Here is a 115,343-nt window from a genome sequence, read left to right on the forward strand (position 1 = left end):
GTATTAGGCATGCCGCCAGCGTTCGTCCTGAGCCAGGATCAAACTCTCCATAATAGAGAACTTAAAAAGCTCATTTTGTTTTGCTGGCATCATCATTAAATGATGTCCAATTTGTTTGCTATCAGACTAACTAAGTTAATCTTTCAAGCTATATTTCTTAACGTTTTGCATGTTCAGTTTTCAATGTTCAATATTCTATAGTATTAAATAATGGAGCGGGTGAAGAGAATCGAACTCTCATCATCAGCTTGGAAGGCTGAGGTTTTACCACTAAACTACACCCGCATGTTATATGTTAAATTGTTATGTGACTGGTGCGGCCGAGAGGACTTGAACCTCCACGGGGTTATCCCCCACTAGGCCCTCAACCTAGCGCGTCTGCCGTTCCGCCACGACCGCTTAGTAACTAATAGGACAAGGTTTATTATACACTCGAACACCTATAATGTCAATAACAATTTGATGAGCCATGTAGGATTCGAACCTACGACCCTCTGATTAAAAGTCAGATGCTCTACCAACTGAGCTAATGGCTCAAATATGGCTGGGGTACCTGGATTCGAACCAGGGCATGATGGAATCAAAATCCATTGCCTTACCGCTTGGCTATACCCCAACATGGCGGTCCCGACCGGGATCGAACCGGCGATCTCCTGCGTGACAGGCAGGCATGTTAACCGCTACACCACGGGACCGTTCAATAATGTAAAGTAATAAATGGTAATGACCCCTACGGGATTCGAACCCGTGTTACCGCCGTGAAAGGGCGGTGTCTTAACCGCTTGACCAAGGGGCCATGATGGCTCCGAAGGTAGGACTCGAACCTACGACCAATCGATTAACAGTCGATTGCTCTACCACTGAGCTACTTCGGAATAATTTAAGTCGTTTTGTTTTACTCGACTTTTTCTATTATAGAGAGGGTTTCGCAAAACGTCAACTGTTTTTCGAAATTTATTTTAGATTTTCCGAAGAAACTAATTTCAAGTCTCCATAACACTTGCCACAACGGTATTTCTGCGTATTTAAACGAATTTTCCGATTATACGAAAGCGAGCATTTTACACACTTATAAATATACCTTTTTGTAATCTTCCTTGTCTTTCTCTCTATTAATGTTGAACAAAATCTCGGTGAGTTAGTTGTTTTAAGTAGCTCACGAAAATCAGCATCCCGATGCTGATAGCCTTTCCCTTCTATATGTAAATGGTAATGACAAAGCTCATGTTTGATTACGCCTACCAATTCATCCATTCCGTATTTTTCGAATACTAACGGATTTATCTCTATATGATGTGATCTCAACATATATCTTCCCCCGGTTGTTCTGAGCCGTTTGTTAAAATACGCATTATGTTGAAAGTCTTTCCCAAATGTTTCTTTCGATACACGAGTCACTAGCTCATATAGTTTTTCATCTGACATATAAATTCACTCCTTTTTAAAAAGAGGTTGTCCAGTGGAATATCTCCATTGGACAACTCTACGAATTACACTTGTTGTTCTGGAGGAAGCATCGTTAATGCAATTCTTCCTTTGTTAGCATCGAACTGTTCTACCCATACAGTGACTATATCACCAAGTGAAACAACATCTAAGGGGTGTTTGACAAACCCTCTTTTTAGTTTGGAAATATGAACTAAGCCATCTTGTTTTACACCGATATCTACAAATGCACCGAAATCTACAACATTTCTTACGGTTCCTTGCAATTCCATCCCTGTTTTTAAGTCCTCTAATTTGAGGACATCTTTTTTCAGGATAGGCTGTGGGAAAGCTTCACGAGGGTCACGTGAAGGCTTGATCAATGTATCTATAATATCTTTTAGGGTGATTTCTCCTATTTCTAATTCTTTGCTTACCTCTTCTATTGAAATATTCTTTAACGACTCTTCAGCTTCTTTTGTACCGATTTGTGTTTTCTTTAGTCCTGCAATTTCTAGTACCTGCTCCGCCGCCTTATAGCTTTCCGGATGGATACCAGTTGCATCAAATGGATTCTTTGCATCGGGCACTCGTAAAAATCCGATTGCTTGCTCATATGTTTTGGCACCAAGACGGGGAATTTTCTTAAGCTGTGCACGAGAGGTAAATCTCCCCTGCTCGTTTCTCATATTCACAACGTTTTCCGCAACTGTTTTAGAGAGTCCGGAAACGTATTGTAAAAGAGACGCTGATGCTGTGTTTACATTTACTCCAACTTGGTTAACTGCTGTTTCTACTATAAAGGAGAGGGATTCCGATAATTTCTTCTGCGAAACATCATGCTGGTATTGCCCCACTCCTACTGCTTTTGGATCTATTTTCACTAGTTCTGCAAGAGGATCCTGTAGTCTTCTCGCAATGGAGACAGCACTCCGCTGCTCCACTTGTAAATCCGGAAACTCGTTGCGTGCAGTTTCAGATGCAGAATACACACTGGCACCTGCTTCATTTACTATTACATATGCTACTTCTGTCTCTGCTTCTTTAACACAGTCCACAATGAATTGTTCTGTTTCGCGGGAAGCAGTTCCATTTCCAATAGCAATTAAGGTAATCGGGTATTTTTTTAAATACGCAAGCACTTTTTTCTTTGATCCATCCACATCCATTTTAGGTGCATGTGGATAAATAGCTGAAACCTCTAAAAGCTTTCCTGTATCATCAACAACCGCGAGCTTACACCCTGTACGATAGGCTGGATCGACTCCTAGAATTACTTTTCCTTTCAAAGGTTGCTGCAATAGTAGATTACGTAGATTTTCCGAGAAAATATGGATAGCCTGCGCTTCTCCTTTTTCTGTAAGCTCCGCACGAATTTCTCGCTCTACAGAGGGCTGAATTAATCGCTTATACGAATCTTCAATCGCTAATTCGATTTGCTCCACTGCACTACTAGAGGAGGATTTAACCCACTGGGCTTTCATCAGATTAGTCACTTTCTCAATCGGAACATGAAGACCAACTTTCAGGATATCCTCTTTTTCTCCTCGATTTAGCGCTAGTATACGATGAGGGACAATCTTTTTTACCGGTTCTTCGTACTCGTAATACATTTCAAATACATTCTTTTCGTCTAGCTCCGCTTTTTTTACAGACGCAATAATTTTACCGTCTGCTCGAGTAGTATTGCGAATTTGTTCGCGTATTTTGGCATCATCTGCGAATTGTTCTGCCAGGATGTCCCTTGCACCAAGTAAAGCGTCATCAACAGTTAGCACTTCTAATTCTTCATTTAAATAGTTTTCTGCTAAAACAGATACTGATTCCTGAGGAAAAGTCATAATTAACGCTGCTAATGGCTCTAATCCCTTTTCTTTTGCAATAGTTGCTTTAGTTCTGCGTTTTTGTTTATAAGGGCGATATAAATCTTCCACTCGCTGCAGCACTGTTGCATTATTAATAGAAGCAGATAACTCTTCAGTTAATTTACCTTGTTCGTCAATTAAGCGAAGAATCTCTTCCTTTCTTTGCTCCAACTGTTGTATGTAATTATAACGATCTTCGACAGCTTTAATTTGTACTTCATCTAATGATCCAGTTTGCTCTTTTCTATATCGAGCGATGAAGGGAACCGTATTGCCTTCTTCTAGTAATTTGATAACCTGTTCTGCTTGGGACGATTTAACACCAGTATCCTTTGAAACAAGTTGAAGCATTTTCTTTATTTCCAAAACGAGCACGTCCTTTCCTATAGAACCCATTTTACCATATCTGCAGTCTTCTTGAAAAAGTCCGAGAACTATAGCGCTGGAGTCTGGAGATTTTCATATTGCAAGTTAACTCCATGCCAAATATTTTATAATTTCCTAAAGCAACAAAAAAGCTTACCCTAAGTTAGAGTAAGCTTCCTACTATAAATGTGGAGTCGTCGCCATGTTCAATCTCTTGATAAACCGTTTCATAGAGACATGCGGCATTCGCTGCATTTTTAATAGTGGACTTTGGACTTTTCATCACTACACCATCTGAATGCAACATGAACAAGTCATTTTTGTCACAAGCATACGTTTGGGTATTTGTCTTTTGTTTTCTTCCAGACAAATAACCCATAACAGGTAAAGGATAAATCATTTTATCCGTAGCACGTTTATACATATAAAACTTCACATTCCCTACGCAACTGTAGGATATAGTTTGGTTATTATAATCTATTTTAACTAGTGCTACTGCAGCACCTCGTTTTTGAAACATCAAATCATTGCAGCGTAATAATAGTTCGTCTAACGTTTCTTCTTTATATTGCTCTAAAATTTCTGGAATAATATCAGCAGACTCTTTAGCCACTGGCCCATTCCCTAATCCATCGGCAATAGCACAAAGCATAAAATCATCAGTCTTTGTAATATAATACGTATCTCCAGATTCTAAATTTCCACTTTTGGCTTCCTGATATACAAATAAGTCTACTTTGTCATCTGAGAAATCAATCAATTTACTACTCCACCTGACGATAAAATCGCTTCTTGTAATTTTTTTATAGCTTTGCGTTGAATTCGAGAAACGTGCATTTGGGAAATACCGAGACGGTCCCCAGTTTCCTTTTGACTAAGCTGCTCCATATATGTAAGTTGAATAATTTCTTTCTCTCGATCAGATAAAACATTGAGTGCATTGGCTACAAGTAAACGTTGATCAGTTTTCTCGTACTCGCCATCTGTTTGACCAATTACATCAAATAACGTAATGGTACTACCATCGGAATCTGATTCAAGAGAATGATCCATAGAAAGAGCTTGATAGCTTTTACCCATTTCCATCGCTTCTAATACATCTTCTACATCTACCCCTAAAAAATCAGCTATTTCTGGGATGATAGGGGAGCGTTGAAATTCCACCGTTAGTGTTTCAACTGCTACTCGGATACGTGGTCCTAGTTCTTTTATACGTCTCGGAACATGCACCGCCCAAGTTTTATCTCTTAAAAAGCGTTTTATCTCACCGATAATTGTCGGGATAGCAAAAGCTTCAAAGTTTTTACCGAAAGAGGGATCATATCTTCGGATAGCTCCTAGTAGACCAAGCATTCCTACTTGAGCAATATCCTCATGATGTGACTTACCATTAGAATATTTTCGAGCTATAGATTCAACCAATCTAGTGTAATTTAACACTAAATTTGTTTGAGCCTCTTCACTTTCTGTCTCTTGATATTCTTTGATCCATTCCAATATTTTCTCTTTCGATTCTTTATTAGGAAGGGACGTGTTCGACATTTTCATCCACCTGCTCTACTCCGACATGTTTCGTCATAAATACAGTAACACCTTCTTGGTGATGGACTTTCACTTCATCCATTAATGTTTCGATTAAATATAAACCAAGACCGCCTTCTCTTAAAAAGGATACTTCCTCTAAATCATGGTATGGGCCTACTTTTGCTTTTGTTTCCTCAAAGTTAAAGCTTTTCCCGTGATCTGCTACCATGATTTCTATTTTTTCCTCATATAATGCGCAACCAATAACAACTTCGCCCTCTTCATTGTCCGCGTAGGCATGTTGAACTGCATTTGTAATTGCTTCACTTGCAGCAATTTTTAAATCTTCTATATCGTCATACGTAAATCCGATGCGATTGGCTAAACCAGAAATTGTAAGTCGCGCAACGCTAACATATTGTGGCTTCGCAGGAACTCGGATTTCAACATAATCAAACGGTTTCATCTATTTTCACCTCTTTATCTGTAGCCTGAATATCCATAATTTCTACTAGACCAGTTATATCGAATAAGCGTTTTAATCTGGATGAAAGTCCTGTTAACTCCAAATGACCGTTAGCAGCATTTATGCTTTTATAAAAACCAACAAAAACTCCTAGTCCTGTACTATCCATATATGAAACATCCGTTAGATTCAATTCAACATGTATGTCATTCTGTAAGTTTAGTTCTGCAAGTTTCTCTCTTAGAATTGGTGCTGTGAAAGCGTCAATCTCTCCACCGATCAATCCTTTAATGTGTAACTCATCTACTTTTTGTAGTTCAACTGATATATTCATTTAGTTATCCCCCGTTTTTCCAATTAACAATATAATATATAGTCTGTATACCACCAATTAGTATTTGATAAACCTTCAATCACTTCTTTTTGAAAATAACGAGCGTAAAATCATCTCGTTGCTCAAACTCCTGTAGTTCCTCCAGCTTATGGAACACATATTCAACCATATCTTGAGCGGACTGATCTCTAACACTTTCGATAATATCCATCACGGTATTTTGATCAATGAACCCATCTTTTGAACGACACTCGGTTACACCATCGGTCATCATCACGATAAAATCATCTTTTTCTAAAGTAATAGTATGCTGTTCATACTTCACATTAGAAATGACGCCTAATAATAACCCTTTTGCTTGTAACTCTGTAAAGCTATTAGACTTTGCACAATAAAATAAAGGTGGTTCGTGTCCAGCAGATGCATATGTAAACACACTTTGGGATGTATCATACGTTCCATAGAACATAGAGATAAACATGGAATCACTTACACTTTTTTCAACGATTCTATTAATGACGTCTAATACCACGACTGGTTCCGTTTCAGCTCCATTCAAACTATCCATTCCGTATTTAATCATGGACATACATAGGGCGGCAGGAATTCCTTTCCCGATTACGTCAGCAACAGCGATACCTACCGTTGTATCATCGCTCAGAAAATGCGTGTAGTCCCCATTCATTTCTTTCGCAGGAACAGAGATCATTCCGATATCCAAATCATTCATCTCTGGCACCTTTGTTTTCAACAACGTTTGTTGAACATTAGATGCTAGCTCCATCTCCATTTTAAAGTTTTCCTGTTTTTTTATTAACGTTTGATGCTCTCTCAATGCTAATCCATATCTAATCATCACTTCTATTAATAAATCAAAAGAATGCCAAACATCATTCGGCAAACCAGGCATAAGCTCTTCTAAAGAAGCCTTATGTATACTAATAACTTCCTCTGGAGAAATATTCTTTTGAATGAGTTGTCTACTAAAATTCTGACCTGCATACAAATTGAGTTCCGTTTGTCTTTGTGTATATTGCTCCAAAATTTCTTTGTATTGTCTCTTAAACTCTTGAGGCATACTTTTAACTCACCTCCTATCTTAGCAACTTAGTTGCGCTAATCGTTGTTCCTTCTCCTAGTACAGTTTCAATCTTAAAGTCATCCATTAGTCGCTTTACACCTGGTAAACCTGCACCAAGACCGCCTGATGTTGTAAATCCGTCTTCCATGACTTTACGAACATCCGGGATTCCTGGTCCTTTATCAGCTGCAATGACTAATAAGCCTCTCAGATTTCCTTCAGTAATTTGTTTAATTTCTATCTTTCCTTTGCCTGCATATAAGTATATATTACGAGCAAGCTCACTTATCGCTGTTGTAATTCTAGCTTGGTCAACTGTACCGAAGCCTACATCTTTTGCTTCATTTCTTCCAAGTTGCCTTGCAGCAACGATATCCCATTCAGTTATTATATCAACAGAAGACCCTAAGTTCATAATGGATTAGTCCTCCAATTCTCGTTCTAATTTTTCCAATCCATTTTCTAAGTCTAGAGCCGTGACAACATTCTCCAGTCTAATTCCTAATTCAATTAGTGTAATAGCTACAGCAGGTTGAATACCTGTGATTACTACTTTCGCACCCATTAGACCAGACATACTAATAACATCTCCTAATACCTTGGCGATGAATGAGTCGATAAAGTCAATCGGCGTAAGATCCAGTACTACTCCTCTTGCCGCTGTTGTATGAAGCTTGTCCAGCAAATCTTCTTGAAAAGCTAGCGCAGTTTGATCATCCAATTCCCATTGAATCGAAACGATTAAACAGTCTCTTAATTTTAAAATAGGTATTCTTGTCATCATTATGAATTCACCTCTACTATTGCTCGATTGGTCATTGCTAGGGCTTGTTCGACCCCTTTTTGTAAAGTACTTGTTGTTGTGAAATCATTTAGATTAATGCCGAGTGTCACGATTGTTTGGGCAATTTCCGGGCGGATTCCTACGAGCATACATTTGGCTCCAACCAAACGAACAGCATCTGCTGCTTGAATAATATGATGAGCAACCATCGTATCTACTACGGGAACTCCTGTAATATCTAGTAATACTACTTCAGCCCGGTGCTTTACCACTCCTTGGAGTAGGTTTTCCATTATTAGTTTTGCTCGTTCTGTATCAATTGTACCAACTAAAGGCATTACTGAAATTTTTTCAAAGACAGGGATTAACGAGGCAGAAAGTTCTTGCAAGGCAATTTTTTGTAAGCTCACTGTTTTTTCCCACACGACAGAATAAGCATCCACAATACTATGATTTAAAGGAGTAATCCAATTAGTTAATATTTCTTTATATGTGCGGAAATCTCCTTCTTTTAAGTATTCTACTTCTTCCATTTTTTCATATACTACTTCTGTAAAGTTCGTTAGAGCTTTTAATACAAAAGAAATGGACCATCCATAACGGACAACTTGAACGGAGAAATCATTTAACTTCTCTGTGTATGTAGAACTTTCTTCCGTCAGGCTAGAAATCATTAAATCTCCGAATTCACGAACTGTATTGTCAATAATATTATTAGACATGATTTGGAAAAAGCGAACGTCCTCCTCTTCTTCCATTTTGATTCGCCAATTTTTTAAAATTTCGTCGATGTTATCATTTATATATGTAGCAATCCTTTTATTCATTGTTTCCCATACTTCCCCTCGTTGCATATTCGTATTTATATTGTACAGAACTTCCTCTTAGATTACACCTTTTATACATTTTTTTGTCCTTAGAAGGTTTTTTTCTATCAAAAAACACAATGTGTTTTTGACGATTCCACATTGTGTTCTTACTATGTATTAAAATTTAACAATTCCTAAGCTAATCCCTAAAGCATGATCTACGTCTTCCATGACCTCTTCGTCTAGGTGGGTGATTTTATCAGTAAGTCGAGATTTATCAATTGTCCTTAATTGCTCCAATAAGATAACCGAGTCACGTTCAAAATCATATTCTTTTGCGTTTATCTCTACATGCGTTGGTAATTTTGCCTTTTGAATTTGCGCTGTTATAGCTGCAACTATGACAGTTGGACTAAACCTATTACCTATATCATTTTGAATCACCAAAACGGGTCTGGTTCCACCTTGCTCAGACCCGATTACTGGTGATAAATCTGCAAAAAAAACGTCTCCACGTTTTACGATCAAATTTTCATCCTCCACTTACGAGTCGCTCTGTCGTATGTTGAGCTTCATACTCTGCATGTAAACACTCCGTACAAATGGATAGATTTATATGAGACATCTCAACATAGCCTTTCATCATCGCTTCTCTTATAAGATTTGCCTGACCATTTTTTACATATTCATTTGCTTGGACACGAACGAAACTTTCTACTCCAGTTAATGATTGTTTGACGGTTTTTACTCCTTCATTAACCAATTGATTTGGAAGCTGGATAATCGCTTCCTTTTTCTTTTTATCACTTACCACAGCAAACACCTCCGACAAAACATTTCCCAATATGACAATATACTTCATCTTAACATTTCTCTAGGTGAATTAAAAGACATTAAGAGAAATGGTTAGACAAATTATGCATATATTCTTAAATTTTGTCGAAAGTTTACTTGCTATATATTCGAGGAATTCTATTAGAAAAAGTACAGCATACTTCATAAGGGATTGTTTGCAGAGCTTCGGCCCAATCCTCTATGAGAATCTCCTCTTTCCCCTGTTTTCCGAGTAATACTACGTGTTCACCAATCTTTACTTTTTCATCAAGACGAATCATGCATTGATCCATACAAATTTTCCCGACGATTGGCACTTTCTTACCATTTATCAATACAGACTGATTGTGCAGTTTTCTTAATAATCCATCTGCATAACCAATCGGAATTGTTGCAATCCATTCGTCCTCCTGTGCCACATAAGTTGCACCGTAGCCAATGGCAGAACCCTTTGGAACCTTTTTAATATGCGCAACCTCCGTGTGAAGAGAAAGTGCCTTTTCTAATGGAAATGATAACTTTCCATTTACCCATGAAGATGGCGCTATCCCATACATAGATATGCCGAAACGCACGGCATTCCAATGCTGGTCCGGGTACATTAAAGAAGCTGCACTATTGGAGGTGTGCACCATAGTTGGTCTTTGCTCAAATACATTTAAAAACCTATCAAATGTTGATACTTGTTTTAGGAAGAAAGTTGGATCTTCCTCATCTGCAGTTGCAAAATGCGTGAAAACACCCGTAATCTGCAACCAATCTCTTTCGTTAATGAAAGCAAGTGCCTTTTCAAGCTCTGTTTCATCCGTAAAACCGATTCTACCCATCCCACTATCAATCTTTATATGCATCTTTAAGGGAAGTTGAAAATCCCGAGTAGCATTTACCCACTCATATGAATATGCTGTAAGTGTAATATTCTGTTTGGAAGCCTCCTCTAAAAAGGAGGATGGAGAAGTACCTAATAAAAGTATATCAGCTTGTATTCCAGCTTCCCTTAAATGCAATGCTTCTTCCGGCGTGGCAACTGCCAAGAGATTGGCTCCTGCTTGTAATGCAGCTTTTGCAACAGCTATATCTCCATGGCCGTATCCATTCGCCTTCACTACAGCTATTACATCTGTGTGTTCTGGTAGTGTTTCCTTGAATCGTTTTATATTATTTTGTATAGCTTGTAAATTCACTTGGATGAACGTAGGTCGATACTGCTGATGTGACATATTTTACCCTCTTTTTAATCGTTTAAACCGATTATCCTACTAGTGTAATGAAGTAGTCAACTGTAATCACTTTAAGCCGCCTGTAGTCATAGATGCAGCAACTTCAATCATTTCCTCTTTTGTTAAAGTAGAAGAGGCAATAAAGAATGACATACCATCCTGCTCCCAAGCAAGAGATTGTTCTGTGATAGCACCAATTGCAACTCCTAGGTCAACTGGATCTCCAGGTGCGAATACAGGAATAATAGAAGAATCACCTGGTTCACTGCGATGTTGAATAATTGTAAATTCTTTGTCACCACTATATGTTAAAATAACTCTTTTTTCTCCATCGACTTCCATTACTTTTTCGTCAATGTTATGCACTTGATCCCATTTTAACAAAGGATAATATGTTTCAAATTCAGAATCATCGATTTCAGCTGAGGTCTCTACCTTATCTTCTTCTTTACCCTCTGCTTTATCCGTAGGTTTTTGTTCAATTTTATATTCTGCTGCTGCATGTGTTTTTCCTAGCGATACTTTATTGAATTTAATATGAATTTGTTCCTCTTTGTTTTCATTCAGGATAGAAACATCTGTTGGTAATAATGTTTTCTTATTGATGTAAATTTTTTGAGATGGAAGCATGTTTTTATGGTTATTACTCGTTTTTGTTTCGAAGACATAATTGTCTCCTTCTTCTTTAAAGGTTGCCGTCTTATCTTTTTTAATATCGTTGGCTAGCGAACCAATCAAATACGCTTGGCTATTTTCAGTTGGCCATTTGCTTTGGAACTTATACGTTTTGTTCAGTGCTGGTGTTACGACAAATACGCCTTCAGTGTTACGAACGATCATTTGAGTATTCTCCGCATTTGTATCTGTTACCTGTACGCGATAAAAATCTGGTTTTGTGTGCCAAACTTCCACACCGTATACTCTCGGTTCATCCCCAGTCAAGATACTCATCTCAGCTGCGAGCTCATAACCCTTTGTTTCCACCCACTTGTTACTAAGTTTCTTCACAACATCTTCCTTCGATTCTGCTCCACATGCGGTCAGTACTAAAATTGTTGCTAATAAAAATAATAGTTTAGCCACGCGGCTCTTCAATCAGTCCATCCTTTCTATTATCACTGCGTTCATTCATTGTATGTAGATGGACGACCGGTTATGATTGTAGAATTACTTGAGCAGCTGCATAAACTTTTGTATGAGTTATTGAAACTAAACCATTCAGCTTTATTCCTTTAAAATATATGGTTGGCTTTCCCGAAGATTCTTTTAGAATTTCTATATCTTGAAAACTGCAATCTTTACCTATTCCAGTGCCTAGCGCTTTAGAAAATGCCTCTTTAGCTGCAAATCTTCCAGCTAAATATTCTATTTGTCTCGACTCTGATAACTCGTTTAGTTGAAATCTTTCTTTTTCGGTAAGTATACGCTCTTTAAATTTAGATGTTCTAAAAGAAATTGATTTAATTCTTTCTATTTCAGTAATATCTAATCCAATTCCAGTAATCATGAATGTTTCTCCTTTCCAAATATCCTTCTTTAAGGATATACTATCAGTAGAAAACTTGAGGTGAAACAATGTTTAATAGAACAGAAAATTTTAAACAATATATCAAACTATATCCTGTTGTCTTTACTTTGCTCGCAATCAATATCGTTATTCATCTGTTAACGTTGGTTCCAATTGTTGGAACGCAACTTTTTAACTTCGGTGTTCATTTTAACTTATTGATAAGTGAAGGAGAGTATTGGCGCTTGCTAACTCCGATATTCTTGCACGCTTCCCTTGCTCATTTATTATTTAATATGTTCTCTTTATACATATTCGGTCCAGAGCTGGAGCAATTGGCAGGGAAAGCTCGTTTCCTAACTATTTATCTGCTAGCAGCATTAGTCGGTAATGTAGCTACTTACTTAATACATGACTGGAATTATATGAGTGTTGGTGCAAGTGGTGCGATCTACGGAATTTTCGGTGCTTTTGCAGCTTTAGTTTATTATACGAGAAATTTCATGCCTCAGCTAAAGCAAATTATTATTCCAATTATCGTGATCGGCGTTATCATGACGTTCTTACAGCCAAAAATTAATATAACTGCTCATATAGCAGGATTGGTAACTGGTTTTATATTAGGAATGGTTTACTTCCATCCGAAGCGAATTGCTGCTTGGAAGAAACGAAAGCGCAAGCTGAAATCGGTGTAGGCATCACAACCAGATTCTATCGTTTCCGAAGTGCTACGGAAAGATTTATAGCTATATTATCAACGGTTAATTATTAGTTGATTACCCCTCACTTAATTGATTGTAGTGGAAGGCGGCGACTCCAGCGTGAACAGCGCGAGCTGAAAGCCCCGCAGGAACGCAGTGACGAGGAGATTGAAGTCGTGCCCACGGAAAAGCGTCCGCCTGGAGCGGAAATCGGCCGTATCGTTTCATTCCTTACAGTATACGAACACTGGGACTCAGCATAAAAATCCATATACTTTCCAATCTTCAAAATAAGAACAGCCATTAAAACGGCTGTTCTTTTTGTATGTTTATAGACTCTTTTTTTGTCGGCTCGTACCACTCCATCAAGATCTCTGCATCATTCTTTTCGATATGTGGAACAATCGTAGTTGAGCCAGCCACTCCAGACTTAATGGTAGTCATAATAGAAGAAACTGCTGCTTTTTTTTGAAAATACGTCGTACGCTCCGTCATTGCTTGAATACGTTTCTTTTCCACCCAAAGTGATACTCTACTAAATAGACGGTACTGTACAACAAGTTGTTTTTCATCCATCCAATATCCAGCCGTCTTATGCTGCCATGCTCCTAACAGAAAGCTAAGCGGTAATAGTAATAGAGATAACAATCCAAAAGGAAAGAAGAAATAACTAACAGCTATTGCAACTGGGAGAATCCACAAAAAATCTAACCGATAGAAAAACTTTCTAGAGCGTTTTGGAACTCGTGTAAAGCTAGCATCAAATTCATAATTAGGAAAGATTTGAACGAGAATAGGAGTAATTTGGTCCTTTTTAATAAGTGGCAGTAATCGAATTTTTTCATCTTTCTCCGCCATTGACCCTCCTGCACTGTCGACAATAACTGTTGCATACCCTGTAAGCTGACGAAGAGGGTTTTCCATAATTCGCACACCTTGAATACGCGATAAGGGAATCGTTATTTTCTTCTTTTCTAGTAATCCTCTAGTAATTATGATTTCATCATCTTCCACTCGAATAGTAAACTCGTAATAATTAATATACGTAATCGCTACGGATACAATCCAAGCCACTAGCAGTACAAAGAAAACAGCTAAAGCAATCAGTAGAGCGCCAAAACGAATAAACATAATTATTTCATTATAAATCGTTTCATACGGGATCAATTCGGAGAACTGGGAAACAAACACGGCTAACCCTGAGAAAAATACACCTACTCCCCCGGATGTACTAGCAAGAATAAGTAAATCCTTTTGAGACATTTGGAATAAGGGCTTCCGTTGTTGTACTACCTGCTCCTCTAATTCAAGTGGCAGATCTTTTTCTTCAGATTCTGAAACTCTATTTTTGGCAAGGTTCATCTCTTTTTTTATTTGTTCGGCCGCTTCTTTAGAAATTGCGGTCAGCTCTGCATCCGCTTCCTTTGTTGCGCCGCCACCAGCTGTTTCTACTTTCACCTTTACTAGTCCGAATGGTTGATGAAGAATACCCTCGGTGTAGTTTAAGCTTTGAATACGCTCAAATGGAATATACCTTTTTTTCTTTACGAAAAGACCATATTCAATCCGAAGCTCTTCCTCTTCGAACCAGTAACGGAATCTTTTCCATCTAATGATTCCGCTAACCAGCATCGCGATTAACAGGACTGCATAAATAATATAGATTATATAGGAGGTCCAGCCTTCGTTGCCCCCTCCACCAAATCCATTCACTGCAATAACTACGATTAACGGTACAATCATTTCTTTTAATACTTTTATAAAATTTATAACCGCAGAAATAGGATGTAAAGTAAATTTTTCTTTAGACATCATCTTCCGCCACCCTTGCAAGTACAGAAATCCTACCACGAAGTTCGTCTGCCTCTGTTGTTACGAGGGCAGGAATAGTGTGATCAGTTGCAGCAGTAGAGATCGTAATCGACGATAAGTCATACTTTCTTAAAATAGGACCTTGCTCCGTATCAACATGCTGTACACGAACCATGGGCACGAGCGTTCTTTTGACGATAAACAAACCATGCTGAAGCTCGATTTCTTGTTCTCGTACTTCGTATCTCCAACGAGTCCATCTAATTTTGGGAAATAAGTAAATTAATAAATATCCAATGAGAAATAAAACTACTCCATCTACTATGTATATCCATAAGTGCTGTCCTGTGAAATAATTAATAACCCCTACTCCCACGCCTACTAATAAGGCAATTAAAGATTGGAATATACCGTAAATCCTCCATACACGCAATCCTTTTTCGGATAATCGATTAATCGGTTCCTGTCTCATATCATATTAACCCCCCTCTTTCCTCATTGTATACGAAACAGACAGTAAAATGTTTCACTTTTATAGGAGTCTTCCAAGTTGGCGAAACTTTGTTTCATAATATTGTTAACCATCATTGATGCAAAGTTTGTATTTTTGCCTAATAAAACAGCATTCTCACAAGAAAAAGGATGAGCTTACATCGAAATGTAAGCTCATCCTTTCATATTATCTAGCTTCAGACGCCAACAACTCGATCACTTCAGACTTGTAGAAAAGGTAAAAGGCGGCCTTTTGCTTCAAGTCTTCCAGTGATTTCGGCTGCTGAACAGCGTCTTACGCTTTTCTTTTTAGTTTTCGCTGCGTGATGAGCGAGTTCTTGTGCTACGTTGTGTAGAGCCGTCACGTGGACCACTGCTACGACGTCCGCTAGAACTTGGGCGTGAACCGCCACCTGAACGAGATCCGCGATCGCTGCTTCCGCCACGACCACCAGATGAACTACGTCCGCCGCCGCTACGGTTACCTTTGTAACCACCGCCGCCACTGCGTCCGCCTCCACGTTCTCCACGAGCAGGAAGTGGACGTTCTTCAGAAAGAGAAATCGGAGTATCATTCGGTTCTTTTGTCAATGATTTTAAAGCTGCAGCTATAACATCCACTGCTTCAAACTTCTCAAGCATTTCTTTTGCTAATGGACGATAATCGCCTAAATCATTTTTGTTTACAATTTCAGATAAAGATTCTACTGCTACACGTTTAAGTCCAACTAGTGCTTCATCTGAACTTGGAGGGATTAAAGCTTCCATACGTTTTTTCGTTGTATTCTCAACGATACGTAAGTAACCCATCTCTCTAGGTGTTACGAATGTAGTAGCGATACCACTTTTACCTGCACGACCTGTACGACCGATACGGTGAACATAGCTTTCAGGATCTTGTGGAACATCAAAGTTATATACATGCGTTACGCCAGAGATATCTAATCCACGTGCCGCTACATCAGTTGCGACAAGGATATCAATTTTACCTGATTTGAATTGTTTTAATACTGACATACGTTTTGCTTGGCTTAAATCACCATGAATTCCTTCTGCAAGGTAACCACGAATGCTTAGAGCTTGTGCTAATTCGTCCACTCTACGTTTTGTACGACCAAAGATAATCGCAAGTTCTGGTTGATGAACATTTAATATTCTAGAAAGAACATCAAATTTTTCACGCTCAGTAGCTTTTACATAGAACTGTTCAATATTTTCAACAGTCATTTCTTTAGACTTAATCTTTACTTCAACTGGATCTTTCATGAAGCGTTCAGCAATTTTACGAATCGGTCCTGGCATTGTAGCTGAGAACAATAATGTTTGACGCTCAGGAGGAACGCTTTCTAAAATTGTGTTGATATCTTCGATGAATCCCATGTTAAGCATTTCATCTGCTTCGTCTAAGATAAGTGTTTGAACTTGATCAAGTTTCAACGTGCGACGGTTAATATGGTCAAGAATACGACCTGGTGTCCCTACGATAACTTGTGGCTTGTTTTTAAGTGCACGGATTTGACGGCTAATTTCTTGCCCACCGTATACTGATAATAGACGAACCTTTTTGTCATATCCTAATTTGTAAAGCTCTTCCGAAACTTGGATTGCAAGTTCACGTGTTGGAGCGATGATTAATGCTTGAATATTCGGGTTTTTAGTATCTATTTTTTCGATCATTGGAATACCAAACGCTGCAGTTTTACCTGTACCAGTTTGTGCTTGACCGATAACATCGCGTCCACCCATAGCATGTGTAATAGTACCTTCTTGGATTGGTGTTGCTTCTTCAAACCCCATACGTTGTACGGATTTTAATGTAGAAGCGCTAATATTTAGTTCTGAAAAATTTGTCAAAATTTTAATCTCCTTTTTGTTCTGTTTTGACAAATGGTTACATTTTCAGATGAAATTGCGGCAAATTCGAGCCTATACGAGGAACGTTTCCGTTACTTAAAATTCTCTGTGGTTTTAGATCAGAGGGGTCTTATATAAAGGGAAAGCCCGGTCTTTTGCCGAGCGGTCTGTTAATGAGTGATTGTGCAATACTACTTCAACAAACCGTTATGTTCAAAAAAAAGTACTCTTCAATAAACGCTGAAGAGTCTTCACACAAAATGTATCCATTGCTCTAAACGTAGTATATCATGCAACATTGTCAGTTGCAATTAATAAGCAACTGTTATAATTATTAGTTAATTACTCGCGGTCTCTCCTCCTCTTCTTCTCCTGTTAAAAATAAGAGTGCAGTGTTAAACCAATCTTCGCAGTCATCGCAATAGCAAATATGATGTTTCCCTGATTCCGAATAAACTATTTCTTTTTTCAAAGAACCAATTTTATCGTAGATAAATTGGGCAGTGGCATAAGGGACAATTCCATCTTTTTTACCTTGGACAATATAGACTGGTACTGTAATTTGGCCATAATAGGGCTGAACTATTCGTACTAAACGCATAAATTCTAACGTCGCAGGAAATGGTGTATCTTTCAATTTCTCGCTATAGCGTTTGTATAATGTATTTTCCTCGAGCTTCCCTGTTACTGTATCTTTTATCATGTCTTTTATATCTTGTAAAAGCTGTGCTGGATAAATGTATTTTGCTGCGGCACTCAATAAAACAAGCTTGTGAATGGGATAGCGATTGGCTAAATACATCGCGATGATTCCACCCATCGAAAAACCTACTATAATGATCCGGTCCACTTCTTTTTGTAGTTGTCGAAGCGCCTGTTCCGCAGCCATCATCCACGATTCTGCCGATACATTTTTTAGCTCCAACGTTTCTCCATGACCAGGTAACGTAGGGACAACGATTTGCCAGTCTGTATGCGCCTGCAAATAGTCCATAAATGGTTGAATCTCATATGGTCCACCTGTAAAACCATGTATGCCTAATACTCCTGTTTTCATCGTCCCCACACCCGTCGTTTAGTTTTGAAAAGGCTCAATCACTCTTTCTAACTTCATTCCCCTTGAGCCCTTCACTAAAACAATTGTGTCATCATTTATTTTATTTTTTAAAAAAGTAACTAGTTTTTCTGTGTTGTCCACGGTCCAGATCAGTTGCTCAGCTGAGAACTCTCCTACTAGCTTGTTATATAACCACTCCATACGAGGTCCATACAAGCAAACGCCACTAAAGGCGGCGCTTGAAATCGACTTGCTCATGTCTTCATGGTATTGCTGCTCGTTGTCTCCAAGCTCGAGCATATCTCCTAATACAAGCCACTTGTCTGATTTAATAGCTGACTTTTCCAGGAAGGAAATCGCAGCTCGCATTGATGTTGGAGCGGCATTATATGCATCATTGATGAAAATTGTCCCGTTATTTCCTTCAATCACCTGCATACGCATATCCGTTAAAACTATTTGTTTTAAAGCATCTCGCATCTGCTCTGCAGTCAATCCAACTTCTTTTCCAATTAACAGTGCAGCGAGTGTATTTTTTACTTGATGCTCCCCTAACACGGGAATAGACATTTCCTCGTTAAGTTCACCTGTTACGCGAAACGCACTTCCCTGCTCTGTGAAATTTATCTCGTCAATACGCAAATCATTTTGCTCCTGAGTACCAAATGATTTAGCTTGTAATGTCGGGTTTTTCTCAATGAATGGATGAAGCAATGGTTCATCACCGTCATAGAATAATTGACCCGCAGCATCCAACCCTGCAATGATTTCAAACTTCGCTTTTGCAATGCCTTCACGAGAGCCAAGGTCCTGCATATGAGCTTCTCCAATATTTGTAATGACAACATATTTCGGTTTCGCTAAATTGGATAAAAACTCGATTTCTCCGAATGAACTCATACCCATTTCGAGTACTGCAAACTCTGTATCTTCGTCTAATGAAAGAATTGTTAAAGGTAGACCAAGTTCATTATTAAAGTTACCCTCTGTTTTTTTTACACGAAAATAAGGAGACAGCATGCCTGCTACTAAATCCTTTGTAGATGTTTTCCCGTTCGATCCAGTAATTCCGATAAAAACCGACTGCAATTCAGCGCGATATGCCTCTGCCATTTGTTGAAGTGCCTTTTCCCCACTATCAACAAATAAGAGAGGAACGTCCTCAGGTGGGTTCGGTTCGTCCTTCAGCCACAGAGATGCGGTCGCTCCTTTTGCAAAAGCATCCTGCACAAATTTATGCCCATTTACTTGTTCTCCACGAAAAGGGATAAATAAGTCTCCTGGCTGAATGGTGCGAGTATTAATAGAAACTCCCGTTACGACAGGATTATCGTTTATTTTCTTTTCAATTTGCAACCATTCAGCAATTTGTCCTAATGTTTTTTTCAATCTAGTCACTTCCCGTCTTTCGAGTGTTCAAGCATTTGCTTTTCTTCGTGGCGTTCGATTGCCAGACGAATAAGTTCTTCTATTAAACCTGGATAAGATAGTCCTGACTCCATCCATAGCTTTGGATACATGCTGATTGGTGTAAAGCCCGGCATTGTATTTACTTCATTGATAATAACTTCTTCTTGATCCGTTACAAAAAAGTCTGCCCGAACAAGTCCCGAACAATCCAATATTTTGAACGCACGAATAGCTGCATCCTCTAATTTCGCTTGAAGCTCTGTAGAAACTTCCGCAGGAATTGCATAATTTGTCGTACCATCCTCATATTTTGCTTCGTAGTCATAAAAATCCTTTGTCGGTAGTACCTCTCCCGCAACAGAGCATCTTGGTTCATCATTTCCAAGAACACTCATTTCAATTTCACGTGCTACAATTCCTTGCTCCACTATAATTTTTCGATCGTATTTAAAGGCATATTCTACCGCTTTAATAAGCTCTTCTCGATTTGTAACTCTACTAATCCCTACGCTAGAACCAAGATTCGCAGGCTTTACAAATAAAGGCCATTTTAAGTTTCCTTCTATTTTTTGAAGCAAAGCATCCTGATTCTTTTTCCACTCTTTACTTATAAAGTAGACATAAGGAACTTGAGATAAGCCAGCTTGTGCAAATAATTGCTTCATCACCACTTTATCCATTCCAGCAGCAGATGCCAATACACCATTACCTACATACGGCAGATTCAATACTTCAAGCAATCCTTGTACCGTTCCATCTTCCCCGTTAGGTCCGTGCAGCAGAGGGAAAATCACATCCAGTTGAGTTGCATCGTCCCCTTGTTTCGGTAGAAAACTAGTAATTGTATTTGGATTTGTTATTTCGTTGCCGAACTGTAGAGATTCTATTGACTCTACTGGTGCCGTTAACTGACTTTCTTTTCTCCATTCACCTGTTTTCGTGATGAAAATTGGAAATACTTCATATTTATCAAAATTGATCGCTTGAGAAACTGCCTTTGCCGTTAATAGCGACACTTCATGCTCTGCAGATTTCCCACCGTATAATAAGCCTACTTTAATTTTCATTGGTTCAATTACCTCCATGTTTTGGATACTATTAGTTTATCACGGACAGCCTCAATAGTTGAGCATTTATCCGAACAATTTAAGACCTACTACTCCCATAATAATACAACTTAAAAAGAACAATTTTTTTCTACTTTTTTTCTCTTGAAATATATACATACCCATCAGAACGCTTCCAGCAGCTCCAATTCCTGTCCATACCGCATAACCAGTACCGACTGCTATTTCTTTTAAGGCTAGAGATAACAAGAAAAAGCTTAAAGAAGCTGAAATGACGGTGAGAATTGTAAATTTTATATTTTTGAAGCCGTTTGATAGCTTCATACTAATAACAAAGGCTACTTCAAATACACCAGCAATTATTAATAAAAACCACTCCATTAGCTATTCGCCTCCTCTTCATCGTCGACTAATTTGAGACCGATAATCCCAAAAAGTAAGACAAATAAAAAGAATACTTTCCCGATGCTAACTGCTTCCTCAAACCAAAATATCCCAACAACAGCCGTGCCTGCAGCTCCAATCCCTGTGAATATAGCATATGCAGTACCAATCGGAATCGTCTTCATCGCTTGGGCGAAGAGGAAAAAGCTCACGATTAAAAACACAATCGTTATGATAGATGGGACAAGCTCTGTGAAGCCGTGAGCCTCCTTTAGACCAATTGCCCATACTATTTCCGTCAATCCAGCCATTATTAATAATATCCAGGCCATTATTACACCCCATTACCTAATAAACGCCTCTGCTATTTCCTCGTAGCAAAAGCGTTCTTATTTATACTTCTATCAAGACATCTGCTGGCTTAGACATATATAACTTTAAATCCTCCAACACTTCATCTGGGAAAATATTTTCCGGGAGAATACGAATTTCAATTCCATAATTAGATTTATCTGTTTTGTACAAAGACATTAACACACCATCTTCAAATAGTTCGTTATGTGCTGTAACCTTTTCTGCAGATAATCTCGGTAATACAATATTATTCTTTTTACGCCAAAAAGCTGTAGATTTAGATTTTTCACCAATCAACTGAGTAAAGACATTTGCAACTAAATGATCGAAATCCTCCGCATCTCGGAAATAGATTTTTGTTATTTTCTCACCCTCGTCTGTTAAATAGACAAATCTATTTTGTAGGTGATGATAAAACGGGGAGCGAATTGCTTCTTTTTTATGTGCTATGTATAGTAGCTCTGCTTGTTCTTGTGGAGAAAGCATATTCAATTTACGTTCATCTTCAAAATCCATGAAGCATAGTTCAGAAGGTTTTTCCACATAACCCTTTATAAAATGGTTATACTGCTCCGGAACGATAAATTCTAGCTGTGTATGCATATTAAAAGAAGCATCATCATAACAATGTTTGAGTAATAAAAGAGCTGACAAGTCAGAGAAATTTCTTATAAACTGTTGAACCGTAATCCCGCTAAATAGAGCAAAGTGCTCTACTTCATTAACGTGAACATATATATGAGTTAAATACTCATCTGTATCTCTAACTTCTTTTTTTGCCACTAAGATCACTCCTTTATCTGTTCCTAATAATAGCATGATTTTTACAAGGAAACATCTTTATTCCCTCTCACGTCTCTATTAAACCAACAAGCAAAAAATTTCAAAATACGCTATAATAGGTGAATGAAATTCGAAGGAAATTTAGGTGACTTACATGGAAAACAAAAAAGGCTTTGCTGATCGTTTCGATTGGACACTTGCTTTTATTTTATTATTATTTCTAATCATTAGCTTGTTTGCTATTTCTTCTGCACAAACAACTGGACAATATGGGATAAATTTTATCCCTAAACAGCTTGTTTGGTATATTATTGGTTCTATTATTATTGGATTTGTCATGTTTTTTGAACCAGAACAATATAAAAAGTTATCTTGGTATATTTACGGTATTGGAGTATTTTTACTGATTGTGCTTTTCTTACTTCCCGATAGTTTAGCTCTAGTAAAACCAATGAATGGTGCAAAGAGTTGGTTTCACTTACCTATAGGTGATATTCAGCCTGCCGAATTTATGAAAACTTTTTATATACTGGGACTTGCCCGATTAATCACCATGCATCATGAGAGAAATCTTATTAAAACAGTTAAGACCGATTTAATATTGCTAGCCAAAATGGGGGGAACATTAATCGTTCCACTCGCATTTATCATGACTCAGCCCGATCTCGGTACTTCATTAGTATTCCTTGCAATTACTGTAGCTCTCATTATAGTCGCTGGGATTACATGGAAAATAATACTTCCAATCTTTTTAGGGGGAATAGGAATTGGCGGTCTACTTTTATGGATGGCCGTCTATATGCAAGACTTTTTAGCTGACAATTTCGGCTTTAACCCGTACCAATTCGCACGTATATATTCTTGGTTGGACCCTTATTCTTATGCTTCAGATGAAGGGATGCACTTAATCTCCTCATTAAATGCCATTGGCTCAGGGGAAATATTCGGTAAAGGCTACGGCGAACGGATTGTCTATGTTCCAGAAAATCATACCGACTTTATATTTGCTGTCATTGGTGAAGAGTATGGTTTTGTAGGAGCAAGTATTGTAGTGAGCCTTTACTTCTTACTTATTTATCATTTGACGAAAATTACGCTTCAGTTAAAGGATGCGTATAGCACGTATGTATGTGCAGGTATTATCGCAATGATCACCTTCCATGTATTTGAAAATATTGGAATGACAATTCAGTTATTACCTATTACTGGTATACCTCTGCCATTCATAAGCTACGGTGGTAGTTCACTCATGGGGAATATGCTCGCCATTGGTTTAGTATTTAGTATGAAGTTTCATCATCGAACGTATATGTTCGCGAAAAACGAAGACGATTGAGGCAAGCTGGGCAAATGAGTAAAAAGCAATAAAATCCTCATAATGTTGATTTCCACTCCGGGGCGGACGCTTTCCGTGGGCACGGCTCGAGCCTGTAGTCTCTCCCTCGTGCTGTCCCACTGGAGTCGCCGCCCTGCGCTTCAATCAACAATAGCCACTTTAAATATGGATAGTTTATAAGATCACTACTAATTTAATCCTAAAAAACTTTATCAAATTATATTATCTTAGCGATATGCTTTTGCTCAATTTTTTAGTGAAGTAATACACTACTACACACTATTTGATTGGAGTGGAAGGCGGCGACTCCAGCGGGATAAGCGTTAGGCGAAGACCCCGCAGCGAAGCGAGGAGGCTGAGGCAACGCCCGCGGAAAGCGTCCGTCTGGAACGAAAATCAAGTGGTTGTTCATTCTTAAACAATCTTGAACCTAAGTGTTCACGGTATAAATACTTTTATATTTAAAAAGAAGGTGACTCTATTCGTTTCTTAACGAAATTTAAGAGTCACCTTCTTTTTAGTTTTGCGCATGAGGACTTTGTGCTGGTGGTGCTAAAGCTTTCAGTAGGTCAAGTCTAGATTTCGTCATTGTAACAGTAACACCGAGCTTTGAAAGATTACTTACAATTTTCTTCAAATCAACTTCCTTTGCCATTGAATGCACCTCGTCCTTCTATTTAATAATTACGATTTTCTTTTAAAAAAGTTTCTTTATTTTAACTAAATTCTCCGTTTTATTATACCACTTTTTACCTAAGTTTAATCTTTCAATTTTGTTACATATATTATCTACTTGTAAACCATGCTATTCCCTAAAGGAGTGAATGATTTGAATGTAAAAGATGTAATGAGTAAAGAAGTAGTAACTTGCAATCCACAGGATTACGTCAGTGAAGTGGCAGATCAAATGCGAACACTAGACATCGGCTGTTTGCCAGTTGTCAGTAACAAAAAATTAGTTGGAATGATTACAGATCGGGATATAGTGACAAGGTCGGTTGCTAGGGATATGAAAAGCAAAGTAGAGGATGTCATGACTAAGTCCGTAATTTCCGTCTCCCCAGAAGATTCCACATCCGAAGCCTCTATTGTTATGGCGCGCCATCAAGTTCGGCGACTTCCCGTAATGGAGAATGGTAAACTCGTTGGCTTTGTATCTTTAGCGGATTTAGCTTTTCCTTTTCCACATGTCCAAGAAATTTCTAGTGCTATGGAAAGTATATCCGAACCGCGGCAATTCTAAACATTGGAGCTATCCTAAATTAGGATGGCTCTTTACATTTATTCACCATAGGTTGCAGGTGTTTTGGTGATCTTTAACTCGGTTTCTGTTGTCTCATATGATATCCAATTACATCGTGCCAAACTATTTAAAAACGTGTAATATAGAGTTCATAAGATTTGCAGAAAGCGGGTTCGATGCATGAAAAAGGTTTTATTGATATTAATGTCTATCCAATTTTTAGTTTATCTTGGCTTTGGAATTATTATTCCTGTATTGCCAGAGGTTATATTAGAGCAAAATTATAATGAAATTCACGTTGGCGGTTTATTGACAGTTTACTCTTTAGCTTCATTCTTCACTGCTCCACTTTGGGGAATTCTATCTGATCGGATTGGGCGTAAAACACTTATTTTAGTTGGATTAGTAGGATTCTCTTTGAGCTTTTGGTTGTTTTCATTATTTTTTGATTCGTTATTTATGCTTTACCTGTCTCGTGTAGTTGGTGGATTATTTTCTGGAGCCCTTTATGCTGCGGTAACAGGATTTGCAGCGGATTTATCTAATGAAGAGAACCGCAATAAATATATGGGTTTTCTTGGCATGTCGATTGGTTTAGGGTTCATATTCGGTCCAGCAATCGGTGGAGTATTGGGACATATAGATTTGGCACTTCCTTTTACAGCTTCCGCGATTTTATTACTCACAATTTTTGTGTATGCTCTAATCATTTTAAAGGAACCGGATCGCACTGGCGAAGCCAATAAACGAGCACTTCTTCCGAAAGGAGCAGCTAGTTTATGGAGCTACCGTATTAAATATCTATTCTTATTTTCGTTCATGGTGACATTTTTACTTGCTGGTCTTGAGGCTACGTTTCAGTTGTTCCAAATTGAACGAATCGAAATTACTCCATTACAAATAGGATATTTGTTTATGTTCAGTGGGTTTGTTGATGCAGCTATTCAAGGTGGTGTCGTGCGCCGCATTAAAAATGGCACAGAAACAAAATGGCTATTATATGCGCAAATTGCTACAGCGGTCGGATTATTCATGACTGTTTTCACGCAAAGTATTTTCTGGGCTGGACTGTCTCTCTGTGTGTTCACTGCAGGAAATGCATTAGCTCGAACAACAATTGTCTCGCTAACTACGAAAGAGTCTGGCGGACGCTATGGCACAGCTGCGGGTATGTCCTACTCGATGGATAACTTAGGTCGTATTGTCGGCCCATTATTATTTGCTTGGTTATTTACAAAACAACCTGACAATATTTATATGCTTTCCGGGGTGCTTGCAGTTGTTTCTATCGGATTAATCTTCGCATATCGCAAATCAACGAAATCATTGAAGTCAGTTGCATAGGCTTATTGCAAAAACAGGTGAAGGGAAATTTCCCTCCACCTGTTTTTTTCTGGATTAAGCCTGCCAATATCAAAGTGGATTTCTTTTTTTACACGAGTTAATGGCTCACATTCTCATAGGAACAGCACTCTCTCTTATGCCCAAACCTAACTAGCTGTCTGTTTTCAAATACTCTACTCTTTTCTGTTCAAGCTCCGGATGTGCAGCTCTAACTACTGAAGGTCTTGCCAAAAATAGAGTTACTAATATTAGTAAAATACTAGAGACAATTAAAATGCTTTCTGCGGGAAAAACATCATATAAGAATCCAAACAATACCATTCCAAGCGGCATTAGAGCCATGGCGCAAGTTTCTATTATTGAAAATACGCGTCCTTTATAATCGTCCTCTATCATTTTCTGCATCATTACCTGTATCGGAGTGTTCGTTACAATCATAGATACTCCAAAGAAAAACATCAAGGTGAAATAAAATACAACGATTACTGTATAAGACATATTTATTATTAACGGCAAGGCAACAGCTCCCATAAGAACTCCCATAACAACGATACTCCATTTAGATACTAAAAACGGATATTTCAATTCCTTTCGTGTCGAAAAATAAATTGACAACAACAGCATTCCAATCGCAAATGCCCCTTCCGTAAATCCAAAATGCTCTGGAGTAACCTTTAACTTCTCAATCAGGATAAAGGAGTAACCTACCAGATAAGCGCCAAACAAAAAATTGATAAATAGTGAGATCCCTATCATCGTTTTCAAAATGGGTTGTTGCATTAAATAACGGAAGCCTGCTTTCATACTCTCAAGCATTGGTTCCTTTGGTTCCCCTTCTACTATTTCTTTTCGCTTCGCAAATAGTTTAAAGTCCATCGTAGATTCCAAAATTACTGCAATAATGGAAGCCACCATATACATGATTAGAAATACAGGCATCTTCACTGCTCCGTATAGAAGCCCTCCTAATGCTGGGCTCCCAATTGCCGCAAACGAAATGGACATTTGGTTAAGCGACATCGCTTTTTGAATCCGCCCCTCATCTACTAATCCAGTAATGGATGAACTAAATGTTACCCCTGAAAATAAAGATGTTAACGATAATATTACGGTCGTACTATAAATGGCAACTAACGACAGACCCGCTGTCAAACTCACAATGAGTAATCCACCAACCGCAGCAGTTGTAGCAATCTGTGATACGATGACAATCATTTTTCGAGAATATTTGTCTGCAGCGTATCCTGCAAATGGGGCAACCAATGTCCTCGGTAAAATACTACAAATCAAATTAAGTGCAAAACTGGATGCCGATCCAGTTAACTGCAAAATGTAAAAGCTAATTGCAAAGGCATACACCTGAGCACCAAAAGTGGAAACTAACTTACTGATTGTGAACGTCCACAAGTGATATGTTGCCTTTTTAAGCTTTAATACTCCATCCATCTTTCCTACCCCTTTGTTTTAAGAATAATCAAAAAGTTTAATTTTATTAAACAAATAATATCATATCCACCCTTTCATTTCAACCAAAAGTTTAATATAATTAAACTATATTAAAGAGGTGAAAAAATTGTCCACATTAGGCGAACGCATTCGATCATTACGTAAACTACAAAAAATGACGCTTGAAACTTTGGCAGGCACAGAGTTAACAAAGGGAATGCTCAGTTTAATAGAGAACAACAAAGCAAACCCCTCTATGGAAAGCTTGAATTATATCGCATCACAGCTAGGTGTTGAAGTAACTGAGTTACTGGAAGATATAAGCGGACAAGAGTTGCGAAAGGTTCTGGATCAAGCAGAATTACTGCTCAACAAAAAGGATTATGAGTTTGCAGATGAGCTTGAACAGGTGAAAAATCTAATAGAACCCTATATACCAAAACTAACTCAAGGATATGAGGCGACGCGATTACTCGACATATACGGAAGATGCTTAGCATACTCTTCTCCAGATGAATCTGTTGCGCTACTGAAAAAGGTTGCAAAAATGTACGAAGACTTACACTTGATAACTAAAAGCGCTGACATAGGAAGAAATCTTGCAATAATTCCATTTATGAATCACCAATATCAAATTGCGCTAGATGTTTTGTTAGAGGAACGAAAAAAACTAGAAGAAAACCCCCTATGGATAGATCCATTATCGCGTATGGATTATGACTATTTAGAAGCAGTACTTTACTTTGCGGTAGGCAAAAATACAGATGCCATTCAAGTGATGAACGATGCTATTCTCTATTCCAATGAACATAAAATATTTAAACAAATAGATAATTTATTTAGGCTAGCAGCAGCACATGCAATGATGGAAGAAAACGTAGAAAAAAAGGATTATTATTTAAAAAAACTGGAAGCCTATAGCGAATTTGCTGATGACGAGGATTCTAAAGCTTTTATCCATTATGCTAATATACATTACTTAAATACATACCAAAAAATGTACATAGAGGCAGATGCTTTGTACCGCAAGTTCTCTCTTGACCAGATTAACGTAAAATTATTTACACCTTACTTCCAACTTGAAAGAGCTAAGACTTTATACGGATTAGGAAGAGTTGCAGAAGCATTGGAGGTATTCGATGAGGTGAGAATTCCTGATGTCGTCCATCATCCGATTGATTTATCTATTTTCTATGAGAAGGATGCATATATTGCATTATGTTATCTAGAACTAAACCAAGTAAAAAAGGCAGTTGTTGCTGTAAAAGTCGCAATGACCAACATTGAAAAAATGCCGGATACACCATATAAATTATTTATCCATACTACGTATGAGCAAGTAATGATGAGTTGTTAGGGGGAATCAGATTATTGAAGAAAAATTGGTTTTGGGGAATACTAATTGTCATTATAATAAGCTGGCTTTGTAACATTATTTATTTTGAACTCCATCAGTTAGAAGAACCTGTCGTATTGGATTCGTATATTGATATTCAATCTACTGAGTATACCAACTTTTCTTTATTTTATTTGACTAATAGCAGCGAGGTTGTGGAGTTAGAATCCATAATTGCCGCCGGCTTTACCTATAGCAATGAACAAAATTTTTTTCCATGGTTTGGGGATGCGACTGCTCAATCGTACAGACAGGAATTTACACACCAATATTTAAAACAAGCAATTTTTACATTTGATGAGGAGTCCTTGAAACAAGTAGTAAAAGGTGTTCAAACCAATGAAATATACGCTCGCTTTACAAATGGTCAGGTTGTGCCTGTTAAATTGGAAAAAATGAATTTCCAAAGACCACATAATGTAACGAATGTCATTTCGAGCAAAGCTTCATTTGGAAGCAACCAAGGGATTCAAGGAAATATTCTTGAGGCAGCCGAAACTGTTAGGATGAATGCAATTGAACTACCAGATTCACTAATGAATCAGATAGAGCTCAAGGTGCAGTTATTATCCGACACCTCCTCCGCCAGTATAAATGTTGAAAAAATAATGAGCAAGAATTGGGAAGAAATTGATGCTCCACTATACGATGACATAGAATGGTCATTAGAAATTCAGAAGGGCGATTCAGTCGGCCTAATATTTCAAATAAAAGATAGCGATTCTTATGTGAACATTGAAAATGATTGGTCGGGTAGAACAGAATCCGGAAAAGCCTTTACCCATACTATCCCTCTACTAATTGAACCGAACCTTTCAAATAAGGATGTGGTTGATATCGTTCAACAAGCAAGGGGTGAACTTAGATGAGACAAGGATTCAAGCAACTCATTATTGGTTTTCTTTTCGTCTTTCTAAAAATACAGATTATTGTAGATATTCTACCTGATTTTATTGGCTACATCTTCATATACAACGGTATTAAGCAAATCGCGACCTTATCCTCTCAATCATATGAAAAATTAAAATTACTATGTATTGTTTTAGCCATTATATCTGTGCCTAATTTCTTTTTGAACGAACAAATGATTCCGCAATTAAAATGGCTTGTATACTATCCAAGCTTGCTAAGTCTATTCAAGATAGTGCTTGTTTATTACCTTTTTGTCTTATTACGTGTTGTTGTAAAATTACTTCCTACAGATGAAGCCCTTAATAGAACGAATCGGATGTTCTCCTGGTATATGCTCGTAACGCTTGGTACATCATTAACCCAATCTTTTTTGATGAACATTCCTATGGATATAAGTATGACATTAATGATTATTGTTATTGTTGCTTCTTTCATCATCGAGGTTTCATTTCTTGTATACTTACGTCATTTACAAAAACAGTTTCCTAAAGATAGTGTGATTGAGAAATTTGTATAAGAAAATCGAGCAGACTTGCCCAGTCCTCTAAGTTCAAAACCTGTTTCAATAGTTTTCGAAGGGCTTTGGACAGACGTTTTGCTATATGATTGCCGAGTGATTTTTTAGGGATGCTGGTTGGTTGTGACGTCCGTCACAACAACAGCGTTTGTCTATCCGTCGCCCTCCTACAACCCTTAGAAGCTCCAACTAACCATTAGTTGTGTTGATAGACAGTAGCACCTTAACTATTAGTTCATCAAATTATCTTTTCCAAAGATTAGCTCCACAATAACACTAGTCATGATACCCACGATAGTTTCCTAGCCAATTCATGAACTTCATCCATGCGTCTTCAAAATCTGGTTGAATACAGGATACTTGTAGCAAGCCCTTTACGATTAGATAATCGCTTTTATAGTGAAGGTCGAACCCAGACATTCTTGCATCCTCCGCTAAGTAAGGAAACTTTGGCTCTTTCCATGTGAAAATCATCGGATAGTGATTATCTGAAAGTAATTCGATTCCATGCTTGGACACTTCCTCTTCGATAAATCGCATGCGACTATGCAACAAATTGTACCTCTCTCCTTTTTCATAGGCCTTTAACGCAACCTCTAAACTATGTACAAACTGAGAAGGCATTGTAAAAGGAATGTTATTATTAACGCTCAGTCCTAGATCTAAATATGAAGGAATATTACTACTTGATGTTATTTCGGTGTTAGCAAATACAAAAGCTAAACCGCTCATTGTCCCAATAGCTTTCCCGCTTACACCAGTGGCAAGATATACTCCTTCTAAGTTAAAGGGTAGTGCCCCAAATGAACTTACACAATCCATACACAGCAATACATTGTAACGGTTACATAATAATTTCATTTCCTCCAGCCTATTTAACATCCCAGTAGAGGTTTCACCGTGTACCATTAAGAGCCAACTATAAGCGCCTGTAGCAAGCTTTTCTTCGATTAGCGTTAGATTATAAGGGCTTCCCCATTCGAAAGAAGCAACATCAAAAGATAACTGCCACCGCTCCGCTTGTTTTTCCAACCTGTCTCCAAAGGCACCGTTTTTAACGATTAATCCTCTCTCGCCCAAAACGTGTATCTGCGCTATCATCGCTTCATTGGCGAGCGTTCCACTACCTAATAGCAAGTGAGCGTATGCCGCACCACTCATCGATAATAGGTTATCCTTCACTCGCTCTAACATGACCTCAAACTCATGTGTTCGATGGGACAATGGCTGAACTAAGAATGCTTGTTGTATGGCACCCGATTGTTGTACTGGCCCAGGATAAAAAGAATATCTCTTTTGTTTAAATCGAGCTGCAACGGACTGATCGAAACGGTCTCTAGTTAATACCATTGGGATAAATTTTGCTTCCTCTGTACCTACTGGATCAGCAAACGGTTCAAAACCAAGCTGATTGTACAGTTTCTGTTCCCGTACTGTTCCCGATATTACTGCCGCTCCATATCCATTTTCGTAAGCGTAATCGGATAGAGCGCGAGCTAAGTAATAAAACACTCGCCCGTTTCGATGCGCCTTATCAACAGCCATTAATCGAACTTCGCATAACACACCGTTTAATGCATCCTTTGGCAGAAATTCCTCCACCGGACCAAGCTTCAAATCTAAAGAAAAAGGACGGGCGGCTCGAAATGCTACCATTCCCGCAAGTTCTTGGTCCTTCAGGACAATGACATATACATTCTCATGATGAAACGCATCGACCCGCATCCCACTTGGATCCGGCTCGTGCTGTGGAATCTCCTCCACAAACGTTTCATAATTTAATCGCGCAATAGCTTCAAATTCTTTTTCTGTTCGTGCAATTTTACACCAATACATCCCTATCTCCCCTATCTATTCGCTGGAATGATAGCGTTCCGTTCTTTTTTCCAATAAACTAATGCCTACCACTATCAGTACTATTGCAATACCGATCATCATACTTACATACGTCCCAACACTGCTCAAAGTTCCCTCATACACCGTCACTCGTTTCATAGATTCCATCGCATAATAGATAGGAGAAATCCATTTCATCGCAAGTAATCCTTCCGACTGCACTATTTCTAGAGGCCAGTACGCCCCACCAATCATTGCAAAGGCTACCGCTACAAGTGAAATGATAATACTGCTCTGACTTACTGTTTTCACTAATGAAATAACAAAAACAGAGAACGCCATTACAAGCAATACATAGATAGTAGCTATGATTACTACTTTCCAAAAGCCATCGTACATATTAGTCCCTAACACATATCGGAAAACGACCAGGACAAGCAGTACTTGAACAAGTCCAATAATATAACTGAAAGACAGATGCCCAAAGTATAATTGGAATCTACTAACTGACGCTAGCTTCAAACGATTCCATACACCCGAGCGCTTATCATCTAAAATAAATTGAACATTAATAGATACCGTGTAAAAAACAAAAAATAGCATAAAACCGAACAAGCTTTGCAGAGCATTGTCATAACGAAAGACTTCGGACTCATCCATTGCCTCTGTTTGTATGAGGAATGCTTGATCCTCGTTTAAACTTACTTCTAACTCTGCCCAAGCATCCTCTCCCCCTGCCTGAATAACTTGCTGTTTAAAACTGTTATCCCTATAAGCCGATTCAACTATTAAGGATAGATTTCTTACCCCATCAGAATCTGAGGCAGAATAAATAGTATAAGAAGTTTCTTTCAATCCAATACCGACCATACGAATATCTTCTTTTGCCTCTTGTTGTAGCTCTTCTTCTGTAATTTCTAGAAGTGAGTAGCCTTCCTCTTTCTTTAATCTTTCTAGTACTGCTTGAGTCGTTTCAGAATCCTCCACAGCCACTGCCACACTCATCTTTCCATTACTAGAGCCACCTACCACGTATGCCATCACTAAGGTCATTACCGTCATCATGATTAAAACGATAGGCTTACGTTTTAAATTCAGAAATCTAGCAATCCATATTCCCTTCATTCTGCTACACCTCTTCTCGGAAAGAAAACAATGGATAGTAATACACAAACAACGACAAGTACATATATAGCCAACATAAAGGGCCAAATAACTGATAAATCCAGACCTTTTTGTATAGACAGTATGGCAGACATTGTTGCACCATTGGGAGTAAAATCACCAATTTTCCCGAGCGTTTCGGAAATATCTCGAATATTAAAGAAAGATCCACCAAGGAAAGAAAATACCGTAATAAATAACCCGTTAAATACATTCGCAATACCTTCTGTTTTTGTTCGAAACTGGAGAGTTGTCAATAAAGCTGATAATGCACCAACAAATACGCTATAGCTAACAATAATAACGACCATTGCTTCTAAACTAATCCATTCTATTCCTAATACAAACATACCAAATAAGAGCATCATCGCTTGTTGGATAAATGCCACGAATGTTCCCGTAAAGAAAATGGAAAGTGTATATAAAACAGGAGAGATCCCAGCCAGTAAAATACGGTCATATACTTTCCATTGCACTTCCTGCAGTGCAAAGCCTGCTAGAAAAGCAGGCATATATAGTGCAAACATCACTAACATCCCGACTGTGTAGTAAATAGATGCAGGAATCTTCCGCTCATTTGCCTCTAAAGTCTGCTCTATCTTCTCTACACTACTGACGTTACTCATGATTTCCTGAGGTGATAAATCTGCCGCTAAAAGTGCCGCTGATTGTGTATAGCCCGTTTGCCAATCTGTTAGTACAGAGACGATAATGGAAGCACGAATGTCATTATCCTGGTTTAAGTATAAGGATAGGTTTGGAAGGTTAGTGTTATTAAAGTAGGCTGATTTTACATAATTCAATCGAAAATTAGTAGGAATATTTAGTATGCCATCTATGTTTTCATCCTGCCGCGCAACCTTTAAATCAACATTCTTTTTATAGTCTACTGCAATATACTTTTTCATTTCATCGGAAGCTAAAATGGTGCCATGCAATAACTCAACCGGATCACTACTTTTAAATTGAATGAGCATGGCTTCCAAGGGAGGACCTGTTACTCCTTCTTGTTCTAAAAATAGCTTAATTGCTTTTTCCTCTTGAGCCCATGATGAATTATCTACGATGAGCAAATTTGCTTGAATCGCCGCTTCTTCTCCACCATCCATTATGCTCCCTAAAGCATTTGAAAGAATAGTTATTAAAACAAGTGGCATGACTAACAATATTATTAACGGTTGTTTATTTCGAATTAGCATTTTCATTTGCTTCGCAATTAAACTAAACAGCATCACTTAATCTCCCCTCTTAATCTCTTAGTGCTTTTCCAGTCAAATGCAAGAACACATCTTCCAGAGATGGCACTTTGACAATCGCAGAGGTAATCACTACATTATTTGCCGCAGCATCCGCAAAAATAGTAGCTAGTGGCTCTTCACTTTTGGACATCGAAATCGTCAATACCTCTTCTTCTATATGAAAAGTTGCTTTTGGGAACCTTTCTATCAAGGTCTTTACAAAATTTTCGGTAAGTAAATTAGCTTTCAATTCAATTGTTTGGTTATCCGAAACAAGTCCTTTAAGCTCTTCTTTTGTACCATGTGCAATTATTTTTCCTTGATCCATAATGTATATTTTGTCACACAGCATTTCTACTTCTTCCATGTAGTGACTGGTATATAAAAGAGTCATCCCCTCCTCCACAAACTGCTTAACAGTTTCTAAAATATAAGTCCTCGATTGAGGATCAATTCCAACAGTTGGTTCATCCATGATTAATATAGAAGGTCTATGTAAAAGCGCAGCCCCAATATTTAGACGGCGTTTCATCCCACCTGAAAAGGTTTTAACTATATCATTTTGCCTATCAGTCAATCCAATTTTCATGAGCACTTCCGTTATCCGTGTTTCTAAAAGTTCACCTTTTAATCCATAAATTCTACCGAAAAACGCTAAATTCTCTCTTGCAGAAAGTTCTGGATATAGAGCAATTTCTTGTGGAACAACCCCCAATGATTTACGTAGTGGCTCTGGATTTTTTGCTATGGACTTTTCATTCCATAAGACATCTCCGCTTGTCGGTTGGACCAAAGAAGACAGCATAGAAATAGTCGTCGATTTTCCTGCACCATTTGGACCTAATAATCCAACCGATTCCCCTGCCAACAGTTCCATATTGATTTCTCTAACAACTTCCTTTGTTTTAAATCTTTTGGAAAGATTTATCGCTTGAAGCATTAACCCATCTCCTTACAACCTAGTTAAACCGATTATAGCAAACTACTAGATTAGTTTATGTAAAAATATTTTTAATATTTCGCCTTCATAAGAATTAACGTTTGTTTCCGAGGAGCATATTTCTCAACATACAAAAAGCGCAAGCACCCTTTAAGATCAAAAGCAATATCTGACATTTTCGAACTGCTTTGGATAGCCATGTTCGCAAGTCCGAATTGACTCGAAGGGTTAGGCGCTGGAGTTTATAATTTCCTATACAACAAAAAAAAGCCACCCTTTGAAAGGATAGCTTTTCTCATTATATTAAGCTTCGTCTGTTGCGATTTTGCTTAATGGTGTATTGTATAAATCTTTATCTAGTTCACCAGTGATTTTCGCAGTTGCGACACCAGCGGTCATAGATCCACTTACATTTACTGCTGTACGTCCCATATCGATTAACGGTTCAACCGATACTAGAAGCCCTGCTAATGCAACTGGTAAATTTAATGCGGAAAGAACAAGGATTGCAGCAAATGTTGCACCGCCTCCAACTCCAGCTACACCAAACGAACTAATTGCTACTACTGCAACCACAGTTAAGATGAACATTGGATCTAACGGATTGATACCTACTGATGGAGCTATCATAAATGCAAGCATCGCTGGGTAAATTCCTGCACACCCATTTTGCCCTATTGATAAACCGAATGAACCAGAGAAGTTTGCAACCCCTTCTGATACCCCCAATTTGGTTGTTTGTGCATTAATATTAATCGGTAATGCACCTGCACTTGAACGTGAAGTAAACGCAAAGATTAATGGCTCTGCTGCTTTTTTCACATACGTTATTGGGTTTAATCCGGAAAGTGAAATGATTAATAAATGAATTGCGAACATTACCGCCAATGCTACATATGAAGCAAGAACAAACTTGCCTAAATTGTATATGGCACCAAAATCAGATGTTGCAACGGTTCTTGCAATAATCGCTAAAATTCCGTATGGAGTTAAACGAAGTACTAGCGTTACTACTCGCATAATTAATTTATAAACTGCATCAATGCCTGTTTTAATAATTGCTGCCGTTTCTTTCTCTTTACGAGCTACTCCTAAATAAGCAAATCCTAAAAATGCCGCAAAGATAACTACACCAATAGTTGATGTTGGACGTGCTCCCGTGAAATCTAAAAATGGATTTGCAGGTATTAAGTCAAGTACTTGCTCTGGAAGTCCTTTATCTGCAACTTCTGCTGATCGACCTTCATAATATTCTGCACGTTCTGTTTCTGCATCCCCTTGAATGATTTGGTCTGCATTCAAATCGAATAGTGCCGCGGAACTAATACCAATAACTGCAGCAATAGCAGTTGTTCCGATTAAGAAACTTAAAATGATTGCTGCCATTTTACCGAAGTTTTTACCAATCGTGATTTTTGTAAATGCCCCTAAAATAGAGATAAATACTAAAGGCATAACAATCATTTGTAGTAATTTCACGTAACCAGTACCAATTAAGTTATACCAAGGTACTGTTTCTGCTAATACCTCCGAATCTACCCCGTAGGCAAGATTCAATACTAACCCTAGTACAATCCCTAATCCTAGAGCAGTAAATACACGCTTTGAAAAAGAAATATGTTTCTTCTGCATAAAGATTAGAACTCCAACTAACAGAAGTAAAGCTACAATGTTAAGAACAATAAATAATATATTCATATAAATACCTCCGTCTTTCTGACTCATCATATAATAATACTTTCATCCCTATTGGTCAAGTAGGAATTACTTTCTAACTAATAGAGGTCTTCCCTACTTTCTTTAAGTCAAATCAGCTATACTAGAAATAAATGAATCATTAGATTGGCTTCGGGGGTGAAAAATTTGATGGCAAGCTTTTATGGTATTATCGTTTCTGGCATTTTAATACTAAATATTTCTTTAGCGATTGCACTTATATTTTTAGAGCGTCGAGATGCATCGGCTACGTGGGCATGGATTTTAGTCCTTTTCTTCATCCCTATTATAGGATTCGGTATTTACTTATTATTTGGGAGAAAGCTACGCAAGAAAACCTTATTCCGTTGGGAAGGGAAAAACAAGATTGGTATTGATAAGCTCATTGAATTTCAAATGGAAGCTATTGAGGATGACTCTTTCGATTTTCGTTTAGATGATGCAATGCACTACAAAGAGTTAATAGTCATGCATCTTCATAATAACCAAGCAGTTTTAACTCAGGATAACAAAGTCGAAATTTTCACGGATGGACGAGAAAAATTTGATGCACTCCTGAAAGATATCGAGAATGCAAAGAATCATATCCACATTCAATACTATATCTTCCGTTTAGATTCCTTAGGTCAGCAAATTTATCAAGCAGTGTTAGCCAAAGCAAAACAAGGGGTAAAAGTAAGAATTTTATATGATGATACTGGATCACGCTCGTTAAGAAAGAGACATTTTAAAGAACTAATTGAACTAGGTGGCCGCGTAGAAGCATTTTTCCCTTCTATCCTTCCACTGATCAACCCACGTATGAATTACCGGAACCACCGGAAAATTGTCGTGATAGATGGACGAGTTGGCTATATCGGCGGTTTTAACGTTGGCGATGAGTACCTTGGGTTAAAGAAGAAATTTGGTTATTGGCGTGATACACATTTACGCATTGAAGGTAGCTCCGTGCATCCACTTCAAACTAGATTCATCCTCGATTGGAACCAAGCGTCCACTGAGCATGATATCGAGTACTCTGATATATTTTTCCCCGCTATTCCGATGAAGGGATCTGTTGGTTTACAAATAGTTTCTAGTGGACCTGATTCCGAATGGGAGCAGATAAAAAATGGATATCTTAAGTTAATTATGATGGCCAAAAAGTATATTTATATTCAATCACCATACTTCATACCAGATGCTAGCTTTATGGACACGCTACGAATTGCATGTCTTTCTGGTATTGATGTAAGAATCATGATTCCAAACAAGCCTGATCATATTTTTGTTTACTGGGCAACGTACTCCTATGTAGGTGATTTAATAAGAGCAGGGGCAAAGATATATATTTATGAAAATGGATTTTTGCATACAAAAATGATTGTCATTGATGACGAGGCTTCTACAGTAGGAACGGCGAATATTGATGTGAGAAGTTTTAAATTGAATTTTGAAGTAAATGCCTTTATATATGATCGCGAAACCTCTCATCAATTAGCGGAAACATTCGAAGAGGATATGAAGTTATCTACAGAGCTGACAGCAGATATTTATGAAAAAAGATCAAGAACGATTAAATTCAAGGAATCATTAGCACGCCTAATCTCACCGATACTTTAAGTTTCTAACGTTTTCGAAGAGCTTTGTAAGACTTGTTACTATATGATTACCAGTTAATATTAGGAGAGGCTGGTCGTGATTGACGTCACGACCGGCCTCTCCTTTTTGTAATCTTATGGCGTTTGTCCCACATTTACTTGTTTTATCCTTCATTACAGAATAATATCCTAATTCAACAAATAGTTTTATGATTAGATTAACTTTGACTACTCTTATTATCTAAGCAATAGGCTTTGCTATAACTTCTACTTAATTGATAGGAGTGTAAGGTGGCGACTCTAGTGCAGTGGGATGAGTGTGGCAGAGGTGATAGCCCCTCGCTCCCCCACAGAAAGCGTCCACCTGAAACGGAAATCAGTAGTATTATTTATTTATTCAAGTCATAAACCCAGTGTATACGGTACATTATTATAAACTTTTTCTTTCAAAAAGAGGTTTCCTGAAATGGAAACCTCTTTTTAACATTCTATTTATGGTCTCTTATAGATCCAAAAATTCTTCTAATGTTTCATTTGCTTCGTATACTTGCACACTTAGTTCTTTCCCAACGTATCGGAAGTGCCACGGCTCATACATATAGCCCGTAATTTTCTCTGATCCTTTAGGATAACGCATAATAAAACCGTACTTATAGGCATTGGCAGCCACCCATTTACCGGCTTCTGTTTCACCGAAGCTTTCCCTCGCAAAATGTTGTTCAAAATGCAGCTCCCCAATATCAAAGGCTAATCCCGTTTGATGCTCGGAATACCCAGGACGGGCACTATAACGATCTGCAGCTGCTTGGCCGTCATTGGATACATAGCGATCATAAAGCTTTGTTTGATAGTCAAATGATCGATATGTGCTGAAAGCAATAAGCTCATATCCAGACAAAGTAGCCTCTGCTGCCATTTCTTGAAAAGCTGCTCTTGCTTCTTCGCTTTCGCCAGGTGCATAATCTGCAGGAAGAGGATACTTTTTACTAGCAATTACTAGCCCTTCCACTACAGTTGGTTCCTGTGGCAATAATTCATTTCCAATATAGCCATTTGCTCCAGACATATCTACTTCTTCCACAACAGGCTGCTCCTCTATAGGAATTTCCTGGATTGGTTCTTCTGCGATCGGTTCCTCGATAATTGGTGCTTCTGTTTGATCTACTTCTGCAGATTGCTTAACCTCCGTCAAATTACGAAGTTTCTCTATACTTTTATCTATATTCCAATCATTCATCCCTACCCACACTACCATTGCTCCTATTAATAGTCCTGCTATAATTCCCGAAACAATATATGGCCATTTCTTCTTTTTTTGCTGTAAAAGATTATATCTTGATTGCATGTTTTTGGACTTCCTTCTTTCTTATTACGATATTTCTAGTTTACCATTTTTTCCATAACTATTCTCTTATTCAATTTGAACTTTACCAAAATAATTATAACCAGTGATACGGATAATAGAATCCTCCAAAATAAGTAAAACGCATCTACCCTTTATAGGTAAATGCGCTCTCTTTAAAAAAACATTAATAATAATACGACAAAAAATAACACTGCAAACAAAATGGACATGCCCTTCATCCATTTCGCTTCTCTGACGAACCCTTTTTCCTTGAAGCTTATTGCACGAAAGCCGTTACTTAGTGCAAAAATCGCTGTCATTAACAAAACAGCCATATTCATATTACCTTTTATAATAAATACCAAAGCTGAAACACTCACTACAGCAATTAACAAACCAAAAATCCAATTTTTATTCATATTTTTACACCTCCTAAGAAAAACACGACCTCTACACTTTGGAAGTCTGGACACTCCAGAAAAAAACGAAGCAACAAGCGCTTCGTTTTTGTTTTATACAGATTTCTCTGCTTTTTCTGGATGATTCGAGTAGAATTTACGCCCCAAGTATGTTTGGAATATCAGTAATAGTCCACCTACAGCCCAATAAACTGGCAATGCAGCCATAGAACTGAAGGAAATGAACATAATCATAATAGGCGAAATATAAATCATCATTTTCATTTGTTGCTTCTGTTGCTCAGGTACTGTCCATAACGAAACCTTTGCTTGTATGAAATAAACTGCTCCAGCAATCAGTGTCATGGCAATATCTGGAGTACCTAAGTTAAACCATAAAAATGGATGTGCTTTGATTTCAGCCGAATAAAGAATGGCAAAATACAATCCCATAACAATAGGCATCTGAATAATCATCGGGAGGCAACCCATGTTTAGTGGATTTACTCCATGCTTACGATACAATCCCATCATCTCTTGTTGTAGAGCCATTTGCTGTTCTTTATCTTTTGTTTCTTTTAATCTCTTTTGGATATCATCCATTTCTGGTTTAAGCTTATCCATTTTTTCTTTCATGCCTTGTTGATTTTTATAATTTTTAAGCATCAAGGGCATAAGAAGAAGTCGAATAAGTACGGTAATCGCGATAATCGCTAATCCGTAACTACCATTGAACATTTCTCCAAAGAAATGTATAAGAAATTCAAAAGGTCGAACAAAAATATTATAAAAAGTACCTTCTTTGTTTTCTACTCCAGAACATCCACTAAGCAATAATGCTGCAAATACAAGAATAGAAAATAAACTAATCTTCTTTTTCAAAACTATTCACCTTCACTCTTCAAACTAATAAGAAGTATACCTTACTATGAAGCTATTTATCAAATTTAACCCAAAATATTTAAACGGATTGTTGTTCATTAGGAAAATTATATTTAAAACTTGGATATTCTTGGTTATCTCGATATTGTTTCGGTGTTAGTCCTGTATACTTTTTGAATATGCGAGTAAAATAGCTTTGATTGCAAAAATGGAAGCTACTCGAAATATCGGATATCGCCTTATTCGTATTTCTTAAAAAATATTGGCACTCTTCCACTTTACGAACATTTAAGTATTCTACGAGAGTCACTCCTGTATGCTCTCTAAAGATACGAGAAAGATGACTAGTACTAATGTTAAAGTGCTTAGCAATATCCTCTACTGTTAGATTTGTTTCTATTTCATCATTAATATAAAGGATTACTTTGTTAACCGTTTGATGTCCGAATGATGGTTTCTTCCTTTCGGTAATGACCATCACAAAAAACTCTACCAGCTCATCTGCGCATAGTAAAAATTGTGCATCACTCATTTTTGTCTCAATTGTCTCAATACATGCGATATTAAAAGCTCTAATTTTATCAACTGGCACTTGACTTTCATTTAACTTTCTTCCCATTACGGCTGATAGTTGTATATAGTAGTACTTAACGTTTAGAATCATATTCTTACGTGTTCTTGCAATTATCAAATCAATCATGCTTCTTAAAATTTCTTTGGCTTCGTCTATTTCAAAAGAAAACATTTTTTGAAATAGCTGTTCTTCTAATTCTATAAAAGAGTCCAAACCCTCTACTTTAGTTGTCACAGCTATTTCTCTATTATACACTTTGGAAAAATTCTCTAAGAATCGCTTTTCTACAGTCTTCATATGTCCCTCTTTTTCCCTCTTAATAGGTCTAAATGTTTATCAACCTAATTAGGTATGTTGTATTAACTTAATCCATTATCCTGGAAATTTTCGTTTTTTACAACTGTTTTGTATCAACTTTTTTAGGAATAAGCATTTTTACATGTTGAGGAAGCACTTGTATTTCTAATGGGGTACAATCTCCCTCGTCCCCATCTACATTACAATATAATGGATCTTGTGATTCGATTAAAACTTTAGTAGATTCAATCAATTCAACCCCATCATCCTTTTCTAAGTTTCCAAATAATATTTTTGCACCCATTCGTGCTATGGCAGCTAGCCCGGCCTGTTTAATAATATAAATATGCAACTTCCCATCGTTGACTTCAGCGGAATTTACCATTTTCTCAAATCCACCCACTGAATTTGTTAATGCTACTAATATTAGAATAGGCGTACCCTTCCAAACACCCTGATCATGCGTGATGGTCATCTCTATTTCTTCACTAGAAATAACAGCTTTGGCCCCTTCTAACAGGTATGCAAGAGAGCCCATTTTTGTTTTTTGTTCAACCGTTGTCTCGGCTACACGACTTGCTATTTCACCTATAGCTACTATATTCATAAAATACTTATCGCCAATTTGTCCAATATCGACCATTTGTGTGCGGTTCATTTTCAACGCTTCAATGGCAAGCTCGGGTTCCAATGGAATTCCTAATGCACGTGCAAAATCATTTACAGTACCTAGTGGAATAAAAGAGAATAATGGTTGATTTGGCTGCTCTGCAAGACCATTTACAACTTCATTAATCGTCCCATCACCACCCATTGCAAGTAAAAAGTCTACTTTCTCTTCACAGGCCTGCCTAGCAAATATGGTGGCATCATTCTGTTTTTCCGTCTCCTTAATAATGACTTCATATCCCAATCCTTCTAATACATTAATAGTTATTTCTTTATACCGATCTGCGTTTGCTTTACCAGAAGAGGGATTGTAGATGAACATTGCTTTCACAGGAGTTCCTCCTAACATTTTTTGTTTGTTTCAAATTCCCTTTATCAATCTTTTTAAAACCTTAGTTTAGATTAAATGGTAAACTATGAGTAATGATTACGATAGAAATGAGGAGCAGCGTTGCACTTTTTTATATATATTATTATTTTCTTCTCGTTCTTTGATTTATTCTCCCAACTACCTATAATGAGCCCCTTTGCGGAATCGTTAGGGGCTACTCCCTTTATAACTGGTTTAGCCGTTGGGATGTATTCACTTTCCAACACATTTGGTAATGTTATCTCTGGAATCTTAACGGATAGAAAAGGACCCTTTTATATTTTAATCATCGGTTTGTTTACAACGAGTTTTTCATTATTCCTATATCAAGTTGTCAACGATCCAATAGAATTATTAGTTATACGGTTTTTACACGGCTTAGTTGCGGGACTGATCGTGCCTGCAGCATTTACCTATTCAGCCAATAAAACTTCAAAGGATAAACGCGGCAAAGGTGTAGCACTATCCGGTGCATTTGTTGGACTTGCGGCAATAGCCGGTCCAGCTACAAGTGGAATTCTGGCTAGTAAAAAAAGTGAGGTGTTTGTGTTAGGTCTAACTGGCTCCATAATGCTTGTATTAAGTATTCTAGCACTTGTTTTGTTAAGAAAAATTGCAATTGACAGAAAGGATAAGGAAGTTTCCTCTCCTCACTCCGTTCGCTCTATATTCCAGCGTAACGGAATTATTAAGTCATTTGCAGGTGCGTTTTTCTTAATGTTTTCACAAGGGGTATTAGCTTATATGCTGCCATTAAAGGTATTACACCTTGGTTTTGATTCTAAAACAAGTGGATTGCTGCTAAGTATGTTTGGTTTTGTAGCCATTTTGGTGTTTATACTGCCGATTAATCGAATATTTGACCGAGTGAAACCAGTTTACACATTTACTTTTGGGATGTGCCTTATGGGAATTAGTATGTTATTACTTGGACAAACCTATTCACTAAGCTTACTTTACGTCTGGATGGGGTTATATGGAATAGGATTTGCGTTTCTATTCCCCTCTATTAACACACTCTTAATCGATTCAAGCGAAGAGTCCTTCCGCGGAAAGGCTTATGGCTATTTTTATGCTTTCTTCTCTATCGGTGTAGTTGTAGGTTCCAGTATCACTGGATTTCTTGAACTAACTGCAACAGGCGGGTTTACGTTGACAGGAATCATTTTGTTGATGGTCTCTATCTTTGCACTTGTTTGGAGGGAACAATAACACAGGAATGTGTCTACTGACCCATTCCTGTGTTTAAATCATTATAAAGTTATTTGTTCATTAACATTCGGTTTTTTTTCTGTCTCTTTCGTGTCATTAGAAGATTTCTTAGACTTGTCCTGTACTTCCTCATTATAGTATTGGACACTTGTCATAGCCCCTTCATCCACCATTTTATTATCTTGAATATCGTGAGGATCCGGATGTCCCGCTGCGGTAAATTCAGATTTTTGATGCTTTTGTGAGTCTATATAAGCATTCAATTTAGATTTTGTGTTATTGAAAGCTACGATTGCTTTATCACGATTCTCTTTTTTACTAAAATACGCATAAGCCCCTGCTGCTAAGCCAGCTAATAAAAGTGAGTTGTTTTTTGCCATTATCATTACCTCCAAATTTTATATATAGTACACATACCCCATTATTAATAGGTTCACACCTTTTCAAGAAAAATCACCTTTCAACTGCTTTGGACAGTTTACTCTCACTATTATTATTGATCATCACATTTGTTTACCCATTTTATATTACATTTTGATTTCTAAATGATTTTAATTGTATATATTTGTAGATGATTACAGTTATTTTTGTTATGATTACAAAAAGAATTTAGAGGTGAGTTCAAATGATTAGGGCGACCACGTTAGATGACATTTCGATAATTCAACAGATCGCAAAGGTCAGTTGGAACGATACTTACAAAAATATAATACCTATTGACATACAAACACTTTTTTTAGAAAAGGCTTATTCCCCTATGATGCTTGTGAAAAGAATAGAAAAAACTATTTTCTTAGTCGCTGAGTATGAAGGGAAACCTATTGGTTTTGCCAACTTTACCTATGTTGACGAGGATGGAGACGCAGAACTTACGGCAATCTATGTTTTACCTGAATATAAACAACTTGGATATGGCAAACAACTCTTACTAGCCGGATTGAACGAAATGCCTGCAGGTCGCCAATTATTTGTTTACGTAGAAAGCAAAAATGATAATGCTCGTCTTTTTTATGAAAATTTCGGTTTCGAATGCTTAGAAGAATTTGATGAATATTTTGAAGGACATCCACTTTCTACCGCTAAGTATGTATACCTATTAAAAACACCGGTCATTTAATGACCGGTGTTTTTGTTTATTATAGTGATTTCTCTGTACTGTAGAATTCCTCTTGCTCCTGCGCAAAGCTCGTCGCAGGGACAGATTAATTTCTTTTATTTTTCATGTTCTTTGTTACTTAAAGCGTCTTCTCCGTCGTATAGTATTCCTCTTGTTCCTGTAGTTGAACTGGTGGTTTACGTACAAAGCACATAATTGCAGCAACGTATAATAGAATGGATGTTATAGAAATAATACCTGCAAATAATCCCGCCAAAATAAACATAATTCCTGCTAGTTTTGGGTTTTTATTTTTAGAAACAGATACGATACCAATAATATTCAGGATTAAGCTAATTACAAGAATAATGATAAACACCCAACCAAATACGTTGAATGCATCGATAACTACATCCTTATTATCATTTATCAATTGTAAATCTGCTTCCGTTACGTTGGGATCAGTGGCCATGACATTCTGGAATTCACTTATAAACGCTTCATCTTGCATTACGCTGCTTCCACTTACCACTAGGATCGTCACTAAAATAATACTAAGTAATGTCATAATTGCACTAATAACACCTAAAACTATTTCTCCTGTACGTGACATAGAATTCAGTCCTCTCTTTTAATATACTCTTTTTATTCTACGATAACTATATGAAAAAGTTTCGTATAATTTTAAAGTCCCCTCCATAAAATAGTTTAAAACCTGTTTAAAACTTTTTGAACGTGGGTAATATTAAACTATCAACAAAAATATGAGAGGATGAGTTTCATGGAGAAAAAATTAATTTTTAGTCAATCAGATTTCCTTTATACGTTGGCAGGTGCATCAGCATTAACAGGAATTTTAGTATTTTTTACGCAAATATAATACGTTCCACTTAAAAAGGCAATCCTTTTCTATATAGAAGCGGATTGCCTTTTTGTTGATTCAGCAATAAGTTTTTATGCTTTTAGATCATTATATTCATCATATTTGGAAAAGGCTGATACGACATACGAGCAAACCGGCTCCATTTTCAAATCCTTCTCTCTCGCATAAGAAGCGGCATTATCAAGTAATTTCTTAGCAATTCCTTGACCTCTCAATTTATCAGAAACATATGTGTGATCCATCACCATTACGTCTCCCAGTAATGTCCATGTAATTTCACCAAGTCGTTCCCCATCTTGAATATATTGATAGGCAAATACATCGTTTCCTAATTCTTTATATTGAAACTCCATCTTTCACCACTCCTTTTCTGAATTTTATCATATCTTCCGAATGATTGACAACGAAGGGTTCCCTCACTAGTTGAAGATAGAACGAATCGAATCGATTAAATCGTTAAAGAAGTTTTTGACACCAGCCCAAAATCCTTCATTGTCGACAATTTTACCGATTTTGTCTTCAATCGTTTTACTTAAGTCATTCAGTTGATCTGACCACTGGCTGAAGTCGATATCTAATTGACGAATACGGTCCATTAAATCGATTAGCAGCTGACGATCTTTTTCAGAAAGCTCAATATTTAAATTGGCTAATTGCTCAGAAACAATTTTCTCCACTTCTTCTCGTGAAACTGGATTTTGTTCGGCAATTTGCTTTTTAATTTCTGTTAGCAATTCACTTACCTTTGCTTCATCAATACCTGCATCTTTTGCTAGATTGGTAGCGATAGATAACTCGTCATTCGCTACATCTGTGCGTTCTGGATCTAGTGTTTCTCCTGTTACCTCATACGCTTTGTATATTCCTACAAGCGCAGAATGACCAGTTACAGGCTTTGGTGCAGCAATTTCCACAACTGCATCCTTAATCCCCGCTGTTAGCATGGCATTTGCATACATTTCAGAGGTTACTTCTGTAATATCATCTGGCGTCACAATGCTAATCACTAAACCCTTACCAGCATCTTTTCGTGTAATTTTAGCAGAGGAGAACATTCTTGCAGATGCATCTCCGTCCTGTAAATATGTCGCTAAGTCTTTTCCAGTTACTTCTATTTCCTGAACATCTGATTTATCCGTTATTTTTAAGCTTTTTTTAACGCTGGCTTTTTGTTCAGCTGTTAAGTTTCCACCATATACAACGATAGGTGCACCAAACTTTTCGTTTACGACTTCTTCCGTGGAGCCGTCTGAATCTGCTAATGAATAAGTCGGTCCAATGACCATACCTAGTAACAACATCGCTGTAATGAATGGTAATAATAATTTTTTCATACTCTTTTACCCCTTTCCATTTCATTCTCTCAATAATACGAAAATAGGAGTAAAAAGTTCCGATTAATCGTTTCTTTTCACTCCAAATAAATTACATTTTCAATTGAGTCCAACCATCTTCTTGGACAATTTTTTTATCTTTCATTAGCTTGCCTAGAGCGCGTTTGAACGCCGCTTTACTCATGCTAAACATTTCTTGAATTTCGTCCGGAGATGACTTGTCTGTAAAGGGCATTTTCCCTCCGACATCGTTTAAATAGCGGAATATAGATTCAGCATCGTCCCCTAAACGTTCATGTCTTCGTGGTAGTAGGGAACCATTCAATGATCCATCCTCTTTCACGTCGATTACTCGAACCGTTAAATCTTCTCCTAGCCTTGGTTCACTTAGTCGTTCTGACTCATGCACAAAAATACGGTAATTTTCTGGAACACTTAACAAAAACGTACCAACCGGAAGTAAACGGTACGCACGGGCTTGAAGATTCTGATTGAACAAAGTCGTTGGTGCGTCTATATATAGCTCTTCAACACGATCCTCCGTTGCTAAACGACCGAATAACTCCCCTTCTTTATCGGTACGGAGTGTCATATACAAATGGTCCCCAACAGCCGGCCATAATTCTTTTAGCTTCGGTAGGTCATCTTCTTTTACTTGAACTTCCTTGGACGTGCCAATATCGACAAAAACACCTTCTCTATCAGCAACTTTAATGACACGAGCCCAGCCATATGTGCCCTTTTGGATAGAAGGTAGCTGGGTTGTGGCAGATAAATTTCCACGTCTGTCCACAAACAAGAACGCTTGAATGGTGCCACCAACCTCTATGTCCTCTGGTGCTTCGGATGCATTTAACGGAATTTCCAGCCCATCGTATGTTAAAATCCACTTCGATCCCTGTTGTTCCTTCACTTGTAATTTTACTATTTCTCCTGATGCTGTTCCTATCAAAATTACCGCTCTCCTTCTGACCAAATATGGTTTTGAAACTTGCTATTCACAAGATGTACTACTTCCCTATAACCGATTCATCAGCGCCATAAACAATAGGTGTAAATGGATGTGTGCGATGAATATTCGCTTTTAAAACAAGCTAATTAACCTTCTCTAAGGTTGTATGTATATTGCATTGGTCTGGTCAAAAACTTCTATAGAGTTTACTCACTATCTTGGTCTTGAATTTCTAAAAGCTTTGCCCTTAAAGTGGGATTCTCATCTAAAAATAATACTAAATCAGCAATACGATCGATAGAGTTCCAGCTTAAGTGATGTTCAATCCCTTCTACATCATTGTAAATATTCTCTTCCTTTACACCAATGATCCGTAAGAAATCTTCCAAAAGATCATGTCTTTTCACTAATCGCTTACCGAGTTTCATCCCTTTTGCGGTAAGCGTAAGACCCCGATACTTTTCATATATTAGAAAGCCATCTTTATCTAGTTTTTGAACCATTTTTGTTACGGAAGATGGTAATACAGACAATGCTTCTGCAATATCAGACACACGAGCATACCCTTTCTGCTCAATTAACAAATAAATTTGTTCGATATGGTCTTCCATGCTTGGTGTTGGCATATATATCTTCCCCTCATCTCTGCTCTATATATTTTACTACAATGAAGATCCTATCACAATTTTAGTTACTATTTCGGATAATTTGATACATAGAAAAACCTTATCTATAAAGACAAGGTTTTAATTACGATGTGGGTATTTACCCACAACATAAATAGAGTGAATAATTCTTTTGTTAATCCATTCTAAGTTTTCTGCTGTATTTAAACGCTCGAAAACTGCGATTCTTCCTTTTTCGGTTGTAACATAATGAGCAGGTAACGTATTTAAACTTAACGCCATAATATCTCGTTCGCATTGTTCACATTTACAAAAGGTTTGGTATTCAGTTCCCCGCATCATCACTCTGACAAGGCTTTGAACTATTTCTTGCATCACATTCGTAAGCAATGGCAACACTCCTTTCAAGTATAAGTAAATGGGAACATGTTTAATAATATACCCAAAAGGGTAACTTTTTAATATCAACATACTTAGTAAATAAAAAAAGAGAGGTTGATATTAAATGGGTAGAATTTTATGGGGAATTATCGTCGTATTAATCGTACTTTGGTTACTTGGTTTAGTACTGAAGATTGGTGGAGGACTTATTCACGCTCTATTAGTTATTGCAGTAATTGTTTTCGTCATCCAATTAATTAGCGGAAAACGATCACTGTAAGGAAAGGTGTTGCCAATTTGGCAACACCTTTTTTATATACACTTTTTATCTATCGGTTTGTTATTGTCTAATTTTAGCGTAAATGCATGTATCTCTCAGCTTTTTCCCGTCCGCAGATAAGGAATCTTTGAGTAGCACGCCTTCCAATGTATATCCGACTCTTTCCGCAACAGATCGACTTCGAACATTTTCACTATCACAGCGTATTTCAACTCGATTAGCATGTAGTTCCTCAAATGCAAATTGGGTAATTCGCTCACAGGCTTCCGTCATTAAACCTTTTCCTTCAAACTTACTATCAATCCAATAGCCAATTTCAAATTTACGAACTTCCCAGTCAATTCGATGTAAACCGGAAGCACCTACAAATTCACCCGTGTCTCTTAAATACAGCTGAAGTCGTAAATCCTTCCTAGTTATAAAATCTGCAACCGCTTGGCGTATGTTCGTAGTAATCTGCTCTAATGACTGCTTTTTTTGCGCCCACGGCATCCATTCTTTTAGCGCAGCATCTGAATTGCTTACCGCTTTCCAAATTTCCTCAGCGTCCTCCACTTTAGGTGCACGTATCAACAAACGCTCTGTGTAAAATTCCTCAGGAAAAGATAGCTCTTCTTTAACTGGGAAAGGTTTATGAAAATCTTCATCCCATTTTACTGGGGTGGCAGTCCCTTTTAAGAAATCCTCTCTCGTCAGCCCATATGTTACGGCATCATAGTAGGAGTCTTCTTTAGGTGAAAACCAAGCTTGTCGTAGCTGTGCTTCCTTTACAAATCCAGCTCGCTCAAACGTTTTTCTCATCGCAAAATTATCCTGTCTTGTATGACCTTCTAAACGATTCTTCGCTTCTGGCAGTTGAAATACATACTCTGCAACGAGCTTTAATGCTTTTGGTCCATAGCCGTTGCCCCTTGCATGATCAGCAATTCGTAAGTCAAATAGGGGAATCTCATCTTGTAAATCATAAATTTTAACGAACCCAACTTTTTCATTTGCTTCATTTTCAATCCAAAATGTTTTGACTTCGTCCGATTGATATCCACCCTCTTCAATCGTTTTTTCTATTAGCTCCCTTGCCGGGTGTGAGTTTCCATGATACGGCCAACTATTTGTCGTCATGAAGTGGATTAGCTGCTCTTGTTCTTCCATTGTCCATTCCGTAAGCTTCATTTTCCCGCCTCCGTACGTGCTATTTATTTATCTTTATAAGTCGCAATGAATTTAATACTACTAATAATGTAGCCCCCATATCTGCAAAGATGGCAATCCATAAAGTTAACCACCCTGGAATAATGAGAAGCAGTGCAATTATTTTTAATCCTAATGCAAACATAATATTTTCTTTAATAATATGCAATGCTTTTCGACTTAATCGGATTGTATAAGGCAATTTTTCTAGGTCATCGCCCATTAAAGCTACGTCTGCTGTTTCCAGTGCCGCATCGGTTCCTGCCCCTCCCATTGCAATACCAACAGTAGCTGCTGCAAGCGCTGGAGAATCATTGACACCATCTCCAACCATTGCAACCGTTCCGTACTTTTCTTTTAAGATCTTTATAGCAGAAAGTTTTTGTTCGGGCATTAGCCCCGCTTCAACATCCGTCATTCCAAGCTTCTCTGCGATTGCGCTTGCGGTACGTTTGTCATCTCCCGTTAGCATGACTGTATGCTGAATTCCTGCTTTTCTCAGTTTTTCTAGTACGTTTTTACTTGTTGGACGTATTGGATCTGCTACAGCAATATACCCTTGATATACACCATCTGCTGACGCAAGCATGACTGTATTTCCTTCTGTTTGGAGTTGTTCAATTTTAGTAAGTACTTCCAGTGAAACAGTGCTTATAGAGGAAATCCAACTAACGCTTCCGACTGCCCATTTCGCTCCATCCACTACTCCCTCTGCTCCTTTTCCAGTGACAGATTGGAATTGCTCTATTTCTTCACGTTGAATATGTTCTTTTGCACCATATTTAACAATGGCTTGCGCTAGCGGATGCTGAGAATAAGTTTCGATAGACATTACTTTTTGAAGAAACTCATTCGGAGTAATAGCATCAACATCTGTAACCTCAGGATACCCTTTTGTTAGTGTACCTGTTTTGTCAAATGCGATTGCTTGAAGTCGACCAATTTCCTCTAAGTGGAGGCCACCTTTAATCAACACCCCCTGTTTCGCTGCATTTCCAATCGCTGTCACAATAGCTACTGGAGTGGATACTACTAATGCACATGGGCAGCCTACTACTAAAACCGCAAGTCCTTGGTAAATCCAAGTTTGCCAATCTGCTCCGAATAATGGAGGCAAAATCGCTACTAAAATCGCAATAATAATAATGGCAGGTGTATAATACTTCGCAAACTTATCTACAAACTTTTGAGATGGGGCTTTTTCTGCTTGTGCTTCTTCCACAAGATGGATTATTTTCGCTATTGTAGTGTCTTCCACTCGCTTCGTTACTTTAACTTCGAGTGACCCTTCCTCGTTTAACGTACCTGCAAAAACTTCATCATCAATTGACTTCATAACTGGCACTGACTCACCGGTAATGGGTGCTTGATTGACTGCAGAGATACCTTTTAATACAACTCCATCCATAGCAATTTTTTGTCCCGGTTTTACAATCAGTACATCATTTATTTGTATAAAATCTGTATCGACCTCTACTAGCTTCCCATTTTTACGTATGGTTGCTGTCGGAGGTGCAATATCCATTAGCTGACTGATTGACTGACGAGCTTTATTCATCGAGAAAGCCTCTAGTGCCTCACTGATTGCAAATAAGAAAACTACTACAGCACCCTCGCGCCATTCCCCAATAATCGCTGCTCCAATAATTGCAATTGTCATAAGCGTTTTCATATCAAAACTAAAACGAGATAAATTGACAAATCCAGCTCTAAATAAGTCAAAGCCTCCTACAGCTATAGAGATGATGAATAATGCTACGGCAAGTGGGTGTGATTCCTCATAAGTAAAGGATGCGATAATCCCTATTACTAAAAAGACAAAGGAAGTAACTGTTAAGACATTTTCTTTTCGTTTGAAAAAAGGAACCGTTTCTTGTTGACGCTGTTTGACAGTTGTCACTTTTATGCCATCGAATGCTCCAGCTTTTTCGATGTCCTCTACTGTTGCTTTTCCAATGACGGATACCTTAGATGCACCAAAATTAACCGTTGCGTCCTCTACCTGAGGAAGATTTTTAATATTATTTTCGAATTTCATGGCACAGCTGGCACATGAAAGATTTTCTAATCGATATTCTTGCTTAACTGCTTTCTCCATCCTTTTCACCCTCTTCTAGCGCATGTTCGTATGCGAGCTTTACTAACGCATTTACATGATGGTCTGCTAACGAATAATATACTAACTTTCCCTTACGTCGTGATTTGGCCAGAGATAAATCACGTAAAAATCGTAAATGATGGGATGCCGTCGCTGTAGATGAACCTATAATTCCTCCAACATCACAAACGCAAAGCTCTTCCTCTATTGTTAATGCATAAGCTATTTTTAGTCTTGTTTCATCTGCTAGGGCTTTGAAAATTTGAGCAGCCGTCGCTAGTTCTGGCATTTGCTTCTTTACGGAAAGTACTACATCCTCATGTATCTTCGTTACTTCACACATATCCTTCGCTTGCATATTTCCACCTCATTCAAATGATCGTTTGATTGTTATTTTCATTATATGTTCTGAATATTTAAAACGCAACTTATTCAAATGGGCGTTTGAATGTTTTCCTTGTTTACTCACATTACTTTAGCTAATACTCGCTCTCACTTGTAAAATACTCTCGTTCATTTTGCGATACTTGTGCACATAGCTTTTTTACTCGCTATTGAAGTTTATTTACTTGCGAAAAGGATTATTTTCCCATTTAAAAAGTAGCCGATAATAAGTCTTAAAAATTCTACGCACAACATAAGTTTTTCAGGGCTTTCTATTAAGTCTCCCCTACGTTGTTTTCCGTTAGAGGAGACGTTTTTCGGAGGCACGACTCGAACCGGTAGTCTCTAACTTATGCTGTTCTCCCAGGAGACTAGCTATAAATTCACAAAATAAAAAAACGTGAAATCTAGTGACCGATTTCACGTTTTTAAATTTAAGGCTCTGTTAAAGGAAAAGATTGATTAATCGTTAATTAATATGAAGAATGGGTTTAACTATATAAGATGGGCACTGGGTATTTATGTTAAAAAGATTGTGAAAGTGTTTACTTAAACTAACGCGGCAGTTTAGTTTAATAAGAGAAGGAGAGTTTTTATGTCGCATTTGACACAAAATACTATTCTTCAACTAATGGATTCTTTAGTAAAACACGGCATCACAATACAATGAGCCGGGAAATACATCCCAGCTCATTTTTTATCAGCATTTTAAATAAACCTTTATTATAGCCAAATTTAAAGACCAGATGTCCCAGCCTCTTCTTTTTTATTTTGCTTTCAGTATCAATTCATAACCTTCTTCAATATCACCATCTATTACTGTCGTGTGATAATTTCCTTCTGCCCAATCCTCTACTTGACTATGATACCATTTTGATTTCATATGTCCGCTTTGTCCGGGTCCCACGATATGAAAAGCCTCGTTTAAATTAGCTAAATCTGCAACAAATCTCCAGGATGCCCCGTGATCCACTTTTCCATCTTCTCCAAATCCGGCTGCTTGAACCGTAATATTGGATCCTCCGATTGGCACTGGTTTTGGATTTAGCAGATAAGCTAAAATGGGAGAAGCCCCGCCAAGCGGATGATCAAATGTTAGCTGGTGATAATCTCCCCATTTCCATTTCTTTTCGTTCGAACCAAACTCCTCTGTTATTTCATAAGTTGCCTGTACGAATGAATCATAGACCCATTTGTCTATACCACCATATGATTCTAGCCAAGCACTTTGTTCCCTATTGTAGCCTTTTCTAAGTAATTGATCGGAGATATTACCTTTACCAGGTAGCATCGCATATACATCCTTCGGCATTTCTTTCTGTAGCAAAGTCTGAGGGAGCTCCTTCATCCATTTATGAAATACGAGAGGAGCTGCTTGGTTTTTATCATCGATCTGGTCCCACTGCTTTAACAAAGTGAGGATTTCTTTATACTCGTTCTCTGAGTCTAGGTTTTCGACCGATTCAAGCATTTGTGTTAAAAACTCTTTCGCATACAAATTCGTTTGATCCATTTGCAAGTTCATCATATCTTCTTTTGTTAATTCTGTTTTACTCTCAAGCACTTCCGCAATTCTTTCATATCGATACGATTGGGCCCAGAAATCCGTAATATGATATGGATAGGAATCATCCACTACTTCATTGTTTGCAGTTGCAATAAAGCCTTCTTTTGGATTCACAACAATGGGAAGCTCATTAAAAGGGACATAGCCTTCCCAACCATAGTCGGCAGAGTCTCCGGGCACAGGCAATTGACCATCGCCTCTCTTCCTCAATGGTAATCTACCGTTTGCTTTGTACGCAATCGTTCCATCTTTGGCAGCAAACACAAAATTTTGTGCAGGTGCATGAAAGTCCTCCAATGCGGTTTCAAACTCTTCCCAGCTAGACGACTTATTCATCTTCAATATGGCCTGTAATTCAAGAGTCGGCTCCAGCGCCGTCCATTGCATGGAAAACAAGGCTGATGCTTTCTCATCCTTGAACAAGACGTCCGAAATAATAGGGCCATGTCTCGTCACTACTACTTCAAAAGGTACATCATCTTGTTCTTTTACTTTAATAGATGAATGACGAACTTCCGCCTGCTCCCATTTACCTTCATAAAGGAATTGTGTACGGTCATCCGGATTAGGCGTTTCAATATATAGATCCTGTACATCTGGTCCTACATTTGTTACACCCCAAGCAACCTCTTCGTTATGACCAAGAATGATACCGGGAATGCCAGCAAATATAACCCCACTCACATTTTGCTCGGGTGACTCTAAGTGCATTTGATACCAAATGGATGGTGTGCTTAATCCTAAATGTGGGTCATCTGCTAGCAAAGGAAGCCCACTAGCTGTCTTTGCTCCACTCACTACCCAGTTATTACTACCGTTAAATTCATTCGGTAAAACCGACGCGTCAAAGTAACCAGCAATATTTACTGGCTTATTAATATTAGCCTCTATAATCGATTTAGAATTTTCAGGATACGTTATAAAAAGCTCCTTCGCCTTTCCTTCCTCTAATTCGTTTAATGCCCAATGTCTAATCGCAAGTGATGACCAGTTTCCACCTAAGTCATACGCCATATACTTTCCGATTGCTAAGGAGTCGGTTGGAGTCCACTCGTCTGGCTCGTAGCCTAATAACTTAAATTCATAACTTAGCTTGTTTTCTTCTTTTGCATATTCAATAAAATCATTAACCCCTTCTGCATACCACTTTAATACTTGTTTTGCTTCATCGCTATATCCAGCATAGGATTTATCGGCAGCTGCACGTAAACTAAAAGTTAGGAAAAACTTATCCGTATCGACTGCCGCTTCTCCTACCACTTCAGCTAAACGTCCACTCGCCTGCCTTCTAGCCAAATCCATTTGAAAAAGTCTATCCTGAGCTTGCACAAAACCCTGTGCTCGGTAAAGGTCCGCATCGGATTGTGCTGTAATATGTGGAACCCCAACAGCATCACGTACCACTTTTACGTCAGAGTCTAATACGTCCATTGCCAGATCCCCATCAATAATTGGTTTCGTGCTAGACAAATACATGTTCAATCCCACAACAACGATAACTATCAGAATCCCAATTACCCCTGAAATCCAGGCAGTTATTTTCCACACTTTTCTCATATCCCTTGCCCCCTTTGTTCCTTTACGGTATTCGACATTATTAGAAATTCACCTTCCGACTAACAAGTGAAATTGGACGATAATGAATTTCCATCCCTATAAATGGTTTCACGAGATGTTGGAAGGTATATATTAGGCAAAAACAACGAATTGAACCAAATGCCTAAGTATCATGCTCGTATACCATTAATTCACTCTCGTAAAGCTCATGTACTCTCTCACATAGATCCGGTATGTTAGATCAACAAAAAAAGACCCATGAATAAGTATATTCATGGGTCTGGTCTTGTATTAATCTATATTTTCGCCAACAATTTTCACTTCTAGCTCAAGCTCGACGCCGAAGTTTTCTTTTACTGTTGCTTTCACCATTTCTATAGTACTAATATAATCGGTTGCAGTTGCATTATTTTTATTGACTATAAAGCCGGCATGCTTCGTGGAAACCTCTGCACCACCAAAGCCTTTCCCCTGCAAGCCACTATCTTGGATAAGCTTCCCAGCAAAATATCCTGGTGGTCGTTTGAATACACTACCTGCAGAAGGGTATTCTAATGGTTGCTTCGACTCTCTTTGGTAAGTAAGATCGGCAATTTTTGCATCAATCTCTTCTTGGTTTCCTTTTTCCAATAAAAACTCCGTCGATAACACATAATAGCCTTTTTTCGTAATAATGCTTTTTCGATAGCCTAGCTCTAATTGCTCTTTCGAAAGAACAAGCTTTTCTCCAGCTGGAGTTAGCACGGTGCATTGCACAATGACGTCTTGGATTTCTCCACCATACGCTCCTGCATTCATCGCCATTGCTCCACCAATAGATCCGGGAATACCACAGGCAAACTCTAAGCCTGTTAGGGATTCTTGGGCAGCAGCCTTTGACACATCAATAATGTCGGCACCACTTTCGGCAATCACACGGTTACCATCAATGATAATTTTGTTCAAGTTCTCTAATCGCAGTACAATTCCGCGTACGCCACCATCACGAACAACCATATTTGACCCGTTCCCTAGTAATAACAATGGTATTCTATGTTCCCATGCATATTGGACAACAAAGGCTGCCTCGTCCTGAGTAGAAGGTGTGACAAATAGATCCGCCTTCCCACCCATTTTAGTTACTGTATGCAAATTCAATGCTTCATCTATTTTAATATTCGCTGGATTTAGTTGTTCCGTTAAATTTTGAAACCATTTTTGTTTATTCAAAGAGAGACAATCCTTTCTACTTTAACCTATTACCCTTACATAGTATGCATTTTTACTCTGAATATATCAAGTAACAATACTATAACCATTCTTTAGACCACGTCTCGATTTCACTAACTACTTCTTTTAGTGCAAGACCTTTTTCCGTCAGGTTATATTCTACCCGTATAGGCACTTCGGAAAAGACAGTTCTCTCTACTATTCCCTCTTTTTCAAGCTCTTTTAAACGCTCTGATAACAAACGACCACTTATAGGAAGTGACGATTCAATTTCATTAAATCGTTTTGCACCACCGATTAGCTGGTAAACGATTAGGGCAGTCCATCTTTTTCCGAGCAACTCCATTGCCTTTGACAAACGCGGACATAATAACGTTTCTTTCATCTGATTCACCTCTATCACTTCCTATTATAATCTTTTTTACTTCTTTTGTAAAATAAAAGTAATTAAATTACTTGACGTAACCAATATATTAAACTATATTTAGTTACATAAAGTAACCTAATGTTTATGTTTCAAGAAAACAGGTAAAGAAATATATGGTTTTATTAATTATTTTGAAATGAAAACTCTTGATTTCGAAATAATTTTGTTGTATACTAAAAAAAAACAATCCATTAGGAGGAATTACACAATGACAAAATTTAATCTTGACGCAGCACATTCTATGATTGACTTTTCTGTAAAACACATGATGGTTTCAAAAGTAAAAGGATCTTTCACTAATTTCACAGCTGATTTAGAAGGTAATACGGAAGATTTAACAGGAGCTACAATCAACTTTGACATTGACGTAAAATCAATCAACACTAACAATGAAGATCGCGATAACCACCTACGTTCTGCAGATTTCTTTGATATCGAAACTTACCCAAGCATCAAATTTGTTGCAACTGATATTAAGAAAAAAGCAGATGGTGAATATGACGTAACTGGTGACCTTACGATTAAAGACGTTACAAAACCAGTAACATTTGACGTTGAATATGGTGGTAAAGGTACTAATCCATGGGGCCAAGAAGTTGTAGCATTCTCTGCTGATACTAAAGTTAACCGTAAAGAATTTGGTTTAACGTGGAACCAAGCATTAGAAACTGGTGGAGTTCTTGTCGGAGAAGATATTAAAATCACTGTTGAACTTGAATTAAACCCAGCTCAATAATTAATAAATTATAAAAAGCTATCCTTAACTTTAAGGATAGCTTTTTTTTGACTAATAATCTTTAACAGATAAATCTACCTACTTTGTTTTCTGACTTTTGAAACTATTTTCCCTATAAATCGTATATACTATAGAATAAGATTTGGAGGGATATAAATGGAAGAATTATTAGGGTTAGGTCTCGGTTTTGTAGCAATTATTTTGACTTTTTCCATACCACTATCAGCAATTTGGACAAATCATTTACGAAAATCTCAAAAAATACGAGCTCTAATTGTGAAGGACGAAATCGAACTTGAAAAACTTCGATACAACAATTTTTTAGTCGAAACAGAAAAAATGCGTTTAGATCTTCAATTGAAGCAGGCTAGTCTTTTAGAATCGACCGATCCTTTAGTTTTAGATTTACAAAAACGATCGGTAAATGAAGCGCAAACTATATCTTATTAAAACTATCCTGAAACCGAAACTCTACAGAACCCTGTGAAAGCAATTGGTGAAATCGAGTAATTTTAAGTGGTTTTTGACAACTACTTTCTTAATGGAAGCTTTCTCTGTTTTTCTCACAAGAATATGGTATGTTATTTATATAATTGGATTTGATTTCCTTTTTATTGACTTAGGAGAGGGTGTGAGTTAGATGAACCTAGGGCAATTGATCAAGTTAGAGCGTCAGAGACAAAATATTAAACAAGAGGCTTTAGCTTCTGGAATATGCGTTCCCTCTTACTTAAGTAGAATTGAAAATGGCTTAGTTATTCCTAGTGAAGAGATAAGGCATCATATCCTTGCGAGATTGAATATTCCAGTGGACTCGTCTAATATCAATCATAATCAAAATATGATTGTTAAATTTAAATTACAGTTTAAGCAAGTTCTAAATTCTCGAGATAAAAAGCTAGCTAAACAGCTTCTACTTGATATTCAACTTTATAATGAAGAGCATCCACTAGGCGAAGAACGACTAACATTGCTTTTATGGGAAGCTCGTTTGATGCTTATGTTACCTGAAGTATTAGAGATACAAAGGAGCATTGCTATCTTAGGAGATTTCAAAAAAGAAATGACGATTGAACAGCTATTTTATCTCTACACAATTCAAGGTATTTCCGCCTATCAGGATAATCTATTTAGCCAAGCCTCTCAGTTTTTTAAAGAAGTTTTCCAGTTGATTAAAGGTTATCGCATGGACGACTGGGAGATGGCTGAATTATATTACATATCGGGGTTATCTCTATTATCCGAATCACGTTACATACTCGCTATTGATTATGTAAAAGAAGCCATTTCCTATTTCAATCAAGAAATATTAATCGAACGCTCAATTGAGTGCTTAATAATTCTAGGTATTGCTCAAAAAAATTCCGGTGCGTTAAAGGAAGCACTTGCTACTTTTGAACGGGCACGAGATATTAATTTAAAAATAGAGTCACTTGAGTACAATGGCATGATTGAGCATAATTTAGGCTCCTGCTTCTCGTTACAAAAAGATTCTCCACAAGCCCTGCAGCACTTTTTTTACAGTTTGGAAACAAAGCATAGTCCGGATGATCAAGTGGTGACCATTTTATCTATTTTGAAGGAGTATCACAAAAATGGTGATTTGCAGAATGCTTTAGAATGGTTGCAAAAGGGACAAGAAATTTCCGAGCACCTATCGATAAGCAAGAAGGATTTATATACAAATCACTTCTCCGTATATGGAGCGATATTACTAGAGAAGAAAGAGCTTATAACCATTTTTAAGAAAGCTTTAGATTATTTTGGAAGTAAGCAGGATTATAAACACTGTATGATTTATTGCCACGTATTAGCTAAGCGATTAGCTGAAACGAAACAATATAAGCAAGCGTCTATTTACTATGATTTAGGTTTTCAGTTTCATTTAAAGCGTTCAAAAGTATCTAGTTGGGAGGAATTGTCGTGAAGAAAGCTGTATTTGGTATTCTACTTTGTTTTGTTCTATTCGCACTTCCGGTCTTTAGTTCTAGTCATCTTGCAGAGGATGACAAACCAAAAATCACCGATGTTGGTGATTTAATCTGAAAATAGTTTAAAAGTAAACACCATTTCCTCTATGAGAAAATGGTGTTTATTTGTATCATGTTCGCCAAAAGCTATCTTACATATTGAAGAACTAACTGATATAGTGCTATGCAAAGTCCTAAAATACTTGCTTTTATTTTTGATGGATGGTTTCTTTCAGTGCGAAACAAGTAAAATAAAACAAATATAAAGCCCAACGGAACCCACAGCTGAAAGTCACCTTCTTTTGTACTCCTTGAATAAATTGGAGCAATGTAAGTGCTTATCATAAAATAAATAAAAATCGTAAAACGTCGAGTTTCTAATTGTTTGCTCCACCTTAGTAAAAAGAAAATAATAATTATTACAATAATCGTAATGTGTAAAGGGGAAGCATAATAGAACCGTTCCAAAGTTTAAATTCCATTCAGTTTCTCTCCCCTTTTTAAAAAAGCTACACTGTGTTAATTTTCATGTTTGTTTTTGACTTTCTTAAAGAAAGTACCGGTGCCAAGTATTTTTTTTAGAAACGCATCTCATTAAATGAATAAGAATATTAATTTTCTACTTTTTTTATATCGAATTTCATATGTTGTAAATCCCAAATATCTTCGTCAACATTAGAAAAGACAGTTATTTCAAGTTTCTGGCCAATGTTATATTTCTCTACATTTTCAAAGGGTATATCATATACATTTCCGTCCCGACTACTTTCATCACGCCCGCTATATTCTTTAACAACTAAGATTTCTTCTTCAACAAGTATCTCCTCTACTGTTCCTGTGAAAACGAAGTCCTCTTCATAATCAGAACAACCAGCAAAAAATAAACAAACCAATAATGATAAAAAACCTATTGTGATTTTATAATTCACAATAACACCTCTTTAAAAGATGGACTCGTTTTTATAGGAGAAACCACTATTCAACTGACACTTCTTCGTCGACAATAATATGCTGGCTATATACTTCTACAAACTCTAGGGTCTCTTCAATATTATCCACTAGTTCAAAAACATCTAGAATCATAACTAGCCTTATCGTCGTGTCTTCTCCAAAGATGTTTTTATACGTGACGTCTTTATAATGAGCTTTAACAAGAGGATCTATATCCTCCAATTTTACAGCACGTATGATATTAATGGTTTCTTCATATATTTTGTTTGCCATAATATCGGATAACGAAATGTGTTCGAACAATAATTTGACAGAAAAAATTTTATACATTATGCTCACCTCTTACTTATAACTCTATAATGTGAGCGCATAGAATACTATATATTTTATGTGTGAATGTAACGTGCCAATTATGCATTTAAACGAGTATTTTTATTCTTACTTTCATAGGCACTACACCAAAATATTCACTCAAATACTAAACTGACTTTCATATAATTCATAATAAAAACCTTGTTTCTTGAGGAGCTCTTTATGTGTCCCAGCTTCTATTAGTTCACCGTGATGGATGACTAATATTTTGTCTGCATTTTCAATCGTTTTTAAGCGATGGGCTATAACAAAACTAGTGCGTCCTTCTGATAGTCTATTTAGCCCTTGCTGTATATCGATCTCTGTCTTCGTATCAATACTGGAAGTTGCTTCATCTAAGATCAATATATCCGAATCTGCTAAAACGGCACGAGCTATTGCTAATAATTGACGCTGTCCTTGACTTAAATTTGAACCATTGCCGGTAATCTGAGTGTCATACTTATCAGGTAAATGCTTGATAAACCGATGCGCAGACGCTAGTTTCGAAGCCTCTATTACCTCCTCGTCAGTTGCCTCTAGTCTACCGTAACGAATATTTTCTAATATGGAGCCTGAAAATAGAAATGTATCCTGCAAAACAATACCAATTTTTTCTCGGAGCCTACTTATTTGATAATCCTGAATGGATTGCCCATCAATTTTAATGCTTCCAGAGTCTATCTCATAAAAACGCATAAGCAAATTGATGATGGTCGTTTTACCTGAGCCTGTTGGACCTACTAAAGCAATCTTTTCTCCTGCTATGGCTTCAAAGCTAATATTCTTCAAAACTGATTTCCCATTCTCATATGAGAAATCAACACTAGAAAATTCAACGTTTCCTTTTAAGTTATCTATTGCAAGAGTGTTCTCCTGATCGTGAAGGTCGGGCATTTCATCCATAATTTCAAATACTCGCTCCGCTCCCGCAATAGCAGACTGAAAGGTATTCAATAATGTGGAAAGCTGATTAATAGGTCGGAAAAATTGTCTTGAATAGTTAACAAATGCGGCTATTATCCCGATAGTTGCCATTTCCTGTACCGTCATCACAGCCCCAATTCCAATGATTAATGCTAGACCTAAATTGTTGATAAAGTTGTTGATAGGTCCAAGAAATCCCGATACAGTATCAGCTGCAGTTGCTGACCTGCGAAGTCGTTCATTTACTATCGAGAACTTGTTGAAATTCTTTTCTTCTTGCCCAAAAAGCGTAATCACTTCATTTCCTGAAATGGCTTCTTCTATAAAACCATTTAACTCTCCTAAATCACGTTGTCTTTTGATGAAGTTGCTACTACTATAGGTGATAATCTTTTTCGTAGTGAAAATAACTAATGGAACTACTAATAAAGACACTATTGCCAACACCCAGTTAAGGATAAACATCGCTATCGTTACACCTGTCACCATCATTACAGTCGAAATAACTTGAATTACACTCTGACTTAATGCGTTATTTAAGCTTTCAATATCATTCGTCACACGACTCATGAGGTCTCCATGCGTACGTTTATCGAAAAATCGTAAAGATAACGTTTGAAACTTTTCATACAAATCCTGACGTAATGACCTAATTGTCTTCAAGGACACTCTTACCATTAAAAAATTCTGTAGCCAAGTAAACAAGGCAGCTGCTGTATACACAATTGCCAATATTACTAAGAAGCGAAGTGTTCCGTCCATGTCCTTCGGAATTATATACTCATCAATGGTGACACCAATCATATAAGGAACTAACAAGTTTAGTAGAGTAGAAATTATTACCAATATAATGGATACTACAATAGCAATTTTTTGTTTCTCCATGTATCGCCAGATTCGTTTTATCGTTCCTTTTTTATCTTTTGCCTTCTCTACTGGTCCACCAAAACCTCTTGGGCCTCTTGCACGCCCTATTGCATTAGAAGCTGGTTGAGTTGATGCTTTACTCATAGGAAAGGACCCCCCTTCCACTTTGTGTCGCATAAATACTTCGGTAAACCTCACTCGTTTTAAGCAACTCTTCATGTGTACCATTTGCTACAATCATTCCATCTTCCATTACTAGAATACGATCTGCATTTATAATGGAAGAGACCTTGGATGATACGATGAATACAGTTGTACCCGCTAGATTTTGTTCAAGTGCTTGCTGTACTTGAACTTCAGATAATGCATCTATTGCAGAAGTCGAATCATCTAAAACTAATATTTTCGGATGTCGAATAAATGCACGAGTCATTGATAGCCGCTGCTTTTGTCCTCCAGATAGATTTGTAGCCCCCTGCATAAGTTCATGCGTAAACCGGCCATCTAATTTATTTATAAACTCACTTGCAGCCGCTGAATTAGCTGCTTTCTCCATGTCCTCTAAAGTCGCCTCTTCTTTTCCGAAGCGTATATTCTCCTCGATGGATCCTGCAAATAACGTTGCATTCTGCGGTACAAACCCAATTAATCCTCGTAACTTCTCAATAGAGTACTCTTTTATGTTTATTCCGTCGATCAATACCTCACCTAAATCTGGGTCATACAATCGAGGAAGGAGTTTGATAATTGTTGACTTCCCACTTCCTGTAGGTCCTATAATTCCAATTGTTTCTCCACTCTTCACATGAAAGGAAATATCTTTTAATACATATTCTCCATTTTTACTATAGCTAAAATTGACTGATTTAAACTCTATCTCTCCCTTGATATCAAAGTCCGATATAGGTTTTGCAGGATCAGTTATATCAATTTTCGTTTCCAATACTTGTTGGATTCTACCAGCGGAAGTAAACGATCTGGTAATTTGCATTAATACATGACTACTAGATACTAACCCGTTCATAATAATAGTTAAGTAATTGATGAAGGCTAAAATAACACCTACCTGTAGTGTTCCCTCATTAACTTTAATAGCGCCCATCCACATTCCAATGACTACTCCAATATTAACAACAAATAGCATTGCAGGCATAAGTGTCAGAATTACTTGTTCTGCCGATATATTACGTTTTGTTAACGCTTCATTCACACGTTTAAATGCCTTTATCTCATAATCTTGCCTATTAAATGCTTTAATCACACGTATGCCTGCGAACGTTTCTTGCAGCTTCGTATTCACTTTGTCCATAGCTTTTTGTACTCTCGCAAATAATTTACCGGTCTTATATGAGAAAAAATAAATTAAAGCGATCAAGATAGGAATAACGACGAACAACACAGGAAATAGCTCTCTAGCTGTAAACCAGACAATCGCAACTGCTCCTATAAACAAAAGCGGTCCTCTGACAAAAACACGCAAAGTCATCATTAGAGCTTGTTGGACAGCTGTAATGTCACTTGTCACAATCGTTATTAACTTTCCGACGCCAATATTGTCCATATTATTACTAGAAAAGCGCTCTGTCATTTTGAATACGTCTCTTCGAATATCAGCTGCAAAGTTTACAGCTGCTCTAGTGCTGTATATCGTACATCCTACGCCACCTATCAGCCCAATGACTGCAGTAACCAGCATTAGAAAACCAAGCTTCACGACATAAGCTGTATCGTCATTAGCTATACCATCATCAATAATATGTTGCATTATTGTTGGCGAGAGTAAATCCATCACCACTTCAATACACATTAAGATAGGTGCTAAAATAGCAAAAAGCATATATGGTTTAACATAAGGAAGTAATTTTATAAAAGATTTCATCGAATTCCACTCCCTAATAGTTCTCTTGCTGTAATCGTTCCGTTATTACTTTCATAAACGCAATAAGCCTCGGTGAATTTTCAGGAGTGCTACGTGTTTGCTTTATCGCTTTTCTCAACTCATGCTCCCATAAATCGATTGTTTCCTTTAACCGTATGGCTTCCTCAGAGTTTTGCCAGCTCCAACGAGCCTCCCAATTACCCCAAAATTCACCCTCTTTACGATTAGCAAACTCTTTCAGTCGACTTTTTCCCTTTTCATGAATGAAATAAGTTTTCTTATCCGATGAAGATTCGAGTTCTATCATTTCCTGCTCCAGTAATTCTTGAAGTGCAGGGTATACTGTTCCCGCACTAGCAGAATAATGTCCTGACGACCTAAATTCTAATTCCTTCATTATTTGATATCCATGCATCGGAGCCTCCTCCAATAAGTGCAAGATGGCCACTTGCACAAATCCTCGACGTCTTTTCATGTAAACCAACTCCTCTTTTATATCGATAACTTTAACCGATATATCGATTAAAAACAATAGTAAAGGAGTTACCCAATATGATCATTAGGCAACTCCTCTTTGATAAAGCTTATTAAATTTGTTGCGAATATTTCAGCTACTCTCGTCGATATATTCTACTTTTTCTAATGGTTCAAAGGCTGGACCTTCTAGCACATCACCATGAAAACTGAATCTCGATCCATGACATGGACAATCCCAGGATCTTTCTGCATTATTAAAGGAAACATTACAGCCCATATGGCTGCACGCTGGTTTTACCAAATAGACTTTTCCTTGCTCGTCCTTATAAGCTCCAACTTTTTTACCTTCTAGCATTATTAAATCCCCACTGCCGTTTTTTAAATCCTCTAACTTCAAATCAAGTAGCTCAGTCTTTCCTTTAATAAGCTCCTTTGCGACACTTGCATTGGTTTTTGCAAAGCTTGCAATATCTTCTTTTTTCATTTTAGAGCGGGTTGGATTATACAATTCTGCATAACGATTTTCTTTATCTAGTACAAGATCGGCCATTATTTTCGCCGCAACCGTACTATTAGTCATACCCCATTTAGCATATCCTGTAGCTACTAATACATCTGTCATTCCAACTGTCATCGTTCCGATATAAGGTAGCTGATCTAACGTAACTAAGTCCTGAGCAGACCAACGATAATCATAATTTTTCACTTTAAACTGTTCTCGTCCAAAAGCTGCTAGGTTTTCAACGTTTTCCATTGTATCTCCTTCAAAACGACCCGTAACATGACCTTCTCCTCCGAGCAGTAAATACCTTCTCCCGTCCTGTCCAAGTGCCGTTCGTACCGATCTCGTCGGCTTTTCTACGTTTATATACATCCCTTTTGGATAATTATCCGGAGCAATGGAAGCCAAAGCGTAGGAACGCTCTGAATGCATTCTCGCAAAGTATATTCCATCTCCATCATTAAATGGGAAATGACTGCATACTAGTATTTTATTTGCCTGAATTTGCTGACCTTCCATCAATTCTACTGTGTTCGACTTTACGGTCTTGGCACGAGACTCTTCAAAAAATTGCACACCATTTTCTATTGCTTTATCCATTAATGCCTTGGCATATTTTACCGGATGGAATTGACCTTGGCCCTCTAGTTTCAGTGCCTGCTTCACTGTATAAGGGAGTCCCGTATCCTTTGTTAGGGTTGCTCCTTCTATACCCAAAGTATTGTAAGCTTCCATTTCTTTTTCTACTGTTTCTATCCCAACCTCGGTATCTGCATAAATATAGGCAGGCATCGTTTCGTAGTGGCAGTGTATACCTAATTGTTCGATTGTTTGTTTAATAAATTCTTTTGCTTCCGTATTCGCATCATAGTAAAGCCGAGCATTTTCTTCGCCAAAGGTAGTAATTAGTTGCTGATAGATGGGGCCATGCTGGGCAGTCACTTTAGCTGTTGTAAATCCAGTAGTTCCTTCCAGTATTCTACTGCCCTCTACCACAATCACCTGACGACCACTAGTGCTCAGCAAATAGGCAGCGGTAATTCCAGTGAGTCCAGCACCTACAATGACAATATCTGTTTCGAGATTATCATTTATTTTAGGGAATACCGGTAGGTCATTTGTTGCTCTCCAGTAGGATTTAGATTCTTTTGGTAAAATTTGATCGGACATTGTATTTCCTCCTTTTTATACAGTGTCTATCTATTGATGAAACTTTATTCAATATTTTGCGTATAACAGAAAAACAGTTTTAGTGAGGAGTATGAACATGGATAGTTTTGGGTTCTTTTTTGTAGGGGCTGTACCTATTTTTATTAGCGCAGTGTTTATCATAGTATTCGGGTTTATTATTTTCGCAATTATTAGTGGGTTAAAGCAATGGAATAAAAACAATAATTCCCCTAAGTTATCCGTACCCGCTCAAGTAGTGGCAAAACGAACTGATACAAGTGGCGGTGCCGGTGAGAGCAGGGCTTCGACTTCCTACTATGTTACTTTTCAGTTTGATAGCGGAGACCGGTTGGAGTTACAACTTAGTGGAAGTGAATATGGAATGCTAGCAGAGGATGATTTAGGTGTATTGAGTTTCCAGGGCACGAGATTCCATTCATTTGAAAGAAAATAAGCACAATGCGTACTATAAGTTAAAATTCAGTTTTTATCGTTTTCGAATTGCTCTATTCAGACTTGAAGCTATATAAATATAGGATATTTTTTAGAGGCAGGTCGTGACTTATGTCATGACCTGCCTCTCTTTTTTCGATAATCTTTTGAAAGTGACTAATTTAAAGTTAATGGTTGATTTCACTTGTGTTTCCCGTTGGGTGAAGAAGAATTAACCCTTGTATTCCGGCAAAGGGTTTTTTCTTCTCATAAACACAAAGTTTTAACCAAATCGACTGTTTATATGGTTCACAATACACTTCGCATTTTGACAACGCCTAGCATAAGGCCCACCCTTCTTTTGTGCTTCCATGGAAAAACAAAAAAATACACACCTTAAACAAATACTTGCACCTATCCAATCTTATTAATCACACATTATTTATCTATATTGTATTTATTCATGAGTCAATTTCCGTGGGAAAATATTACATCAATTGATGTCGCGAATTTTAACTAAAATGACTGCTAGTTATGTATGCAAACAGCAGATCATTCAATCCACACTCACTCTTTTGGGATGAAGAAATACCAGGATCTTACCATCCTGGACGTCAGTAGAATAGCGTTCAGCTTCATCAACTGGTATTCCAATTTCCATAAGAGCATGCTTTAGTCCGCCAGCACCAGTGCTTGCTCCTACTACTGCTCCTCCAATTGTTGTAATAATAGGACCTGCAGCCAACACAGCGCCAAATCCGGGAATCAATATAGTGGATAACCCTGCTAACACGCCAGCTATGCCAATTGCTCCTCCAGTTAGAGCTCCTGCAATGGCACCATCCTTAGTTGAGGGTTTTACTTCCTGTGTTATTTCGGATAGTTCTTTTGTATTTTTGGCAATAACTGAAATTTCCCCAGTTGTATAACCTTTCTCTTTCAAATCTTTAACAACTTCAGAAGCTTGTCGTTCATTTTCGTATACGCCAATAACATGATTCTTCATAAAAAATTACCTCCTGTTGCTTCATCTATCTATTCTTTACCCGTTTATCTATTCTTTACCCGTTCTTTAGTTTTTCTAGACACCTTTCACGTTCAACCTTCATTCTTTATAGAATTCTAAACCTATTTTGCCGTTCTCGGAAAGTTACTAGATTAGCTCGTTATATGCATACTTACCTCTTACTGTAAGCGGTGAATTACTTCGAAAATAAATTTAAATGCACATCATAACGCGCAGAAATCTACTTTATGTTTTGGACATAAAAAAGACCATCGAATGATGGTAATGTTTAATTAAAAGCAACCTGTTAGTACAATAACAAAAAAAATTTATTGGTTAACACCAATATTTACATCCCATAGTCTATGAACATTTACTAATTCTTGTTCATTGAATTCCATTCTATAAATATCAGGTTTTGATGTGCTATGTAAAAAATTTAAGTCATAAGTACTATCGAAATATCCCATCATCAAGGTCATAACTGCCCCGTGAGTACCTATCACTACTTTTTTATCTTTAAAATTATCTAATAGTTCTTTTAAGACTTTTATAACTCTTTTTTGGGAATCAGCATTTGATTCTCCTCCCTCTAAAGAAAAATTTGAATCAAAAAACGACTTCTTCAAAAGTGGAACCAATTCCTTATCAGATACTCGATTGTCTTCAGAAGAAAATACCTTCTCTTTTAAATCTTCAAACACTAAAACTTTTTGCCCTATTTGTTGAGCTAACTTTTCAACAGTTAAAATTGAGCGTACATATGGACTTGAAACAACTGCATCAACTTCTTCATCTTTCATTATGTCAGTTACTCGTTGAGCATCTAAATAACCTTTTTCGGTTAATCCTCTTGTTCTTTCATTTCCTTCTTTTGGGGATTCACCGTGTCTCACCATATAAACAAATGTACTCATAATATATTTTCCCCCAAGGTTTATCTCTTATTTAGCATAGCCCTGTTCTACTAAAACGCCTAGTTCAATAAAAATAAATTAGTTTTTGATTGTTTCTCTTTTAGGATTATCTTTAATAGAAAACTTCTTTATAAGATCAATAATAAAGTAAAAAATATAAATATATCCTAATAAAACAAATACTGCCCAATAAGCCCCTGCTGTTAATTCAATCCACAACCATTTAAGTTCGCTAATTTCCATTGGTCTATTTAGTGCTTTTGCAAAGAAAATAATAATTGTAAGAGGTAAGATAGCAACTAATAGTAAGGATTTTTTTACCATTATAGGTGAAATTGTTATACGATAAACGGCCAATACAAAGAGAATTACCATCAATATGTGATGTAAACGCCATAGCACCTCTGAAATGATAAAAATCAACCTCCCTAATAATATTTATAATTAATAAATAAAACGATTCTTAAATCAAAATAGGTTCATCAACTTTCGTTGTTTAAGGACAGAAACTTATCTCATTAGCTGAACTGGTAACTTGTATAGCTTATTTTTCTTCTTAACTAAACAGCCCTGTTAGTTTATGTGAAAACATCCACAAACCAATTTTTACTTTTACAAGGTCTTGAAAAAATAAAAACGTGCAGGCCCGGATAGAGCTGCACGTTACTTTGTAAGATTTTACTTCAAATTGACAAATTTTAACCTTGTAAGCCTTCTTCTTCAGCTACTTTTTGTAACGCACCAACGAAAGTGTCTGTTGGTTGAGCTCCTGAAATAGCATACTTATCGTTTATTACAAAGAAAGGCACTCCGCGGACACCAATTTGTCCTGCCTTCGCAATGTCTATACGCACATCTGCTAAGTACTCTTTTGAGTCAAGAACCTTTTGTGCTTCTTCACGTGACAAATCAAGAGATTCAATCAGGTCAAGCAACACCTCATTATTTCCAATTTCTTTTCCTTCGATAAAGTAAGCATGCAACAATAACTCATTAGCCTCTTTTGCTTTACCTTGTGCAGATGCCCATTTCACTAATCGATGTGCATCTAATGTGTTAGCTGGTTTCATAGCATCAAAATTATATTCGAGACCAACTGTTTTTGCTTGTTCTACTACCCCAGCTGTCATCGTTTTCGCTGCTTCCACAGTAGATCCATATTTTTCTGCTAGCACTTCGTACATGGTTTTATCCGATTGCTTTGGTGAATGTGGGTCCAATTCAAAGCTTTTAAATTCTACTTGAGCTTGAGAAGCTAAACCTGTTTGCTCTAAAGCCTCTTCTATTCGTCTTTTCCCAATATAACAAAAAGGACAAACGAAATCTGACCAAATTTCAATTTTCATCTCCATCATCACCTCAGCTACATTGTAATAGGAATAAATCTTTAATTCAAAATTATTGCTTGCGAAATGGTAGATTTTTGGATAAATATTCCGTTTTACAAGTAAATCGACATCTTGAGCAAGTTTCCAGCTAGAGTCCGGGAGTAAAAAGCTAGTATGCGCAAGCAACTTCACCCTAGTAGCGAGTAAATCGTAGGGAGAGCAAGTAACTAGTTCTTCATCTTAAGAAAAACCTTGTATACCTCTGATTTCCGCTTCGGTCGGACACTTTCCGTGGGCACGCCTCTAGCCTGTAGTCTCTCCTCCCTCGTGCTGTCCCACTGGAGTCCGACCTACGCTACAATCAATAGTAACCTCTTTTATATAAGGAAAGTTCCATACAATATCACATTAATTAAAGTCTGGCTTTTACATCTATCATTGGAAAGGCGTTGCAATTGCGTGGTGGCACTCTTAGCCTTTGTACCCCATCTGTAAAGGAAATCATAAGATTTTATTCATTCTTACAATCCCCTTATACCCAGTGTTCACAGGACATTTTTATATTCTCCCTCTTATCAAAAAAAACGATGCAAGTTGCATCGTTTTTTCTACGTCTTATTCAGCTAATGCTTCTGTTAATGCTGGCACTACTTGTTTTTTACGGGATACTACACCTTTTAGAAGTGCAGTATTGTTTTCGAACTTCACATCGAATGCAGCTTCTGCTTTTAACGCTAATTTTCCTAGTGCTAATGCTACAGAGTCGTTGTTCAGAATATCTGTTACGACAAAGAAGAACAGATCCAATTCTTTTTCTTGGATCTCACGAGTGATCAACTCTTCAAGTTCTTCTTGACGATTCATCACATCACTCACATCCACAGCGTTTACTTGTGCGATAACAACTTTCGACTCGCCCATAGTGAATTCTTTTGCATCTAACGTAAGTAGGTCCTCTAAGCTCTTATCGCTTAAATCTGCTCCTGCTTTTAACATTGCAAGACCGTACTCTTCTACATTCACTCCTGCAATTTTTTCTAGCTCTTTTGCAGCTACAATGTCTTCCTCTGTGCAAGTAGGTGATTTGAATAATAATGTATCTGAAACGATAGCAGAGAGCATTAATCCTGCAACATTTGCAGGTACTTCTACACCTTTTTCTTTATAGATTTTATTGATAATAGTTGCAGTACAACCTACTGGCTCTGCGCGGTAGTAAAGTGGATCAGCTGTTTCAAAATTTGCAATACGGTGATGATCGATTACTTCTGTTACTTGGACCTCTTCGATACCATCTGCGCTTTGTTGTTTTTCGTTATGATCAACCAAAATAACTTTATTCGCTTCTGTTGATACGCTCTCTATAAGTCTTGGTGCCTCAAAACCGAATTTTTCTAATGCAAATTTTGTTTCGTTATTTAAATCACCTAAACGAACCGCTTCTGCTTCCACACCAATCTGATTTTTTAGGTGTGCATAAACGATTGCAGATGTAATTGTGTCTGTATCGGGGTTTTTATGTCCAAAAACGAGTACTTTTTCCATGAATAATCCTCCTAAAAATCTATTTCCGATTATATTTTATCATACATCTTGTGCGTCAATGAAAAGTAAATCCGCTAATTTATGCTTTTGATGTAGAAAATCCGCCAGAGTATATCCATCTAATACTTGTAGATAAGCATTCAAAGCCAAGCGAAGTGCTGCTCGTAATCCACAAACTGATGTAATTGCACAACTATTCGTTTGACAATCAAAGCATTCTACAAGATGAAAATCGTCTTCGGTATGTCGTACTACTTGTCCTATGTTAATAGCTTCTGGCTCCATTGCTAAACGGATGCCGCCGCCTCTTCCTCTTACTGTATCTATATAACCTAGTTTCCCAAGTTCATGTGTCACTTTCATCAAATGGTTTTTTGATATTCCATATGCGTCCGATATAGCTTGAATTGTGGAAAGTTTATCTTTTTCCTGTGCACCAAGGTATATTAACACGCGAAGCGAGAAATCTGTATACATAGTCATTCTCATATTGCCACCGCCATTCTTCCATATCATTATAACGATTTTGACAAGATTGTGGTATAAATGTGTCTGAATTACAAAAGATGTATTTAAGATATTGCTTTTAAATATTGTCAGGAGTATATTGTGGTTGTAATCAATAGAAAAGGACGTGTGTATAAATGTTATCTCAAAAAACAATTGATATCGTAAAATCTACAGCACCAGTATTAGAAGTACATGGTGTAGCTATTACTACTGCTTTTTACAAAAATATGTTCGAAGCTCATCCAGAACTATTAAATATATTCAATCACGCAAACCAAGCAAAAGGACGTCAACAAACAGCTTTAGCAAACACAGTATATGCTGCTGCTGTTCATATCGATAATCTTGCAGCAATTATTCCTGTAGTAAAACAAATTGGTCAAAAACATGTAAGTTTAGGTATTAAACCTGAACATTATCCAATTGTTGGAGAGCACTTACTTGGAGCTATTAAAGAAGTTTTAGGCGATGCAGCAACGGACGATATTATTAACGCATGGGCTGAGGCATACGGAGTAATCGCAGATGCATTTATCGGCATTGAGGAAGAAATGTATGTTGCTACTGAGTCTAAACAAGGTGGTTGGAGATTCTTCAAGGATTTTGTTATTGCTGACAAAGTAAAAGAAAGCGATAATATCACTTCTTTCTATTTGAAAACTGCTGATGGTTCTGTATTACCATCTTATGAGCCAGGTCAATTTATCACAATTCGTGTAAGTATCCCTGGCGAAAAATACTTGATGAATAGACAATATAGCTTATCAAAAGCTGCCGATAACGAATCTTTCCGTATTTCAGTGAAAAAAGAGGATGAAAATAATCCAGAAGGTAAAGTTTCTGTTCACCTTCACAATAATGTGAATGTTGGAGACAAGGTTGAGCTTACTGCTCCAGCTGGAGATTTCGTTTTAGATCCTGCCAAAACTACACCTGTTACTTTCGTAAGTGGTGGGGTAGGTATCACACCAATGATGAGTATGTTCGAAACAGTTGCGACAAATAATCCTAGTCTTCCTGTATCCTTTATCTATAGTGCCCGTAATGAAAACTTACATCCATTCGACAAAGATATTCGCACTTTGATGGAAAACATGGATGATGCAAAATATGTAACATTTTACTCTGAAAGTGGCGATGGTTTTATCACGAAAGACGTTTTGAAAGAACATGCTATTGCAAACGGAGATGTGTACGTTTGTGGACCAGTAGGATTTATGGAAGCGATGATCAATTATTTATTGGAGCTAGGAGTTCCAAACGAAAATATTCACTATGAATTCTTTGGTCCAGCAATGCAATTAGAATTGGCTAACGCATAATAAGTTTAATAAAAAGTGTTACTTCTATTTGAAGTAACACTTTTTCAATTTAGGAATTATTTTACTTATGAATAGATTTTAGGTTGTGTTCACTTATCAACAATAATGTTATAATTAGGAAAATAAGAAGAAATGAGTGAAAATGTCTAATGCCCAAAAATTCCGAGAGCAAATATATTCCATTGGCAGACTTTTTTAAACAATCGACCAACAAAGAAATCACATTAACATATGGGGAAATCGAAGCAATTATTGGGCATGTCCTTCCCAATGCCGCTTATTTAAGTAGTAGCTGGTGGAAAAAGACGAAGCCACCTGCACTACATTATTTTGCATGGACAGATTCAGGTTATTCCGTAAAAAGCGTGGAACTCGGAAAGGCCATTCACTTTCATAGTGTTTTACATGACATGGATGAACGGCAATCAGATAGTAATGACAATAAGGATATCCTAATTATTCGAGAGGCAGATTTAGAGGATGCACGCCCCTTTATAAACTTACAAGAAACGATTTTTGCAGAAACAGATTTTATGTTATTCGGAAAATCGGATAGACAATTGACCGTTCAAAGTATCCGCAAGAGCATGAATACATGGAAAACTTCTCCTAACTCCATTTTACTTTTAGCTATTATGAATGGGCAATATGCAGGCTATGTACAGTTCATAGGTGGACCAGCTCCACGTGCTGTACATCGGGCTTCGGTCGTTATCGGGGTCAAGCAAGCCTTTTCGAAGAAAGGAATTGCATCTTCGCTCATGCTTCAAGGAGAAAAGTGGGCAAAGGGATCGGGTATTTCTAAGCTAGAGCTTACTGTTATTAAAGAAAATATTAATGCTCAAAAGCTGTATAAGAAGCTTGGATTTGAATTAGAGGGTACACGAAAAAATGCTTTAATTATTCATGACCTATTTGTAGATGAATATTATATGGGGAAACAGATTTAAAAACAGAGGTTGTCCTTAAGTGGGCAACCTCTGTTTTATCTCATTTTAGATACAAATGGATTATCTGTCTCCCAAAATCTATACGGGTAATGTACAGCCTCTCCACTGTTTTCAATGCCTATTCTTGGACCTGTTGATATAGAGCTTACTTGCTCGCCCTCTGCCATATACAAAGGCTTATCCGTCCAATGTGAACCATAGTGTTCCATTGATATACCCATAGCTTTTGTTAGTTTTCCTGGTCCATTCGTCCACTGTTTCATCGGAAGATCATTACGGAATTCCTTCATCAGTTCTAAGCCTTCTACTGGCTCCACAGCACGTATTAATATCGCATTGGGAACATCCTCTGGGGCTGAAACGACATTGATGAGCGTATGGGTATGCATTTGATAAGTGTAGATCAAACCCGGCTCACCGAACATAACCTCTGTCCGTTTTGTTCTCCTATTCCCAAAGCTATGAGCTGCTCGATCATCGGGTCCCATATAAGCTTCTGTTTCAACAATTTTGCCAATAAGCAACCCACTTGGATGCTCATGGACAATATAATTCCCTAATAAATGACGCGCAAGCTCTAAGGTAGGCTGATGAAAAAAGCGACCATCAATGGGCTTCATCTTAAATAAACCCCATTTTTTTTGCTTCAAACGTTAGCTCTTCTCTAAACTTCGGATGAGCAATGGAGATAAGTTGTTTCGCACGCTCTGAAATTGGTTTGCCAAACATTTTAGCTACGCCATACTCCGTAACAATCATATCCACATCATTTTTAGAAGTCGTTACAACTGAGCCTGAAGTAAGACTTAGTTTTATACGAGAGATTTCATCATTTTTAGCTGTAGAAGTCATACATACAAAACCTTTTCCTTCATTAGCAAAACGAACACCACGAGCGAAGTCGGCTTGCCCTCCCGTAGATGAATAGTACTTTCCAGCAACCGTTTCGGATGCACATTGCCCAAATAAGTCGACCTCTGTAGTTGCATTAATCGAAACAATACGCTCCTCCTTAGCAATTTCTCGAGGGTCATTTACAATACTTACAGGTAAAAACTCTACAGAAGGATTGTTGTTTAGGAAGTCATACATTTTCTTTGAGCCATGCGCAAATGTAGCAATAATCTTTCCTTTATTTGTAAACTTTTGAGTTCCATCAATGGCACCTACTTGTACTAAATCCACAATTCCATCAACAAACATTTCTGTATGAATGCCTAAATGACGATGATTTTTTAATAAGCTCACTACTGCATTTGGAATTGAGCCAATACCAATTTGCAGTGTGTCCCCATCTTTAATCGTTTCCGTCACATACTCAGCAATTTTCATATCCTTCTCGCCAATAGGAACTGCAACATCCTCGAATAAAGGACGATCATTTTCAACAAATCCGGCAATTTGGCTAATGTGAATTTGATTTTGACCATAAGTACGAGGCATATGCTGGTTTACTTCTAATATAAATGGAACTGTACCGATAAACTCACTCACAATATCCGCCTGTGTCCCTAAGGAAAAGTAACCAAATTCGTCCATTGGCGAAGCTACTGCCATAATCATCGACAAATTTGTAGCGTTTCTTAATATACGAGGCATTTCATGAAAATGATTTGGTACTAAGTCCACTAATCCCTGGTGGAACTGTTTTCTCGTTGCCCCACTTAAAAAGTAAGAGACATGGTGTAGATGTCCAGGAAAGGCACCATTCATATACTTTCTAGATTGTATAGCAAGCAATTGATGGATTCTTACATTATTTAATTGATGAGCTTGATCCTCCAAAATATCCAACAGTTTATGAGGTTCTCCATTTGTTAGCGGTAAAATTATATCTGCATTACTAGGAATTAGATCGATCACTTGTTTTGCTGTCATTTGTTTGTTATTCATGTTGTTATACTCCTATGGTGTTCGATATTTTTGTAGTTGGTACTGTCATTAGAAATCCTTCTAGCTCTTTGGGATTCCGCAAAATGCATATATCTGTATCTTTTACGTTTCTTAAAATGTCGAGTGTATGTGGGCGGATATTCTTTGGATAACGCCAAACCCATTTAGCAAATTCCATGTCCATTTTTTCCTTGCAGCCCGGTGCCATATCCGGTCGTGTTTTCCCACGGTAAATCCACGCTCGTTTGAAAACCCTATATGTGCATAAAACTTTAGAAAAATCCAAGAAAATAATTAAATCTGCATAGGATGCTCGCATTTCTAATGTTGAGTCGAAATTTCCATCTATAATCCATTTATCTTTTTCTAGTTCTGTTTGAATTTTTTCTCGAAATTCAGGCTTTGGTGTAGGAACCCATCCTTCGTTCCAAAAAAGTGCATCAAGATGGATTAAAGGCAATTCCCATTTTTCAGACAATCTTTTGGATAATGTAGATTTACCTGCACCGCTTGAACCTACGATGAGTATGCGTTTATGTTTCAACTGATCCATCCTCTGCCTCCTTTGTTTAGCCAATCTTCATTTTACTATGTTTTCACCTGCAGGCAAAACAAAAACCTGTCCCTCTGGAGGAACAGGTTTTTGCATCTATTCTAATTCTACTTGCTTTGTTTCTGTACCTAGGAACATTACCGCCAGTACTCCGATAACAATAGCAACACAGAAAATACCAAATATAAATCCAATTTCATAACCAGCTGTTACCATCGTTCCAACTAATAACGGTCCTAAGATTCCTCCAATTCGTCCAACTGAAGCTGCCATTCCAGAGCCAGTTGCACGAATAACAGTTGGATATTGCTCTGGGGAGTATGCGTATAATGCTCCCCATGCCCCAAGGTTAAAGAATGATAATAGAATTCCTGAAACCATCAATAACGTCGTTGTCTCTGCAGATCCAAACACTAATGCACTTGCGGCAGTTCCTAATAAATAGGTTACTAAAACAAATTTACGTCCTGCCTTCTCGATTAACCACGCTGCAGAGAAATAACCTGGTAATTGAGCTACGGTCATGATCAATACGTATTCAAAGCTTTTAATGAGAGTGAATCCCTTAATGACCATTACACTTGGTAGCCATAAGAACATTCCATAATAGGAAAACACGACTGTAAACCAGACAATCCATAACATTAACGTTCGCTTCGAATACTTCTTTGACCAAACTTCACTCATGTTTTGTAAAATACTTCTGGATTCCGATTTTTTCTCCGTGTATTTAGGGGAATCGGGTAATTTTAAACGTAAGTAAATTGCATAGAACGCAGGTAGTGCTGTGATAATTAAAGCAACTCTCCAACCATAGTCAGGAATAACAAAATAGGCAATAATTGCTGATATAATCCACCCTGCGGCCCAGAAGCTTTCTAATAGAACAACTACTCTTCCACGTTCTTTTGCTTCTACACTTTCAGATACTAAAGTTGAAGCTACTGGAAGCTCTCCTCCAAGCCCCATCCCGACAAAAAAACGTAAGATTAATAATGCAGCTAGAGTTGTCGTTAAAGCCGAAAGTCCACTTGCAATGGAGAACATTAATAGAGTAATCATAAATACTTTTTTTCGCCCTACTTTGTCTGCCAAAACTCCAAATAGAAGGGCTCCTACTGCCATCCCTATTGAGTTTACACTACCGATCCACCCCATCTGTTCTGGAGATAAACTCCAATCTACTGCTAGAGCTGCAATGACAAATGATAGAATTCCAACGTCCATTGCATCGAACATCCACGCAAGTCCTGCTATTCCTAATAATTTATTTTTAGATATCTTTTTTTGTTCTTTCATAGCTTTGTTTTTCACTCCTGTCTTTACACCTGTAAAGTTTTTAGTTTACTTGTTTAGTATACGCATGTAAAAGTAAAGTTACAATACAAATTTTATCTTGTTTTTTACACTTTATTAGAGTAAAATGTCCTTTATACAAATACATATGTTTATTCAAGAAGAACAGAGAGGCGGAATATATCATGGCTTGGCAAGGACTAATCGAAGAGTATAAAGAGTTTTTACCAGTAACAGAAAAAACACCTAAATTGACTTTACTGGAGGGTAATACGCCTCTTATTAAGCTAGAAAATCTATCAAAAGAATTAGGGATTGAATTATATGTGAAGGTCGAGGGTGCAAATCCGACTGGTTCCTTTAAAGATAGAGGCATGGTTTTTGCAGTTGCAAAAGCAAAAGAAGAAGGAAGTAAAGCAGTCATTTGTGCTTCCACAGGTAACACTTCAGCTGCTGCAGCTGCTTATGCGGCTCGTGCTGGAATGCGAGCAGTTATTGTTATACCGGAAGGAAAAGTTGCTGCTGGAAAGTTAGCTCAAGCATATATGTACGGAGCAGAAGTCATTCAAATAGAAGGAAACTTCGATGTTGCACTAGATATGGTCCGTGCAATTAGCGAAACCTCTCCTATTACACTAGTGAATTCTGTTAACCCATATCGTATTGAAGGGCAAAAGACAGCATCCTTTGAAATTTGTGATGTATTAGGTAGTGCACCAGACTATCTAGCAATTCCAGTCGGGAACGCAGGTAATATTACTGCTTATTGGAAAGGGTTTAAAGAATATAACGAGAAAAAACAAACAGGTTTACCTCAAATCTTTGGCTTCGAAGCAGAGGGTTCAGCTGCTATTGTACAAGGAAAGCCTATTGAGTTTCCTGAAACAATTGCTACTGCCATTCGTATCGGAAACCCTGCAAGCTGGAAAGGCGCAGAAGCAGCACGTGATGAGTCCAACGGTGTTATTGAAGCTGTGACAGATGATGAAATTATCGAAGCGTATAAACTGATTGCAAGCAGAGAAGGTATCTTCGCTGAACCAGGCTCATGTGCATCGATCGCAGGTCTATTACGTTCTGTAAAAGAAGGAAAAATTAAAGCAGGAAGCAAGGTAGTTGCTGTATTAACTGGCAACGGCTTAAAAGATCCACAAACTGCAATCGATGTAAAAGTTGCTGAGCCACATAAATTGGAAAGTAGTGCACCAGCTCTTAGTGCATTTATAGAGGAGGTACTCGCGTAATGGTTTGGTGCATTTCAATTCCAGCAAGTACCGCAAACCTTGGACCCGGATTTGATTCCATTGGGATTGCATTAGATAAGTATTTGGAGTTTGAGGTAGAGTTAGCGTCCGATTGGAAAATTATCAACCTGTCTAGCAATCTTCCGGATGTTCCAAACCCACAGGATCACTTAATTGTCCAAGCTGCTGAAAAAACTGCCGAGTTACATGGTTTTTCACTTCCACCATGCACAGTGCGAGTAAAGAGTGAAATTCCATTAGCACGAGGGATGGGAAGCAGTGCTTCTGCAATTGTTGCGGGAGTTGAGCTAGCCAATCAAATAATGGAATTACATCTAACTGACAAGGACAAATTGAAGGTTGCAACATTAATGGAGGGACATCCTGATAACGCGGCTGCTTCCATTTACGGTGGCTTTACGATCTCTTCTAATGCAGAAAATGGAGAAATAAATGTATTTCATGCCAATCACATCGAGGCCTCTTTTGTACTATTTATCCCTAACTTTGAGTTAAAAACCGCTAAAGCTAGACAAGTGCTACCAGACAGCTATTCACGTAGGGAGGCAGCACAAGCAAGCGCAACGGCAAACTTGTTCACAGCTGCCTTTCTATCCCAAGCATTTGAACAAGCCGGAACTTATATGGAACAGGACTTGTTTCACGAGCCATACCGACTCGATTTGATTCCACAGAGTAAGGATATAAAATTTGCCGCTAAAAATGCAGGTGCTTACGGAACTTGTATTAGTGGTGCGGGACCTACCCTGCTTTCGCTTATTGAAAAAGGAACAGAAGAGGAATTCATCTCTAAGTTAAAAGGACAGTTCCCTGATTTCGACCTCGCCGCAATCCCTATGAATCGGACGGGTATTGTTGTTACGGTAAAAGATACAGAAAATGCTCGCTAAAGGAAGTTTCTACAATTTGAAGTAATTTATACGTCCTGTAAGAAAGGAAATCAGCGGTATCATTATATAGATACTTTCTTATTCATTTACAAAAAAGCAGTGCAACCTTCAAACGAGGTTGCACTGCCTTTTATCAAAGAATATAAAGTAAACGTATTTTACTCATTGTCTGTCAATAGCTTTAGCACCTATCCCCTTAAGTCACTTCAGAATTTCAGTAAAGACAAAGAACGTCTTTACGTGAAATCCCTCCAGTGCTTTTCGGATGCCCACAGGATGTGGGTCAGTCAGTCGTTGCGACACGATGTCGCGAACTTAGACTGACTTCCAAAACATAAGGCGCTGCCGCTTTTCTTATTAAGTTAGTAATACAAGACTTAAGGCCATTACAAGCATTCCTGCAACGACTCCGTAAATAGATGAATGGGTTTCATCATATTTTTTCGCTGCTGGTAGTAATTCATCCAATGAAATAAAGACCATTATTCCCGCTACTGCTGCAAATACTACTCCAAACACTACTCCATTTAAATACGGCATCAGTACTAAATAAGCAACGAACGCTCCAACTGGCTCAGCTAAACCAGATAAGAAGGATAATTTAAAGGCTTTCTTTCGACTTCCTGTTGCATAGTATATAGGTACTGCTACGGCAATGCCTTCTGGAATATTATGAATTGCTACTGCAATTGCAATTGCAATACCTAAGTTGGGATCTTGCAAAGCAGATGCGAAAGTTGCAATTCCCTCGGGAAAATTATGGATTCCAATTGCAAGAGCAGTGAAAACACCCATTTTCATCAATTTTGTATGCTCTGGGTTAGTTAATTTCATATCCATATCTTCTACACTTTTAACTTCATGGGGATTGCCGAGAGTAGGTATTAATCGGTCAATTAACGCAATTACAAACATCCCACCGAAAAAACCCACTATTGTCATCCAATAACCATTTGTCGCTCCAAGTTCTGCTACGAGAGAATCCTTAGCCTTCACAAATATTTCTACTAAGGATACATAAATCATGACGCCCGCCGAGAAACCTAGTGCAACTGATAAAAATTTTGTATTTGTGCGAGATGTCAATAAAGATAGCAGACTACCAATCCCAGTTGCAAGACCAGCAAATAATGTAAGTAATAAAGCAAAGGCTACATTTCCATCCATTGACCCAACTTCTTTCTGTTAATCTATTTTCATTTATTATACGCAGAAAGTTTCCTTTGCGCAACTCTTTTTGGTAAGAGAAAACATTAAAATTTTCTTTCAGCTAAGTACTTCCCTATATTCTCCCAATCCTGTTCAAGAAAATCCCTGTTAGAAGGACGGTAAAATACAGATGCAGGATGATAGGTAGGAATGAGCAAATAGCTTTCTTTGGACCATACAAACTCTTTTGAATCTAACGAATGCAAATGCCGTATAGGCTGTTCAAGTAATTGCCCATGTAGTATGGATACTTTCGCTTCCTTTCCTAAAAGTCGTTGTAGGCCTATATTTCCTAATGTAACAATAATTTGTGGAACGATATTTTTTAATTCAAAATCTAGTATAGGTGCATGGGCTATTACTTCCGATTGGGTAGGGGGACGGTTATATTTTCTCTGTGTCAGCTCCCCATTTTTTCCCCTTTTTTCTCTCCATACATACGGACGGCTCCGCACAGCACTTGTCATATATACATCATCTCGAGTCAATCCTATACTTGCCAATGACATACTTAATTCATCTCCTGCTCTACCTATAAATGGTACTCCTTTTATTGCCTCATTCTCCCCTGGTGCTTCGCCTATGAGTAGAATACTTGGTTTTTTTGGTCCTTTGCCTTTGACAAATCCTTCAACGGGATACCCCTCAATACGTTCCATTCCTAGTTTGATTAACTCTTCTGGTATTTCGAACAAGTTATTCACTCCTTTTAAAAAAACCTTTCCGTACGAGGAAAGGTTCTTACAATGTATGCTTTTTAAAGGCTCTGCTTCTATATTCATACCACAATGCGACAAGTACAAACCAAGTATACCCAATCATCCATCCTGCTAAGACATCCGACGCATAATGTCTATTCTCCGCAATTCGGGATAGTCCTACCATTAAAGTGATAAAAACAGTAGCTGTCCAAATTAATAATCGAATCAATTTATTGGATTGATGTTCTGTTAAAAAATAGGCAATAGTAAACAAATACAATATTCCCACCATCGCATGTCCGGAAGGGAAGCTAAAAGTCACTAATTGTTGTGGCACATCAGGACGTTCTCTTTCTACCCACTTTTTCAGTGATTGATTCATCACATTACCAAGCCCTACAGTAAAAACAACAAAGAGCATTCCACGATAATTGTTCGAACGAAACCACAAAAAAGCTATTAATAGGAGCGAAATAAAAATAATAAATTTAGTTTCTCCTAAGTAATGGAATAATCCTATTATTTTATTATCGCCTAATAACTGAGCCATTTGGGAATCGAACTGTATTATTTCTTCCGTTTCAAAATATAAAAAAAGTGCAGCAAATCCTAGTAACGATACCATTCCAAGTGGATAAAATAATTTTTTCACAAAATACCCCCTATCCATTAACAAAATTATAAGCTAGAAGATTAAGGATGTACAATGGATACATTTATATAGGAAAGGAATTACCCTTTCATTTTAAATTTTGTTTGTAAGCATACTCAATATGTATAAGAGTCTGTGAGTCTCATAAAGTGACAAAATTTATAATAGCCCCTAAATTTAAAAATAGAGAAAAACATAATGTTTTTCTCCATTTGCTTATTGATTTATTTACTTACTTTCACATCATAGACGCTTTGACTAACTTCGATAATATGGTCAGGCTTTGGCTTACCGATTTTTGCTTTATGACCAGCAATATGCTCAGGGCTCTTCTCCCAGTTTTTCCAATCTTCTTCAGAGTTCCACCCTGTTATGATAAGAACTTCCTCTTCACCACGGCGAACCTTTTTCACAAGTACTTCTAATTTTTCGAAGCCTAGTTGCTTCTCAATTTTGCCTTCACCTTGAAAACGTTCCACTACTGCTTGGGAAAATCCTTCTTTCACAATCATTCGCTTAATTTGATAAAACATATTATTTAAGCGCCTCTAATACAGCATCAACTTTAGCATTTTCTGATTCGAGACCACCACCTGCTAAGTACCAAACTTCAGGATCTAAGTAGATAATGTTATCATTTTGAGCAGCGTTTGTTTTATTTACGATATCATTTTCAATTGCAGCTTTTGTACCAGATTCGCCTTCAGCAGCAACTACTGCATCACGATCCACCACAAATAGAATATCGGGATTTTTCTCAAGAACATACTCGTAAGCAACACTTTGACCATGAGTAGAAACTTCTAGGTTTTCGTCCGATTGATTAAAGCCGTATACGTCATGGATTATACCGAAACGTGAACCTGCACCGTATGCACTTAACTCGCCTTGGGATGCAAGAACAATCAGAGCTTTTTCTTCCATACCATTAGTTTTTTCTTTTACTTCTGCAATTTTAGTATCCAATTCCTCTAATGCTGCTGTTACTTTTTCTTCTTCACCGAAAATTTTGCCCGCTAATTCTGTGTTCGCCTTGAACGAATTCATGTAGTCAGTAGTATCTACCCCAACATAAACTGTTTTAGCGATTTTGCTTAACTCTTCATACGCGTCAGCTTGACGACCAGAGATAAAGATAACATCTGGGTTCATAGCAGCGATTGCTTCGAAATCAGGCTCTTTTAATGCGCCAGCATTTTCGTATGCAGCTTCATCTGCATATTTCTCTAAATAACTTGGAACATTAGCTTGCGAAACCATATCTACATCTACACCTAAATAATCTAATGTATCAAGGAAACCATAGTCAAATACTACAACTGTTTCAGGTTTTTCTTCTAATGTCACTTCTGCATAACCCTCAGGCTGAGGAATTGTTAATGGGTAAACAGATGAATCTCCAGCACCACTTGTTTCTTCTGTAGCTTTTTTATCAGTAGACTCCTTTTCAGCAGCCTCATCCTCAGTTCCACATGCAGCTAAAAGTAATACTAGTAAAGCAAATATAACAGATAGTAATTTCCAGTTTTTCATTTGTCTTATTCCTCTTTTCTTATGAGTTAAAATAAACACAGATACGACAGCTATTCATTTCTTGGATAGGAATATCCATGTCATAAATTTCTTTTAATGCATCAGAGTTAATAATTTCATGTGTTGGGCCGTCTTTAATAACACGACCATCTTTTAAAGCTACGATGAAGTCTGAATAAACGGAAGCAAAGTTAATATCATGTAAAACGATTACTACTGTCTTACCAAGATCTTCAACCAATTTACGTAAGATTTTCATAATTTGAACAGAGTGCTTCATATCCAAGTTATTTAAAGGCTCATCTAGTAAAATGTATTCCGTATCCTGGGCAATAACCATGGCAATAAATGCCCGTTGGCGCTGACCACCGGAAAGTTCATCTAAATAACTGTCCTCTAGATCACCTAAATTCATATATTCAATTGCTTGGTCGACCATTTTCTCGTCTTCCGCATTTAAACGGCCCTTCGAATATGGAAACCGTCCGAATGCCACTAATTCACGAATAGTTAAACGTACATTCATATAATTCGATTGCTTTAAAATAGATATGCGTTTTGAAAAATCATTAGATTTCCATTTACGTACATCTGATTTATCTAATAGGACCTCACCTGTGTCTGCATCCAATAATCGACTGACCATAGATAATAGCGTGGATTTCCCAGCTCCATTCGGTCCAATAAACGAAGTAATTTTCCCGGACTGAATATTGACACTTACATTATCCACAACTGGCTTTTTAGCAAAATACTTAGAAACCTCTTTTACTTGGATCATGATTTAGTTCGACTCTCCTTTAATAGTAAATAGATGAAGTAAACTCCCCCGATGAAGTTTATAATGACGCTCAGTGTTGTGTCGAAGGTAAAGATACGTTCTACAATCCACTGACCTCCGATTAATGCTACTAAACTCATCAAACTTGCTCCGATTATAAGTGTAGAATGCTTGAATGTATTAAAGAACTGATACGATAAGTTGGCAACAATTAGGCCGAAAAACGTAATAGGTCCAACTAGTGCAGTAGAAGTTGCGATCAATATTGATGACAATACAAGCATTTTTTTTACGATTTTATCGTAATCCACACCAAGGTTAATAGCATTGTCTCGACCTAAAGAAAGGACATCTAATTCTCGTATGCTTCGCCAGCCATATATAACCGTTAGTGTAATAATAACTAATGCTAGCCAGACTAAATCACCGTTTACATTATTAAAGCTTGCAAATAATTTGTTTTGTAAGCTTGTAAATTCATTCGGATCTATAAGTACCTGAAGGAATGTTGTAATGCTCCCCATAAATGTCCCAAGGATTATCCCGACAAGCAGCAGGAAGTAGATTGGACGTTTTCCTGCCTTAAACAAAAATTTATATAGTAATAAAGCAAATACAATCATTCCAATAACGGAGATCGCGAAATTAAAGTTCTTGTTAATAACTAAAATGGACATGGAGCCAAAGAAGAAATAAATAACCGTTTGAATTAACATATATAGGGAATCAAGCCCCATTACACTCGGCGTTAAAATTCTATTATGGGTAATTGTTTGGAAGATTACAGTGGAATATGCTATCGCTACTCCTGTTAGAGCCATTGCCAATACTTTAATCCCACGGCGTGGTAATGCATAATCATAGCTTCCATTTAATCCTTGAAATAAATAAAGTGATATAGAAACTAAAACTAAACCTATTAATATCATCATTTTCGTACTGTTACGCATATGCTTTCCCCCTAAACAACAAGAATAGGAAGATTGCACTTCCGATTACACCAACAGTCATGCTAATCGGAATTTCATAAGGGAATATAATAACCCTACCTAAAATATCGCAGATCAATAAGAAAATAACTCCTAGTAATGCTGTATGTGGTAATGTTTTCTCTAAATGATCACCTTTAAAGATGGAGACAATATTCGGGATGATTAATCCTAAAAACGGAATCATTCCTACCGTCAAAACAACAGTCGTAGAGATTAAAGCAACTAGTACTAGACCTAGATTCAACACTTTGTTGTATGATAGACCAAGATTTTTTGCAAAATCTTCACCCATCCCTGCAACCGTAAAGCGATTCGCGAAAATATAGGCGACTATCAGTACTGGTACACTTATGTAAAGTAGTTCATATCTGCCTTTTAAAATTAAGGAGAAGTCTCCTTGTAACCAAACAGAAATGTTTTGAATAATGTCAGATTTGTAAGCGAAAAACGTTGTGATGGAGGCTAAAATATTTCCGAACATTAATCCAACAAGTGGAACAAATATTGCATCCTTAAATTTAATTCGATTCAAGATTTGCATGAAAAGCAGTGTTCCTGCTAACGCAAATATAAATGCAAAGGAAATCTTTTGGAAATATGTTGCATTTGTAAATACGAGCATCGAGATTAAAATTCCTAATCGAGTCGCATCGAGCGTGCCTGCTGTGGTTGGAGATACAAACTTATTTCTACTAAGGCTTTGCATGATAAGACCCGCAATACTCATCCCTGCTCCTGCAAGTATTATGGCAATTAGTCTGGGTACTCTACTAATAAGAAAAATTTCCGTCTCTTCTGAGTTAAAATCTAACAAATCCATTGGTGAAATGCTTGATACACCAACAAAGAGAGATAAGAGAGAAAGTGCTACTAGTGCAATTACAAGATATCTTTTTTTCATAACAATCCTCGTCATTCTTTTTGTGAAAGGGCGATATTGAAAATCATTATCAATTACTCACAAGTCCAATTATAGCACCTTGACCATTCATGTCAACGATTAAATGAAAATGATTTTCAATTGACAATACACATATATGCCATTTCAACCTATTTTAGTCCAAATCTATCTTACTACATTATAACCTTAATTCAAAAAGACTATTGCAATTGTTGCTTTTTCGCAACAATTACAATAGTCTTTTTGACACTAGCTATATATTTAAATTTCAGTAGCGCTATCAATAACCTCTTGAGGGACGATAATCTCATCTATTTCATTGAACTTAGAGAAGTCGGTACTAGCATCCATGTTCAAGTTAATTGTCTCTCCATCCATTGTCATATCCATATCAATAACCATATCCAATTTGTTTGTTTGGAACGAATCCTTATCAATATGAACTAGGTAGTTGACCGAATGAATAGTAAAGTCCATGTTTACATTTTCTCCTCCAGTAAGGCTTTGAAGCGCTTCATCTACCTGTTTTTGTACAAGACTCGTAAACTCTTCACCACTACCTTCAAGTGTTAAAATATAGTTTTCGTTGTCTTGTTCAAATTTCACTTTTTCTAAATACTCTTGTAAAGTCTGCAGTTGAGCTGTCGGATCAGTTTGGTTCGTAGCACCCATCATTTGATCTAACATCTCCTGAGGAAACTTCATCCACTGTGCAGTAGTGCCTTCATACACATACATTGCATCTTCCGTAATATAAGTCTCCATATCAGTCTCTTGAGACTCTCCACCTTCACCATCGCCCATCATAGTCGTTGTACCTTTTTGATGCATTTGCATAGGTTCTATTATAAATTCCATATCCATCACAGATTTAATATCAAATGTCATTCCTTCACTCGGAATACTCATCTTCTGTTTCATATCTATTGTACCTTTTAAGCTTTTTAGCTCCTCAGAAGCTTTTATTGACTTATCATATACTTCTTGTAAAGTGAGCTTACTCGTTTCTGATACCTCGTTTTCTTGTACCGGTGTTGCAGTTTCGTTACAAGCAGCCAAACCTAACGATAAGGTTACTACCGATAATAGTGCTGTCCATTTTTTCATAAAAATAACCATCCCTTCTCAGTAAGATACTTACTTTACGGGATGGCTATTTAAAAAGTTTCATTCTTATGGATTACTTAACGCCACGCATATATTTTTGGATCAATGGAGTCATAAAATACAGTAATAAACCAATTACTAAAGCTATTGCTCCGATAACACCGAAGTAAATAATTTCGTTTTCCGGAGTATAAAATTTAACTACTTGAGCATTGATAGCTTGCGCAGATGCGTTTGTCATGAACCATAAACTCATCGTTTGTGCTGCAAATGCTCCTGGTGCAAGCTTTGTAGTAGCAGATAATCCAACAGGAGATAATAATAGTTCCCCTAATACTACAAGGAAAAAGCTCAGTACAAGCCAAAACGGACTAACTAGAGAGTCTGTTCCATTGAAGTAAGCTGGAATTATCATTACGATAAAGGACATCCCTGCAAACAGCAAACCAAGCGAGAATTTTTTTGGTGTAGATGGTTGTCTATCACCAAGCTTCAACCACATCCAAGCAAACACCGGTGCGAGTGCAATGATAAATAAAGGATTTAACGATTGGAACCAGGCAGGTGAAATCTCAAACGATCCAATCATTAAATCTACTCGTTCATCCGCATATTGAGCTAAAATGTTCGACCCTTGCTCTTGAATTGCCCAGAACATCATAGCTGCAACAAATAATGGAATGTATGCTAGTAAGCGAGACTTCTCATCTTCAGTTGTCTTACTACTTCTATACATAACGATAAAGTACAAGGTAGGAATTACGATACCTAGAATGGAAACGGTCATGATGAATCCATCAATTGTCAAAATCCCTTGCTGTATTAAAATATATCCAACAATTAGAATAAGAACTATCGCAAATCCAATTCTCGTCAATACCTTTTTACGTTCTTCTTTAGACATCGGGTTTGGCACATATGTACCGGCTAATCCTAAGTATTTCTTTTTCGTAACTAAAAATACGATTAATCCTAATGCCATACCGACTGCAGCAAGTCCGAACCCTAAATGGAAGTTATATTCTAAACCAATTGTTCCAACGATGAAAGGTGCGATAAACGCTCCCATATTGATCCCCATATAAAAAACACTAAATCCTGAATCACGGCGAGTATCCTCTTTAGAATACAAATCACCGACAATACTTGATATGTTTGGTTTCAATAAGCCTGTCCCTATGATGATAAAGGCCATCGACACGAACAAAGTAGTCAATCCTCCAGGGAATGCTAAGACGATATGACCAAACATAATGAGGACACCACCGTAGAATACGGTTTTCGTCGTACCAAATAGACGGTCAGCTATCCAACCTCCAATAATCCCTGACATGTAAACTAGGGAACCATACACTGCCATAATTGAGTTAGCAGTAGAACGCTCTAATCCTAGTCCTCCCTGCGTCACTTCATAATACATATAATAGATTAGAATTGCGCGCATTCCGTAGTAAGAAAAACGCTCCCAAAACTCCGTGAAAAACAATGATAGTAATCCTTTCGGGTGACCAAAAAATCCCTTTTGGGGGACGGATTTTACTACTTCCTCTCTTGTTACCATCTTTTTACCTCTTTTCTAATTTAAAAGCTATAGGTACCGAAATGCTTTAAAATACTTTTAGAAGCTGAAAATTTTCCTAAAGCCCTTGCACTTATAAGACACATATTATAAGCTTCCCATTTTCTATTGTCAAAAAACCTATTCTTCTTCAATAAGGAAGATTAGTACTCGAAAAACCTTTATATAAACCAATTTTCAATATATCCTCGCATTATAATTACCGAAAATTGGAATTATAACTTATCTTAACTTAATATATTTATTTCGACTTTTGAAATTGTTCGTTATAATAGTCGATATGATAGAAGAAAGGAGTGATTTAATTGCTCAAGAAGTTTTTTTCATACTACAAGCCACATAAACGGCTTTTCATCATTGACTTTAGCAGTGCTGTTTTTGTAGCAATTTTAGAGCTTGCGTTCCCAGTGGCTGTTCAGTGGTTTATCGATGATTTGTTACCTACTGGTGATTGGAGCATGATTACCCGTGTCAGCATTCTATTATTAGCGGTCTACATACTCAGTACTTTTTTACAGTATGTTGTAAGTTATTTCGGACATAAACTTGGCATTAATATTGAAACCGATATGCGACAGCAATTATTCACTCACGTTCAACGCCAATCATTCCGGTTTTTTGATAATACAAAGACTGGTCATATTATGAGTCGAATAACTAATGACTTATTTGATATTGGTGAACTAGCACACCATGGTCCCGAGGATTTATTCATTGCCATAATGACCGTAATCGGTGCATTTACGATAATGTACAATATCAATCCAGAGCTTGCCGTTATCGCTATTGTCATGGTGCCGTTTTTATCTGTTGTCGCTACATACGGTAACATTATGATGAATAAGGCTTGGAAGAATATGTACGGTAAAATTGCCGATGTCAATGCACGAGTGGAAGATAGTGTTTCTGGTGTTCGCGTTGTTCAATCTTTTACCAATGAAAGCTTTGAAATAGCTCGTTTTAAAGAGGACAATGGACAATTCCGTTTAGCAAAGTTGGTTGCATATAAAGTGATGGCTGGTACACATTCCAGTATATATATGTTAACTCGCCTTGTGACATTGGTTGTACTAGTTGTCGGAGCTTGGTTTACCATTAAAGGAGCACTTTCTTACGGAGAGTTTGTTAGTTTTGTTCTGTATGTCAATGTGCTGATCAAACCTGTCGATAAAATTACCGCGTTACTGGAGCTGTATCCAAAAGGGATGGCTGGCTTCAAACGTTTCTTAGACTTAGTGGAACAGGAGCCTGAAATTCTGGACAAGTCTAATGCACTCACAGTTGAGCGTTTAAAAGGAGACATAACGTTTGAACAGGTTGGTTTTCGATACGATGATCAAAAGCCAGTGCTGGATAATATTGATTTGTCTATTAAAGCAGGTGAAACCATCGCTTTTGTTGGACCATCTGGCGCAGGAAAAACTACTATTTGTTCCCTTATCCCAAGGTTTTACGATGTCCAAGAAGGTGCCATCACTGTAGACGGCTTGAATATCCAAGATATTACGATGAAATCTTTGCGATCCCAAATCGGAATTGTGCAGCAGGACGTTTTCTTATTTACTGGATCTATTCGTGAAAACATCGCATACGGTAAAAAAGATGCGAGTGAAGAAGAGATCCGAGACGCTGCCAAAAAAGCACATTTAGAGGACATGATCGCCTCTCTTCCAGAAGGCTATGATACACAAATCGGTGAACGAGGTCTTAAGTTATCAGGTGGACAGAAGCAGCGTCTAGCGATTGCTCGTATGTTCCTGAAAAACCCACCCATTTTAATTTTGGATGAGGCTACATCGGCACTTGATACAGAAACTGAACGGTTCATTCAGAAGTCGCTAATGGAGCTTGCAGAAAATAGAACTACACTTATCATTGCTCATAGACTTGCTACTATTCGTGATGCAGATCGTGTGCTTGTTGTAACGGAAGACGGCATTGCAGAGGATGGTTCCTACAGTGAGTTAGTAGCACAGGATGGGATATTTGCGCGACTGCACAATATACAGTTTCAAGAGGTTTAAAACGAAGTACAAAAGCGCAAGCGCCTATTAGAGGAATACAGTCTAAGGAGGCGACCTCGTGTCGCAACAACTGCATGACCCACATCCAGTGGTCCTCCGAAAACGCAGGAAGAATTGCTATAAAGGCGCTTTTTGCCTCTAGCCGCAAGTCTGAAGCGACTCAGGCGGGCTAGGCGCTGGAGTCTGAACGGAGAATCCTTATAGCAAATTATCCATATGCCGAAGTTTTTATTATTTCCTAAAGCATGAAAAAGTTGTCTCGTTGTAGGAAACTACTGGCGAGACAACTTTTTTATCTTATGGTTTTGCGGTATTCGGGTGATTCTTTGTTACATTGCGGTGATTCTCTGCGATATTCGGGTGATTCCCTGTTACATTTGGATGATTCTCTCCAACATTCAGGTGATTCATCCTTTTCAAGGTTTTATTGAACAAATAGGAATTCTTGAAAGCGATCATGATCGGATTTCTTCAATTCTACCTGGACAACTGTCCCTTCTTCTTCATAAGAAGTTGAGGAAACAGACGCATTCTCATTGAGGTAAGATACAATATCTCCACGGTCAAATGGAATCAGAAGTGAACAGCGAACATAGTTAGAGAAAATATGTTTTTTAATAATGTCTAATAATTCATCCAGCCCTGCTCCCTCTTTCGCAGAAATCCAAATATTATCTCCAGCCACATATGGGTATTTCATATCGGCTAAATCTGATTTGTTATATACAAAAACTGTTGGTACATCCTCTACACCTACAGCTTGTAGTGTTTCGTTCGTAACATCCATCATAAATCGGTGCTCATCATTCGAGACGTCGACAACATGTAAAAGCAAGTCCGCGTCACGAGCTTCCTCCAGCGTAGATCGGAAAGCTTTTACTAAGTGATGAGGAAGCTTACTTACGAACCCAACCGTATCCGTCAATAAAAACTCCTTTTGGTCGGGAAGTTTAATCTGTCTAACCGAAGTTTCTAAAGTAGCGAAAAGCATGTCCTTTTCAAATACCTGCTTCGAATCCATTTGACCAACCTTTTGAAGCATTTGGTTCATAATCGTCGACTTCCCAGCATTCGTATAGCCAACCAAGGATACTACTGGTATAGCGTTTTTCTTACGCTGCTTTCGCTGTGTTTCTCTTTGATCTTTGGCATGATCGAGATCTCTTTTAAGCTTTGCGATTTGGTCCTCGATTTTACGTCTATCCAGCTCTAGCTTTGTCTCACCAGCACCACGGTTTTTGAATCCACCCCCTGTTCCACCGCCTTGTCGACCAAGAGATGCTCGAAGTCCTACCAGACGAGGAAGCATGTATTGAAGCTGCGCCAAATCTACTTGCATACGGGCCTCATTCGATTTTGCACGACGAGCGAAGATATCTAGGATCAGCATCGTCCGGTCAATAACCTTACATTCTAGATCACGTTCTAGATTTCTTATTTGGGAAGGAGATAGCTCATCGTTGAAAATGACTAGATTAGCCCCGGTCTCGTCATAGAGGTTTTTAATCTCCTCTACCTTCCCCGTACCAACATAATGAGATGTAGTCACTCTTTCAAGGTTTTGCGTTACTTCACCTACTACTTCTACATCTAAAGCCTCTGCTAAATTGTGAAGTTCTTCTAATTCATACTCAAAATGCTCGTCCTTTTGCAGTTTAACTGCAACGAGTATGGCCTTTTCTATTAATTCATCCATATAATTTCTCCTTTATATAAAGCGATAGGTAGCTTGCTCGTATATGATTTCTTCCTGTTTCTTAGCTCCAGCTATTTCGATGCTAGCCAGTCGTTCTTTAGTATTGTTGCTTTGTTTAAATAGTAAGCGCGTATTTTCCAGCAATAAAGTATGCTCATCGTGTTCAATCAATTTAAAATAATTTTTCCACTTATCCATCACTTCCCGTGGATTTCGAACATGAAACTCACAGACAGTGATCGATAATTCTAAGTTACTTTTTACTATTGTTCCATCCTCTTCTAGCAAGCGATACTTTTCCTCATCGCTTTCCTCCCATTCAATAAAAAATGGAGAAGGTAATGCTTCACTGATTTCTTCTGTAACAAATAGCATTTTCCACTTACGTACTAATCCACTTGTCGTCTTCCTTTCAGCATGTAAAACTCCGGATGTTTTTATACCCTGCTTCTCTAGCTGACTATTAAGTCCATCAATCTCTGTCGTGCGAATACAAATAGTATTGAACCCTGCTCCACTCGTATCCAAATCATGGAGTATAAGGTCTATCAATGGATGATTAGCATTTTTAGCGACTTCTTCATGTTCTACTGCAAGCCATTCAACATAGCTTGTTCTCGTATAAAGAAGTGCATTATAGGTTCCCCACTTTGTATGCTGACCACCCACCACTGCATGTATTCCTTTTCCCGTCCAATCCTTAGCTACTTCTTGCGGCTTTTTCGTAACGCTATGTACTATATGATCCAAATACATTGCAGCCCCTCCTACTTCTCTTTTCATTAGTATACCAATAAGTGTAAAGGGCATCGATTGAAAAACCGATGCCCTCCCGTTTTACTTAGATATTAGCTTAACAACATGTGTCTTTACGACAATATCATAAAGTGATTTTTTCTTTTTAGAAAATATAGAGGTTAAAATATATGCAAACATAAGCGCATAAATAATACCTCCAATGACATAGTAAATAAACGGTACTTTTGCTTCTCCAAGAAAAATGAGGTGATAAACAATAATGCGAAAGCTCCCAAGGTAGAAATTTCAATGTGGTTCGACAAATTGAGTGTAGTATCGGAAGATTTTCATCCTTAACATTGACCACCTTAATACCCATCATTCTCTTTCCAAATGATTGGCCAACTATCACTGAGTCACTAATAATAAAATAGAGTGAAACTGGCAAAGTCACCATTAGAAATCCTGTGAGCTGTGCTACTACAAGTGATTCACTAAAAAAACTCTGTACAGAAGGGAATAAAAATACATTAATAATAACGAGAACAACCAAGTAGGCAAATATCAATACATAATCCAGCATAAACGCTTTGAATCGCATAAGAAAAGTTGCATTCACTTAGTTTAGTCCCCCTATATTTAAATGAAATTTGTCGATTTCCCAGGAAATAATTCGAATTACGCCTCGATTTTCTCCTTAGACATTTCACGAAGAAGAAACTTTTGGATTTTCCCAGAAGCTGTCATTGGATATGCCTCTATAAATTCAATATACTTTGGTATTTTATGAAATGAAATTTTCCCTTTACAGTATTCCTTCAATTCATCTGAAGTTAAATGCTGTCCACTTTTTAGGATAATCCATGCCATAAGCTCTTCTCCGTATTTTGGGTCTGGTACTCCAACTACCTGTACGTCTTGTACCATCGGATGCTGATACAAAAATTCCTCCACTTCTTTTGGGTAGATGTTTTCTCCGCCACGAATGACCATATCTTTAATACGACCAGTAATATCGATATAACCTTCCTCATCCATTACTGCGATATCACCTGTATGAAGCCAACCTTTACTGTCGATTGCTGACATAGTTGCTTGTTCGTTTTTATAATAGCCTTTCATCACTAAATAACCTCTCGTACAAAGTTCTCCTGGAACTCCTGTTGGTGTATCTTCTCCAGTGATCGGGTCGATAATCTTCACCTCTACTCCTGGGTGTGCCTGACCAACGGAGGACACTCTCTTTTCAATCGGATCATCCGTCTTCGTTTGGGTAATGACTGGAGATGCTTCCGTTTGTCCATAAGCAATTGTAATTTCAGTTGCGCCCATATCATTCATCACTTTTTTCATCACTTCTATTGGACAAATGGATCCAGCCATAATACCGGTTCGCAGCGATGACAATTCAAATTGGCTAAAGTCTGGATGGTTCAATTCGGCGATAAACATTGTTGGTACCCCATGCAATGCTGTACATTTTTCGTCCTGAACCATTTGAAGTACCTTTCCTGGATCGAACTGTTCAATAATGACCATTGTAGTCCCATGTGTTACGGATGCAATTGTGCCCATTACACACCCGAAGCAGTGGAAAAACGGTACTGGAATACAAAGACGGTCTTTTTCTGTCAAATATATATAATCACCTACGAGCTGTCCGTTATTTACTACGTTTTTATGAGAGAGCATCACACCTTTAGGAAAGCCAGTTGTCCCTGAAGTATATTGAATATTTATAACATCATCATTGTGAAGAGAATTTAGAGAGTTCTCCAGTTCTTCGTCCGTAACCGCTTGGGCATATGCTAACAGCTCCGACCATCTATACATCCCTTTATGCTCATTCTCACCCATTACAATGACACGTTTAAAATGTGGAAACTTTTCGGAATGAATATTGCCTTTTTCTGACCGAGTGATTTCTGGGCAAATAGATCGCACTATATCTAAATAGGAAGTTCCTTTATAAGATTCACATAATATGAGAGTTGTAGCATCGGATTGCTGCAATAAATATTCTAGTTCTTTCTCTTGATAATTCGTGTTTACCGTAACTAGAACTGCACCCATTTTCCCTGTCGCAAACTGGCTAAGTAGCCACTCCCTTTTATTATCCGACCAAATGGCCACATGCTCCCCTTTTTGGATACCCATACCGATAAAAGCTTTCGCTAGTTCATCTGTTTCTTCATCAAATTCCTTATAGGTTTTTCGAATACCATGCTCTGGATACACATACGCTTCAGTGTCTGGAAATATTCTTGCTGCTTCTTTCACAATTTCCCCAACTGTTTTTTCATTTAACAAATCAATCACCCCTTTGATTGTTTATATGCATTCTATTTTATCATAAAATTCAGATGAAATAGACATTTCCTATACCAATTGACAGTTTGTTGAAACATGGTAAAATCCTAATTACTTTCGTGATTGAAAGCGTTGAATTGCGAAAGCGTTAAAACTAGTTTAGGAGGATATCTTATGTTTCGAATTTCATCTACAATTACGCCTCCTTTTCGAGAGGCATTATTTCTTATCTTAGTAATCATTACTTTAATGGCAGTTTGCATTATACATTTAGAAGCTGTTCCACATATGCCTATTCTATTTTCTATTTTACTTTTAATCCTGTATGGGTTCATAAAAAAAGTACCATTCAATTTATTGGAGGAAGGTCTTATAGAGGGAGCTAAAACCGGGCTCGGAGCAGTTTTTATCTTTTTCTTTATAGGAATTTTAATAAGCAGCTGGATGATCGGTGGAACAATACCAACCCTTATTTATATGGGTTTTCAATTCATATCACCACATTTTTTCTTTGCCATTGTCTTTTTAATTACTTGTATCATTGGTTTAGCCATCGGAAGCTCCTTAACAACTGTCGCAACTGTCGGTGTTGCCTTTGTCGGGATCGCAAGCGCAATGGATATTTCACTTGCTATAACAGCGGGGGCTGTTGTCTCGGGTGCGTTTTTCGGTGATAAGATGTCACCATTATCTGATACAACGAATTTAGCATCGGCCATTGTTCGCGTGGATCTATTTGAGCATATCCGTAATATGGGATGGACGACCATTCCAGCTTTTGTTATCGCAGTTGTGGGTTATGCATTACTTTCTCCTAGCAAGGAAATACAGCAGCTGGAACAAATAAATGTACTTAAAGATGGTCTACTACAAACCGGTATGATTCATTGGTATTCTTTACTTCCTTTAGTTTTGCTTATCGTTCTTTCAGCCAAAAAAGTACCAGCAATGTTAGCCCTTGCTCTAACCTCTGCCAGTGCTATAGCTGTCGCTTACTTTCATCAGTTTTTCCCGGCAAGTGAGGTATTACAAATTTTGTTTAGTGGTTACACATCTGAAACTGGGATAGAGGCAATCGATTCCCTACTCTCTAGAGGTGGAATGACTAGTATGATGTTCACTATCTCATTGGTTTTACTTGCTCTGAGCATGGGTGGGCTATTGTTTACTTTAGGCATTGTCCAAAGTTTGCTACAGAAAGTGGAGAGTTTACTGACAAGTGTTGGGAAGGTCATTTCAGCTGCAGCTTTTACGGCAATCGGAGTGAATGTGCTTATCGGAGAACAATATTTATCGATTTTATTGACAGGTGAAACTTTTCAAGCTCATTTCCAAAAAGTCGGATTGGCCAATAAAAACCTAGCTCGTGTGATGGAGGATGCAGGTACTGTAATAAATCCACTGGTTCCTTGGAGTGTATGTGGAATATTCATCACAGATGTACTATCCATCTCAACAATCGACTACCTGCCATTCGCGTTTTTCTGTTTACTGTGTCCAGTGCTCACAATTTTCTTCGGGATGACTGGCAAAACACTTACTTATAATAAATGATGTTGATGTGATACACTATTTCCAAGTATATTACGAAAAAGTAGGCGATTTTATGGAATTTCAGGAAATGAAGGATTACTTGCTTGAGCAAATATTAACAAAGCAATTAGTCACTGCAACTATTAGTCAACCACGTGCAAAGTCCAATGAAGTGAAACGTGTAAAATTAAAACCAATTGAAATTAAGAATACGTATCATATCCAACTAGAGTACCAATATGAACGAATATTGAAGCACGAAAATATTGCACTAGATACATTTACAGAAACATTAGATGAACTCTTAGAACAGTTTCGACAGCTTCATATAGATTTCAAAGCGGAAAAAGTACAGGCCCAGCTTTCAAAGAAAAACAAAGTTATGTGGAAATCAAAGAAAGTTGCGACTACTAAAACAGTAGACCTCTCCCATAATCGAAAAAAGAATTATTTGTTGGATGAAAATACACCCTATCCTTTTCTCATCCGATTAGGCGTGCAGACAGCTGATGGAAAAGTTAAAAAGCAAAAGTATGACAAGTTTAAACAAATCAATCGCTTCATCGAATTTATAGATGATACACTTACCTACTTACCAAAGGATAAAACCGTTAGAATTCTCGACTTTGGCTCAGGTAAATCTTATTTGACATTCGCTTTGTATCACTACTTGAAAATCGAAAAAGGGCTTGATATTCGGGTCACTGGACTTGATTTGAAAAAGGAAGTCATTGAGGAATGCGCACAAATTGCAGATGATTTAGGATATGAGAAGTTAGAATTTCTAGTAGGAGATATTAATGACTACAATGACGAAACGGCTGTTGATATGGTAGTCACGCTTCATGCATGTGATGTTGCAACAGATATGGCACTTGCACGAGCGGTTAAATGGGATGCGAGCGTAATATTAAGCGTACCTTGCTGCCAGCACGAATTAAATACTCAGCTAGATGCACCTGGCCTCGATATTATGCTAAAACACGGGCTAATAAAGGAACGTTTTGCTGCCTTAGCAACGGATTCTATTCGAGCAGAAATCTTGAACATGGTCGGTTACGAGGCTCAACTAGTCGAGTTTATCGACATGGAAAATACACCGAAAAACATATTGATACGTGCCTATAAGACGGGTAAAAAACCTACCAAGGAACAAATGGCAGGATATGAACAATTTAAACAGATGCTAAACGCTAATCCATTTTTGGAGAATGAATTGAAGGAATATCTGAATTGATATCGATTGAAATACTACGCCAGCGGAGGATCTTATGATGAAAGAACCAACAATTAAAAAAGTTGCTTATGGTATAGCAATGGCCATCGCAATTATTATTGTGCATTTTATCGATGCTCGCGTTTATGCAATGCCTCCTATTTTTGCTTTGTTTTTGGCGATTTTTATCACCTATCTTGGTATTGTATTTATAAATAAATCTGGAAGATTAGATCAAGCCATTTCTAGGACGAAATATAATTTAATAAATGCAGTCGTTGTGCTTGTACTATTTGTCGCATATTTTGCGATTTCTGGATAAAGAAGAGTGAGCGTGAAATGTCTTAGGACACTACCCGCTCACTCTTTCTATTATAATTCCTGACGCAATGCTTGAATGACATCAATTTTTGTTGCTTTGCGAGCTGGTCTCCAGCCAGAAATCATCGCGACTCCAATACTAATAGTTGAAGCTAAAACCACTAGCTGCCAAGGAATCAATGAAAATGTAATGGATAACTCTTGAAGTCCCTCCTCCCCTAATGCAGACCCAACAACCATTGGCAATATCCAGTTAGCAAGGTAGCTTACTGCGTATGAAATAATTACCGCTAGGACAGTACCGATGATTCCAATCCATGCGCTTTCCATTAAAAACAATCGTTGAATTAGCTTAGGACTAGCCCCAATTGCTTTCATCACGCCAATTTCACGGGTTCGCTCCGTTACAGCCATTGTCATCGTATTGAAAATACCAATAGATGATATAAGAACTGCAATAGTACCAACGAATATTAATCCTATTTTAAAGGCCATAAAGAACACATCAATTTGCTCTAATTGCTCAGATACAGAATAGACATTATAACCCATATCCTTTAAATCTTTTGTCACTGATTTTACATGCTCTAAACTAGATGTATAGATTTTAGTGGTTGTATAAGTGAAGTTTTCAGGAATTTGTTCTGCATTTGCTTCATAAGCTCCTTTTAGTTTAGTTAGCCATAATTTATCCATTAAAATACTTTGATCTATAATCCAGTCTCTTGCTGGATTATCCACTACTCCTACTACCGTAAATTTCCATTGTTCTGAGAATGCATCTTCCGAATCATATGGCTGTAATGATAAGGTAACTGTTTTACCTATAATCGACTTTTCATACCCCTTTGGTAAATCTGCCTCTTCTTCTACTACTTTTGCACGTTCTGCATCTGTCCATAAATTCTGTGCAAAATGATATCCTACTACAATTTCCGATTCATTTTGCGGTAATCTTCCTTCTGATAATTTAAGATTTGATTGTTCTTCCTCTTTCATATCAGTTAATAGCAGGTTTCCTTGTATCGAACGATCCTCTAAGTGGAAGCTTGTCATAACATCCATGCTTGTTCTTTGTACGATTGCTCCAACATATGGAACAGATTTGATTTCTTCCAGATTCAATTCTTCATTTTCATTTGGGTAAACTTCTACTTCCGTGATGGCTTGATCTTGTAGGATTTCCTTGCGCATCGTATCTTGGATACCAAAACCAATGGAAGCTAGTACTATTAAAAACGCACAGCCCATCGTTGCCGCAAGTATTGTCATAAAAACACGTAATTTATTTTTCTTAATATGTTGTCGGACAAAGTCGACCTGATCTTTGAATAACATTATAGAACATCCCCCTTCACTAATTCCCCATCTCGCATTTTAAATGTTCTATGCGCGATACTTGCCACTTCCTCATCGTGCGTGATCATCACAAATGTAACGCCAAGTGTTTGATTTAAATTTTGTATGAGCAATAAAATATCCTGTTCTGTTTCAGAATCTAAACTCCCCGTTGGCTCATCTGCAAATAGTATAGGTGGTTTTGTTATTAAGGCACGTGCAATACTTACACGTTGCTGCTGTCCACCTGATAATTCATTTGGATAATGGTCTCCAACTTCCGTTAGCCCTACCTTGTCCATCATTTGCCCCACACTTACTTTCCTTTGTTTCGAGGGTATACCCTTTAGTTTTAGTGGGAGCTCTACATTTTCAAAAGCAGTCAATCCAGGCATCAGTTGAAAGTTTTGAAAGATGAAACCAAAATTATTCAAGCGGAATTCGGCTCTTTCCGACTCATTTAAATTCGCTGTTTCTTGTCCATTTACTGTTATGGAGCCTTGTTCAGGACTCATAAATCCTGCAATCGTATGTAGCAAAGTGGACTTACCCGAACCACTTTTTCCTACAATCGCCACAATCTCTCCCTGTTTTACTTCGAACGATAAACCTTTTAAAACCGGTACTTTCTTCTCTTTTCCTTTTTTGCCTATCAGAAATGTATGATTCACTTGCTGAACTTGTATCATTTACTTTCCCTCCCGTTTCTCTACTCCCCTCATTGTACCTACCATTTCTTAACATTTTAGAAGGATAAAAATGAAGAAATTCTTAAGATAGGCTCGAATGGGGTGATTCTGTGGGGATTCAACCGGTTATCCTTGTTATTCGACCGATTAATAAAAATCCACAAAAAAAAGCCCCTTTTCACAAATGTGAAAAGGAGCAGTTTTTATGTTATGAAGGCATTGGTGTTTTAGTTGGTGCTGCATAGCCCTCTTTATATGTTTCATCAATTGTATTGCGAATTTCTACGAGTGACTTTCCTTCTTGGATCATTTGGATGGAAGCAATAGCAGTTTCTAGACAAGCTGCACAACGAGTTCCATGATCATCCCAAACGACTTCACCATTCTCTTTTATCTCATGGACGAAGCAGTTGAAATTACTTTTGTGACCTGCACTATCTCCGCACCCACAATAACAAGGCATCCATTTTAATACATCATTCGCCTTTGCAGCAGCTTGATATACAAGCTTCATGTCATCGGACTGTGCATCTAAGAAATCAGGCAATACGTCTGTTGATGCCGTTGTTTCTTGTATATCTCCATTTTCTAGATGGCCGACATGATCCTCGTGCTCTTCATGATTTACTTGTTTTTTTTCCTGTCCACAAGCGGATAGCAATAATATACAACTGAATAAAATAAATAATACTTTCTTCATATTAGAAAACAATCCTTTTTTCTTATTATCTGTCTAGCCCCTCGAGTTGCTTCAACTTATGGGACCCCACGATGCGGGTCAGTCAGTTGCGACACGTTGTCGGGGCTGACATAGGCGCTTCCGCTTTTCTAATAACCTCTTAAATCATTTTTTCAGGTCTAACGATTTCATCGAATTTATCCGCAGTCAGTAAGTCTAATGCAATAGCTGCCTCTTTTAATGTTGTTCCGTTTTTATGGGCATGTTTTGCAATTTTCGCTGCATTTTCATAACCAATATATGGGTTCAATGCAGTTACAAGCATTAGCGAGTTGTTTACATGATGCTGAATTGTATCTAGATTTGGTTCAATTCCAACTGCGCAGTTATTATTGAAGCTCAAAATTGCATCACTTAATAATCCAACTGATTGTAGGAAATTGTAAATAATAACTGGTTTATAGACGTTTAATTGATAATTCCCTTGGCTTGCTGCAAAGCTAATTGTTGTGTCATTTCCCATTACTTGTGCAACAACCATTGTCATCGCTTCACTTTGGGTTGGATTTACTTTCCCAGGCATGATCGAGCTTCCCGGTTCATTTTCGGGTATAGAGATTTCACCAATTCCAGAGCGTGGTCCACTTGCCAATAAGCGTACATCATTCGCAATTTTCATCAAGTCTGCAGCCAGTGCCTTCACTGCACCATGTACATATACAACATCATCATAGCTGGTTAACGAATGGAATTTGTTTTTAGCTGATGTGAAATTAATTCCTAAAGCTTTAGAAATTTCAGCTGCCACTTGGTCACCAAATCCTTTTGGTGCATTTAAACCTGTACCAACTGCTGTTCCACCGATGGCAAGCTCTTTCATATCTTCAACACTCTGTGAAATCATTTTCGCTGATTTTTCCAGCATTCTATGCCATCCGCTAAACTCTTGTCCAAGTGACAATGGTGTAGCATCCTGTAAATGTGTACGACCAATTTTAATAATATCCATAAATTGCTCGGATTTTTTTCCTAATGTTTCCTTCAATACGTCAATTGCCGGTAATAGTTGGTTCTCTACTGCAAGCACTCCAGCAATGTGAAGAGCTGTCGGGAATGTATCATTGGAGCTCTGTGATTTGTTCACATCGTCGTTAGGATGAAGACGTTCTTCGCTTCCTTTTTCCTCTAACAACTGATTCCCACGACGAGCAATTACCTCGTTAACATTCATATTAGATTGAGTTCCGCTACCTGTTTGCCAAACAACTAGTGGAAAATGCGCATCTAGTTTTCCAGCTAATATTTCATCTGCTGCTTCTGCTATTGCATTTTTTTTGTCTTCTGAAAGGTTTCCTAGCGAATGACTAACGATTGCTGCAGATTTCTTTAAAAGTGCCAATCCGTGCACTACACCAATTGGCATCTTCTCCGTACCAATTTTAAAGTTTTGCTTAGATCGTTGCGTTTGTGCACCCCAAAGGCTATCTTCTGGAACTTTAATTTCTCCCATAGAGTCATGCTCAATACGATAAGACATTAACCTCGCTCCTTTTAAATCCATTTATTTTGTTTTTCTTCCAGCATTGCTAAAAATTCATCCACTACCTCTGGGTGAAATTGAGTACCCTTTCCATCTTTCATCTCCTGAATGGCGTCCTCAATCGTCATTGCCCCTCGGTATACTCGATTCGTAGTCATTGCGTCGAACGCATCCACCACTGAAACGATTGAAGCTTCAATAGAAATTTCGTTTCCTATTAAACCATATGGATATCCCTTTCCATCATAACGTTCATGATGTTCTTCTACAATAAAAGCGGCTTTACGGATTCTTTCTATTTCATGATTGCGCATCATTTCTGCCCCTAAAGTTGTATGCATTTTTATGATTTTCCATTCATCATCCGTTAGTTTACCCGGTTTGTTCAATATCTCTAGAGGAATGGCTAGCTTACCAATATCATGAAAATACGAACCCATCGATAGAATAGCAACTCCTTGACTGCCTGGTCTCATCCTTTTCCATAGTTCAATAGAATAATCACGAATTCTCGAGCAATGATGATAAGTATATCCGTCCACTTCTTGAATTCGTTTAGCGTCAAGTTGAATAATCTCACGCTCTGTAAAGTTTCTTTCGAATAGGGTGGAAGTCATTTCAAATAAAATCTCTACATGTGATTCCGCATTACATGTAACGACACCACTACACTTTCTAACATTAATTACATCCCCACGATGTAGTATAGACTTTTTACCTTCGCTATCTATTTCTAGGTCCCCGGTTAAAATAGTATAACGCTCCACAAAATCAGCCAAATTATTTGAATTATTATAAACCCAAGTTGTTGTATTAGGGAGCAATGTATACAAAGAGTAAGAAATATTTTCTGCACGTCCAAGATATGTCGTAACCGATTGATCTGTAAATACTCTTGGCAGAGATGCCTTCGTTCGTATGTCCTTTATCTGTTCAACTGTTAGCACAATTTACCCCCCATACCTCTGACAACGTTCGGCTATTTCTGCTTTTATTATACAATTCAATCAACTTAAATGAAACACAATTAAAAGAACCTATGAACATTTTCATAGGTTTTTTTAACTAAAACGTTATGGAGTTTCATTTACCATTTTTATTTCTTCTGTTAATCGCTCTATACTTGGGCGAATATTCCCTTTACCAGCATAGCTTTCAAGCATTTCCTTTACATCGATGCCTGAGGATGCTTTAAGCGTCTCCTGAAGAGTAGACATCAAGTTCGTTGCGTAAGAGGTTACTTTGTTAGCCCCTCCCCCTTCTCCTCCACCAGTGTCGACCACCGTAATTTTATCGATATTGGAAAGTGGGCTTGCAATTTGTTTAGCGTATTCTGGAAGCATATGAACAATCATGTCAAGAACAGCCGCTTGGCCATACATTTCAAAAGCTTCCGCTATCTTACGTTTGGCTTCTGCCTCTGCAAGACCTTTCAATCGAATTACATCCGCCTCTGATTCTCCTTGTGCCCGTTGTGAATCTGCTTTTGCTTGACCATCTAGGCGAACCTTCTCTGCATCAGCTTTTGCTTTAGCTTCAATTCGGTACTTCTCCGCATCTGCCTCGGCTATTTCACGTGACTTGGAAGCTTCTGCATTTTGTTCAATAGCATAACGATCTGCATCGGCTTTTTTCTTCACTTCAGAGTCATATTGCTTCTCGCGACGTAGAATCTCTTTTTCTTCCAGCTCTATTTGTTTTTGGCGCTCAATAATTTGGATTTGCATTTCTTGTTCAGTTACTTCTTGCTTCGACCTTGCAGTTTCTAGTTCATACGCTTGGTCGGCACGAGCTTTGGCAATATCTTGCTCACGACGATATTCAGCTACCTTCAGCTGGTTATCCTTTTCCGCTTCCGCAATTTCTGTAGCTCTTTCGATTTCAGCTTTCTGTGCATCCTTAGAAGCTTCTGCACGTTTGATACGTGTTTCTTTTTCTGCCTCCGCTGTAGCTATATCCGCATCACGTTTAACCTGCGCAATTCTAGGCTTTCCTAGTGAGTCCAAATAGCCATTTTTATCTCGGACATCTTTAATAGTAAAAGATACAATTACTAATCCCATTTTCGCTAGGTCCTGAGATGCCACGCGCTGTACTTCCTGCGAGAATTTGTCTCGATTTTTGTAAATTTCCTCGACGGTCATTGAGCCTAAGATAGAACGTAGATGACCTTCTAGTACTTCCTTCGCTTCGTTTTCGCGATCCGCCTTTGATTTCCCTAAAAACTGTTCGGCTGCTGTAGCGATTTCTGAAATAGAACCGCCAATTTTGAAAATCGCAGTTCCATCAGCCATTACTGGAACACCCTGTTCCGTGTATACCTCAGGTGTAGTAACTTCTAATTTACTAGAAAGTAGACTAAGTGGCTCCGCTTGCTGGAATACCGGAAAGATAAATGTACCTCCACCACGAATAATTTTAATGCGATTGCCTGATTCGTCCGTATGTACATTTTTAGAGCCTAAATAGCTTCCTGTTACAATTAATGCCTCATCTGGACCAACTGTACGATACTTCGTTATAAACACTGCCAATATGACAACTAGCACAAACACTACTATCCCAATAACGACCAACATTTCCATTCTTATTCCCCCTATTTTCTATACTAATGGTACGTATTCCTTCACTAAAAAAGTTCCATTATCAAAGTCAATGATGAGCACTTGTTTATCGTACTCAATTTCCTCTTTGTCATAGCCCGCTGCTCTTTTAGAAATTACCCCATTTACTGTCTCAATTACTATTTCTCCAAACCCATCTGATGGTATTGGAACGATGACTCTGCCAATTTGACCTTGTAAAGATTCGTTTGTGTAGGCTGTGGAAACCTCTGCAGATGCCAATGGAACCAATATGAAAAAGTACAAGAGAAACGTTAAAATTCCGGAAATTAAAAGTGCTGCAACAATGATAATTTTTTCGTCCCAATCGGTTAGCTTTAATAAGATTAATCCAGATGCACATATAAATAATAGAAAGGAAAGAATGGTCGTAGGATTGAAAATGCCACCATCCATCCCATCAATTGCATCTGCAAACAACACATACAAAATAGTGATTAATCCAATACCAATTAAGCCATATAAAAATACTTGCTCTATATCACTCACCCCTTTCAACTAATTATTCGTGTTTATAATATATACGGTAATACTTTCTGAAAGTTTCATATTTTTCCTTTTTTATAAAAATAATAAAAAGATTCGTTTCACTTCCTATATAATTCATTAAATTCTGACAAAAAACGATGTTTTCCGACTAAAAACCCGATATTTCATTCAAATTCGCCCTTTCATGTTACAGGAATGTAAATTTTGAAAATCTAACGTAAAAACTGTGTTGATTTAGTAAATTTTTTGGTATGCTATTTTAGGAAAAAGTAAACACATTAATTAAGTCCAGGAGGCTTTTATGATTAGTTCAAAAAAACCAGATCCATTTTTCGTATCTCTATTAAAAATTGCCGAAAACGTTCGTGATGGAGCTCACTACGCTGATGATTTTCGCATCAATACTGTTGCAGATTTAAAAGAGATCAGCGTGCATTTAAAAAATTACGAAACAGCTGGAGATACTTTAATACATGAGTTAATCGTGATGTTAAACAAATCCTTTATGACTCCGATTGAACGTGAAGATATCCTTGAGCTTGCGATTCGTATGGATGATATTTTGGACGGAATTGATAATTTCACTGCCCATTTAGAAATGTTTTCATTAATTGAAATTGATGAGTCGATGCGCACATTTTTAGGTTATATTGTGAAAAGTACAGATGAAATCGTTAAGGCAATGGAGTTACTTGCAAGCAAAAAACTTCTGAAGATGCACGAACATTCTATCCTTATTAAAGACTACGAAAGAAAATGTGATGAAGTGCTTCGTTCATCGATCAAACAATTATTTTTGAACGAAAAAGACCCGATTCGCATTATTCAATTTAAAGATATTTATGAACAGCTCGAAGAAATCGCAGATTATTGCCAAAACGTAGCGAATACGTTAGAAACAATTATCATGCGAAATGCGTAGGAGTATACGCTTATGGATACAATATTTATATTAACTATTCTAGTAGTTATATTCGCTCTTGCATTTGACTTTATCAATGGGTTTCATGATACGGCAAATGCCATTGCTACATCCGTTTCTACTAGAGCACTAAAACCTAGAGTTGCAGTACTAATGGCAGCAATTATGAACTTTGTCGGTGCCCTAACATTTACAGGGGTTGCTAAAACGATTACAAAAGATATTGTCGATCCTTTTGCGCTACAAAATGGTTCTCTCATCATATTGGCTGCATTACTCTCAGCTATTATTTGGAACTTGCTAACTTGGTATTTTGGTATACCATCCAGCTCATCTCATACGTTAATCGGTTCCATAGCCGGAGCGGCTGTATCAGCTGCTGGCTTTGCGATTTTAAACTGGGAAGGCTTCATTAAAATCATCCAAGCGTTAATCATTTCACCATTTTTAGCGCTTGCTGTTGGTTTCTTAATGATGTCATTATTTAAGGTTATATTTAAACATGGGAGTTTATATGGGACAAACAAGAGGTTCCGTATATTCCAAATCGGTACGGCAGCCCTACAATCCTTTACACATGGTACGAATGATGCGCAAAAAGCGATGGGGATTATAACAATGGCTCTAATCGCAGCGCAGTGGCAAACGAATGATGAAATTCAGTTATGGGTTCGTATTGCTGCAGCTACTGCAATGGGGCTTGGTACTTCTATTGGTGGCTATAAAATTATTAAAACCGTTGGCGGTAAAATCATGAAAATACGTCCTATTAACGGAGCCGCAGCTGACTTGTCCTCTGCAATGATTATTTTCGGTGCTACTACGATTCATTTGCCAGTTTCTACTACACATGTTATTTCTTCTGCTATTATGGGAGTTGGATCCGCACAGCGTGTGAAGGGTGTTAAATGGGGAGTTGCGAAGAAGATTGTTTTAACTTGGATTATCACTTTACCAATTTCCGCCGTGATGGCTGGCGTTATTTTCCAAGTGTTAAATTTATTCTTTTAATATAGAGAACCCTCGTCTCTTGGGACAAGGGTTCTTTTTCTTATTTACTAGTGAATTTAGGTGATTTTCCGTTGCATTCAGGTGATTATTAATTACTTTCCGGTGATCTTCTATTACTTTGAGGTGTTTCTCCTATAGTAACCAATTCTATTCCTTGATCTTTATTCCTAAAGATTTCGCAAAGCCAATTGCTTGTTCTGGGGAAACTGTACAGTCTTGCATTTTATCTAACGATACGGTAAGTTGCTCATACGTATTTGAACTTAAGTCGATACCGGTTAAATAAGTATCTGTAAAATTCGCATCATTCAATTCGCAATCTTCAAAACTCACTTTCTCAAATGTCGATTCAATAAAATCTGCACGATTAAAAGTGGTTTTAGTGAAAGCGACTTTTTTCAATTTAGACAAGCTCATCGTGACATAGTTTGCGAGGGAATCAATTACTTTCACCTCGGTCATCCGACTTTCCGATATATTGGCTCCAACAAGCTTGGAACGCTGAATTTCTACTCGATGGAATACCGCATTTCCAAAATCGACATTGGATAGATCACATTTTTCAAAAATACAGTCAACGAACTCCACTTGTTGAAAACGGACACCCTCCATGGAGATATCTTGAAAATGAATTTGATCAAAAATTATTTTACCTTCTTGCTCCTCGTCTAACTCTAGTGAAGTAACCAATCCTGCTGAAACATAATAGTCTTCTAATAGTGCTTTTTGTACATCCAGCTCTTGCAATGATTTGGCTATTTTCGGTGCGGTTATATTCAATGCGATCCCCCCTATGGAATTACTACCCATATTCTATCATTATATTAGTATCTTTCTATCACTTTGTTTTACAATGGTACTAGGTTTTATTTGAGGAGGAATTACATGAAAGGCTTATCCAATATAGTGACTCGTCACTATAAGGTGGTTTTGAGTATTTGGTCCATTTTGTTTGTTGTTTTAGCTGTATTAGCTATTCGTTTACCCAGTCTATTAGAAGGCGACGGGTTTAGTACTGACGGAGAACATACAGAAGTAATGGAAGAATTAACGAACACATTCGACTTTCCAGCAGAGTCCCTATTCGTCGTATTTGATCAAACATCCGACAGTACCATCGAAGAAACGTTACAAAAAATAGAACGGCTGGAAATTGCAGAATCTATTCAATCACCTTTAGAGGATGATTCTTTATATAAAGACCACGTAGCTTATGCTATGCTTCACTTCGATTCAGATGCTGACATGACAAGTGCGGTTGATGATATCCGAGGAGCAATAGATGGAGAGCAAGGCGTTACATTAACTGGTGGTGCAGCTATCAATAAAGACATAAATAGTGCAAGCCAAAAAGACTTAGCAAGCGCCGAGGCAATTGGCTTACCGATAGCTATTATCGTATTACTTCTCGCTTTTGGTAGTGTCGTTGCAGCGTTTATCCCACTTGCTATAGGAATCGTTACAGTAGTTTCTGCTTTCGGCGTAATGACCCTTTTTAGCGAGACGATGGACTTATCAATTTTTGTGATGAATATTATTCCAATGCTTGGATTGGCACTAAGTATCGATTTTGCCTTGTTATTCATCAATCGTTATAAAGAGGAAATAGCTAAAAATTCGATTGAGGAAGCTGTACATATCGCTATTCAAACGGCCGGCCGATCAATCATTTTCTCTGCAATATGTGTATTTATTGGCTTAGGGGCAATGCTTGTCATGCAGGTAGAGATATTCCAAAACATTGCAATTGGTGGAATGCTTGTCGTTACAATAGCGGTATTAGCGTCAATTACACTACTTCCTGCTCTATTAATGCTGTTAAAGGAACGTATCAATAAATGGACTCTTATTCGTGTAAAACCTGGTGCTACTACTAGATGGCGCAATTTTGCTTCATTTGTTATGAAGCGTCCTGTGACGTTAGTACTTGTTGCATTAATAATATTAGGAATTGGTATTATTCCAGTAAAGAATATAGAATTGACTATTCCGCAAGTGGACTCCCTACCAGAAAGCTACGATTCAAGGCAGGCCTATGATCTAATGGATGAAGAATTTGGCTTAGGTGAACAATCGACCGTTTATATGATCGCAGAGCGTTCAGATGGTTGGGATAATAGTTTAGGGTTAGAGGACATAAAGAATATTGAGGATAAATTACTTGCAGATAAGGATGTTCAATCGGTTGATACGATTTTCACAGCAAGTGAAATTCCAACTGTAGAGCAGTGGGAGCAAAGCCTAATGGTGCCTGAGGTTGATGCTCAGCTAACTCCTTTGTTTGACACATTTGTTCAAGACAATAAATTATTCGTACCAGTGACTCTAAATTTAAATGGATCTTCTGAAGAGGCACAAAACTGGGTGAGAGAATGGTCAGAAAAAGATTTAGGCGTTGACTTTAAGCTAGGCGGTCACCCTAAATTCAACCAAGAAATTTTCGATGAAATATTCAACAAAGTAGGATGGCTATTAGCAATCATTTTAGGTTCTACCTTTATCATCTTAATGATTGCATTCCGCTCCATTTTAATCCCGTTAAAAGCGATTATTATGAACGTCATTGGGCTAGCTTCCACATTTGGAATTCTCGTATATATATTCCAATACGGACATTTTGGAATAGAAGAAACGACGATTGCATTAATCATTCCTGTTATCGTGTTTAGTCTGGTATTTGGTTTAAGTATGGACTATGAGGTATTTTTAATCTCCCGTATACAAGAGGAATATTTGAAGCATCAAAATAATACACTGGCAACTGTCGATGGGTTAACTTCGACTAGTAAAATTATTACTTCTGCAGCCTTAATTATGATCGTTATTACAGGAGCCTTTGCATTTACAGACGTAATGCCCGTCAAGCAAATTGGTGTTGGTATTGCAATAGCAGTGGCGATTGATGCGTCTATTATTAGGTTATTACTCGTTCCAAGTCTAATGAAGCTATTTGGCAAATGGAATTGGTGGCTACCTTTTAGAAAAGGACCTTATAAAGCGAGAAAATTACATTAAGATAAAAGCCAAGCAGCCTTGATCTGCTTGGCTTTTTTACTAGAACTTCGATTGATACCATTGTTTTGCAGCTTGTACTTCATCCTGTGTTAGTTGATGACCATATGCATGCCAATATAGCTCCACTTCAGCTCCTGCTCCTTGGAGTAAATCCTGTAGCTCCTCAGATTCTGCTGCCGGACACATATGATCATTCTTACCGGCTCCGATAAATACAGGAGTTTTTGGCATTTCCGGTAATTCCACGCCACGTCTAGGAACCATCGGATGGTGTAAAATAGCTCCTTTTAGAACATTTTCATATTCAAATAAAAGATTTCCAGCAATATTAGCACCGTTTGAGTAACCTATGGCAACTACATTATCACGGTCAAATTCATACTTCACTGCTGATTCATCGATGAAATTTTTCAATTCTTCCGTTCTAAGCTGTAAATCTTCTAGATCGAAAACCCCTTCTGCTAAACGTTTGAAGAATCGCGGCATCCCATTTTCTAAAACATTTCCACGCACACTCAAAATATTAGCGGCTGCATCTATTTCTTTTCCGAGACCTACTAAATCATGCTCGTTTCCACCTGTTCCGTGTAACAATAATAACGTTGGTTTAGAAGAGACCTCGCCTTTATAAAAAACATGGTTCATGTAATAACTCCCTTTCATTTACCTTGAATTTGAGGCAATTATACAGAATGCTTTTTTTAAGGTCAACTGATTAGCGATCTTCTTCACTTAAAAGAATAAACTTTAGCTTCTCTGGTTCATCAACCCGAATAGCAAACTCTGTTATGCTTTTTTTCATACCCATGAACAGTGTTACCTCAACTGGTCTACTGAGGTGTATAACCGCTTGGGGTTCAACAGACTCAAAATCTTTATAAACAAATTTCATTGTATCTTTATTCGGAATTTCCCCCTCCCATTCCACTTCCTTAATCAATTCAAGCGGAACAATAATTCGATTCGAAAGACCTTGTGAAATATATAGTTTTCCATTTTTAATTTCCATTGGATGTAGTCTTGTAATTTGAATTTCTGCGATAATATAGACCACCGTGTATATATTTAAGACTAGTAGAATGAAAGATAATACTAGTGATTTATCATGCAACCACCAATGAAGGCCAATCGTTTCAATGAGAATTGCATGAATCAGCATCAAATTGATGGCTATTGCACTAGTTTTTTTATGCATAGTGATTACACCATCATGATACGGAGCTTTCTTTCTCCAGGTAAAAAATGCATAGTACATCATTAGAAATTCAGACATCATAATTCGAATAAGTATATTTTTGGTCACTACCTTTTCAACAGAAGGAAGCAGGCTGAATAAAGCTCCTTCATTCATTTCCTTCATATGTAAGCGAATTCTAGGTATTTTCCAAATGACAAAAAAGATTAAAGAAACTTCTGCAATTATTAAAAGAGCTTCAATAACTATTCCAGTATAAAGTACACTGTTGAATGGTTCGAATAA

Annotated in this window: 116 protein-coding genes and 7 tRNA genes (1 of these 123 running past the window's edge); 27 read left to right on the forward strand and 96 right to left on the reverse strand. The window is 37.6% G+C overall.

Annotated elements, in window-relative coordinates:
- Positions 1–211 precede the first annotated feature (211 nt).
- From ACIQX2_RS12060 to acpS, 22 genes are all read right to left on the reverse strand, one after another.
- A tRNA-Gly gene (locus ACIQX2_RS12060) sits at positions 212–285 on the reverse strand.
- Between the two features lie 27 nt (positions 286–312).
- A tRNA-Leu gene (locus ACIQX2_RS12065) sits at positions 313–399 on the reverse strand.
- A gap of 64 nt (positions 400–463) precedes the next feature.
- Positions 464–536 (reverse strand) — tRNA-Lys (locus tag ACIQX2_RS12070).
- Positions 537–541: 5 nt separating this feature from the next.
- Positions 542–616 (reverse strand) — tRNA-Gln (locus ACIQX2_RS12075).
- Between the two features lie 3 nt (positions 617–619).
- A tRNA-Asp gene (locus tag ACIQX2_RS12080) sits at positions 620–695 on the reverse strand.
- A 29-nt stretch (positions 696–724) separates the two neighbouring features.
- A tRNA-Glu gene (locus tag ACIQX2_RS12085) sits at positions 725–796 on the reverse strand.
- A 4-nt stretch (positions 797–800) separates the two neighbouring features.
- Positions 801–875 (reverse strand) — tRNA-Asn (locus tag ACIQX2_RS12090).
- Between the two features lie 79 nt (positions 876–954).
- Positions 955–1,425, reverse strand: coding sequence for a SprT family protein (locus ACIQX2_RS12095; RefSeq protein ID WP_402850540.1), 471 nt, complete (start codon positions 1,423–1,425; stop codon positions 955–957).
- A gap of 65 nt (positions 1,426–1,490) precedes the next feature.
- Positions 1,491–3,656: a Tex family protein gene (locus ACIQX2_RS12100; RefSeq protein WP_402850543.1), complete on the reverse strand. Its 2,166-nt coding sequence runs from the start codon at positions 3,654–3,656 to the stop codon at positions 1,491–1,493.
- Positions 3,657–3,819: 163 nt separating this feature from the next.
- Positions 3,820–4,416, reverse strand: coding sequence for a PP2C family serine/threonine-protein phosphatase (locus tag ACIQX2_RS12105; RefSeq protein WP_402850546.1), 597 nt, complete (start codon positions 4,414–4,416; stop codon positions 3,820–3,822).
- Entirely contained in the window at positions 4,413–5,198 is a 786-nt protein-coding gene (gene sigB / locus ACIQX2_RS12110; protein WP_402850548.1) for an RNA polymerase sigma factor SigB, read from the reverse strand. The genes ACIQX2_RS12105 and sigB overlap by 4 nt, the downstream gene beginning before the upstream one ends.
- Positions 5,176–5,646: an anti-sigma B factor RsbW gene (rsbW, locus tag ACIQX2_RS12115; protein ID WP_402850551.1), complete on the reverse strand. Its 471-nt coding sequence runs from the start codon at positions 5,644–5,646 to the stop codon at positions 5,176–5,178. The genes sigB and rsbW overlap by 23 nt, the downstream gene beginning before the upstream one ends.
- Positions 5,633–5,980 carry an anti-sigma factor antagonist gene (locus ACIQX2_RS12120; protein ID WP_402850553.1) on the reverse strand — a complete coding sequence of 116 codons (348 nt, stop codon included), beginning with the start codon at positions 5,978–5,980 and terminating at the stop codon, positions 5,633–5,635. The genes rsbW and ACIQX2_RS12120 overlap by 14 nt, the downstream gene beginning before the upstream one ends.
- A gap of 79 nt (positions 5,981–6,059) precedes the next feature.
- Complete coding sequence (locus ACIQX2_RS12125) at positions 6,060–7,058, reverse strand: PP2C family protein-serine/threonine phosphatase (RefSeq protein ID WP_402850556.1); 999 nt, start codon at positions 7,056–7,058, stop codon at positions 6,060–6,062.
- 16 nt (positions 7,059–7,074) lie between these two features.
- Complete coding sequence (locus ACIQX2_RS12130; protein ID WP_402850558.1) at positions 7,075–7,476, reverse strand: anti-sigma regulatory factor; 402 nt, start codon at positions 7,474–7,476, stop codon at positions 7,075–7,077.
- Between the two features lie 6 nt (positions 7,477–7,482).
- On the reverse strand, positions 7,483–7,845 hold the full coding sequence (locus tag ACIQX2_RS12135; RefSeq protein ID WP_340777799.1) for an STAS domain-containing protein: 363 nt from the start codon (positions 7,843–7,845) through the stop codon (positions 7,483–7,485).
- Entirely contained in the window at positions 7,845–8,672 is an 828-nt protein-coding gene (locus tag ACIQX2_RS12140) for an STAS domain-containing protein (RefSeq protein ID WP_402850562.1), read from the reverse strand. Before ACIQX2_RS12140 ends, ACIQX2_RS12135 begins: the two co-directional genes overlap by 1 nt.
- Before the next feature lie 159 nt (positions 8,673–8,831).
- On the reverse strand, positions 8,832–9,182 hold the full coding sequence (locus tag ACIQX2_RS12145; protein ID WP_093061552.1) for a type II toxin-antitoxin system PemK/MazF family toxin: 351 nt from the start codon (positions 9,180–9,182) through the stop codon (positions 8,832–8,834).
- Positions 9,183–9,186: 4 nt separating this feature from the next.
- Entirely contained in the window at positions 9,187–9,516 is a 330-nt protein-coding gene (locus ACIQX2_RS12150; protein ID WP_175454035.1) for a transcriptional regulator, read from the reverse strand.
- Between the two features lie 85 nt (positions 9,517–9,601).
- Positions 9,602–10,708 (reverse strand): alanine racemase, encoded by a 1,107-nt coding sequence (gene alr, locus ACIQX2_RS12155; protein ID WP_402850566.1) that lies wholly within the window; start codon positions 10,706–10,708, stop codon positions 9,602–9,604.
- 66 nt (positions 10,709–10,774) lie between these two features.
- Entirely contained in the window at positions 10,775–11,803 is a 1,029-nt protein-coding gene (locus ACIQX2_RS12160; RefSeq protein WP_402850568.1) for a LolA family protein, read from the reverse strand.
- Positions 11,804–11,861: 58 nt separating this feature from the next.
- Positions 11,862–12,215 carry a holo-ACP synthase gene (acpS, locus tag ACIQX2_RS12165; protein WP_402850571.1) on the reverse strand — a complete coding sequence of 118 codons (354 nt, stop codon included), beginning with the start codon at positions 12,213–12,215 and terminating at the stop codon, positions 11,862–11,864.
- Between the two features lie 68 nt (positions 12,216–12,283).
- Here acpS and ACIQX2_RS12170 point away from each other — a divergent pair, with 68 nt between their 5' ends.
- Complete coding sequence (locus tag ACIQX2_RS12170) at positions 12,284–12,910, forward strand: rhomboid family intramembrane serine protease (protein WP_402850573.1); 627 nt, start codon at positions 12,284–12,286, stop codon at positions 12,908–12,910.
- 309 nt (positions 12,911–13,219) lie between these two features.
- On the opposite strand, the gene ACIQX2_RS12175 is transcribed toward ACIQX2_RS12170, so the two are convergent.
- From ACIQX2_RS12175 to ACIQX2_RS12215, 9 genes are all read right to left on the reverse strand, one after another.
- Positions 13,220–14,728: a PH domain-containing protein gene (locus ACIQX2_RS12175; RefSeq protein WP_402850575.1), complete on the reverse strand. Its 1,509-nt coding sequence runs from the start codon at positions 14,726–14,728 to the stop codon at positions 13,220–13,222.
- Entirely contained in the window at positions 14,721–15,200 is a 480-nt protein-coding gene (locus ACIQX2_RS12180) for a PH domain-containing protein (protein ID WP_402850577.1), read from the reverse strand. The genes ACIQX2_RS12175 and ACIQX2_RS12180 overlap by 8 nt, the downstream gene beginning before the upstream one ends.
- 329 nt (positions 15,201–15,529) lie before the next feature.
- Positions 15,530–17,074 carry a degradosome RNA helicase CshA gene (cshA, locus tag ACIQX2_RS12185; protein WP_402850580.1) on the reverse strand — a complete coding sequence of 515 codons (1,545 nt, stop codon included), beginning with the start codon at positions 17,072–17,074 and terminating at the stop codon, positions 15,530–15,532.
- A 334-nt stretch (positions 17,075–17,408) separates the two neighbouring features.
- The gene (locus tag ACIQX2_RS12190; RefSeq protein WP_402850583.1) at positions 17,409–18,131 is read right to left on the reverse strand and encodes an alpha/beta hydrolase; all 723 of its coding nucleotides are present in this window, start codon (positions 18,129–18,131) and stop codon (positions 17,409–17,411) included.
- 18 nt (positions 18,132–18,149) lie between these two features.
- Complete coding sequence (locus ACIQX2_RS12195) at positions 18,150–19,520, reverse strand: UDP-N-acetylmuramoyl-tripeptide--D-alanyl-D-alanine ligase (protein WP_402850587.1); 1,371 nt, start codon at positions 19,518–19,520, stop codon at positions 18,150–18,152.
- A gap of 5 nt (positions 19,521–19,525) precedes the next feature.
- On the reverse strand, positions 19,526–20,608 hold the full coding sequence (locus ACIQX2_RS12200) for a D-alanine--D-alanine ligase (protein WP_402850590.1): 1,083 nt from the start codon (positions 20,606–20,608) through the stop codon (positions 19,526–19,528).
- A gap of 66 nt (positions 20,609–20,674) precedes the next feature.
- A complete protein-coding gene (locus tag ACIQX2_RS12205) occupies positions 20,675–20,989 on the reverse strand; it encodes a DMT family transporter (protein ID WP_402850593.1) in 315 nt (104 codons plus the stop codon).
- A complete protein-coding gene (locus tag ACIQX2_RS12210; protein WP_402850596.1) occupies positions 20,989–21,324 on the reverse strand; it encodes a DMT family transporter in 336 nt (111 codons plus the stop codon). Before ACIQX2_RS12210 ends, ACIQX2_RS12205 begins: the two co-directional genes overlap by 1 nt.
- A 61-nt stretch (positions 21,325–21,385) precedes the next feature.
- Positions 21,386–22,129, reverse strand: a complete 744-nt coding sequence (locus ACIQX2_RS12215; RefSeq protein ID WP_402850599.1) for a hypothetical protein — start codon at positions 22,127–22,129, stop codon at positions 21,386–21,388.
- A 154-nt stretch (positions 22,130–22,283) separates the two neighbouring features.
- Between ACIQX2_RS12215 and ACIQX2_RS12220 the strand changes: the two genes are divergently transcribed.
- Positions 22,284–23,465, forward strand: a complete 1,182-nt coding sequence (locus tag ACIQX2_RS12220) for an FtsW/RodA/SpoVE family cell cycle protein (protein ID WP_402850601.1) — start codon at positions 22,284–22,286, stop codon at positions 23,463–23,465.
- 517 nt (positions 23,466–23,982) lie between these two features.
- Here the strand turns inward: ACIQX2_RS12220 and ACIQX2_RS12225 are convergent.
- Positions 23,983–24,120: an Lmo0850 family protein gene (locus tag ACIQX2_RS12225; RefSeq protein WP_211895692.1), complete on the reverse strand. Its 138-nt coding sequence runs from the start codon at positions 24,118–24,120 to the stop codon at positions 23,983–23,985.
- A 174-nt stretch (positions 24,121–24,294) separates the two neighbouring features.
- Between ACIQX2_RS12225 and ACIQX2_RS12230 the strand changes: the two genes are divergently transcribed.
- Positions 24,295–24,708, forward strand: a complete 414-nt coding sequence (locus tag ACIQX2_RS12230) for a CBS domain-containing protein (RefSeq protein ID WP_402850606.1) — start codon at positions 24,295–24,297, stop codon at positions 24,706–24,708.
- Between the two features lie 180 nt (positions 24,709–24,888).
- Positions 24,889–26,052: an MFS transporter gene (locus tag ACIQX2_RS12235; protein WP_402850609.1), complete on the forward strand. Its 1,164-nt coding sequence runs from the start codon at positions 24,889–24,891 to the stop codon at positions 26,050–26,052.
- Positions 26,053–26,202: 150 nt separating this feature from the next.
- Here the strand turns inward: ACIQX2_RS12235 and ACIQX2_RS12240 are convergent, their stop codons facing one another.
- The gene (locus tag ACIQX2_RS12240) at positions 26,203–27,498 is read right to left on the reverse strand and encodes an MFS transporter (protein WP_402850611.1); all 1,296 of its coding nucleotides are present in this window, start codon (positions 27,496–27,498) and stop codon (positions 26,203–26,205) included.
- Between the two features lie 127 nt (positions 27,499–27,625).
- Between ACIQX2_RS12240 and ACIQX2_RS12245 the strand changes: the two genes are divergently transcribed.
- The 3 genes from ACIQX2_RS12245 to ACIQX2_RS12255 are packed head-to-tail and all read left to right on the forward strand — an operon-like array spanning position 27,626 to position 30,323.
- Positions 27,626–28,855 carry a helix-turn-helix domain-containing protein gene (locus ACIQX2_RS12245; RefSeq protein WP_402850614.1) on the forward strand — a complete coding sequence of 410 codons (1,230 nt, stop codon included), beginning with the start codon at positions 27,626–27,628 and terminating at the stop codon, positions 28,853–28,855.
- Positions 28,856–28,869: 14 nt separating this feature from the next.
- Positions 28,870–29,763 (forward strand): hypothetical protein, encoded by an 894-nt coding sequence (locus tag ACIQX2_RS12250; RefSeq protein ID WP_402850617.1) that lies wholly within the window; start codon positions 28,870–28,872, stop codon positions 29,761–29,763.
- Positions 29,760–30,323: a hypothetical protein gene (locus ACIQX2_RS12255; RefSeq protein WP_402850620.1), complete on the forward strand. Its 564-nt coding sequence runs from the start codon at positions 29,760–29,762 to the stop codon at positions 30,321–30,323. Before ACIQX2_RS12250 ends, ACIQX2_RS12255 begins: the two co-directional genes overlap by 4 nt.
- Before the next feature lie 276 nt (positions 30,324–30,599).
- Here the strand turns inward: ACIQX2_RS12255 and ACIQX2_RS12260 are convergent, their stop codons facing one another.
- The 5 genes from ACIQX2_RS12260 to ACIQX2_RS12280 form a co-directional block, all read right to left on the reverse strand.
- A complete protein-coding gene (locus ACIQX2_RS12260; protein WP_402850623.1) occupies positions 30,600–32,159 on the reverse strand; it encodes a GNAT family N-acetyltransferase in 1,560 nt (519 codons plus the stop codon).
- A gap of 15 nt (positions 32,160–32,174) precedes the next feature.
- A complete protein-coding gene (locus ACIQX2_RS12265) occupies positions 32,175–33,284 on the reverse strand; it encodes an ABC transporter permease (RefSeq protein ID WP_402850626.1) in 1,110 nt (369 codons plus the stop codon).
- Complete coding sequence (locus ACIQX2_RS12270; protein WP_402850629.1) at positions 33,281–34,555, reverse strand: ABC transporter permease; 1,275 nt, start codon at positions 34,553–34,555, stop codon at positions 33,281–33,283. The genes ACIQX2_RS12265 and ACIQX2_RS12270 overlap by 4 nt, the downstream gene beginning before the upstream one ends.
- A gap of 16 nt (positions 34,556–34,571) precedes the next feature.
- Complete coding sequence (locus ACIQX2_RS12275; RefSeq protein WP_402850632.1) at positions 34,572–35,501, reverse strand: ABC transporter ATP-binding protein; 930 nt, start codon at positions 35,499–35,501, stop codon at positions 34,572–34,574.
- Positions 35,502–35,804: 303 nt separating this feature from the next.
- The gene (locus tag ACIQX2_RS12280; protein ID WP_402850635.1) at positions 35,805–37,199 is read right to left on the reverse strand and encodes an L-cystine transporter; all 1,395 of its coding nucleotides are present in this window, start codon (positions 37,197–37,199) and stop codon (positions 35,805–35,807) included.
- 168 nt (positions 37,200–37,367) lie between these two features.
- On the opposite strand from ACIQX2_RS12280, the gene cls reads away from it, so the two are divergent.
- Positions 37,368–38,819, forward strand: coding sequence for a cardiolipin synthase (cls, locus tag ACIQX2_RS12285; RefSeq protein WP_402850637.1), 1,452 nt, complete (start codon positions 37,368–37,370; stop codon positions 38,817–38,819).
- Positions 38,820–39,299: 480 nt separating this feature from the next.
- On the opposite strand, the gene ACIQX2_RS12290 is transcribed toward cls, so the two are convergent.
- From ACIQX2_RS12290 to ACIQX2_RS12310, 5 genes are all read right to left on the reverse strand, one after another.
- Positions 39,300–40,142: a M15 family metallopeptidase gene (locus tag ACIQX2_RS12290; RefSeq protein ID WP_402850640.1), complete on the reverse strand. Its 843-nt coding sequence runs from the start codon at positions 40,140–40,142 to the stop codon at positions 39,300–39,302.
- A 173-nt stretch (positions 40,143–40,315) separates the two neighbouring features.
- Positions 40,316–40,561, reverse strand: coding sequence for a hypothetical protein (locus tag ACIQX2_RS12295; protein WP_402850643.1), 246 nt, complete (start codon positions 40,559–40,561; stop codon positions 40,316–40,318).
- A 93-nt stretch (positions 40,562–40,654) separates the two neighbouring features.
- Positions 40,655–41,422, reverse strand: a complete 768-nt coding sequence (gene yidC / locus ACIQX2_RS12300; RefSeq protein WP_093061807.1) for a membrane protein insertase YidC — start codon at positions 41,420–41,422, stop codon at positions 40,655–40,657.
- A gap of 79 nt (positions 41,423–41,501) precedes the next feature.
- Positions 41,502–42,293, reverse strand: a complete 792-nt coding sequence (locus ACIQX2_RS12305) for an AraC family transcriptional regulator (protein ID WP_402850646.1) — start codon at positions 42,291–42,293, stop codon at positions 41,502–41,504.
- 97 nt (positions 42,294–42,390) lie between these two features.
- Positions 42,391–43,284, reverse strand: coding sequence for a diacylglycerol/lipid kinase family protein (locus tag ACIQX2_RS12310; RefSeq protein WP_402851316.1), 894 nt, complete (start codon positions 43,282–43,284; stop codon positions 42,391–42,393).
- Between the two features lie 129 nt (positions 43,285–43,413).
- Here ACIQX2_RS12310 and ACIQX2_RS12315 point away from each other — a divergent pair, with 129 nt between their 5' ends.
- Positions 43,414–44,544 (forward strand): MFS transporter, encoded by a 1,131-nt coding sequence (locus ACIQX2_RS12315; protein ID WP_402850649.1) that lies wholly within the window; start codon positions 43,414–43,416, stop codon positions 44,542–44,544.
- A 41-nt stretch (positions 44,545–44,585) separates the two neighbouring features.
- On the opposite strand, the gene ACIQX2_RS12320 is transcribed toward ACIQX2_RS12315, so the two are convergent.
- Positions 44,586–44,924: a hypothetical protein gene (locus ACIQX2_RS12320; protein WP_402850652.1), complete on the reverse strand. Its 339-nt coding sequence runs from the start codon at positions 44,922–44,924 to the stop codon at positions 44,586–44,588.
- 245 nt (positions 44,925–45,169) lie between these two features.
- Between ACIQX2_RS12320 and ACIQX2_RS12325 the strand changes: the two genes are divergently transcribed.
- On the forward strand, positions 45,170–45,661 hold the full coding sequence (locus tag ACIQX2_RS12325) for a GNAT family N-acetyltransferase (protein ID WP_402850655.1): 492 nt from the start codon (positions 45,170–45,172) through the stop codon (positions 45,659–45,661).
- A 118-nt stretch (positions 45,662–45,779) separates the two neighbouring features.
- Here the strand turns inward: ACIQX2_RS12325 and ACIQX2_RS12330 are convergent, their stop codons facing one another.
- The 6 genes from ACIQX2_RS12330 to ACIQX2_RS12355 form a co-directional block, all read right to left on the reverse strand.
- On the reverse strand, positions 45,780–46,253 hold the full coding sequence (locus ACIQX2_RS12330; protein WP_402850657.1) for a DUF4064 domain-containing protein: 474 nt from the start codon (positions 46,251–46,253) through the stop codon (positions 45,780–45,782).
- A 341-nt stretch (positions 46,254–46,594) separates the two neighbouring features.
- Positions 46,595–46,876, reverse strand: a complete 282-nt coding sequence (locus tag ACIQX2_RS12335) for a GNAT family N-acetyltransferase (protein WP_402850660.1) — start codon at positions 46,874–46,876, stop codon at positions 46,595–46,597.
- Between the two features lie 66 nt (positions 46,877–46,942).
- Positions 46,943–47,857, reverse strand: a complete 915-nt coding sequence (locus ACIQX2_RS12340; RefSeq protein WP_402850663.1) for a DUF1002 domain-containing protein — start codon at positions 47,855–47,857, stop codon at positions 46,943–46,945.
- A 91-nt stretch (positions 47,858–47,948) separates the two neighbouring features.
- Positions 47,949–48,809, reverse strand: coding sequence for a CvfB family protein (locus ACIQX2_RS12345; RefSeq protein WP_402850666.1), 861 nt, complete (start codon positions 48,807–48,809; stop codon positions 47,949–47,951).
- Between the two features lie 206 nt (positions 48,810–49,015).
- Positions 49,016–49,435 (reverse strand): transcriptional regulator MntR, encoded by a 420-nt coding sequence (mntR, locus tag ACIQX2_RS12350; protein ID WP_402850668.1) that lies wholly within the window; start codon positions 49,433–49,435, stop codon positions 49,016–49,018.
- A gap of 120 nt (positions 49,436–49,555) precedes the next feature.
- Positions 49,556–49,834: a late competence development ComFB family protein gene (locus tag ACIQX2_RS12355; protein WP_371326713.1), complete on the reverse strand. Its 279-nt coding sequence runs from the start codon at positions 49,832–49,834 to the stop codon at positions 49,556–49,558.
- Positions 49,835–49,940: 106 nt separating this feature from the next.
- Here ACIQX2_RS12355 and ACIQX2_RS12360 point away from each other — a divergent pair, with 106 nt between their 5' ends.
- On the forward strand, positions 49,941–50,096 hold the full coding sequence (locus tag ACIQX2_RS12360; protein ID WP_402850672.1) for a lmo0937 family membrane protein: 156 nt from the start codon (positions 49,941–49,943) through the stop codon (positions 50,094–50,096).
- Positions 50,097–50,156: 60 nt separating this feature from the next.
- On the opposite strand, the gene ACIQX2_RS12365 is transcribed toward ACIQX2_RS12360, so the two are convergent.
- The 6 genes from ACIQX2_RS12365 to ACIQX2_RS12390 form a co-directional block, all read right to left on the reverse strand.
- Complete coding sequence (locus ACIQX2_RS12365; protein WP_402850675.1) at positions 50,157–51,266, reverse strand: GNAT family N-acetyltransferase; 1,110 nt, start codon at positions 51,264–51,266, stop codon at positions 50,157–50,159.
- A gap of 19 nt (positions 51,267–51,285) precedes the next feature.
- Positions 51,286–53,382, reverse strand: a complete 2,097-nt coding sequence (locus ACIQX2_RS12370) for a heavy metal translocating P-type ATPase (RefSeq protein WP_402850677.1) — start codon at positions 53,380–53,382, stop codon at positions 51,286–51,288.
- Complete coding sequence (locus tag ACIQX2_RS12375) at positions 53,366–53,740, reverse strand: ArsR/SmtB family transcription factor (RefSeq protein WP_402850679.1); 375 nt, start codon at positions 53,738–53,740, stop codon at positions 53,366–53,368. The genes ACIQX2_RS12370 and ACIQX2_RS12375 overlap by 17 nt, the downstream gene beginning before the upstream one ends.
- 792 nt (positions 53,741–54,532) lie before the next feature.
- Positions 54,533–56,890, reverse strand: a complete 2,358-nt coding sequence (locus tag ACIQX2_RS12380) for a penicillin acylase family protein (protein ID WP_402850682.1) — start codon at positions 56,888–56,890, stop codon at positions 54,533–54,535.
- 291 nt (positions 56,891–57,181) lie between these two features.
- Complete coding sequence (gene murB, locus ACIQX2_RS12385; RefSeq protein ID WP_402850685.1) at positions 57,182–58,099, reverse strand: UDP-N-acetylmuramate dehydrogenase; 918 nt, start codon at positions 58,097–58,099, stop codon at positions 57,182–57,184.
- A gap of 79 nt (positions 58,100–58,178) precedes the next feature.
- Positions 58,179–58,484, reverse strand: coding sequence for a winged helix-turn-helix transcriptional regulator (locus ACIQX2_RS12390; protein ID WP_402851320.1), 306 nt, complete (start codon positions 58,482–58,484; stop codon positions 58,179–58,181).
- A 250-nt stretch (positions 58,485–58,734) separates the two neighbouring features.
- Between ACIQX2_RS12390 and ACIQX2_RS12395 the strand changes: the two genes are divergently transcribed.
- From ACIQX2_RS12395 to ACIQX2_RS12410, 4 genes are all read left to right on the forward strand, one after another.
- Positions 58,735–59,262 (forward strand): YceI family protein, encoded by a 528-nt coding sequence (locus ACIQX2_RS12395; RefSeq protein ID WP_402850687.1) that lies wholly within the window; start codon positions 58,735–58,737, stop codon positions 59,260–59,262.
- Between the two features lie 156 nt (positions 59,263–59,418).
- Complete coding sequence (locus ACIQX2_RS12400) at positions 59,419–59,712, forward strand: hypothetical protein (protein WP_402850689.1); 294 nt, start codon at positions 59,419–59,421, stop codon at positions 59,710–59,712.
- A 190-nt stretch (positions 59,713–59,902) separates the two neighbouring features.
- Entirely contained in the window at positions 59,903–61,189 is a 1,287-nt protein-coding gene (locus ACIQX2_RS12405; protein ID WP_402850692.1) for a helix-turn-helix domain-containing protein, read from the forward strand.
- On the forward strand, positions 61,186–61,308 hold the full coding sequence (locus ACIQX2_RS12410; RefSeq protein ID WP_402850694.1) for a hypothetical protein: 123 nt from the start codon (positions 61,186–61,188) through the stop codon (positions 61,306–61,308). The genes ACIQX2_RS12405 and ACIQX2_RS12410 overlap by 4 nt, the downstream gene beginning before the upstream one ends.
- 535 nt (positions 61,309–61,843) lie before the next feature.
- Here ACIQX2_RS12410 and ACIQX2_RS12415 read toward each other — a convergent pair.
- The 6 genes from ACIQX2_RS12415 to ACIQX2_RS12440 form a co-directional block, all read right to left on the reverse strand.
- Positions 61,844–62,161, reverse strand: a complete 318-nt coding sequence (locus tag ACIQX2_RS12415) for a hypothetical protein (RefSeq protein WP_402850697.1) — start codon at positions 62,159–62,161, stop codon at positions 61,844–61,846.
- Between the two features lie 46 nt (positions 62,162–62,207).
- Positions 62,208–62,513, reverse strand: coding sequence for a DUF4288 domain-containing protein (locus ACIQX2_RS12420; protein WP_402850700.1), 306 nt, complete (start codon positions 62,511–62,513; stop codon positions 62,208–62,210).
- A 141-nt stretch (positions 62,514–62,654) separates the two neighbouring features.
- Positions 62,655–64,346: an ABC transporter ATP-binding protein gene (locus ACIQX2_RS12425; RefSeq protein WP_402851324.1), complete on the reverse strand. Its 1,692-nt coding sequence runs from the start codon at positions 64,344–64,346 to the stop codon at positions 62,655–62,657.
- 118 nt (positions 64,347–64,464) lie between these two features.
- Positions 64,465–66,207 (reverse strand): ABC transporter ATP-binding protein, encoded by a 1,743-nt coding sequence (locus tag ACIQX2_RS12430; RefSeq protein ID WP_402850703.1) that lies wholly within the window; start codon positions 66,205–66,207, stop codon positions 64,465–64,467.
- A 13-nt stretch (positions 66,208–66,220) separates the two neighbouring features.
- The gene (locus ACIQX2_RS12435; protein ID WP_402850706.1) at positions 66,221–66,682 is read right to left on the reverse strand and encodes a PadR family transcriptional regulator; all 462 of its coding nucleotides are present in this window, start codon (positions 66,680–66,682) and stop codon (positions 66,221–66,223) included.
- Positions 66,683–66,814: 132 nt separating this feature from the next.
- Positions 66,815–68,356 carry an FAD-dependent oxidoreductase gene (locus tag ACIQX2_RS12440; protein WP_402850709.1) on the reverse strand — a complete coding sequence of 514 codons (1,542 nt, stop codon included), beginning with the start codon at positions 68,354–68,356 and terminating at the stop codon, positions 66,815–66,817.
- A gap of 97 nt (positions 68,357–68,453) precedes the next feature.
- Here ACIQX2_RS12440 and ACIQX2_RS12445 point away from each other — a divergent pair, with 97 nt between their 5' ends.
- The gene (locus ACIQX2_RS12445; protein ID WP_402850711.1) at positions 68,454–68,810 is read left to right on the forward strand and encodes a DUF2500 domain-containing protein; all 357 of its coding nucleotides are present in this window, start codon (positions 68,454–68,456) and stop codon (positions 68,808–68,810) included.
- A gap of 534 nt (positions 68,811–69,344) precedes the next feature.
- Here the strand turns inward: ACIQX2_RS12445 and ACIQX2_RS12450 are convergent.
- The 6 genes from ACIQX2_RS12450 to ACIQX2_RS12475 all read right to left on the reverse strand — a co-directional run bounded on the left by ACIQX2_RS12450 (position 69,345) and on the right by ACIQX2_RS12475 (position 74,073).
- Entirely contained in the window at positions 69,345–69,794 is a 450-nt protein-coding gene (locus tag ACIQX2_RS12450) for a general stress protein (protein ID WP_402850714.1), read from the reverse strand.
- A gap of 329 nt (positions 69,795–70,123) precedes the next feature.
- The gene (locus ACIQX2_RS12455; RefSeq protein WP_402850717.1) at positions 70,124–70,711 is read right to left on the reverse strand and encodes a histidine phosphatase family protein; all 588 of its coding nucleotides are present in this window, start codon (positions 70,709–70,711) and stop codon (positions 70,124–70,126) included.
- Between the two features lie 78 nt (positions 70,712–70,789).
- On the reverse strand, positions 70,790–71,134 hold the full coding sequence (locus tag ACIQX2_RS12460; RefSeq protein WP_402850720.1) for a hypothetical protein: 345 nt from the start codon (positions 71,132–71,134) through the stop codon (positions 70,790–70,792).
- A gap of 275 nt (positions 71,135–71,409) precedes the next feature.
- Complete coding sequence (locus ACIQX2_RS12465) at positions 71,410–72,057, reverse strand: DsbA family oxidoreductase (protein WP_402850723.1); 648 nt, start codon at positions 72,055–72,057, stop codon at positions 71,410–71,412.
- Between the two features lie 597 nt (positions 72,058–72,654).
- Positions 72,655–73,584, reverse strand: a complete 930-nt coding sequence (locus ACIQX2_RS12470) for a manganese-dependent inorganic pyrophosphatase (protein WP_402850726.1) — start codon at positions 73,582–73,584, stop codon at positions 72,655–72,657.
- 39 nt (positions 73,585–73,623) lie between these two features.
- Positions 73,624–74,073 (reverse strand): RrF2 family transcriptional regulator, encoded by a 450-nt coding sequence (locus ACIQX2_RS12475; protein ID WP_402850729.1) that lies wholly within the window; start codon positions 74,071–74,073, stop codon positions 73,624–73,626.
- Positions 74,074–74,228: 155 nt separating this feature from the next.
- Between ACIQX2_RS12475 and hmpA the strand changes: the two genes are divergently transcribed.
- Together hmpA and ACIQX2_RS12485 are read left to right on the forward strand one after the other, a co-directional pair.
- Positions 74,229–75,416, forward strand: coding sequence for an NO-inducible flavohemoprotein (gene hmpA, locus ACIQX2_RS12480; protein WP_402850732.1), 1,188 nt, complete (start codon positions 74,229–74,231; stop codon positions 75,414–75,416).
- Between the two features lie 149 nt (positions 75,417–75,565).
- A complete protein-coding gene (locus ACIQX2_RS12485; protein ID WP_402850735.1) occupies positions 75,566–76,366 on the forward strand; it encodes a GNAT family N-acetyltransferase in 801 nt (266 codons plus the stop codon).
- Between the two features lie 35 nt (positions 76,367–76,401).
- On the opposite strand, the gene ACIQX2_RS12490 is transcribed toward ACIQX2_RS12485, so the two are convergent.
- From ACIQX2_RS12490 to ACIQX2_RS12505, 4 genes are all read right to left on the reverse strand, one after another.
- Positions 76,402–76,986 (reverse strand): DNA-3-methyladenine glycosylase, encoded by a 585-nt coding sequence (locus ACIQX2_RS12490; RefSeq protein ID WP_402850738.1) that lies wholly within the window; start codon positions 76,984–76,986, stop codon positions 76,402–76,404.
- Between the two features lies 1 nt (position 76,987).
- Positions 76,988–78,259 carry an acetyl-CoA hydrolase/transferase family protein gene (locus ACIQX2_RS12495; protein ID WP_402850740.1) on the reverse strand — a complete coding sequence of 424 codons (1,272 nt, stop codon included), beginning with the start codon at positions 78,257–78,259 and terminating at the stop codon, positions 76,988–76,990.
- A gap of 4 nt (positions 78,260–78,263) precedes the next feature.
- Positions 78,264–78,812, reverse strand: coding sequence for a DNA topology modulation protein (locus ACIQX2_RS12500; protein WP_402850743.1), 549 nt, complete (start codon positions 78,810–78,812; stop codon positions 78,264–78,266).
- A gap of 96 nt (positions 78,813–78,908) precedes the next feature.
- Positions 78,909–80,111 carry an MFS transporter gene (locus tag ACIQX2_RS12505; protein ID WP_402850746.1) on the reverse strand — a complete coding sequence of 401 codons (1,203 nt, stop codon included), beginning with the start codon at positions 80,109–80,111 and terminating at the stop codon, positions 78,909–78,911.
- 182 nt (positions 80,112–80,293) lie between these two features.
- Between ACIQX2_RS12505 and thrC the strand changes: the two genes are divergently transcribed.
- Together thrC and thrB are read left to right on the forward strand one after the other, a co-directional pair.
- A complete protein-coding gene (gene thrC, locus ACIQX2_RS12510) occupies positions 80,294–81,352 on the forward strand; it encodes a threonine synthase (protein WP_402850749.1) in 1,059 nt (352 codons plus the stop codon).
- Positions 81,352–82,263 (forward strand): homoserine kinase, encoded by a 912-nt coding sequence (gene thrB, locus ACIQX2_RS12515; RefSeq protein WP_402850752.1) that lies wholly within the window; start codon positions 81,352–81,354, stop codon positions 82,261–82,263. Before thrC ends, thrB begins: the two co-directional genes overlap by 1 nt.
- A 357-nt stretch (positions 82,264–82,620) precedes the next feature.
- Here thrB and zupT read toward each other — a convergent pair whose 3' ends face one another.
- The 10 genes from zupT to ACIQX2_RS12565 form a co-directional block, all read right to left on the reverse strand.
- Entirely contained in the window at positions 82,621–83,430 is an 810-nt protein-coding gene (gene zupT / locus ACIQX2_RS12520; RefSeq protein ID WP_402850755.1) for a zinc transporter ZupT, read from the reverse strand.
- Positions 83,431–83,516: 86 nt separating this feature from the next.
- Positions 83,517–84,131, reverse strand: coding sequence for a uracil-DNA glycosylase (locus tag ACIQX2_RS12525; protein ID WP_402851327.1), 615 nt, complete (start codon positions 84,129–84,131; stop codon positions 83,517–83,519).
- 82 nt (positions 84,132–84,213) lie between these two features.
- The gene (locus ACIQX2_RS12530; protein WP_402850758.1) at positions 84,214–84,825 is read right to left on the reverse strand and encodes a phosphatase PAP2 family protein; all 612 of its coding nucleotides are present in this window, start codon (positions 84,823–84,825) and stop codon (positions 84,214–84,216) included.
- A 224-nt stretch (positions 84,826–85,049) separates the two neighbouring features.
- The gene (locus tag ACIQX2_RS12535; RefSeq protein WP_402850761.1) at positions 85,050–85,358 is read right to left on the reverse strand and encodes an antibiotic biosynthesis monooxygenase; all 309 of its coding nucleotides are present in this window, start codon (positions 85,356–85,358) and stop codon (positions 85,050–85,052) included.
- A 1-nt stretch (position 85,359) separates the two neighbouring features.
- The gene (locus ACIQX2_RS12540) at positions 85,360–86,358 is read right to left on the reverse strand and encodes a siderophore ABC transporter substrate-binding protein (protein WP_402850763.1); all 999 of its coding nucleotides are present in this window, start codon (positions 86,356–86,358) and stop codon (positions 85,360–85,362) included.
- 19 nt (positions 86,359–86,377) lie between these two features.
- Complete coding sequence (locus ACIQX2_RS12545) at positions 86,378–87,139, reverse strand: iron ABC transporter ATP-binding protein (protein ID WP_093061620.1); 762 nt, start codon at positions 87,137–87,139, stop codon at positions 86,378–86,380.
- Positions 87,136–88,089, reverse strand: coding sequence for an iron chelate uptake ABC transporter family permease subunit (locus ACIQX2_RS12550; protein ID WP_402850768.1), 954 nt, complete (start codon positions 88,087–88,089; stop codon positions 87,136–87,138). Before ACIQX2_RS12550 ends, ACIQX2_RS12545 begins: the two co-directional genes overlap by 4 nt.
- Positions 88,082–89,032 carry an ABC transporter permease gene (locus ACIQX2_RS12555; RefSeq protein WP_402850771.1) on the reverse strand — a complete coding sequence of 317 codons (951 nt, stop codon included), beginning with the start codon at positions 89,030–89,032 and terminating at the stop codon, positions 88,082–88,084. The genes ACIQX2_RS12550 and ACIQX2_RS12555 overlap by 8 nt, the downstream gene beginning before the upstream one ends.
- Before the next feature lie 261 nt (positions 89,033–89,293).
- Complete coding sequence (locus ACIQX2_RS12560; RefSeq protein WP_402850774.1) at positions 89,294–90,139, reverse strand: DUF6612 family protein; 846 nt, start codon at positions 90,137–90,139, stop codon at positions 89,294–89,296.
- A gap of 73 nt (positions 90,140–90,212) precedes the next feature.
- Entirely contained in the window at positions 90,213–91,700 is a 1,488-nt protein-coding gene (locus tag ACIQX2_RS12565) for a peptide MFS transporter (protein WP_402850777.1), read from the reverse strand.
- A 323-nt stretch (positions 91,701–92,023) separates the two neighbouring features.
- On the opposite strand from ACIQX2_RS12565, the gene ACIQX2_RS12570 reads away from it, so the two are divergent.
- Positions 92,024–93,742, forward strand: coding sequence for an ABC transporter ATP-binding protein (locus tag ACIQX2_RS12570; protein WP_402850780.1), 1,719 nt, complete (start codon positions 92,024–92,026; stop codon positions 93,740–93,742).
- 424 nt (positions 93,743–94,166) lie between these two features.
- Here ACIQX2_RS12570 and hflX read toward each other — a convergent pair whose 3' ends face one another.
- The 4 genes from hflX to ACIQX2_RS12590 form a co-directional block, all read right to left on the reverse strand.
- Entirely contained in the window at positions 94,167–95,438 is a 1,272-nt protein-coding gene (gene hflX / locus ACIQX2_RS12575; RefSeq protein WP_402850783.1) for a GTPase HflX, read from the reverse strand.
- 12 nt (positions 95,439–95,450) lie between these two features.
- Positions 95,451–96,194 (reverse strand): VOC family protein, encoded by a 744-nt coding sequence (locus tag ACIQX2_RS12580; protein WP_402850786.1) that lies wholly within the window; start codon positions 96,192–96,194, stop codon positions 95,451–95,453.
- Positions 96,195–96,339: 145 nt separating this feature from the next.
- Complete coding sequence (locus ACIQX2_RS12585; RefSeq protein ID WP_402851330.1) at positions 96,340–96,777, reverse strand: RDD family protein; 438 nt, start codon at positions 96,775–96,777, stop codon at positions 96,340–96,342.
- A gap of 77 nt (positions 96,778–96,854) precedes the next feature.
- Positions 96,855–98,486, reverse strand: coding sequence for an AMP-binding protein (locus ACIQX2_RS12590; protein WP_402850789.1), 1,632 nt, complete (start codon positions 98,484–98,486; stop codon positions 96,855–96,857).
- A gap of 174 nt (positions 98,487–98,660) precedes the next feature.
- Between ACIQX2_RS12590 and nhaC the strand changes: the two genes are divergently transcribed.
- Genes nhaC through ACIQX2_RS12605 form a run of 3 tightly spaced genes read left to right on the forward strand, consistent with a single transcriptional unit; the run spans position 98,661 to position 101,557 of the window.
- A complete protein-coding gene (nhaC, locus tag ACIQX2_RS12595; protein WP_402850792.1) occupies positions 98,661–100,040 on the forward strand; it encodes a Na+/H+ antiporter NhaC in 1,380 nt (459 codons plus the stop codon).
- Positions 100,041–100,092: 52 nt separating this feature from the next.
- Positions 100,093–101,256 (forward strand): class I SAM-dependent methyltransferase, encoded by a 1,164-nt coding sequence (locus ACIQX2_RS12600; protein WP_402850795.1) that lies wholly within the window; start codon positions 100,093–100,095, stop codon positions 101,254–101,256.
- A gap of 37 nt (positions 101,257–101,293) precedes the next feature.
- The gene (locus ACIQX2_RS12605; protein ID WP_402850798.1) at positions 101,294–101,557 is read left to right on the forward strand and encodes a hypothetical protein; all 264 of its coding nucleotides are present in this window, start codon (positions 101,294–101,296) and stop codon (positions 101,555–101,557) included.
- 50 nt (positions 101,558–101,607) lie between these two features.
- Here the strand turns inward: ACIQX2_RS12605 and ACIQX2_RS12610 are convergent, their stop codons facing one another.
- From ACIQX2_RS12610 to ACIQX2_RS12640, 7 genes are all read right to left on the reverse strand, one after another.
- Positions 101,608–102,894 (reverse strand): ABC transporter permease, encoded by a 1,287-nt coding sequence (locus ACIQX2_RS12610; RefSeq protein WP_402850801.1) that lies wholly within the window; start codon positions 102,892–102,894, stop codon positions 101,608–101,610.
- On the reverse strand, positions 102,894–103,583 hold the full coding sequence (locus ACIQX2_RS12615; protein ID WP_402850804.1) for an ABC transporter ATP-binding protein: 690 nt from the start codon (positions 103,581–103,583) through the stop codon (positions 102,894–102,896). Before ACIQX2_RS12615 ends, ACIQX2_RS12610 begins: the two co-directional genes overlap by 1 nt.
- A 208-nt stretch (positions 103,584–103,791) precedes the next feature.
- A complete protein-coding gene (locus ACIQX2_RS12620) occupies positions 103,792–104,283 on the reverse strand; it encodes a PCYCGC motif-containing (lipo)protein (protein ID WP_402850807.1) in 492 nt (163 codons plus the stop codon).
- Positions 104,284–104,422: 139 nt separating this feature from the next.
- On the reverse strand, positions 104,423–105,799 hold the full coding sequence (fumC, locus tag ACIQX2_RS12625; RefSeq protein ID WP_402850810.1) for a class II fumarate hydratase: 1,377 nt from the start codon (positions 105,797–105,799) through the stop codon (positions 104,423–104,425).
- 14 nt (positions 105,800–105,813) lie between these two features.
- Entirely contained in the window at positions 105,814–106,749 is a 936-nt protein-coding gene (locus ACIQX2_RS12630) for an HD-GYP domain-containing protein (protein WP_402850813.1), read from the reverse strand.
- A 126-nt stretch (positions 106,750–106,875) separates the two neighbouring features.
- Positions 106,876–108,387, reverse strand: coding sequence for a flotillin lipid rafts scaffold protein FloT (locus tag ACIQX2_RS12635; RefSeq protein WP_402850816.1), 1,512 nt, complete (start codon positions 108,385–108,387; stop codon positions 106,876–106,878).
- Between the two features lie 18 nt (positions 108,388–108,405).
- On the reverse strand, positions 108,406–108,915 hold the full coding sequence (locus ACIQX2_RS12640) for an NfeD family membrane protein (protein ID WP_402850819.1): 510 nt from the start codon (positions 108,913–108,915) through the stop codon (positions 108,406–108,408).
- Positions 108,916–109,216: 301 nt separating this feature from the next.
- Between ACIQX2_RS12640 and ACIQX2_RS12645 the strand changes: the two genes are divergently transcribed.
- Both ACIQX2_RS12645 and ACIQX2_RS12650 read left to right on the forward strand, forming a co-directional pair.
- On the forward strand, positions 109,217–109,837 hold the full coding sequence (locus tag ACIQX2_RS12645; RefSeq protein ID WP_093061649.1) for a DUF47 domain-containing protein: 621 nt from the start codon (positions 109,217–109,219) through the stop codon (positions 109,835–109,837).
- Positions 109,838–109,849: 12 nt separating this feature from the next.
- Positions 109,850–110,848 (forward strand): inorganic phosphate transporter, encoded by a 999-nt coding sequence (locus tag ACIQX2_RS12650; RefSeq protein WP_402850821.1) that lies wholly within the window; start codon positions 109,850–109,852, stop codon positions 110,846–110,848.
- A 147-nt stretch (positions 110,849–110,995) separates the two neighbouring features.
- On the opposite strand, the gene ACIQX2_RS12655 is transcribed toward ACIQX2_RS12650, so the two are convergent.
- A complete protein-coding gene (locus tag ACIQX2_RS12655) occupies positions 110,996–111,628 on the reverse strand; it encodes a pentapeptide repeat-containing protein (protein ID WP_402850824.1) in 633 nt (210 codons plus the stop codon).
- Between the two features lie 105 nt (positions 111,629–111,733).
- Between ACIQX2_RS12655 and ACIQX2_RS12660 the strand changes: the two genes are divergently transcribed.
- Positions 111,734–113,863 carry an MMPL family transporter gene (locus ACIQX2_RS12660; protein WP_402850827.1) on the forward strand — a complete coding sequence of 710 codons (2,130 nt, stop codon included), beginning with the start codon at positions 111,734–111,736 and terminating at the stop codon, positions 113,861–113,863.
- 39 nt (positions 113,864–113,902) lie between these two features.
- On the opposite strand, the gene ACIQX2_RS12665 is transcribed toward ACIQX2_RS12660, so the two are convergent.
- Positions 113,903–114,508, reverse strand: a complete 606-nt coding sequence (locus ACIQX2_RS12665; RefSeq protein ID WP_402850829.1) for an alpha/beta hydrolase — start codon at positions 114,506–114,508, stop codon at positions 113,903–113,905.
- A 70-nt stretch (positions 114,509–114,578) separates the two neighbouring features.
- Positions 114,579–115,343, reverse strand: the 3' portion of a protein-coding gene (locus ACIQX2_RS12670) for a beta-carotene 15,15'-monooxygenase (RefSeq protein WP_402850832.1). Its footprint extends 264 nt past the window's final position; 765 of the gene's 1,029 nt are visible here — the last part of the coding sequence; the start codon falls outside the window, past its right edge; it ends in the stop codon at positions 114,579–114,581.

This window comes from Psychrobacillus sp. NPDC096623, assembly GCF_044762655.1.
Taxonomy (GTDB): Bacteria; Bacillota; Bacilli; order Bacillales_A; family Planococcaceae; genus Psychrobacillus.

Coding starts and splice junctions, on each gene's coding strand:
- ACIQX2_RS12395 (WP_402850687.1), top strand. CDS start 58,735: ATGACAAAATTTAATCTTGACGCAGCACATTCTATGATTGACTTTTCT.
- ACIQX2_RS12210 (WP_402850596.1), bottom strand. CDS start 21,324: ATGGCCTGGATATTATTAATAATGGCTGGATTGACGGAAATAGTATGG.
- ACIQX2_RS12665 (WP_402850829.1), bottom strand. CDS start 114,508: ATGAACCATGTTTTTTATAAAGGCGAGGTCTCTTCTAAACCAACGTTA.
- ACIQX2_RS12265 (WP_402850626.1), bottom strand. CDS start 33,284: ATGAAGGGAATATGGATTGCTAGATTTCTGAATTTAAAACGTAAGCCT.
- ACIQX2_RS12270 (WP_402850629.1), bottom strand. CDS start 34,555: ATGCTGTTTAGTTTAATTGCGAAGCAAATGAAAATGCTAATTCGAAAT.
- ACIQX2_RS12225 (WP_211895692.1), bottom strand. CDS start 24,120: ATGGCAAAGGAAGTTGATTTGAAGAAAATTGTAAGTAATCTTTCAAAG.
- ACIQX2_RS12125 (WP_402850556.1), bottom strand. CDS start 7,058: ATGCCTCAAGAGTTTAAGAGACAATACAAAGAAATTTTGGAGCAATAT.
- ACIQX2_RS12660 (WP_402850827.1), top strand. CDS start 111,734: ATGAAAGGCTTATCCAATATAGTGACTCGTCACTATAAGGTGGTTTTG.
- ACIQX2_RS12235 (WP_402850609.1), top strand. CDS start 24,889: ATGAAAAAGGTTTTATTGATATTAATGTCTATCCAATTTTTAGTTTAT.
- ACIQX2_RS12635 (WP_402850816.1), bottom strand. CDS start 108,387: ATGGAAATGTTGGTCGTTATTGGGATAGTAGTGTTTGTGCTAGTTGTC.
- ACIQX2_RS12325 (WP_402850655.1), top strand. CDS start 45,170: ATGATTAGGGCGACCACGTTAGATGACATTTCGATAATTCAACAGATC.
- mntR (WP_402850668.1), bottom strand. CDS start 49,435: ATGCCAACACCAAGCATGGAAGACCATATCGAACAAATTTATTTGTTA.
- ACIQX2_RS12495 (WP_402850740.1), bottom strand. CDS start 78,259: ATGAATAACAAACAAATGACAGCAAAACAAGTGATCGATCTAATTCCT.
- thrC (WP_402850749.1), top strand. CDS start 80,294: ATGGCTTGGCAAGGACTAATCGAAGAGTATAAAGAGTTTTTACCAGTA.
- ACIQX2_RS12120 (WP_402850553.1), bottom strand. CDS start 5,980: ATGAATATATCAGTTGAACTACAAAAAGTAGATGAGTTACACATTAAA.
- ACIQX2_RS12360 (WP_402850672.1), top strand. CDS start 49,941: ATGGGTAGAATTTTATGGGGAATTATCGTCGTATTAATCGTACTTTGG.
- acpS (WP_402850571.1), bottom strand. CDS start 12,215: ATGATTACTGGAATTGGATTAGATATTACTGAAATAGAAAGAATTAAA.
- ACIQX2_RS12390 (WP_402851320.1), bottom strand. CDS start 58,484: ATGAAAGAAACGTTATTATGTCCGCGTTTGTCAAAGGCAATGGAGTTG.
- ACIQX2_RS12435 (WP_402850706.1), bottom strand. CDS start 66,682: ATGAAAAGACGTCGAGGATTTGTGCAAGTGGCCATCTTGCACTTATTG.
- fumC (WP_402850810.1), bottom strand. CDS start 105,799: ATGTCTTATCGTATTGAGCATGACTCTATGGGAGAAATTAAAGTTCCA.
- ACIQX2_RS12470 (WP_402850726.1), bottom strand. CDS start 73,584: ATGGAAAAAGTACTCGTTTTTGGACATAAAAACCCCGATACAGACACA.
- thrB (WP_402850752.1), top strand. CDS start 81,352: ATGGTTTGGTGCATTTCAATTCCAGCAAGTACCGCAAACCTTGGACCC.
- ACIQX2_RS12310 (WP_402851316.1), bottom strand. CDS start 43,284: ATGTTCATCTACAATCCCTCTTCTGGTAAAGCAAACGCAGATCGGTAT.
- ACIQX2_RS12505 (WP_402850746.1), bottom strand. CDS start 80,111: ATGAAAGAACAAAAAAAGATATCTAAAAATAAATTATTAGGAATAGCA.
- nhaC (WP_402850792.1), top strand. CDS start 98,661: ATGTTTCGAATTTCATCTACAATTACGCCTCCTTTTCGAGAGGCATTA.
- ACIQX2_RS12490 (WP_402850738.1), bottom strand. CDS start 76,986: ATGAAGCCCATTGATGGTCGCTTTTTTCATCAGCCTACCTTAGAGCTT.
- ACIQX2_RS12295 (WP_402850643.1), bottom strand. CDS start 40,561: ATGAATAAAAATTGGATTTTTGGTTTGTTAATTGCTGTAGTGAGTGTT.
- ACIQX2_RS12620 (WP_402850807.1), bottom strand. CDS start 104,283: ATGAAGAAAGTATTATTTATTTTATTCAGTTGTATATTATTGCTATCC.
- ACIQX2_RS12305 (WP_402850646.1), bottom strand. CDS start 42,293: ATGAAGACTGTAGAAAAGCGATTCTTAGAGAATTTTTCCAAAGTGTAT.
- ACIQX2_RS12340 (WP_402850663.1), bottom strand. CDS start 47,857: ATGAAAAAATTATTATTACCATTCATTACAGCGATGTTGTTACTAGGT.
- hmpA (WP_402850732.1), top strand. CDS start 74,229: ATGTTATCTCAAAAAACAATTGATATCGTAAAATCTACAGCACCAGTA.
- ACIQX2_RS12455 (WP_402850717.1), bottom strand. CDS start 70,711: ATGAGTACATTTGTTTATATGGTGAGACACGGTGAATCCCCAAAAGAA.
- ACIQX2_RS12180 (WP_402850577.1), bottom strand. CDS start 15,200: ATGAGACAGGAACCGATTAATCGATTATCCGAAAAAGGATTGCGTGTA.
- ACIQX2_RS12535 (WP_402850761.1), bottom strand. CDS start 85,358: ATGTTTTATCAAATTAAGCGAATGATTGTGAAAGAAGGATTTTCCCAA.
- ACIQX2_RS12645 (WP_093061649.1), top strand. CDS start 109,217: ATGATTAGTTCAAAAAAACCAGATCCATTTTTCGTATCTCTATTAAAA.
- ACIQX2_RS12420 (WP_402850700.1), bottom strand. CDS start 62,513: ATGTATAAAATTTTTTCTGTCAAATTATTGTTCGAACACATTTCGTTA.
- ACIQX2_RS12170 (WP_402850573.1), top strand. CDS start 12,284: ATGTTTAATAGAACAGAAAATTTTAAACAATATATCAAACTATATCCT.
- rsbW (WP_402850551.1), bottom strand. CDS start 5,646: ATGAAACCGTTTGATTATGTTGAAATCCGAGTTCCTGCGAAGCCACAA.
- ACIQX2_RS12130 (WP_402850558.1), bottom strand. CDS start 7,476: ATGAACTTAGGGTCTTCTGTTGATATAATAACTGAATGGGATATCGTT.
- ACIQX2_RS12560 (WP_402850774.1), bottom strand. CDS start 90,139: ATGAAAAAATGGACAGCACTATTATCGGTAGTAACCTTATCGTTAGGT.
- ACIQX2_RS12465 (WP_402850723.1), bottom strand. CDS start 72,057: ATGAAAATTGAAATTTGGTCAGATTTCGTTTGTCCTTTTTGTTATATT.
- ACIQX2_RS12475 (WP_402850729.1), bottom strand. CDS start 74,073: ATGAGAATGACTATGTATACAGATTTCTCGCTTCGCGTGTTAATATAC.
- ACIQX2_RS12555 (WP_402850771.1), bottom strand. CDS start 89,032: ATGAAAAAAAGATATCTTGTAATTGCACTAGTAGCACTTTCTCTCTTA.
- ACIQX2_RS12580 (WP_402850786.1), bottom strand. CDS start 96,194: ATGTATTTGGATCATATAGTACATAGCGTTACGAAAAAGCCGCAAGAA.
- ACIQX2_RS12190 (WP_402850583.1), bottom strand. CDS start 18,131: ATGAAAACAGGAGTATTAGGCATACATGGTTTTACAGGTGGACCATAT.
- ACIQX2_RS12605 (WP_402850798.1), top strand. CDS start 101,294: ATGAAAGAACCAACAATTAAAAAAGTTGCTTATGGTATAGCAATGGCC.
- ACIQX2_RS12205 (WP_402850593.1), bottom strand. CDS start 20,989: ATGGAGTGGTTTTTATTAATAATTGCTGGTGTATTTGAAGTAGCCTTT.
- ACIQX2_RS12140 (WP_402850562.1), bottom strand. CDS start 8,672: ATGAATAAAAGGATTGCTACATATATAAATGATAACATCGACGAAATT.
- ACIQX2_RS12290 (WP_402850640.1), bottom strand. CDS start 40,142: ATGCAATCAAGATATAATCTTTTACAGCAAAAAAAGAAGAAATGGCCA.
- ACIQX2_RS12320 (WP_402850652.1), bottom strand. CDS start 44,924: ATGGCAAAAAACAACTCACTTTTATTAGCTGGCTTAGCAGCAGGGGCT.
- ACIQX2_RS12280 (WP_402850635.1), bottom strand. CDS start 37,199: ATGAATATATTATTTATTGTTCTTAACATTGTAGCTTTACTTCTGTTA.
- ACIQX2_RS12525 (WP_402851327.1), bottom strand. CDS start 84,131: ATGGAACGTATTGAGGGGTATCCCGTTGAAGGATTTGTCAAAGGCAAA.
- ACIQX2_RS12545 (WP_093061620.1), bottom strand. CDS start 87,139: ATGATCCAAGTAAAAGAGGTTTCTAAGTATTTTGCTAAAAAGCCAGTT.
- ACIQX2_RS12500 (WP_402850743.1), bottom strand. CDS start 78,812: ATGGATCAGTTGAAACATAAACGCATACTCATCGTAGGTTCAAGCGGT.
- ACIQX2_RS12335 (WP_402850660.1), bottom strand. CDS start 46,876: ATGGAGTTTCAATATAAAGAATTAGGAAACGATGTATTTGCCTATCAA.
- cls (WP_402850637.1), top strand. CDS start 37,368: ATGGCAAGCTTTTATGGTATTATCGTTTCTGGCATTTTAATACTAAAT.
- ACIQX2_RS12275 (WP_402850632.1), bottom strand. CDS start 35,501: ATGCTTCAAGCGATAAATCTTTCCAAAAGATTTAAAACAAAGGAAGTT.
- ACIQX2_RS12200 (WP_402850590.1), bottom strand. CDS start 20,608: ATGAAAATTAAAGTAGGCTTATTATACGGTGGGAAATCTGCAGAGCAT.
- ACIQX2_RS12450 (WP_402850714.1), bottom strand. CDS start 69,794: ATGAAGAATCATGTTATTGGCGTATACGAAAATGAACGACAAGCTTCT.
- ACIQX2_RS12585 (WP_402851330.1), bottom strand. CDS start 96,777: ATGCGATTCAAAGCGTTTATGCTGGATTATGTATTGATATTTGCCTAC.
- ACIQX2_RS12430 (WP_402850703.1), bottom strand. CDS start 66,207: ATGAAATCTTTTATAAAATTACTTCCTTATGTTAAACCATATATGCTT.
- ACIQX2_RS12370 (WP_402850677.1), bottom strand. CDS start 53,382: ATGGAGAAAGCAGTTAAGCAAGAATATCGATTAGAAAATCTTTCATGT.
- ACIQX2_RS12380 (WP_402850682.1), bottom strand. CDS start 56,890: ATGAGAAAAGTGTGGAAAATAACTGCCTGGATTTCAGGGGTAATTGGG.
- ACIQX2_RS12175 (WP_402850575.1), bottom strand. CDS start 14,728: ATGTCTAAAGAAAAATTTACTTTACATCCTATTTCTGCGGTTATAAAT.
- ACIQX2_RS12255 (WP_402850620.1), top strand. CDS start 29,760: ATGAGACAAGGATTCAAGCAACTCATTATTGGTTTTCTTTTCGTCTTT.
- ACIQX2_RS12615 (WP_402850804.1), bottom strand. CDS start 103,583: ATGATACAAGTTCAGCAAGTGAATCATACATTTCTGATAGGCAAAAAA.
- sigB (WP_402850548.1), bottom strand. CDS start 5,198: ATGTCGAACACGTCCCTTCCTAATAAAGAATCGAAAGAGAAAATATTG.
- ACIQX2_RS12565 (WP_402850777.1), bottom strand. CDS start 91,700: ATGGTAACAAGAGAGGAAGTAGTAAAATCCGTCCCCCAAAAGGGATTT.
- ACIQX2_RS12095 (WP_402850540.1), bottom strand. CDS start 1,425: ATGTCAGATGAAAAACTATATGAGCTAGTGACTCGTGTATCGAAAGAA.
- ACIQX2_RS12650 (WP_402850821.1), top strand. CDS start 109,850: ATGGATACAATATTTATATTAACTATTCTAGTAGTTATATTCGCTCTT.
- ACIQX2_RS12135 (WP_340777799.1), bottom strand. CDS start 7,845: ATGATGACAAGAATACCTATTTTAAAATTAAGAGACTGTTTAATCGTT.
- hflX (WP_402850783.1), bottom strand. CDS start 95,438: ATGGATGAATTAATAGAAAAGGCCATACTCGTTGCAGTTAAACTGCAA.
- ACIQX2_RS12240 (WP_402850611.1), bottom strand. CDS start 27,498: ATGGATGGAGTATTAAAGCTTAAAAAGGCAACATATCACTTGTGGACG.
- ACIQX2_RS12150 (WP_175454035.1), bottom strand. CDS start 9,516: ATGAAGTATATTGTCATATTGGGAAATGTTTTGTCGGAGGTGTTTGCT.
- ACIQX2_RS12600 (WP_402850795.1), top strand. CDS start 100,093: ATGGAATTTCAGGAAATGAAGGATTACTTGCTTGAGCAAATATTAACA.
- ACIQX2_RS12365 (WP_402850675.1), bottom strand. CDS start 51,266: ATGAAGCTTACGGAATGGACAATGGAAGAACAAGAGCAGCTAATCCAC.
- ACIQX2_RS12610 (WP_402850801.1), bottom strand. CDS start 102,894: ATGTTATTCAAAGATCAGGTCGACTTTGTCCGACAACATATTAAGAAA.
- ACIQX2_RS12220 (WP_402850601.1), top strand. CDS start 22,284: ATGGAAAACAAAAAAGGCTTTGCTGATCGTTTCGATTGGACACTTGCT.
- ACIQX2_RS12260 (WP_402850623.1), bottom strand. CDS start 32,159: ATGTATTGGTGTAAAATTGCACGAACAGAAAAAGAATTTGAAGCTATT.
- ACIQX2_RS12445 (WP_402850711.1), top strand. CDS start 68,454: ATGGATAGTTTTGGGTTCTTTTTTGTAGGGGCTGTACCTATTTTTATT.
- ACIQX2_RS12330 (WP_402850657.1), bottom strand. CDS start 46,253: ATGTCACGTACAGGAGAAATAGTTTTAGGTGTTATTAGTGCAATTATG.
- ACIQX2_RS12400 (WP_402850689.1), top strand. CDS start 59,419: ATGGAAGAATTATTAGGGTTAGGTCTCGGTTTTGTAGCAATTATTTTG.
- ACIQX2_RS12405 (WP_402850692.1), top strand. CDS start 59,903: ATGAACCTAGGGCAATTGATCAAGTTAGAGCGTCAGAGACAAAATATT.
- alr (WP_402850566.1), bottom strand. CDS start 10,708: ATGTCACATCAGCAGTATCGACCTACGTTCATCCAAGTGAATTTACAA.
- ACIQX2_RS12375 (WP_402850679.1), bottom strand. CDS start 53,740: ATGCAAGCGAAGGATATGTGTGAAGTAACGAAGATACATGAGGATGTA.
- ACIQX2_RS12440 (WP_402850709.1), bottom strand. CDS start 68,356: ATGTCCGATCAAATTTTACCAAAAGAATCTAAATCCTACTGGAGAGCA.
- ACIQX2_RS12485 (WP_402850735.1), top strand. CDS start 75,566: ATGCCCAAAAATTCCGAGAGCAAATATATTCCATTGGCAGACTTTTTT.
- ACIQX2_RS12425 (WP_402851324.1), bottom strand. CDS start 64,346: ATGGAGAAACAAAAAATTGCTATTGTAGTATCCATTATATTGGTAATA.
- ACIQX2_RS12540 (WP_402850763.1), bottom strand. CDS start 86,358: ATGAAAAACTGGAAATTACTATCTGTTATATTTGCTTTACTAGTATTA.
- ACIQX2_RS12550 (WP_402850768.1), bottom strand. CDS start 88,089: ATGCGTAACAGTACGAAAATGATGATATTAATAGGTTTAGTTTTAGTT.
- zupT (WP_402850755.1), bottom strand. CDS start 83,430: ATGGATGGAAATGTAGCCTTTGCTTTATTACTTACATTATTTGCTGGT.